This window comes from Paraburkholderia sp. GAS32 (assembly GCF_050434225.1).
In the GTDB taxonomy this organism is placed as follows: domain Bacteria; phylum Pseudomonadota; class Gammaproteobacteria; order Burkholderiales; family Burkholderiaceae; genus Paraburkholderia; species Paraburkholderia madseniana.
Window position 1 is genome coordinate 1 of record NZ_JBNPVS010000002.1, and the last position, 115,343, is coordinate 115,343.

The following is a 115,343-nucleotide window of genomic DNA, read 5'->3' on the forward strand; positions in this document are numbered from 1 at the left end:
CGTTCAAAATCTGGCTCGATGAGCAGGCGGCACAGGTGCTGCCCGAAAGCCTGACCGGCAAGGCCATCAGCTACACGCGCAATCAATGGGAGTACCTGCGGCGCTACGTCGAGGATGGCCATGCTCCCATCGACAACAACGTGCTCGAACGGGACATCCGGCCATTTACGACCGGAAGAAAGGCGTGGTTGTTCAGTGACACCGTCGCCGGGGCGAAGGCGAGCGCCATCATCTATAGCCTGATGCTCACGTGCCGCGCGTGCAACGTCGAACCGTATACCTATCTGCTTCGCGTGCTGACCGAACTACCGCAGCGTGCAGCGGATGCCGATATCAGCGATCTGTTGCCGTTCAACGTTGCCAAGCCGCGCGACGTATTAGTTCCTGCATGATCTAGCCCTACGCGCCGGCTCATTGTGGTGTGCGTTAATTCGCGCTTACCCTCAACCCATCCTGCTCAAAGTCAGAGTGACCCTCAAGCTGGAGGGTGATCTTGTAGTGGCTGGCGTGAATACTGCTGCTTCGCGGCGCGTTTTCTACCTGATGTCCTTGCGCGGCAAGTCGGCATAACTGGATCTGTCCAATACGTGCGTAACCGATCCTGCCGGTAAAGGGTTCGCCGCTGGCGGTACGGCGACGCTGTTTATCGAAGCATTCGCTGAAGCGCTCACTAATTGTGCGAGCCCATTCGGCTGCCTGCCCTTCGGGTGGGATCGTCGCCGTGGAGACGGTAACGAAGTGCGTCATTCTATATTTCTCTAATTGTGCTAATCGGACAATCGCATACTGTCAATTATTATCAAAATACGGGTTTTTTGTATAGGTGTTTACCGGTACGATTCCTTGGTCAATAGTTAAAGCAAATGAAACAGTGATGGCAAAACATAGCTAATTATCTTTGTCGCGATGTCGGTCAATATCCTGCTCAGGTTTCAACCTGAATAGGAGATTTTCGATGAGTGCAGCAAATCAATCCGGCGTCGCGATCGTGACCGGCGCTTCCCGTGGCATCGGCGCAACCATCGCGCGTCGTCTCGTCCGTGACGGTTTCGCGGTCGCGGTCAACTATGCGTCGAGCTCCGCAGAGGCGGACAAGCTCGTCGCCGAGCTGGCACAGGCCGGTGGCAAGGCGGTGGCGGTTCAGGGCGACGTCTCGAAGGTCGAAGACGTGCGCCGTCTGTTCGAAACGGTCGAGCAGCAACTCGGCAAGATCGACGTGGTGGTGAACAACGCCGGCATCCTGAAGACGGTGCCGCTCGCGCAGACCACCGACGAGGTGTTCGCGCAGACGTTTGCGATCAACGTTGGCGGCGTGTTCAACATGCTGCGCGAGGCAGCGACGCGCCTGAACGATGGTGGGCGGATCATCAATCTGTCGAGCACGACGCTCGCGCTGAACCTGCCGGGCTACTCGATTTACAACGGCACGAAGGCGGCGGTGGAAGCGTTCTCGCGCGTGTTCGCGAAGGAACTGCGCGGCCGTCGCATTACGGTGAACTGCGTGGCGCCGGGTCCGGTGGCAACGGACCTGTTCCTGAACGGCAAGACCGACGAGCAGATCGCACAGTTCTCGAAGATGCCGCCGCTCGAACGTCTGGGCCACCCGGAAGACATCGCGAACGCGGTGGCGTTCCTTGCCGGCCCGGATGGTGCATGGGTGAACGGCCAGGTGCTGCGTGCCAACGGCGGCATTGCCTGACGTACCGGCGAGCCGATAGTGGAACCTGACATGGTGACCTTTCAGGCTCCGGGAGGCGCGGCGCGTTGGCGCCTGCGTCTCTCGACCTCCATCCTGACGCTGATCGCAGTATTGGGATTGGCATCATGCGGCGGAAAGCGGGAGCCGGACGCTGCACAGAAGATGACGATGAGACCCTCTGTTACGTATTTGCACCTTCTGCGGCATACGCCGTTTTTCACTGCACTGTCCACGGCGCAGCTCCGCTGGGTGATCGACCACTCACGCGAGTGGGAAGCGGATGCCGGTGCCGTAATCGCAACGTGCGATCACGGTGTCGAGCCGGATGCGCCGTACTGGATCCTGCTCGACGGTGGTTGGCAGGTCGAGCATGCCGGACGCACCGTAAGAAGTGGCCATGCGGACCCGGGCAAGTGGTTCAGTGCTGCTGAGGCGCACGGCGAATCGTGTGTGCTTGTGACGAACGAGCACAGCTATGTGATGCGCATTGAGCGTGCCGACATGTTGGCAATGCTGGATCAGCAGTTCGGATTCCGCACACATCTGGATAGCGGGATCGACCTCTACCGGTCGATTTTCGGCGATCGCACCGGAACAGGCCGGGTCCAGGTGGTCCAGCCTTCGCAACCCGTAGTCGGACATTGAATCCAGGAGATAACTCATGACGTACACCATTCTCGTGACTGGCGCATCATCCGGTTTCGGTTTAATGACGGCCCGTGCGCTGGCCGAAGCAGGCCATACCGTCTACGCGTCGATGCGCGAAACGCAGGGCCGCAACGCGCCTCGCGTCGCGGAAATCGCACAGTGGTCGAAGGAAAAATCGCTCGATCTGCGTACGGCCGAACTGGATGTGCAGTCCGAGGCGTCGGTTGCCGACGCCATTGCGCACATCCTGAAGGACTCCGGTCGTCTCGATGTGATCGTGCACAACGCCGGTCACATGGTGTTCGGCCCGGCCGAGGCGTTTACGCCCGAGCAAATGATCCAGCAGTACGACGTCAACGTGCTCGGCGCGCAGCGGGTGAACCGTGCGGCGCTGCCGCATCTGCGCAAGCAGGGCAAGGGGCTGCTGGTGTGGGTCGGCTCGTCGTCCACGCGCGGCGGCACGCCGCCGTTCCTCGCACCGTATTTCGCGGCGAAGGCGGCGATGGATGCGCTTGCGGTGTCGTACTCAACGGAGCTGGCGCGCTGGGGCATCGAGACGACGATCATGGTGCCGGGCGCGTTCACCAAGGGCACGAACCACTTCGCGCACTCGGGCAAGCCGGCCGATGCGCATGTCGCGGCCGAATACGAAAACGGCCCGTATGCGGGCGTGACGGATCAGGCGCTGAAGGGGCTGGCAAGCCTGGAGCCGGCGGATGCGGATCCGGCGGAGGTCGCCGCGGAGATCGTTCGCGTAGTGGGTTTGCCGTTCGGCAAGCGGCCGTTCCGCGTGCACGTGGATCCGTCGCAGGACGGCGCGGAGATCGTCAATGGCGTGGCGGACCGGATGCGCCGCGAGATGTACTACGCGATCGGTCTGCAGGACCTGCTTTCGCCGAAGCTCAACGGTTGATCGTTTGAGGATGGCCCGTCGGTAGAACCGGCGGGTCGTCTGGCTCAGGACTGCGAATGGTGTTTCAGTCCTGATGAACGCCCGGCTTTACACGCCGCGGCCGGCTGGTTTGCAGCCCCTGTTTTGGCTCGTTTGCCCGTACCGCTGCTCCCCGCAGCGAATTCCCCACACCTGATTTTCCAACAAGAATCGACAGATGATCACGCTCAATATCAATGGACAGGATCACATGGTCGACGCTCCCCCGGACATGCCACTGCTGTGGGTGCTACGGGATACCGTCGGCTTGACTGGAACGAAGTTTGGCTGCGGGATCGCGCAGTGCGGCGCGTGCACGGTGCATCTCGACGGTGAGCCGGCGCGCGCGTGTGTGACGCCGGTTGCCCAGGTGGGCACCCGCCGCGTCACGACGATTGAGGCGATCGGCGCAACGTCGGCGGGCCGGAAGGTCCAGCAGGCATGGGTGGATCTTGACGTCGTGCAGTGCGGCTACTGCCAGTCGGGCCAGGTGATGGCCGCGGCGGCGCTGATCGCGGCGAACCCGAATCCGACCGATGACGACATCGACGCTGCGATGGCAGGTAACGTCTGTCGCTGTGGCACCTACGTGCGGGTTCGCGCAGCAATCCATCGCGCGGCGCGGGAGGTATGAGATGACGCGTCAATCATTGGACGAGCGCCTGCAACCGGCGCTACGGGACAGGGATCCGCTGGCACGCCGCCAGTTCCTGAAGCTGGGCCTTGCCGTGAGTGCGGTTGCCGGGGGCGGGCTGCTGCTCGGCTTCAGCGTGAGCGGCCATGGCGAGGAGCGGCGAGCGGGCAAGGCCGTGCAACGGGTGCCGCACGACAGCGGATTCACGCCGAACGCCTTCGTGCGTATCGACCAGGCAGGCCAGGTCCGGCTCGTGATGATGAAGGTGGAGATGGGGCAGGGCATCTACACCGCGTTTCCGATGCTGATCGCGGAAGAGCTGGAGGTGCCGCTGTCACAGGTCACGCTCGAACATGCACCAGCCAATCCCGATCTCTATACCGATCCGCTGATGCACGAACAGACCACTGGTCTGTCGATGTCGGTGCGCTCAAGTTCGGAGCGCATGCGCCGGGCTGGCGCGGTCGCGCGCACGCTGCTGGTCAACGCGGCGGCGCGGCAATGGAGCGTGGACCCGGCGTCGTGTCGTGCAGAAGCGGGTATGGTCATCCACCCTGCAAGCGGTCGCCGGCTCGCCTATGGTGCGCTCGTCGACGCGGCAGCGAAGGAGCCGGTGACCGACGCACTGGTGTCGGGTGTCACGCTGAAAAAACCTCAGGATTTCAGACTCATCGGGACGAGGGCGCATCGGCTGGATTCTGTTGAGAAGACCAACGGTACGGCGAAGTTCGGCATTGACGTCCAGGTGCCGGGGATGCTGTATGCCGCAGTCGTGAACTGTCCAGTTGTTGGCGGCAAGGTCGCTCATGTCGATGACGCGGCCACCCGTCGCATGTCCGGTGTGCGCGAGGTGGTGCAACTCGACAATGCGGTAGCGGTAATTGGCGATCATACGTGGGCGGCGATGCGCGGTGCGGCCGCGCTTGAGATTGAATGGAACGAGGGCGCAAATGCAGACCTGTCGTCGCAAATGCTGTTCGATGACCTTGAGCGCGCGTCGCATCGCGACGGCGCGGTTGCGCGCCATCAGGGTGACGTCGAACAGGCGTTTCGTGGCGCGGCAAAGAAGCTGGATGCCGTCTACCGGCAACCGTTCCTTGCGCATGCGCCGATGGAGCCGATGAACTGCACGGTTCACGTGCGCGCTGACGCATGCGATATCTGGGTCGGCACCCAGAGCCCGACGCGGGCGATGGGTGCGGCGATGGCCGTCACCGGCCTGCCGGCGGAGAAGATCACACTGCACAACCATCTGCTCGGAGGTGGCTTCGGGCGCCGGCTTGAACCGGATACGATCGCGCAGGCACTGCTCATCGGCCGGCACGTCGACGCACCGGTCAAGATGACGTGGACACGCGAACAGGACATCCAGCACGACCTGTACCGGCCGTGCTACTACGACCGGATCTCGGCCGGCCTGGACGGTCATGGGAAACCCGTGGCATGGACGCATCGTGTGGTCGGCTCGTCGGTCGTTGCGCGCTTCGCTCCGCCGCTCTTCAGGAACAACCTGGATTTCGACGCGATTGAAGTCGCGTCGGACCTTCCGTACGACCTGCCGAATCAGAAGGTGGACTACGTGCGGCAGGAGCCGCGCGGTGTACAGACCGGTTTCTGGCGTGGTGTCGGCCCGATGCGCAGCACGTTCGTGACCGAAAGTTTCATCGACGAACTGGCGGGGCTGGCGAAGGTGGACCCTGTCGCCTATCGGCTCGCGCTGCTCGGCAAGTCTCCACGCACGAAGAACGTGCTGGAGGTGGCGCAACGGGTGTCGGGCTGGGGTCGGCCGCTGGGCACTCACGCTGGGCGGGGCGTGTCGGTGATGAGCGCATTCGGCAGCTTTTTCTGCGCGGTGGCGGAGGTCACCGTGATCGACGGCAAGGTCGGCGTCAATCGTGTGGTCTGCGTGGTCGACTGCGGACAGGTGATCAACCCCGACACAATCGAGGCGCAGATGCAGGGCGGTCTGATCTTCGGGATCACCGCGGCGCTGCATGGTGAGATCACCCTCAAGGACGGGCGGGTCGAGCAGGGGAACTTCAACGACTACCGGATGCTGCGGATACACGAGGCACCGAAGATCGAGGTGCACATCGTGAAAAGTACCGAAGCGTCGGGCGGTATCGGCGAGCCGGGTACCGCGGTGGTGGCACCGGCGGTGACCAATGCGATTTTCGCGGCGACCGGCAAGCGTCTGCGTACGCTGCCGGTCGGCAACCAGCTCAACGCGGCATGAGGGGCATGATCGTGAAGCGTTCGATTCCTGCTACGGGTGTGTCCCGTCTTGCCTCCATCGCGGTAGGGGCCGCGCTGCTGGCGCTATCCGTTTCGGCCAGTGCGGCTCCAGCCGCCGACGCCGATCTGATCGCGCGCGGTGCGTATCTCGCGAAGGCCGGCGACTGCATTGCCTGCCACACCGCGGCACGCGGCAAGCCGTTCTCGGGCGGCCTGCCGATGAACACGCCGATGGGGCGGATCTATTCGACCAACATCACACCGGACGCCGAGACCGGCATCGCCCGTTATTCGGAAGCGGATTTTGCCGCTGCGATGCGCAAGGGTGTCGCAAAGGACGGTCACAATCTCTATCCGGCGATGCCGTACCCGTCGTACGCGAGGACGAGCGACGCCGACATCCATGCGCTGTACGCGTATTTCATGCGCGGCGTGCAGCCGGTGAGTCAACCGAACCGCAAGCCGGATATTCCGTGGCCGCTGAATGCGCGCTGGCCGCTGAAGTTCTGGAATCTGCTGTTCGTCGACGATGCGCCCTATCAGGAAGTCCCCGGCAAGGATGCGCAGTGGAATCGTGGGGCTTATCTCGTCCAGACGCTCGGCCACTGCGGTGCATGCCATACCGCGCGTGGGATCGCGTTCCAGGAGAAGGCGCTCAATGAGCGCGGTACGGCATTCCTTGGCGGTGCTGCGCTCGACGGGTGGTTCGCGTCGAACCTGACGGGCGACAGCAACACCGGGCTTGGCCGCTGGAGCGAGGAAGACGTGGCCTTGTTCCTGAGGACCGGTGCCAACCGGCATGCGACTGCATTTGGTCCAATGACCGATGTGATCAATCACAGCACGCAGTATCTGAGCGATGCGGATCGGGCCGCGATGGCGCACTATCTGAAGTCGCTTGGGCCAACGCGCAGCTCTGGTGATGGCGCACCTTACGACGGCAGTACGACGGGAGCAATGGCGCATGCGATGGCCGGAGGCCAGCTTGGGGCGGCGACGTACGCGACCTACTGCCTGCACTGTCACGGAGTGACGGGACGAGGCTATGCTCCGCTGCTGGCGCCACTGGCTGGCAATCCGAACGCACTGGAGAAGGATCCGTCTTCGCTGATCAACGTCGTCCTGAACGGAACCGGTGCGTTGAAGATTCAGGGGGTGCCGGCGCCGTATCCGATGCCTGCCTATCGTGGGACACTCAGTGACCAGGAAGTCGCTGACGTCGTTACGTACATCCGGCATAGCTGGGGGAACGGGCAGACTGAGCCGGTTTCCGCCTACCGTGTGCGTGGTTTGCGTGAGGCAACACGCTGACCGCATCAAAACGCGTGCCGCAACCCCACCATGCCGACGAATTGTGACGGCCCTGACGACGGCGTCGTATTCTGCGAGTCGCCGACCACAGCCACTGCGTCAGTAATACTCGTGCCCGTGCTGCCCGACGCGACCAGCGTCTTGCCTCTCGCATGCTGATAGGCCTCCAGTGCGTATAGCGTCGTGCGGGCGGAGAGGTTGTACGTCTGCTCGAGCGAGACCTGCTGATAGCGCGCTGCATCGCTGATGCCATTCGCTTTGCTCGCTTGCGTGTAGCTGTAGCCGGCGCCGACCGTCACGGCCGGCGTGATCCGGTATGTGGAAATCACGCCGTACGTATTGAACACGCCTTCGCCGGTGAACAGCGAACCGGAGCCAGGCGCGTACTGTACGTTCGAATAGTTCACGCCGACCATCAGGCCCTGGTGGGTGTAGCGAGCCGCTGCGGCGAACAACTGCGCGCTGCGTGCCGTCGCATAGCCGCTGTTGACCGGTGAGTTGACCGCGTAGGTGCCGAGCGCCTGGCTCGTCGCGATGTCTTTCAGTTTCACGTAGCCCACCGCGATCGCAATCGGCTGGTAGTCGTAGCGGGCCGCCGCGCTGAATTGGCTGCCGTTGGCCACGCTGCCCGGCACACCGCCCAGGCCGTACTGCGCGCTGAATTGCAAACCGGCGAGGTTCGGCGAAAGATAGGTAACCGAATTGTTGAGGCGTAACGTGGTGTCGAGCGCGTCGAGGTCGCCCGGATGCGCACCTGTCGCGCCCGTCAATACGCCTGTCGGCCCTAGTGCGCCGACCATCTGGAAGTAGGGCGTGTACTGGCGGCCGAGTGTCACCGTTCCGTATCGGTCGTTGTTGAGCCCGACGTACGCTTGCCGATTGAAAATGAAGCCTGCGCTACTCTGTGCGCCGGTCAGCGAGTTAAAGCCGCTTTCAAGCCTGAAAATCACCTTCGTGCCGCCGCCAATGTCTTCAGCACCGAGCAGGCCGAACTTGCTCGCCTGCAGGTTGCCCTGGCTCATGTAGAAGTTGGAATGTCCCTTCTGGTTGCTGACATAGGCGAACGCGTTGTCGACGACGCCGTACAGCGTCACGCTGCTTTGCGCCGACGCGCCGCTTGACAGCACGATGCCCGCAAACGGCAGGCACGAGAGGACGAGTGCGCGTGTACGCGCGCGCTTCAATGAGTTCATGGCTAACGGGTCTCCGGATTGGATAGGTGGTCGTTGGTCTTCAGGTCGGTGATGCATGCTGGGTTAGGGGGCGATGGCAATCGACAGGCATCGCCAGCCGTCGGCGGTGTGGTCGGCCACCAGCGCGCCGTCGAGGCAGACGACCGCGCGCACCTCGCTGGCCGGCACGAACAGTCGAATTTCCTGCTGCGGCTGCTGGACCCAGCCTTCCCGCACGATCGAAATGCGCAGCGTGCTCGCATCGCTTGTAATCGTGACCTGCCAGTGGCCTTGCGCGCCTGTGCGCCAGGCTTCGCTTTCGCCGTCGTCTTCGACGCAGCCGCCGCGAGCGATGCCTGTGCCGACGTGTGGCACGGCAATGAACGCACGTTCGTCGGCGGGACGGCCGAAGTGTTGTTCAGCGATGTTCAGCGGAATTACGCTGCCCTCGCGAAGCAAGGTCACGGGCTGCTCGAATGGGGCAGGCAGCGTCACCGTCTGGCCGCCTTCGAACACCTCGCCGCTCCAGTACGACGCCCAACGTGCACCGGTCGGCAGATAGACGTCGCGCGTCGACTGGCCCGCTTCGACCACCGGTGCAACCAGCATCGACGAGCCCAGCATCATGTCGTCGCCATCCGCGAGGCAACGCGGATCGTGCGGAAACTCCGCGAACATCGGACGCAATACCGGTTCGTACGCGCTGTGCGATTGCCATAGCAACTCGTACAGGTAGGGAATCAGCCGGTAGCGCAGTTTGATCAGCGCCGCGACCTGCTGCGTGACTTCGGGATACATCCACGGCTCATTGACCGTGCCGTCGTCGTTCCAGGAATGAATGCTGAAGCGCGGCAGGAAGATGCCGAAGGCGACCCAGCGGACGAACAACTCCGGACCGGGCGCCGGACCCGAGAATCCGCCGATATCGTGGCCGCTGTTCGACACGCCGGACATCGCGAGTCCGAGGCCCATCTTCAGATTGAAACGCAGCGTTTCCCACGAGGTGTAGTTGTCGCCGGACCAGGTTTGCACATAGCGTTGCATACCGACGCCGCCTGAGCGGGACACGAGAAATGGCCGGCGGTCCGGCGCGTATTCGCGCTGTGCGTCGTGCGACGCGCGCATCATCAGCTGCGTTTGCAGCACCTTCGCCTCGCGCGCGGGATACGGTTGGCCGAAGCCCTGGGCAATCGCGTCTGGCGACCAGATTTCGAATTCGTTGTTGTCGTTCCAGGTTGCGGCGATACCGTGTTTCAACAGGCTGTCTTTCACGCGCGCTTTCCACCAGTCGATGGTGGCGGGATTCGTGAAGTCCAGATATGCGCCGACTTCGTCCCAGAACTGCACCCACGCCGGATCGCCGTCGCGCGACACGATCAGCAGGCCGGCGCGCGCCACTTCTTCGAAGGCCGGATGATCCTGCAACAGGCACGGCTTGATGTTCGCGCATAGACGCACGCCATGCTCGAGATAGCTCCTCACGAAGCCGTCGATGTCCGGAAACTTCTCGTGGTTCCAGTTGAACACGTAGCGCTTCGGACCGATCGAGGTATAGCCCGACGATAGGTGGAACGAATCGCACAGCACGTCGTGCTCGCTGCATCGATCGATGAATTCGCCCATGCGCTGCTGCGCGTCGGGCGCGTCGGTGTAGCTCATCGTCGAGCCGGAGTAGCCGAGTCCCCATTTCGGCATCCAGGCCGGACGCCCGGTCAGCCACGTAAAGCGGCGCACTGCATGCAAGGGCGTGCCCGCCGATGCGATGAAGTAATAGTCGAGATCGCCATGCTCGGCGACAAAGTGCCGGTAGTGCCCGTGATAGTTGTCGAGCTCGCGGCCCATATCGAATCGGCAGTCGGCGAGCGTGTCGTAGAACAGGCCGAAACCTGTGGCGCTTTCCGGCTGCCAGGTCACGTAGAAGGGGATGTGCTTGTAGAGCGGATCGGTCGTGCGTGCGCTATAACCCATCGCGTCGATATTGCGCATTTCGTAGGACTGGTCCGCGCGATTCAGCGAACCGGCGCGCTCGCCCAGGCCCACATACATTTCGTCCTTGCGACGCTCGATGTAGTGGTACACGCGCTCGTCCCACCAGCCGAAGTTATACGCCTGCGTCTTCCGATCGCTCATCACGCGATGCCAGGCCGAGTCGTGCACGATGTCCCACGCGCAGAATCCGCCATCCAGCGTGACCGTCAAACGGATGCGCGCTGTTTCGACCACGACGTGCCCAGCGTCGCTTGAAAGCGTGAACGGTGGTGGCGTAAAGCCGCTCATGTCACGGCGATCGCGGCCTTCGAGCGGAACGTCGTCAGCGCCCGGCGCGAGAGACCAGGTACGCGGACCGCGCGTTTCGCCGTCCGGCAGCACGAGTACGCGGATGATGTCGTCGGCGAGAACGAACAGTTCGATCCGGCAGTTTTCCTGCGCGGCAAGAACGACGTGGTTGCCGGCATGGGAAGACAGTGAAAAAAGCGGCGGGTGCTTCAGATTCGTCAGTGAACGCATGATGGGTCTTCGAGTGAGGTCACGCAGCAGGGCTGGCGTTGTTGTCGACTTGATGCGGACGTGCGTCGCGTTTGACGCCGCGCATCAGAATGATCAGCAGCGTGGCGCCGATGAGATCGAACGCGCCGAGGGCGCCGAAGAGCGGCGTGTAGCCGATCGTATCGGCCAGCGCGCCGACAAGCAGCGAAAAGCCCAGGCCGCCGATCCACGCGGACATCCCGGCAAATCCGGCGACCGTGCCGACTTCGCTGGGGTCGAATACGTCGGCCGCGAGAGTATTGACGAGCGCCGAGATCATCTGATGCGCGAAGCCACCCACGCAGAAGAGCGCGATCGCCTGATACGGCGAGGCAACGAGGCCGATACAGGCCGGTCCGAGCATCATGAAAGCGCCGAGCACGACACCTGCGATGCGCGAGCCGATCAGCGGGATGCGCAAGTGCTTCATCAGGAATGGCGACAGGTAGCCGCCGAAGAGGCCGCCGAGGTCGGCGGCAAGAAACGGCAGCCACGCAAACAGCGCGATCTGCTTCAGATCCATGTGACGTTGCGTTGCGAGGTAAAGCGGAATCCAGAAGCTGAACGTTTGCCACGCCGGCTCCGCGAAGAAGCGCGCTTGTGCGATCGCCCAGAAGCGGCGCGTGCGGAGGACTTCGCGGATGCTGCGCCGTTGCGGCGCGCCCGGAGTTTGTCCGCTGACGATCGTCTCGCGCTCGGCCGCGCTGATGCGCGCATGATCGGCCGGCGAGCGATACAGCACATACCAGGCGGCAGCCCACACGAAACCGAGCGCACCGGTCACCGCAAACGCGCTTTGCCAGCCATATCTCAGCGACAGGAAGACGACGAGCGGCGGGGCGAGCAGCGAACCGAGCGACGTGCCTGCATTGAAGTAGCCCACGGCCACGGACTTCTCGCGATTGGGAAACCATTCGGCGACCACCTTCATGCCTGCCGGGATGGCGACGGCCTCAGTCAACCCCATGAGTCCGCGCAAGGCTGCGAGCGAAAGCCAGCCAGTCGCGAAACCGTGCAGCACGCCCGTCAGCGACCAGAGGCAGGCGAACAGCGCAAAGCCGAGCCTCAGGCCGATCAGGTCGATGATCAGGCCGCATACCGGCTGCATGATCGTGTAGCCGACCTGGAACGCACCGACTACGTACGAGTACTGCTTGGTGCTCATGTGCAGCAACTGCGTCAACTGAGGCGCCATCACACCGAGGGCGTTGCGCGACAGATAGTTGACGATCGTCCCGACGCATACGAGCGCGATGATCCACCAGCGCAAACCAATGATTGTTTTCAAAATCTGTCTCCGTACCCAATGTGTCCGCTGACTGGCCGCTGGACGGCAGGCATGCGCGAATTCGAACATTTATCTTCGTTTAGTGTCAGTCATCGTATCACTGGTAGCGAGGCCGGATACTAGGGAAAACCATGGTTTAAGTGGTTGAGTTTCTTGAAATATCTATTGAATCGGGTCTTTTGCGCCATGCTTTGAAGATGATGAGGTCGGACGACCGGTGACTTCTGGATATTATTCAAATGTTCTTTCGAACATCCTATGTTCGTTTTGGCGGTCTATGCGAATGAGCGCGGCCGGGCTGCGGCTATCGCGGCGGAGAGGTGGCGAGGTTGCTGAGATGAGAGGCGACGCTTGGCAGCGCCGCGTTGTCTTCTTGCGATCCGATATGAATCACCTACTGGGGCAGCGCGAACGCACGGGAAGGCAGTGGCGATTGAGGCGAATGAAGCGGACGGTTTTTGCAGTCAGGTTAGGCCCGCTACGTGTCGCAAGAATGCTTCGACATCCTACTGATTTGAGTGCGCCGCCATTGCCGCAACCACAAGGCGGATCGTGAAGCCGGCGACCGGATTACCAGGTGCGTGCGAAAGCGGCGGCCAGAGTCGCCCTGCCGCGGCGAGGGCGGTGAAAGATGGGCAACTTGCCGACAGATGGGCGACTAACAACAACGCGGCTCAATTACACCGCCACTACTTTTTCACCCAGCCTTCGTCCAATGTAACGAGACGTAACGAGGCGGCCACCGATGCGATCTTGTGCATCAGTTATTACAAAGTTGAAATACGCGGATGGCTGCCGTGCGCTATATTTCGGCCAACAACACACATTCTTCAAAAGGGTGATCAATGAAGTCCGCACGTCTTGTTCCACTTCTGATCGGGGTTCTCGGGTTGGCTGCGTCGGGTGCTGCAATGGCCGGCGGGCTCAACATTGGTGTCAACATCGGCATTCCCGCGCCGGTCTACGTGGCGCCGGCTCCGGTCTACGCACCGCCGCCGCCCCCGCCGCCGCCCGTCGTCTATCAACCGGCTCCCGTGTACTACGGCGGCCCGGCGATCGTGATCGGCTGGCACGGCGACCGCTACTGGGACGGCCGCCGCTACTGGGCGCGTGACGACTGGTATCGCCGTCATCCCCCTGGCCGCTACGATTACGGCCGTGACCACTACGACAATCGTCGTGGCTGGCACTAAGTCATCAAAAAGCCACAGTTGACGCAGTTGCCGCGTTGAAAAAACCGCCCCAAAAAGGGCGGTTTTGTTATTGCGCTCGCGAAACCTGCGGGCTGGGCTGAAAACGCCGAGTCAACAGAGCAAGCCGGTCAGCAGGATGCGTTTGCCAGCGAGGACGCCCATGAATTCTCCCGATGAGGTTTGCGCACCACGCGCGTGAATGTCTTGCAGATGAGATGTGCGGACTGCGCGGGTTTATTGGGTAGAATTCCCTCACGCCGCAATTGCCCACTGACCAACAAGGCCCCTATGACAACTGGCTCGCGATGGGTTCAAACGCCTCGTGCACTTTGGTGCAGCGTGATTCATAGGCTATCGCGTGTCGGTCTACCGGTTGTGCCGCGCTCCTCGCGCTCGGCGTGCGCTGTTGCGCTGTGCGGCGTGTCACTTCTCGCCGGTTTGCTCGCGGCGCCCGAGGCCCAGGCGGTCTATGCGATCGCGCAATACGGCGAGCCGAAATATCCCGCGGATTTCAAGCACTTCGACTACGTCAACCCGGATGCGCCGAAGGGTGGCACGCTGGTGCTGGCCAATCCGAGCCGGCTCACCAGCTTCGATAAATTCAATCCGTTCACACTGCGCGGTAACACCGCACCGGGCGTCGACCTGATGTTCGAGAGTCTGACCATCGGCAGCAGCGACGAAGTGGCGTCCGCCTATGGCCTGCTCGCGGACGACATCAAGATCGCGCCCGACGGCCTGTCGACCACTTTTCACATCAACCCGCGCGCGCGCTTTTCGAACGGCGATCCGGTTACTGCGGACGACGTCAAGTTTTCGCTCGACACGCTGAAAAGCCCGCAGGCCGCGCCGCAATTCGCGTCGTTTTTTGGCGAGATCACACGCGCAGTCGTTGTTGATCCGCATACGATCCGCTTCGAGTTTCATCAACGCAATCGCGAGTTGCCGCTGCTCGCGGGCGGCATGCCGGTGTTTTCGCGCAAGTGGGGGATGAAGCCGGACGGCAGCCGCATCGCGTTCGACCAGTTGGCGTTCGAGAAGCCGATCGCCAGCGGGCCTTATCTGATCGATCAGTATGAGAACGGTCGCACGATTGCCTATCGACGCGATCCGAATTATTGGGGTGCGACGTTGCCGGTGCGGGTCGGCATGAACAATTTCGATCGGATCGTCTACAAGCTGTATTCGGATAGCACAGCGCGGCTCGAGGCATTCAAGGCGGGCGAGTACGACGCACTGGTCGAATATATCGCGCGCAATTGGGTGCGGCGCGACGTCGGCAAGAAGTTCGATAGCGGTGAGTTGATCAAACGCGAATTCCCGCAACATAACGGCATTGGCATGCAAGGCTTCGTGCTCAATACACGGCGGCCATTGTTTCAGGACGTCCGCGTGCGCAAGGCGCTCGATCTCGCACTCGACTTTCAGTGGCTGAACCGGCAACTGTTCTTCAATCAGTACACGCGCATCGACAGTTTCTTCGCCAATACAGAATTGCAGGCGAAGGGTATGCCAACGCCTGGCGAGTTGGCGCTGCTCGACCCGTGGCGCGCCAAACTTGATCCGGCTTTGTTCGGTCTGCCGCCGAAGCAGCCCGACACCGATCCGCCAGGCTCGCTGCGCGCCAATCTGCTGCAAGCGCGCGCGTTGTTGCAGCAGGCGGGGTGGACCTATCGCGACAATGCACTGCGTAATGCCAAAGGTGAGCCATTCGAGTTCGAGATACTCGACGACTCCGGCTCGTCCGCGCAGTTTGAGCCGATCGTCGCGACCCTCGTCCGTAATCTGCAGAAGCTCGGCATCACCGCGAGGTTTCGAGCGTCCGACTTCGCGGTCTATCAGAAGCGACTCGACGCATTCGACTTCGATGCGACCACGATTCGTATGGGAGACGTGCAGGTGCCCGGTTCGGAGCAGATCGACCGTTTTGGTAGCAAGGCTGCGGACACCAACGGTTCGGACAATGTGATCGGGATAAAGTCGCCGGCCGTCGACGCGATCCTGAGCGCGCTCGTGCATGCGCAGACGCGCGCGCAGCTGATCGACGCTACGCACGCGCTCGACCGCGTGCTGATGCATGGCTACTATGTGATTCCGCAGTGGTACAGCGCTTCGCACCGGGTGGCGTTCAAGCGCGGTCTCGCCTGGCCGAAGACGCTGCCTCTGTACTATGGCGCGGAAGGCTGGATCACGTCGATGTGGTGGTATGCCCAGCCGCAACCGCCGCAACCGCCGCAAGCACCGTCGCACTGAACGCGTCCATTCATTCACCGCCTTCGCACCGGAAACGACGCCATGTGGAGCTACATCCTCAAACGCCTGCTGTTGATGATCCCGACCTTGCTCGGCGTGTTGACGCTGACCTTCGTCGTGATCCAGTTTGTTCCGGGCGGCCCGGTCGAGCAGATGCAGCACGAGCTGCGCAAAGGCGCGGAGAATGGCGCGCCGTTCGGCCTGCGCGCGCATACCGGTGTCGACGCGCAGCAGATCGCGCAACTGAAAGTGCTGTATGGCTTCGACAAACCGCCGCTCGAACGCTATGGCCTGATGCTCAAACGCTTCTCGACGTTCGACCTTGGTCAGAGCTATTTCCGCCACCAGAGCGTGTGGTCGCTGATCGTTTCGAAGTTGCCGGTGTCGATCAGCATCGGCTTATGGACGTTCTTTCTGACGTATCTGATATCGGTGCCCTTGGGCATCGCCAAAGCGGTGCGCAACGGTTCGCGCTTCGATATCGCGACGAGCCTCGTCGTGCTGGTCGGCTATGCGATTCCGGGCTTTGTATTGGGCGTGCTGTTGCTGGTGCTGTTTGGCGGCGGCAGTTTCCTGCAGTTGTTCCCGCTGCGCAATCTCACCTCGGACAACTGGGCGCAATTGAGTTTTGGCGGCAAGATCGTCGACTATCTGTGGCACATCACGTTGCCGATCACGGCCTCGGTGGTGGGCAGTTTCGCGGTCGTCACGATGCTGACGAAAAACGCCTTCCTCGACGAGATTCGCAAGCAATACGTGCTGACCGCGCGCGCCAAAGGTTTGTCGGAAAAGCGCGTGCTGTGGAAGCATGTGTTTCGTAACGCGTTGCTGCCGTTGATCGTCGGTTTCCCGGCGGCATTCATCGGTGCGTTTTTCACCGGCAGTCTGCTGATCGAGACACTGTTTTCGCTCGACGGACTCGGCCTGCTGTCGTACGAATCGGTGGTGCGGCGCGACTATCCGGTCGTGCTCGGCACGCTTTATCTGTTCACGCTGATCGGTCTTGCGACCAAGCTGATTTCCGATCTCTGCTATGTGTGGGTCGATCCCCGCATCCAATTCGAACAACTGGAGCGCTGATGAATCGAGCCCGTCTTTCAGCCGATGCGGCGGCGCGCACCGAACCGGCTCGCGCGTTCGTGTCACCCACGCCCGCGCGTCGCGTTTGGCAGCGTTTTCGCCAGCAGCGTCTTGGCTACTGGAGTCTGATTATCTTCGTCGTGGCTTTTGCAGCGAGCCTCGCCGGGCCGTTGTGGTCGAACGACAAGCCGCTTGTGGTGCGTTATGAAGGGCAGTTGTATTTTCCGATGTTCAAGACCTATGCGGAGACCACTTTCGGCGGCGACTTCCCGACGCCCGCCGACTATCTCGATCCGTATATCAAGCATCGTTTCGACACGCCGGGCAACTTCGCCGTGTATCCGCCGAACCGGTACTACTACGACACGCTGAATTACTTCTCGAAGGCACCGAACCCGGCGCCGCCGTCGCGCGATAACTGGTTCGGCACCGACGACCGTGGTCGCGATCTCTTCGCGCGTCTTCTGTACGGTTTTCGCGTGTCGGTGGAATTCGCGCTGGTGCTGACCTTGATCGGCACCGTGCTTGGGATTGCCGCGGGCGCCGTGCAGGGTTACTTCGGAGGACGTATCGACATCATCGGGCAGCGCCTGATCGAAATCTGGAGCGCCATGCCGGAGCTTTACCTGTTGATCATTTTCTCGTCGATCTTCGAGCCGGGGTTCATTCTGCTGATTGTGCTGCTGTCGCTGTTCGGCTGGATTGGCTTGTCCGATTACGTACGCGCGGAGTTTCTGCGCAACCGCCACCAGGATTATGTGCGTGCGGCACGAGCGATGGGCCTCTCGAACTGGCAGATCATGTGGCGGCACGTCTTGCCCAACAGTCTGACGCCGGTGATCACGTTTCTGCCGTTCCGCATGAGTGGCGCGATTCTCGCGCTCACCAGCCTCGACTTTCTCGGCCTCGGCGTGCCGTCGCCGACCCCAAGTCTCGGCGAACTGCTCGCGCAAGGCAAAGCGAATCTCGACGCATGGTGGATCTCGTTGTCCACATTCGGCGTGCTGGTTGCGATGCTGTTGCTGCTGACGTTCATGGGCGATGCCCTGCGCAACGCGCTGGACACCCGCATTTCCGATGCCATGCGTGCAGGAGGCAACCAGTGAGCGCCATGGTGGAGAACGACGCAAAACCGGCTATAACGCAGCCGCTGCTGGAACTCGATCGTCTGCACGTGACCTTCGGTGACACGGTCGCGGTGAACGACGTGACGCTCGCGATTCAACGCGGCGAGCGGGTCGCGCTGGTCGGCGAATCGGGTTCGGGCAAGAGCGTGACCGCGCTCTCGATCCTGCGTCTGTTGAGCGACGCGCAGGTGAGCGGGGCGATTCGTTTCGATGGCCAGGACCTGCTTGCGAAAAGCGAGCGTGAGATGCGCGGCATGCGCGGCTCGGACATCGCGATGATCTTCCAGGAGCCGATGACGGCCCTTAATCCGCTCTATACGGTCGGTGACCAGATTGCGGAGACGATCGTCGTACACGACGGCGTCACGGCGAACGAGGCGCGTAAGCGCGCAGTGGCGTTGCTAGGGCGCACGGGCATTGCCGAGCCCGGCAAGCGTGTGAACAGCTATCCGCATCAGCTCTCGGGCGGTCAGCGGCAGCGCGCGATGATCGCGATGGCGCTCGCGTGCCGTCCACGCCTGTTGCTGGCTGATGAGCCGACGACGGCACTCGACGTGACGATCCGCGCGCAGATCGTCGAGCTGCTGTTGGAGCTGCAACGCGACGAAGCCGAGAAGCGCGGTATGGCCGTGCTGCTGATCACGCACGACCTGAATCTGGTGCGCCATTTCGCGCAACGCATCGCGGTGATGGAGCAGGGCGTACTCGTGGAAAGCGGGTCGGTCGAGCAGGTGTTCGAGTCGCCGCAGCATCCGTACACGCAACGTCTGCTGGCGAGCCGCCCGCAGCGCACGGTGGTCCCTGTGCTGCCGATTTCGCCCGTGCTGCTCGAAGCGCGCGATGTCTCGGTCGATTTCAAAACGAAGCTGCCGGGCTTGAGCGGCTGGTTTCGCTCGGGGCACTTCCGCGCGGTTGCCGATGCGAACGTGTCGGTGCGCCAGGGCGAGACACTGGGGATCGTCGGCGAATCGGGTTCGGGCAAATCGACGTTGGCAATGGCCCTGCTCGGTCTGCAACGCACGGTGCACGGCGAGATCGAGTTTCAGGGCAGGGCGCTCGGCAGCTATCGCGGCGCCGAACAAACCGCCTTACGCTCGAATATGCAAGTTGTCTTTCAGGACCCGTTCAGTTCGCTGTCGCCGCGGCAAACCATTGAGCGGATCGTCGGCGAAGGGCTCGCGCTGCATCGGCCGCAAATGAGCCAGGAGGCGCGGCGCGACAAGGTGGTGTCGGTCCTGCGCGAAGTCGGTCTCGACCGTACAGTGCTGTACCGCTATCCGCACGAGTTCTCCGGCGGCCAGCGTCAACGAATTGCGATCGCGCGCGCTCTGGTGCTGGAACCACGCATCCTGATCCTCGACGAACCGACCAGCGCACTCGACGTGTCGATCCAGCAGCAGGTGCTGAAACTGCTCGCCGGGTTGCAACAGAAGTACAACCTCGGCTTCGTTTTCATCAGTCATGATCTGGCCGTGATCGGGGCGATGGCGCATCGTGTCGCGGTCATGCAAAATGGATCGATCGTCGAAAGCGGCGACGTTGAGCAGATTTTTGCGACACCGGCGCACCCTTACACCCGAAAGCTGCTGAAAGCGGCGCTTGACCACTGATTTTGCACTCTTTCACCAATTGGGTGCGTGTCTCGATTGTATTTTTCTATTTGTTTTGACACGTGAATACTTACTGGCTAGTATCGACCAAACTTTTTTCCGTAGCCCACTGATTTTTAGGCAAAAAATACCGACCAATGCAGCACAGAAACCTAACCCAGGCTTGCACGCGCGTCGTCGCCGGGATGTTCATTGGCGTCTTGATGGCAGCAGCTCCCGGCGCGTTCGCCGACGAAGTAAGCAGTTTTAATCAGAATGCCTCATATTCGACCCCCAGCGGGTCGAATTCTTTGTCCCCCCTCAATTCGCAATCGGCCGCTCCTGCCAGCGACGGCAGCGCCAAATCGTTCCTGTCCGGCATGGCCGGCAAAGCGGGCGACGTGGTGGTCGGCGCGCTGAACATGATCGGCGTTCGCTACCGTTGGGGTGGTAATACGCCCGATTCGGGGCTCGATTGCAGCGGCTTCGTTCGCTACGTGTTCCAGGACACGCTCGGTATGGCGCTGCCGCGTCGCGCTGAGGAAATGAGCCGCGTCGGCGAAAAGGTTCGCGTCAGCGACCTGAAGCCGGGCGATCTGGTGTTCTTCAATACGATGCGCCGCACGTTCTCGCACGTCGGCATCTACATCGGTGACAACAAGTTTGTGCATTCGCCTTCCACGGGCAGCACGATCCGCGTCGACGATATGGATAGCGGGTATTGGGAAAAGCGCTTTACTGGTGCACGCCGGATCGAGACGTCCTATCAGGAAGGCGAAGATCTGCGTAAGCGCGTGAATGCGTCGATCGGCGGCAACCAGTAACTGATTCAGCCCGCACCGGCGGTTTTGGTGCGACAAAAAAGCCTGCTTCGTTCGAAGCAGGCTTTTTGCGTTTGGGCGCTGACCGATATGGCACGGAATCTTCCGCGTGGCACGCCGGGTTGGGTAGGCGCTGCGTGCGTGACGACAACTGCAGCTCCCGCGCCCCGGCCGGTATAACCGGCTCGATCCTGCCGGGTTACACCGCGGCGCGGCTCGCGGCCATCTTGCGTTGCAACTCGGGCATCATCTTCGCCACGGCTTCCTCGCCGGCCAGGATCGCTGCGTTGCGCTGCGAGAAATCGCTGCCGCTCATCGCGGCCAGATTCGGCCTGATCACGACGTCGGCGTACTTGTCGAGCTCATAAGCCTTGATCGTCTGGCCCATGATCGTGAAAGTCTGCATCAGCACGTCGAACGAGCTGGCTGTGAGGCCGCTTTCCGGGCGCTGCGAGATGTCCACGGCGATCACAAAATCCGCGCCCATCTTGCGCGCGAATGAGGCGGGCACCGGACTCACCAGGCCGCCGTCCACATACTCGTGCCCACCGATCTTCACCGGCTCGAAAATCGACGGCACGCTGCATGACGCGCGCACCGCAATGCCGGTGTTGCCGCGCTGGAACAGGATCGGCTGGCCGGTCTTCAGATCGGTGGCGACCACGCCGAGCGGCTTGACCATCTTCTCGATCGGACGGTTGTTGAGCGTCGTATTCAGGTAGTTCTGCAGCGCGACGCCTTGCAGGAAACCGCGCGTGCGAAACGGCATCGCCCAGTCGCTGATCGACGCTTCGTCCATGGTCAGCGCGAGCATGTTCAGTGCAAAGCCGTTCATCCCCGAGGCGTATAGCGCACCCACCACCGAGCCCGCGCTGGTGCCGGCCACGAGATCGACCTGGATATTGCGCGCCTCGAGTGCCTTGATCACGCCGATGTGCGCGAAGCCGCGCGCGGCGCCGCCGCCTAGTGCAAGGCCGACGCGGATCGGCCGCTGCGGTTTGTCGAGTGGTGGCGGGTTGGCGGTGGGCGTGGTGGCGACCGGCGTGCTATCGGTCTTGCTGCCGCCAGTCGTAGTGCAGGCAGCGAGCACCGCGGAGGCGCATGCCAACGAGAAGTTGCGACGGGCTAGGCGAGGGGATGACGGTTTCAACGGGTTCTCCAGCAACGGCAGAGTCGGCGCGATCGGCGCAACCGGTGCCGCGATCAGGCGGATAGTCAAACGGACGGAATTGCCGCTGGCGATTCCATGCGCTGTGGTTCTATCCCCACCCGCAGCGCGCGCACATCATAAATCAAAGCTCCGGGCACGCGTCGGTCCGGTAATGAAACGTTGCAGAGGAAACGCTCAGGCCTGCCGAGGCGCGCTTCCCGCGCGTCTTGTGCGCTGCCAATGGCCATTCGGACGAGGGCAGGCATCGCGTGTTCGGAAGGTATAATTCGGCTCTCGCATTTATTTCCTTCGTGTCTGTGCAAGGCAGCTTTCTGCTGCATGGACGCGGTCCGCTGCCGCGCTTCACTGGCAATGTTCGCCACGGCGCCGGCGCCTGTCTTCCGAGTAACCGCTAATGACCACCTCCGTCCGTACCCGTTTCGCACCGAGTCCCACCGGCTTCATCCACCTCGGCAACATTCGCTCCGCGCTTTATCCGTGGGCGTTCGCGCGCAAGATGAAAGGGACCTTCGTGCTGCGGATCGAGGACACCGACGTCGAGCGTTCCAGTACCGAAGCGGTCGACGCCATTCTCGAAGGTATGGAATGGCTCGGCCTCGATATCGACGAAGGCCCGTTCTACCAGATGCAGCGCATGGACCGTTATCGCGAAGTGCTCAAGCAGATGCAGGACGCGGGGCTCGTGTACCCGTGCTACATGTCGACGGAAGAACTGGACGCCCTGCGCGAACGCCAGCGCGAGGCCGGCGAAAAGCCGCGCTATGACGGCACGTGGCGCCCGGAACCCGGCAAGGTCCTGCCGGAGCCGCCGGCCGGCGTGCAGCCCGTGCTGCGCTTTCGCAACCCGCTCTCTGGTGTAGTCGCATGGGACGACGCAGTTAAAGGCCGCATCGAGATCTCGAATGAAGAACTCGACGACCTCGTGATCGCGCGCCCGGACGGTACGCCGACTTACAACTTCTGTGTGGTGGTGGACGATCTGGACATGCGCATCACGCACGTGATTCGCGGCGACGATCACGTGAACAACACGCCGCGTCAGATCAACATTCTGCGTGCGCTCGGCGCCGAGCCGCCGGTTTACGCGCACTTGCCGACCGTGCTGAACGAGCAGGGCGAGAAGATGAGCAAGCGTCACGGCGCAATGAGCGTGATGGGTTATCGCGACGCGGGCTTTCTGCCGGAAGCGGTGGTCAATTATCTGGCGCGTCTGGGCTGGTCGCATGGCGACGCGGAGATCTTTACGCGTGAGCAGTTCGTCGAATGGTTCGATCTGGAGCATCTGGGCAAGTCGCCGGCTCAGTACGACCACGACAAGCTGAACTGGCTCAACGCGCACTACATCAAGGAAGCGGACAACGCGCGCCTTGCAGAGCTCGCAAAGCCTTTCTTCGCCGGGTTGGATATCGACGAAGCCGCCATTGCGCAAGGCGCCGATCTGACGTCGGTGGTGGGCTTGCTGAAGGACCGTGCGTCGACGGTGAAGGAAATCGCCGAGAACGCGGCGATGTTCTATCGCACGCCGGCGCCTGAAGCCGAGGCGCTCGAGCAGCACGTCACGGATGTCGTGCGTCCGGCGCTTGCCGATCTGGCCGCTTCGCTCAAAACGGTGGAGTGGACCAAGGAAGCGATCGCTGCGGCGTTGAAGGCAACGCTTGGCACACACAAGCTGAAGATGCCGCAACTGGCCATGCCGGTTCGTCTGCTGGTGGCAGGTACCACGCATACGCCGTCGATCGACAGCGTGCTTATGCTGTTTGGCCGCGATGTTGTCGTGAGCCGTATCGAAAAAGCGTTGGCTTAAGCGCGTTCGCATTTGCATTGAGAGGGTTTGCATGCGACTTGCGAAAAAAGTCGCATGCAATTGCGCAAAGGGTATTTACAAAGCGCAAATTGGCCTCTAAAATCTCGTTTCTGTTCTGCAAGGGGGGTATAGCTCAGCTGGGAGAGCGCTTGCATGGCATGCAAGAGGTCAGCGGTTCGATCCCGCTTACCTCCACCATCAGAGCAGAGTGAAGTGGTTCCGAAGTCTGGAGCTTGTAGCAAAAAAGACTTCACAAACCGCTGTAACGTAGTTAGAATATCGGTCTTTGCTGCTGACGAAACGAAATTAACGTCAATTAGCAGCAAGATAAAGACAGATCTGAAAAGATTATGTCCCCTTCGTCTAGAGGCCTAGGACATCACCCTTTCACGGTGAGTACAGGGGTTCGAATCCCCTAGGGGACGCCAAACATCAGCGTCGCTTGGTAGTAGTAAAGCAGCGCAGCTTGCAGAGAAAAAACCAACGCTCGCAAGTCATGATAGGCAAACTGGAGTGGTAGTTCAGTTGGTTAGAATACCGGCCTGTCACGCCGGGGGTCGCGGGTTCGAGTCCCGTCCACTCCGCCAGACAAAGCCCGTTCATACAAACCTGAACGGGCTTTTTCATTAAAGGTGTAAGCAGTACGTTGTCCCCTTCGTCTAGAGGCCTAGGACATCACCCTTTCACGGTGAGTACAGGGGTTCGAATCCCCTAGGGGACGCCAGGACATCGGCGTCGCTCGGTCAGTAGTATGAGCGGTGTAAGTGGTGAGTGAGCCAAGCTCATAAGCCACGGTGCAAAAATCTGGAGCGGTAGTTCAGTTGGTTAGAATACCGGCCTGTCACGCCGGGGGTCGCGGGTTCGAGTCCCGTCCGCTCCGCCAGATTTTAAGAAGCCCACTTCGAAAGAAGTGGGCTTTTTTTATTTCCGCAGCCGGTCCGCCTGGGTATCGTCCGGGTATGCTCGGGACAAACAGCCATTGCCAGCGCGCGCGGCCTGTTTTACCGTTGACCCGACTCATCTTCGTCGTTCCACCATGTTCGATCCAACCGAAGCTCCGTCACCGTTTCATCTGCGCCCGGCCAGCATGGACGATTTCGAGTTCGCCGAGGCGCTGACTCGCAATAACATGGGTGGCTACTATCACCGGCACCATCTGGTGTGGCGTGGCGATCTGTTTCTCGGCAGTTGGCGCGAGTCGGAGAATTTCATTCTCGAAGTGGACGGCACGCCGATCGGTGTGCTGCGCATCACCCAGGAAGGCGATTCGCTGCATATCCGCGACGTGCAGATTGCCGAAGGGCATCGGCGTCTCGGCGCCGGCACGTATCTGCTCGATATGTCGCATCAATGGGCGCGCGAGCGCGGGCTGCGCGAGTTGCAGTTGCGCGTGTTTGTCGACAATCCTGCCGCGCGGCTGTACCAACGCAAGGGGTACAAGCTGGCCGGGCCGCGTCTGGCGCAACTCGGGGCGATCCGTCATCTGGCGCGGCGCGTTTGACGCACTGCGGCGAGTGGCTGGCGGTTACGCTTTACGCCGTCACTTTTGCGCGGTCTCTTCGTCCGCCTCATTGCCGCCCCGATCCCCGCTCTCTACACGATGTTCAGCGCCACGCTCGATGAACGCTCGCGGACTTTCGCCGAAGGCTCGCCGGAACATCGCCGAGAACGCACTCTGACTCTGATAGCCAAGCTCCTGCGCCACATGTGAAAGTGGCCGTCCCTGGCTTAACAGCGGAATCGCGCGCGCGAGAATGGCCTGCTGACGCCATTGCGAAAAGCTCACGCCCAACTCCTGACGAAACAGCCGCGCAATCGTGCGCGTACTCGCCCCCACGCTTAACGCCCATTGTTCGAGCGACTCGCCGTGCGTCGGGTCCGCGTTCACAGCCTCGCACAACGCGCGCAAACGCTTCTCGTTGGGCATCGGCACGGACAGCGGCAGTGGCTCCGAACGCGTCAGTTCGTCTAACGCGAGCGCGCCTAGCAACTGTTCGCGCGTCGCCGAAATGCCAGGCGTATCGAGCGCTGCGATGACTTCGCGCAGCAGATCCGATACTTCGACCACGCGCGGCGTATCCAGTCCGGCCGGGACGGTGCTTTCGGTGATGTAGAGCGTGCGCAGAAAGGCTTCTTCGACTGCGACCACTTCGTGCGTCACGTGCGGCGGCACCCAGATCGCCCGGGATGGCGGCACCATCCACGTCGTGCCGGTCGTCGCGACCCGCAGCACGCCGCGTGATGCGTAGGCCACCTGCGCCCATGCATGCGTGTGTCGCGCGATGCGCCAGCCCGACGGCATCAGCCGCGAGCGCACGCGGATCGGGTGCGTTTGCGTGGGCTGGAATTCGGGTGGGATGTCGGCGAAGTGGACCTGGCTCGACAGGGCTGAGTCAGTGGACGAATTCATCTTGAAGATCGATCCAATGGATGGAACGCAAAAACTGCAGTGGGTGTAAACGCACAACGCGCAAGCAGGGAGCGCTCACGCACAGAGCCATCAAGCGCGGACCCCGAGAGCGCAGACCCGAAGGCACAGACCCAAAACCACCGCGAGCCTCTCATTGTAGGTGTTACGTCGGAGTCAACGTTGCATAATGTCCCGAGTACACGGATCCCGAGGAGAAGGTCATGAGTTTTGCAACCGCGGACTTGTGCGACGCACACGAGGACCAACTGGCCTTGGGCACACTGCGTGTGCTCGAACCGGTCTTTCATCTCTTCAGCCGTGCCGAGTGTTTCAGCGGCGAGGCGGTAACGCTAAAGGTGTTCGAAGACAACGCGCTCGTCCGCGCCACGCTCGAGGAGAAGGGCGCCGGCCGGGTGCTGGTCGTCGACGGCGGTGGCAGTCTTCGTTGCGCACTGGTGGGCGGCAACCTCGCGCAAATCGCCGAGCAGAATGGCTGGGCGGGCATCGTGTTGAACGGCTGCGTGCGCGACGCGCTGGAGCTCAATGAAGTCAATGTCGGCGTGGCGGCGCTGACGACCTGCCCACGGCGCGGCAAGAAGCTCGGCACCGGCGAGCGCGACGTGCCGGTGCAATTGCCGGGCGCACTGGTACGTCCTGGCGAGTGGATCTATGCGGATATCGACGGCGTGCTGGTGGCGAGCACGTCGTTGAACTGAACCCCGGCAACAGCCGAGGCAAGCCGAACCCATCATCAAGGAGAGCAAACGACGATGCAGACCGTTTTTGTATACGGCACATTGCGTGCCGGTGAAGTGAACGACCTCAGAGATGCTGCGGCGCGCAACGAAATCGCCGCGCCGAATTTTCTCGGCACGGCCACGGTGCGCGGCCATCTATTCGACTTCGGCTTGTATCCGGGCCTGGTGGTCGACGAAGCGGGCGTGGACGTCACGGGCGACGTCTACGAAATCGACGATGAACTGGTGGCGGTGCTCGACGAGATCGAAGCGGTGTATCCCGGCGTCGAAGATCGCTTCCTCGCGCGAGAAGTGATAGTGAAAGTAGACGGTAACGTCGTGAACTGCCGCTTCTATCCGGTCGCGCCCAATGTGGTGAAGGGTCACCCGGAAATCAGGTCAGGCGATTGGGTCGAGTATCGCAGCACGCGCTGAGGCGCGGCATAGCTAGCCCACGGCGAGCGCACCACGAGTACACGGCGCAAGCATAACGACCGCATAACGAGCACCTCGCGAGCACATAAAAAAACGGCCCGGCAGGCATACGCCTGTCGGGCCGCCCGGTCGGTCAGCCTTGCGACCCAGGCCGCTCTTTCATCTTGCGTGGCTGGTGAAAGCGGGCCTGGTACGACGTCGTTACTGCTCGTAAATGAGGCTCGTGCCTGAGGCCGTTCAGATAACTCAGATTTCCTCGTACAGCGGCAGCGTCAGGAAGTCGGTGAACTTCTCCGACGTCGACATCTCTTCGAAGATTTGTGCAGCGCGATCGTACGGCTTTGTATCCCCGCCGACTGCCTGCTTCACCTTGTCGAGTTCTTCTGCCGACAACTCGCGCACCAACTCGGCCGTGACCTTGCGGCAATCTTCGAGCTTGCCCTTCGGCGAGCGAATCCATTGCCACACTTGCGAGCGCGAAATCTCCGCGGTGGCGGCGTCTTCCATCAGGTTGTGAATCGGCACGCAACCATTGCCCGCGAGCCACGAACCCAGGTAGTGAATGCCGACGTTAATGTTGTTGCGCAAACCGCCTTCGGTGATCGGCGCTTCCGGGCGGAAGTCCGTCAGGTCGGAGGCCGTGACGAGCACGTCGTCGCGTTGCTTGCCGATCTGATTCGGCTTGTCGCCGAGCACCTTGACGAATTCTTCCATCGCGATCGGCACGAGGCCCGGATGCGCGACCCAGCCACCGTCGTAACCGTCGCCGGCATCGCGCGCCTTGTCCGAGCGCACACCACCCATTGCCTTGTCGTTCGCGGCCGGATCGTTCTTGATCGGGATCAGCGCGCTCATGCCGCCGATTGCCGGCGCGTTGCGGCGATGGCAGGTCTTCAGCAACAGCAGCGCGTACGCACGCATGAACGGCGAGGTCATCGTAATCTGCGAGCGGTCGGCGAGACAGAAATCGCGGTCGTTCTTGAACTTCTTGATCGCCGAGAAGATGTAGTCCCAGCGGCCGGCGTTCAGACCCGAGCTGTGTTCGCGCAACTCGTACAGGATCTCGTCCATTTCGAACGCGGCGACGATCGTCTCGATCAGCACGGTCGCGCGAATCGTGCCGCGCGGCACGCCGACGGCTTCCTGTGCGGCGAGGAAGATGTCGTTCCACAGACGCGCTTCCAGATGGCTCTCCATCTTCGGCAGATAGAAGTAGGGCGCCGTGCCGCGCGCAACCTGTTCCTTCGCGTTGTGAACCATGAAGAGCGCGAAATCGAAAATGCCGCCCGAGACGCGCTTGCCGTCCACCGTCACGTGCTTTTCGTCCAGATGCCAGCCGCGCGGACGCACGATTAGTGAGGCGATCTTGTCGTTCAGCGTGTACGACTTGCCGTTCTGTTCGAGCGAAATCGTGCGGCGCACCGCGTCCTTCAGATTGATGTGGCCGGTAATCTGGTTATCCCAGCTCGGCGCATTCGAATCTTCGAAGTCGGTCATGTACGAATCCGCGCCTGAATTCAGCGCGTTGATGATCATCTTGCGCTCGACCGGTCCTGTGATTTCCACGCGGCGGCATTGCAGATCTTGCGGCAGCGGCGCGATTTTCCAGTCGCCTTCGCGCACGCTTTTCGTTGCGGCGAGGAAGTCGGGGCGCTCGCCGGCATCGAGACGTTTGGTGCGTTCCACACGCGCCTGCAGCAGTTGCTGGCGGCGCGGTTCGAACGTGCGATGCAGCGCGGCGACGAGTTCGAGCGCTTCGCGGGCGAGGATCGCTTCATAGCCCGGCTTGATCTCAGCCGTGATTTCCATGCCCTGCGGCAGCGACAGCGATGATTGCGATGACAGCGGATTCGCCATGGTTTCTCCTTGGTCGGTCAGATTGCAAAGGTGCAAATGTTGAGATGCGGTTGAATTGCGTCGCGCGATCCTGGTGGTAGCCGTCATGCGCCAGGGCTGTGGCGTGTGCGGCTGCCACCGGGATTGCCGGTGTTGCCCGTGCCGCTATTGCGGCCGGGCGACGCGAGGGACTTCAGAAAAGCGAGCAGATCGTTCATGCCTCCGCCCGCGCCATGCGGCGTGACGCCCAGTTCTTCGGCCGGTGCGTTTTGCCGGTTAAGCCAGAAAGTTGTGAAGCCGAACCAGCCCGCGCCTGCCACGTCCCAGCCGTTCGACGACACGAAGACGATCTCGCGCGGTTCAGCGTTGAAGGCTTGCGTGCCGAGTGTGTAGGCCGCGGGCGAGGGTTTGTAGGCGCGTACCGTGTCGACGGACAGGACATGGTCGAACAGGCGCGTCATGCCGGCGCTCTTCACGGCGATGTCGAGCATTTGCGGATTGCCGTTCGAGAGGATCGCGAGACCGGGCCTTGTTGAACTTGCGCTTGCCCCGGCTTTGCCGCCCGCAGGCGCGGATGCGGACCCGGAAGATGCCGAAGGCGCGTCGCGCAACTGGCGCAGTGCGGGTACGGCATCGGGAAAAGCGGACAGGCACGCATATTCGTCCATCAGACGCTTCTCTGCCGCACGGCCCAGCGTGAGATGCAGTTTCTTGGCGGCGAAGCGCAAGGCGTCGAGCGTGATGTCCCAGAACGGCCGGTAATGTGCACCGGGTGCACCGGCCGGATCGGCGAGCGTACGCAACTGCGTGTATTCAATCTGTTTCTGGCGCCACAACTGCGAGAGCGCATCGCCGTGGCCCGGGAACATCTGCTCCGCGGCAGCGATCACCGAATGCACGTCGAAAAGCGTGCCGTATGCGTCGAAAATCACTGCTTTGGGGAAGGGTGTCGTTGTGGCCGACATTGCCGTGCACTCCTATCAGAGGTCAGGATGGATTGTATTAGTGATGCTCCACGCTAAAAAAGAGGCTAAACATCACTTGATCTTTTACTTTCATGCACCTAATCTGACGCGCACCGACCACTTTCCCGCACGACGCTCCCAAGGGGACTTCCTTCGAGGCGTCGCGGCTCCGCTCCCTATGGATCGTTTCAAGCAGATCGAGACTTTCGTTACCGTTGCGGCCAAGGGCAGCTTGTCCGCCGCGGCGCTCGCTGAGGGCGTCGCACCCGCGATCATCGGCCGCCGTATCGATGCGCTCGAAGAGCGTCTCGGCGTCAAGCTGCTGGTGCGTACCACGCGCAAGATCACGCTGACCTTCGAAGGCTCGGCTTTTCTCGAAGATTGCCAGCGCGTCATCCACGACATGCAGAACGCCGAGGCCAGCGTGTCGGCGGGCGGCGTAAAGGCGAGCGGCCATTTGCGGCTGTCGGCGCCGGCCGGGTTCGGGCGCCGGCATGTTGCGCCGCTGGTGCCGGCCTTCACCGTCGCGCATCCGGATGTGTCGATTACGCTCGACCTGTCCGACCGGTTGGTCGATCTCGTCAACGAGGGCTTCGACTGCGCTGTGCGCCTCGGCGAATTGCCGGATTCGTCGCTGGTGTCGCTCAAGCTCGGTGAGAACCGCCGCGTGTGCGTGGCTTCGCCGTCGTATCTGAGCCGGCGCGGTTCGCCGCATACGCTGGCCGATCTCGCGCATCACAACTGCCTCGCGCTCGGCGCGAGCGCCAACCAGCAGCGCGGCTGGATGTTCCAGCAGGGCGACAAGGTCGTGTCGATCAAGGTGTCCGGCACGATGGAATGCTCGGACGGCGCCGTGCTGCACGAGTGGTGCCTCGAGGGTTACGGGCTCGCATGGCGTTCGTGGTGGGAGGTCGGCACGGATATCGCGGCCGGCCGGCTGGTGAGCGTGCTCGACGAGTTCGCCGCGCCGCCGATCGGCATCCATGCGGTTTTTCCGCAGCGCCGGCATTTGCCGCTGCGGGTCCGGCTGTTTCTGGATTTTCTCAAGCATACGTACGGCCATCCTGATTACTGGGGCGAGGGCGGCTGAGTTGCGGCTGCGGCCCGGTGACCGGCGACCGGCGCAACGATCCGTATGCCGTCCTGCACAACCGCCACACACGACTCCCACGCGGACCGGCGCAGCGGGTTTCCGATATGCGGACAGACCCGCACGACGGCCTTGACCGCGTTTCTGCGACCTACAATCGATTGAAGCGGCTTTCAAGCCGCGCCTCGTGGGACGCTGACGCCGCACTGCATGCAGCCGGCGACGGAGGGCATCATGTTCAGGCACATCCTGGTTCCGACCGATGGTTCAGACCTGTCACGCAAAGCGATAGACGGCGCCATCGATCTCGCGCAGGCCGTCGGCGCTCGCGTTACTGCCTACGCGTGTCTGCCGCAATATCCGTACTCGCCGTTCTCCGACGTGGTGATCGAGCCGCCGGTCGAGTTTCTGCAGCGCAGCGAGCGTGAAGCGCAGGTGCACCTGAGAGAAGTGGAGTTGGCCGCGCGCCGCGTCGGCGTCGCGTTCGACAGTCGTACCAGCGTGCATCCGGCGCCGTACCTCGGCATCATCGAAGCGGCCGAGCAGGGCGGCTGCGACGTGATTTTCATGGCGTCGCATGGGCGGCGCGGTCTCGGTAGTTTGCTGATCGGCAGCGAGACGCAGCGGGTCCTGACGCATACGAAGATCCCGGTCATCGTGTACCGCTGAGGTGCGCACTCGCGATTCCCGTCGCGGGAAAAAACGGCATAGCAAAAAAAACGCGCCGACGATGAGGCCGGCGCGTCCTATGCTCGCCGCACAATGCGTTGTGCTGGCTTTGTTTGCACTACCGCCATCTCTCCCAGATTCCAGCCATCAGGGCAGACCGGCGTGCTTCGGCCCTGATGGCTGCTCCTCCCTGACAGCGGCTCTCTAACGGAGCCGCTTTTTTTCTGCCTTGCCGTTCCCGCGATCAGACCACAGGGTACTTAAGCGACCTTCTTGTCGAAGAACTGTTCGTCTTCCGTCGAACCGTGCAGCGCGGTCGTCGATGCATCGCGCTCGACCGTTTGCGTCACGGCGTCGAAGTAGCCGGTGCCGACTTCGCGCTGGTGCTTGACCGCGGTGAAACCCTTTTCGGCCGCAGCGAATTCAGCCTGCTGCATTTCGACGAAGGCGGTCATCTGGTTGCGGGCATAGCCGTGCGCCAGGTTGAACATCGAGTAGTTCAGCGCGTGGAAGCCGGCCAGCGTGATGAACTGGAACTTGTAGCCCATTGCGCCGAGTTCGCGCTGGAACTTGGCGATGGTTGCGTCGTCCAGGTTCTTCTTCCAGTTGAACGACGGCGAGCAGTTGTACGACAGCAGTTGATCCGGGAATTCCTTGTGGATCGCGTCGGCGAATTTCTTCGCGAACTCGAGGTCCGGCTTGCCGGTTTCGCACCAGATCATGTCGGCGTACGGTGCGTAGGCGAGGCCACGCGAGATAGCCTGTTCCAGACCCGGCTTCGTACGATAGAAACCTTCCACCGTGCGTTCGCCCGTCAGGAACGGCTTGTCGTTGTCATCCACGTCGGACGTGATCAGGTCGGCGGCTTCCGCGTCGGTGCGAGCCAGCAGCACGGTCGACGTGCCCGAGACGTCGGCGGCCAGACGCGCGGCGGTCAGCTTGGCGATGTTTTCGCGGGTCGGCACGAGCACCTTGCCGCCCATGTGACCGCACTTCTTCACCGAAGCGAGCTGGTCCTCGAAGTGCACGCCTGCGGCGCCTGCTTCGATCATGGCCTTCATCAGTTCGAATGCGTTCAGCACGCCGCCGAAACCGGCTTCCGCGTCGGCCACGATTGGGGCGAAGTAGTCGATATAGCCTTCGTCGCCCGGATTCTTGCCTTCCGACCACTGGATCTGGTCAGCGCGCGTCAGCGTGTTGTTGATGCGCTTGACGACGAGCGGCACCGAGTTCGCCGGGTACAGCGACTGGTCCGGGTACATTTCGCCGGCCACGTTCGCATCGCCCGCCACTTGCCAGCCCGACAGGTAGATCGCCTTCAGGCCGGCCTTGACCTGTTGCATCGCCTGGTTGCCGGTCAGCGCGCCGAGCGAGTTCACGAACGGCTCGTTGTTGACGCTCTCCCACAGCTTTTCCGCGCCGCGCTTGGCAAGCGTGTGCTCCACTTGCAGCGAGCCGCGCAGACGGATCACGTCTTCGGCCGTGTACGTACGCTTCACGCCTTTCCAGCGCGGATCGGTTTCCCATTGCTGTTGGAGTTGCTTGGCTTGTTGTTCGCGCGACATGGTGTGCTCCTTGGTTGCCTGTAATGAATGGATAGGTGACTCTGTCGACCAGAGTTGGCGCTTTAGCGCTTACTCTGGTCCCATGCAAGAAACTTGCGGTCTTCGTCGAAGCGGCAGGCCGTTTGAGGCGTTTCGTTTCGTGAAGTCTTATATAAGAGTCTAGGCAAATCGATCGCCGCGCAATAGCCGCCAAGGAGCGTTTTTCGAATATTTATTTTTGTTAAAAATCAAATGCTTGCATCACGCGTTTCGCATTAAGAAACGTCTTTTTCCATCTTGCAATAGGCCCTGTTGTGCCTTGCAGCACGATTTTTTACGACGCAAAAAAATTTTCCACATCGTGAAATTTCGCCGGTGCCCAAAGTGTGGACGAAAAAAAACCGGTGCCTGAGCACCGGTTTCTTTCGACTGACGGATGGCGCGGGGCCGTCCGGGTCTTTTCAGGCTGCCTTACGCGCTAAACGAGCCACGTAAGTAGGCTTGCCTGATGACTGCCAAGCAGTCGCTGCTTAGCTGCCGCGACGCGCCGTACGCGGGCCGTCGCTGCGGCGTGCGCCGTAGCCACCGTCACGCGAACCGCCGCCGAAGCGGCCTTCACGCGAACCGCCGCCAGCCGACTTGCCAGCCCAGCCGCCGCCATTGCCGCTACCGCTGCGCGAACCGCCGCCGTTACCAGCCGGCTTGCCTGCGCCGCTGCCGCTACCGAAGCGACGGCCACCGCCGTTGCCACCGCCCGGACGGCCACGGCCGCCAAAGCCAGGACGGCCACCGCCCGACGGAGCCGATTTACGCGGCTCGAAGCCTTCGACGACGTTGACCGGCAGCGGGGTGCGCACGAAACGCTCGATGCGCTTCAGCGCGCCTTGTTCCGCATGGTGCACGAGGCTCACTGCGATACCCGAGCGGCCAGCACGGCCGGTACGGCCGATACGGTGCACGTAGTCTTCAGCGAACTTCGGCAGGTCGTAGTTGAACACGTGCGTGATGCCCGGGATGTCGATACCGCGAGCGGCGACGTCCGTTGCCACCAGCACGCGCACACGGCGCTCGCGCAGAGCCTTGATCGTGCGGTTACGTGCGCCTTGCGGCAGATCGCCGTGGAGCGCTGCCGATTCGAAACCGGCGTCTGCCAGACGGCCAGCCAGTTGGTCAGCGTCCATCTTGGTCGCCGTGAAGACGATAGCCTGGTCGAGGCCCTCGTCGCGCAGCAGATGGTCGAGCAGACGATCCTTGTGATCGCGGTCGTCAACGTAGTGGACGGTTTGCGCGATGTTGGTGCGTTGTTCGAGGCGTTGAACGATCTCGATGCGTTCCGGATCCTTCAGCAGGCGGCCGGTCAGCGAGCTGATCTTGCCGTCGAGCGTAGCCGAGAACAGCATGGTTTGACGCGAAGCCGGCGTAGCGGCGACGATCGTTTCGATGTCTTCGATGAAGCCCATGTCCAGCATGCGGTCGGCTTCGTCGAGCACGAGGATCTGCAGTTGCGACAGATCGATACGGCCGCGTTCCAGGTGGTCGATCAAACGGCCCGGCGTAGCAACCAGGATTTCCGGGTTCTTTGCCAGCAGCATCAATTGTTGACCGTAAGCGACGCCGCCCAGAATGCTGACGGTGCGCAGACGCTTGAGGTGCTTGCCGTACGTGGCAGCGGCGGTGGTGACCTGCATCGCGAGTTCGCGGGTCGGCGTCAGAACCAGCATGGTCGGACGGGCAACCGGTTGCGGACGGCGCGTGCGGGCACCGTCAGCCGGACGCGGTTCACGCGGCTGGCTGGCTTGTGCTTTTTGCAGTTGCGAAAAACGTTCGATGGCGGGCAGCATGAACGCGGCGGTCTTGCCCGAACCGGTCGGGCTCGAGACCATCAGATCGCGGCCGGCGATGCCAGCGGGGATCGCGCGTTGCTGAACCGGAGTCGGGTTTTGATAACCAGCGGCGGTCAGGGCGGAGACGACATCCGCGGAGAGACCGAGCGACGCGAACGACGGGCCGGTCGGCGCTGCGGCTTCTGCGGCGACAGCTTCCGGAGCGGCAACAACTGCGGCTTGTGCGGGAGCGTCGGCGAAACCGAGAGCTTGATCGGCGATGGCGTTCAACGGGCTGCTGGGGGTATTGCTCGAAGTCATGAGAATCCTTGGTACACAGGGAATTAAAACGTCGGCGCCAATCGGCATACCCAAGTCGTCGGATTCAGCGAGCAAAGAAGCAGCGAGCAAATCGAAAAACGGGGGCAGCTCGCGACAATGAAGGCGAGCTTTTCGTTAGAAGCTGTATCGGATGCGACATGCCAACACGGCGTGCCGCCAGCCTGGGACATGATCGCCCGTAGGGGGCTAGGCAGGAGGGGACAGGTTCTAAACTGGATTGGAGCTAAACGCTACGAGGCGCTGCGCCGCAAAGGCCGCTAGAGGAAAGCCGGGCAAAGCAGTGAAGCGCAGGCAGCATTGTATAGGGTTTTGTTGCACTGCGCCACTGTTAGGAAGTTTCCTGGCGGAAAACTTTCGTTTGGCTGCCCGAATAGGCTTAAGGAGTCGGCCCGCTGGGCCTACACCTAAGGACTTGGCCGCGGGGCTGCCGCGGCCTGCCGTTCCGACGGCGGATTTAGCCGCAGGGTCAGATTCAGGCGGCGGTGCCGCTCTTGAGGGCTTCGATCAGTTCGACGTATTGCTGCTTTGCGGCGTCCGGCGCGGTGCCTTTGAGCGCGGCCCACGCATCGTACTTGTATTTGCCGACGATATCGGTGAAACCGGGTTTGTCGCCGTGGACGTCGCCGTCGATGGCCTGTTTGTAGAGGGCATAAAGGCGCAGAAGGGTAAGGTTGCCCGGACGCTCGGGCAGTTGCTTGGCATCTTCCTGAGCCTGGACGAATTGCGCGTTGATGTCTGTCATGGTGGTTTTTGCCCGGCTGGCGGGGTTGGTTCTGGCTGGGCCGATGATCATAGCAACTGCATGCGGCGGCGGGGCCGAGGGCTTATTCCAAACATTCTTGCCCGCCCGGCAGGCACACCCAAAACCGCATCTGCACGCGCCGTGCCGATTACAATACGGTCCATGACTCAAACTGTGCTTCTTGCTCTCGATACCTCGACCGAATTCTGCTCGGTAGCGCTCCTGTCCGCCGTCGGCGGCGCGGCGAGCCAGACAGCGGACCAAGGCAACGCCGAACCACGGATCTGGATGCGCCACGAGCAAACCGGCGCAGTCTCCAGCACGCGCCTCTTGCCCGCCATTCGCGAACTTTTCGACGAAGCCGGCCTGAAACTGGCGGACTGCCACGCCATTGCTTTCGGCTCCGGCCCCGGCTCATTCACAGGTCTTCGCACCGCGACCGGCGTTGCTCAGGGCCTCGCATTCGGCCTGAACCTGCCGGTCGTGCCGGTCAGCACGCTGCTGGCCTGCGCGGAAAGCGCAAGGCTGCGCGATCCGTCGGCGACCCGCGTGCTCGCCGCGCTCGACGCCCGGATGGACGAAATCTATTGGGCCGACTACGCCTGGGACGCCGCCCTTGGCGAATGGCGCACGCTACAGGCGGCTTCGCTCGACGCGCCGGAACGGCTCGTGTTGCCCGACGTCCCCTTCACCCTGGCGGGCAATGCTGCTGCGGCCTTCGGCGCGCGGCTGCCCGCTGTCGCGGCTGCGCGAACCGTCGACGGCGAAGCACTGCCGCATGCTGTGCCGCTCGCGCACGCGGCGTTGCGCGCGTTTCGCGCCGGCCGCACCGTGCCCGCGGATCAGGCCGCGCCGGAATACATTCGCGACAAGGTTGCCCAGACTACGGCGGAACGCGTCGCTGAAAAAGCCGCCAAGGCCGAGCAAGCTGCGAGGGTGGCGCATGAAGCGGATCAAGGTGAGGGCCGGCAATGAGCGGGGTGTTGCTGGCGGACCGTTATATGTCGCCGATGACCGAAGCCGATCTGGACGAGGTCGCTGCCATCGAAAAGATTGCCTACGAATTCCCCTGGAGTCGCGGCAATTTCGGCGACTCGCTGCGCAACGGCTACTTCGGCATCTGCATGCGTCACGTAACCGGCTCGCTGATCGGCTATTGCGTGCTGATGCCGGTGGTCGATGAAATGCATCTGCTCAATTTGTGCGTGACGCCCGCCGCGCAAGGTGCCGGCGCCGGGCTCGCGCTGCTGCGTGAGGCGGTGCGCGTTACGCGCGCCGAAAAACTCGACGGGCTGTTGCTCGAAGTGCGGCCCTCGAATCACCGGGCGATCCGGCTTTACGAGCGCTTCGGCTTTGCGTCGATCGGCCGGCGCAAAAACTATTATCCGGCGCGGCATCGCAGCCGGGAGGACGCCATCGTGATGCGTTTCTCGTTTGCCACGGAGGGCGCAGATGGCGCTGCATGAATCGGTACTGGAAGAGTTCGGGCTCGCGCCGCTGTGGGTGCGTCGCGGGATGTCGGCGGCGCAGGAACCCGCAGTCGAAGCCGGTGCCGAGCAGGGCGGTGCTGGGTCGGCGGACCAGATAGCGCGTCGCGACGATTCGCGGATGGCGGGGGGTGAACCATCGTCGTCCACGCTCGCTCAGGATGGCTGGGACGCTGCGCAGCCCGCGATGCGAACCGGCGAAGCTCGACAAGGCGAGCGCCTTGCTCCCCCGGCGGAGGAGCCGCAGCGACGCATGCAGGCGCCGGCCGTAGCGCGGCAGCCATCGCAGCAGGCTCGTACACCCGAGCCGCCGGCGTTCGACGCTCCACCCGACGACGATTTCGCATGGTTCGACGATCAGCCGGCCCACGCTCCCGTTGAAGCGCGCCGCGAGGCGCCCGAGCCCTCATCGATCCAGACGCTCGACTGGGACGCGTTGAGCCAGCAGGTCGCCGCGTGTGAACGCTGCCGCCTGTGCGAGAAACGCACGAACACGGTATTCGGCGTCGGCGATCGCAACGCCGACTGGATGCTGATCGGCGAAGCGCCGGGTGAGAACGAGGATCGCCTGGGCGAGCCGTTCGTCGGCCAGGCGGGCAAGCTGCTCGACAATATGCTGCGTTCGCTGACGCTCGCGCGCGACAGCAACGTCTATATCGCCAACGTAATCAAGTGCCGCCCGCCGGGTAACCGCAATCCCGAGCCGGACGAAGTCGCGCGTTGCGAGCCTTACTTGCAACGCCAGGTCGCGCTGGTCAAGCCGAAAGTGATCGTCGCGCTCGGCCGTTTCGCCGCCCAAAGTCTGCTCAGGACCGAAGCGAGCATTTCGTCGCTGCGCGGCCGCGTGCACGAATACGAAGGCGTGCCGGTCATCGTCACCTATCACCCTGCGTACCTGCTGCGCAGCCTGCCCGACAAGGCGAAGGCTTGGGCGGACCTGTGCCTCGCGCGCGACACGTGGCTCGCGGCGGGCGGCGTGCCGTCCAACGCGGCAAAGTGACGGACGCGAACGGACCGGCGGCGCGCTTCGCCGCCGCACCCGCACCCGGCACATCCGCGGCGGTCCTCGGGAACCTGCTCGATACATTGCGCGAACCGGCCGTGCGCGATCTCGCGTGGCTGCTGCTGAGCGCCGATTTGTTGCGCGCGCAACCACCGGTAGGTGCGCTTGCCAGTCCTTTCGACACGCAACAGGAAGCTGACGCAACCGTCGACTGGTTACGCGCGCTGGACGCCGATCCGGCCGACCTGCACCGCGATCTCGCCGCGACGCGTATCACGCGTCTTGGCCGCTACGCCGAACGGCTGCTCGGATGGTTCCTGCAACATGGACCGGCGGCGCGGCTGGTCGCGGCCGGCGTGCCGTTGCGACGCTCGGGCGTCACGCTCGGTGAATGCGATTTTCTCGTGCAGAAGCAGCAGGGCACGCGTCTGCATTGGGAGCTGGCGGTGAAGTGCTATCTGCATGCGGGCGAAAGCCGTGCGCAGTTGACCACGCAGTCGGTGGCGCGCCTGGCCGACTACGTCGGCCCGAATCTCAAAGACCGCTTCGATCTGAAGCTCGCGCATGTGCTGAATCATCAACTGCCGTTGAGCGCACGGGAAGAGTTCGCATCGGTCGGTCATGCAGGGCCGTGGACGCCGCAGATGTTCATCAAAGGCTGGCTGTTCTATCGTGCTGGCGAGACGCCGGTCGATCCTGCGGAGCTCGATCCGTCGCATGGACGTGGCTGGTGGGTGACCCGCAGCGAATGGACAGACTTTGCCGAGGCGCATGCGCAAATGTGGCGTGTGTTGCCACGGTTGGAATGGCTCGCGCCGCGGCGGCATAAAGAGAGTGAAGCCCAGGCCGCAGGGTTTGCTTTCGTCGCTCAACAGATGCTTGCTGAACAGACATCACATCAGCATGGACCAACGATGGTCGCGGCGTTCGCCAGCGACGGCGTGGGCACGGTTGCAGAACTTTCGCGCGGCTTCATCGTGCCGGACGATTGGCCAGAACAGGCGCAGATCTACGCGCGGAAGTAGCATAGCCATGCGCGCCCCTGTCTCAACCCCTCACCACCACCGATAAAAATGATGAACCGGCCCGACGCCGCTACCGACGTCCAGCCGGTCGCTCGCCTGCAACGCGCCGGTCAGATAGAGCTTGGCGTCGGCGACCGCGCTCGCCAGATCGGCGCGCTGCGGAATCAGTGCAGCAATCGCCGACGACAACGTGCAGCCCGTCCCATGCGTATTCTTCACCGGCACGCGCGGGCCGCCCAGGCGCAGCGTGCCGCTGTCCTCTACGAGCCAGTCCGGACTGTCCGCCGCGCTCAAATGGCCGCCCTTCATCAGCACCGCCCGCGCGCCAAGCGCACGCAACGCTTCGCCTTGTTCGACCATGCCGGCTTCGTCGGTGGCAGCTTGCACGCCTAGCAGGGCCGCGGCTTCCGGCAGATTCGGCGTCAGCAGATCGGCGAGCGGCAGCAACTCGTCGCGCACCGCAGCGACCGCATCCGGCAGCAGCAGCGCGTGATTGCTCTTCGAAATCATCACGGTGTCGAGCACGACGTGCTTCGGCTTGTGCCGCCGCAACGCATCGGCGACCGCACGCGCGATGCCTGCATTCGCCAGCATGCCGATCTTCACGGCATCGATACGGATGTCGTCGAACACCGCATCGAGTTGCGCGGTAATGAAGGCGGGCTCCGGCGCATGAATCGCCGTGACGCCACGCGTGTTCTGCGCGGTGAGCGCGGTGATCACGCTTGCGCCGTAAGCGCCGAGCGCCGAGAAAGCCTTCAGATCGGCTTGAATGCCGGCGCCGCCGCCGGAATCGGAACCGGCGATCGTCAGCACATTGGGAATGGGTTGAGTCATGGCAAAGCGAGGAAAGGGGGAAGGCGCGGGCACTACTAAGAACAGTGCCCGCCGCGGGTCAGTGCTTGACTTCGCCGATCAGCGCAACCGAGTCGAACGCGCGCTGATTCGCCTGGTGGCGGCGCATCACGAACCACATCATCACGCAGACGAAGGTGCCGAATAGCACGATCACCGCCGTGACCGGCACGTCGAGCCACACCAGCACGGCGTACAGGCACAGCATCACGAGCACCGAGAGATTTTCGTTGAAGTTCTGCACGGCGATCGAGTGCCCCGCCGACAGCAGCACGTGGCCACGATGCTGGAGCAACGCATTCATCGGTACGACGAAAAAGCCCGACAGGCCGCCGACGACCATCAGGAAGATATACGCGACTATCAGATAGCCCGGCACATGCACGCGGCCGAAATACAGGCCCCAATGCGTGGGGAAGAGATCGCGTGTATAGAAGGCCATCAGCATGACAGCGATGCCCATCATGATGCCGACCGGAAGCACCGACAGCGACTTCCTCAACGGCACGCGCGAGGCTGCGTAAATCGCACCGACCGCCACACCCACTGCAACCACCGCCTGCAGAATCGCGGCTTCCGAAAGCGACATGTTCAGCGACACCTCGGCCCACTTCAGCACGATGAATTGCAGCGTCGCGCCGGCGCCCCAAAAAAGCGTGGTGACGGCGAGCGAGATCTGGCCGAGCTTGTCGCGCCACAGCACGAGAAAGCAGTCGGCGAAATCGGTGACCAGCTTGATCGGCCCGCGTTCCTGTTTCGGATAGCGCGCGCCGGTGTCGGGAATGCGCAGATTGAAGAGCGCCGCGATCACGTAGATGGCCATGATCACCAGCATCGCCGCTTCAGCGGGCGTGTTGACCGTGGGGATGTGGTGCCTGAGGATCGGTGCGGCAATGTGCGGGCTGATGAGCGCGCCGCCAAGCACGGTGCCGAGAATGATCGAACCGACCGTGGTGCCTTCGATCCAGCCGTTCGCGGCGACCAGCCGCTCAGGCGGCAGCAGTTCGGTGAGAATCCCGTACTTGGCCGGCGAGTAGGCCGCCGCGCCAAAGCCGACGATGCCATAGGCGAGCAACGGATGCGCGCCCACCAGCATCGTGATGCAACCGACTACTTTGATGGTATTGGTGACGAACATCACCTGTCCCTTTGGACGGGAGTCGGCGAAGGCACCCACGAAGGCGGCCAGAACGACGTACGACAGCACAAAGAACAACTTGAGCAGCGGCGTCATCCAGTTCGGGGCGTGAAGATCTTTCAGCAGTGCGATAGCAGCGATCAGAAGCGCATTGTCGGCCAGCGACGAAAAAAACTGCGCGGCCATGATGGTGTAAAAACCTTTTTTCATCTGATGCGATGCTGTCCTCGCTGCGGTCTGTCCGCCCCGGCCGTGTGCAAAGCGTCCGGGCTTATACCGTTCGAAATGGGTTGTGCGCACGGCTTTATATCATGAAAATAGCTGGATTCGGACTAGCAGAATCCTTGATCGCACCGCCCAGCGGGCTGCCGAGCACTGAAAACGCCCTGTAAGCTCCTGATTCGCAAGCGTCTTTACGAAAATTACCCATGCCGCGCCCCCTCTCAGCCACGATTCACACTGCCGCACTCGCCAATAACCTCGCCGTCGCCCGGCGCTACGCACCAAAATCCAAGATCTGGGCCGTGGTTAAGGCAAACGCCTATGGGCACGGCCTCGCGCGTGCTTTTCCCGGCTTGCGCGCAACCGACGGCTTTGGTCTTCTCGACCTCGAAGAAGCGGTGAAGTTGCGTGAATTGGGCTGGGCCGGCCCGATTCTGCTGCTCGAAGGCTTTTTTCGTCCGACCGATATCGACGTGATCGACCGCTACAGCCTGACCACGGCGCTGCACTCGGACGAACAGCTACGCATGCTCGAAATGGCGCGCCTGTCCAAGCCCGTCAATATCCAGCTCAAGATGAACACCGGCATGAACCGCCTCGGTTACACGGTGGAAAAATTCCGCTCCGCGTGGGAGCGCGCGCGGGCCTGCCAGGGCGTCGGCCAGATCACGTTGATGACCCATTTCTCGGACGCGGACGGCGAACGCGGCGTCGCCCATCAGCTCGAAGCGTTCGAGCGCGGCGCGCAAGGCATTGCCGGCGCGCGCAGCCTGTCGAATTCGGCGGCCACGTTGTGGCATCCCGAAGCCCACTTCGACTGGGTCCGCCCGGGCATCATCATGTACGGCGCGTCGCCCTCGGGCGTGACGGCCGCGATCGCCGGCACTGGCCTGCAACCGGCCATGACGCTCGCCTCCGAACTGATCGCCGTGCAGACGCTCGCCGAAGGTCATACGGTCGGTTATGGTTCGGCGTTCAAGGCGCGCGGCGCGATGCGCATCGGTGTGGTGGCCTGCGGTTACGCGGACGGTTATCCGCGGGTCGCGCCGGAAGGCACGCCGGTGATCGTCGACGGCGTGCGTACGCGGATCGTCGGACGGGTGTCGATGGACATGTTGACTGTCGACCTGACGCCAATCCCGACCGCCAACGTCGGCTCGCGCGTCGAGCTGTGGGGCACGTCACTACCGATCGACGACGTTGCCCAGGCGTGCGGGACGATCGGCTACGAGCTGATGTGCGCGGTGGCGCCGCGCGTGCCGGTGCGCGCGGAGTAAGGCGGCACTGACGTGCGGGCCGCCGTGCTGGCATGCTGGCCAGCCGTGCTGGCGGTCTCAATGACGCTGCAAAGACAATCCCAAAGACGGTCGCAGTGAGGTCCCCGGCGAGCTGGAGCTGCTCAGCGAGGACCCCAGCGAGCGCATCAATCCAAAGAACAGCAACACAGGCAAGGGCGCGTGGCTAAACAGAAGACGTTGTACATCTGCAGTGAATGTGGCGGGCAGTCGCCGAAGTGGGCCGGGCAGTGCCCGTCATGCAACGCGTGGAACACGCTGGTGGAATCGGTCGCGGAGGCGCCGTCCACGCATCGCTTCCAGTCGCTCGCGAAGAGCGCGCCGGTGCGGCGTCTCGCCGATATCGACGCGTCCGACGTGCCGCGCTTTTCGACCGGCGTCAGCGAGTTCGACCGTGTGCTGGGCGGCGGTCTCGTGCCGGGCGGCGTGGTGCTGATCGGCGGCGATCCGGGTATCGGCAAATCGACGCTGCTGCTGCAGTCGCTCGCGGAAATTGCAGCGGACAAACGCGCGCTTTATATCAGCGGCGAAGAATCGGCCGCGCAGATTGCGTTGCGTGCGCAACGACTTTCGTTGCTGGAGCCCGGCTCGAAGGCGAGCGAGCTGCAACTGCTGGCGGAAATCCAGCTCGAGAAAATTCAGGCAACCATCGCCGAGCAGCGGCCGGACGTCGCGGTGATCGACTCGATTCAAACCGTTTATTCCGACGCGCTGACCTCAGCGCCGGGTTCGGTCGCGCAGGTGCGCGAGTGCGCGGCGCAATTGACGCGCATCGCCAAACAGTCGGGCACCACGATCATCATGGTCGGCCACGTGACCAAGGAAGGTGCGCTCGCCGGGCCGCGCGTGCTCGAGCACATCGTCGATACGGTGCTGTACTTCGAGGGCGACACGCATTCGTCGTTCCGGTTGGTGCGGGCGATCAAGAACCGCTTCGGCGCGGTCAACGAACTGGGCGTGTTCGCGATGACCGAGCGCGGTCTGCGCGGCGTGGCCAATCCGTCGGCGTTGTTTCTGTCGCAGCACGAGCAATCCGTGCCGGGGTCGTGCGTGCTGGTGACGCAGGAAGGCACGCGGCCACTGCTGGTCGAAGTGCAGGCGCTGGTGGATGCGGCCAACGCGCCGAATCCGCGGCGCCTGGCGGTGGGGCTGGAACAGAACCGCCTCGCGATGTTGCTGGCGGTGCTGCACCGGCACGCCGGCATCGCCTGTTTCGACCAGGACGTGTTCCTGAACGCGGTGGGCGGCGTCAAGATCACCGAGCCCGCCGCCGACCTCGCCGTGCTGCTCGCGATTCATTCTTCGATGCGCAACAAGCCGCTGCCCAAGGGGCTGGTCGTATTCGGCGAAGTGGGCCTCGCCGGCGAAATCCGGCCGTCGCCGCGCGGTCAGGATCGTCTTAAGGAAGCGGCCAAACTGGGCTTTTCGGTCGCGGTCATTCCGAAGGCCAATGCACCGAAACAGCCGATTGAAGGCTTACAAGTTGTTGCGGTGGAACGGATCGAACAGGCCATCGATCGGGTCCGCACGCTTGACTAGACGGGGTTCCGGCGCCTGCGGGCGCCTGTCCGTCCGTAATGGCCAGTAAATATCTCCATATTGGCTGTAACCTACCCGACATTCCTTTTTCCTAAGCTGGCAGGGTATTGCATCCCTTCTGATGCCCGAAAAAGGATCGCGCCTTGAAACAGTCATACGAAACCACGGCCGAGCGGCCCATGCAGGTGCGCGGCTGCCGCGTCTCCGAGCCGATTCGCCAGCCTTGGGGTGGTGCCTGCCGGATTGTCGAGTGGATCGACACGACCGGGCAGATTTCGCGCCGGGTGGTGGCCGAAGATGTTACCGCCGCCGAAGTGCGCGCAACGATCAACCGTCACGTGGAAGGCCGCAAGCATGTCCTGTACGACGACGAAAAAACGCCGCGCCAGGTTTTGCCGCGTCAAACGGCGGTGCGGCGCTGAGGTTTTGCACGGCGGGGTAGCGCTTAACCGTTCTGGCCTTCGGTCATCGCCGCGTACGCCTCGCGGTTGAACAGCGGATGCTGCGCGGCTTCCGCCGGCGTCAGCACCGGCGAGACGCAGCAGTCCAGCGATTCCAGCAGCAACACCCATTCCTCCAGCGGCCGCTTGACGATCAGCTCGGCCAACTCCTGCGTCAGCGCGGCGGCGTCCGGGCCGCCGATTGCCTGGCCGAGGCTCCAGTGCCGCGTCGCCCATTCGGGCCGGTCCAGCGCCATGCACAGCGTTTCCCAGAATTTCAGCTCGAGCGCGCCGACCGCGAGCCAGCGATTGTCGAGCGTCCGATACAGGTTGTAGCAGGGCACGCCGCCGTTCAGCAGACTGGCGCCGGCCGCAGGCGCGGCGCCCTCATTGGCGAGCGCCACTTGCGCGACGACGTTGTGCGCATAGGTGGCGTGCGTCATCGATACGTCGACGAAGCGGCCTTCGCCGCCACGCGACACATGCCATAGCGCGGCGAGAATCTGCGTCACCGCGCTCAACGCGCCGCCAAGCAGGTCGGCAATCTGGAAATTCGGCAGGATCGGTGTGCCGTCGCGGCTCGCCAACTGATCGAGCACGCCCGCGTAGCCGATGTAGTTCAGATCGTGACCGGCATGGTCGACAAACGGACCGCTGGCGCCGTAACCGCTGATCGCGCAGTACACCAGCCTCGGATTGAGCGCGCGCAGGGTTTCGTAGCCGACGCCGAGGCGCTCCATCACGCCGGGCCGGAAACTTTCGATCAGCACATCCGCTTCGGCCGCCAGCGCGCGCAAGACATTGCGTCCCGCATCCGATTTGAGGTCGAGGCGCGTCTCGCGCTTGCCGCGATTCACCAGCCGGTAAAACGCGCCGGGGCGGCCTGCCACGCGGTCGCCGGACGACTGCATCATCGTGCGGGTGGGGTCGCCTGCGCCGGGCGCTTCGATCTTCAGCACGTCGGCGCCGAGTTCCGCTAGCCGCAACGCGGCGACCGGACCCGGCAGCAGGCGCGTCAGGTCCAGCACGCGCAGCCCTTGCAGCGGAGCAGGTGCTGCCGCGGATGACGGCGCAACCGATGGCGCGGCTGAAGCAGCAGATGACGACTCAGTTGAAGACGCAGATGTGGACGCAGACGAGCTCACGGGTGACAAGGGCTACCTCCGATCGATGCCGGCGCGGACCGCGAACAGCCTGCCGCTAGCCGATTTGTTCGAGTTCCTCATGAGTCTCGAGCCATTCGGCTTCGAGCGTTTCGAGGCGCGCGTTCACATCTGCCTGACGGCGGATCGCCTCCGTCAGTTTGCTCTTCTGCTCGGGCTCGTAACTGGCCGGATCGACGACGAACGCATCTAGCGTCGCCTTTTCCGCGTTGAGCGCGTCCATTTCCTTTTCGATCTTCGTGATGCGGCTTTGCAGCGGCTTTTTCAGGTGCGCGAGCTTCTGACGCGTTTCCGCTTCCAGACGGCGTTGCTCCTTGCGATTGACGCCGCCGTCTGTGCTATCCGCACCGTTCGATGCCGTGCCCGCCTTGAGCGCCGCGCGCTGGTCGGCGGCATGTTGCAGCAGCCAGTCGCGGTAGTCGTCGAGATCGCCGTCGAACTCTTGCAGACGATGCTTGGCGACCAGCATGAACACGTCGGTGGTGGCGCGCAGCAGATGCCGGTCGTGCGACACCAGAATCAGCGTGCCCTCGAATTGCGCGAGCGCCATGGTCAGCGCGTGACGCGTTTCGAGATCCAGGTGGTTGGTCGGCTCGTCGAGCAACAACAGATTCGGCTTTTGCCAGATGATCAGCGCGAGCGCCAAACGGGCTTTTTCGCCGCCCGAGAAGGGCGCGATTTTCGCGGTCGCCATCTCGCCGGAAAAGTTGAAACTGCCGAGGAAGTCGCGCAATTCCTGTTCGCGCGTATCCGGTGCGAGACGCGCCAGATGCTGTAGCGGCGTGTCGTCCGGACGCAGCGTTTCGAGCTGATGCTGCGCGAAGTAGCCGATGCGCAGGCCTTTGCCTTCGCGCACATGGCCGCCGAGCGCTTCGAGCGTGCCGGCGAGCGTCTTGATCAGCGTGGATTTGCCCTGACCGTTCGCGCCGAGCAGGCCGATGCGCTGACCGTTCTGGATCGACAGCATCACATGGTCGACGATGGGAATTTCGCCATCTTCACCGCGATAGCCGCAGCGCACGTCTTCCATCACCATCATCGGATTCGGTGCGGAATCGGGCGTGCGGAATTCGAACGTGAATGGCGAGGACGCATGCGCCGGCGCGATCATCTCCATCTTTTCGAGCGCCTTCACGCGGCTTTGCGCCTGCCGTGCCTTGGTGGCCTGCGCCTTGAAACGATTGATGTAGCTCTGCAGATGTTCGACCGTGCGCTGTTGTTTCTCATACGCGCTTTGCTGCAAGGCGATCTGTTGCGCGCGCAGGATTTCGAACTGCGAGTAGTTGCCGCCATAACGCTTGATCTGCTGATGCTCCAGATGCAGCGTGACGTTGCAGACAGAATCGAGAAATTCGCGGTCGTGCGAGATCACGATCAGCGTGCCCGGATAACGGTGCAGCCAGTCTTCGAGCCAGACGATCGCGTCGAGATCCAGGTGATTGGTTGGTTCGTCGAGCAGCAGCAGGTCGGAGCGGCACATCAGCGCCTGCGCCAGATTCAGCCGCATGCGCCAGCCGCCCGAAAAGCTGCTGACCGGTTCGCGCGTTTGTTCGAGCGTGAAGCCGAGGCCGAGCAGCAAGGCCTCGGCGCGGGCGGGCGCGGTGTAGCCGTCGGCGTCCGCGAACGCGGCGTGCGCTTCGCCTTCCGCGGCGCCGTCATGCGCGGCGGAGGCTTCGGCGATGCACGCTTCAATCGCACGCAGGGCAGCGTCGCCGTCGAGCGTGTAGGCGAGGGCGGTCTTGTCCGCGGCGGGCGTTTCCTGCGCCACGTGGGCGATCTGCCAGTTCGGCGGGATCGAGAAATCGCCGCCGTCGGCGTGCAGTTCGCCGAGCAGAACGGCAAACAGCGTCGACTTGCCCGCGCCGTTCGCCCCCACCAGGCCGGCTTTCTCGCCGGGGTTGAGGGTGAACGTGGTGTTTTCGAAGAGCGGCTTGGTGCCGCGCGCGAGGCTGAACTGGTTAAAGCGGATCACGAAGAGGCCGACTGAAGAAAAACGCTATTTTAGACTGCCGGGGCTGACACCGGGCGGAGACCCAGGATCGGCCATTCGGCCGACTGTACCGGCGCGGCTTTTGGCATAGACTGACGGCTTTCAGGGGGAGAGCATATGACATCGATTTATTCGTTTTCCGCACGTACGCTTGGCGGCGAGGAAGTGAGCCTCGAGCGCTATCAGGGCAAGGTCTTGCTGATCGTCAATACGGCGAGCGAATGCGGCTTCACGCCGCAGTACGCGGGTCTGCAGAAGGTTTATGACACTTACGCAGCGCGCGGCCTCGCGGTGCTCGGTTTTCCGTGCAATCAGTTCGGCAAGCAGGAACCGGGTGATGCTACGCAGATCGGCAGTTTCTGCGAAAAGAATTACGGCGTGACCTTTCCGATGTTCGACAAGATCGATGTGAACGGCGCCAATGCGCATCCGCTGTTCCGCTATCTGACGGGCGAGGCGCCGGGCTTGCTGGGGCTCGAAGCGATCAAATGGAACTTCACCAAGTTCCTGATCGGCCGCGACGGCAACGTGGTGAAGCGCTATGCGCCGCTGACCAAGCCCGAGGCGATTGTCGAGGATATCGAAAAGCAGTTGTAACGCGCGGCGCGGTAGCAGGGGCGCTACAGGATCGGCGAGAACAACCGCGCCACGTGCATCAACACGCGCCGCAGCGCGCTCGCGTTGCGGTACTCGGTGCGGTCGATTTCGAGCGATTCCGCGAAGTCTTTGAGCAGCATTGCTTCGACATCTCTCGCGAAGCCGCGGTCCACGGTCAGCACCATGATCTCGAAGTTCAACCGGAACGAGCGGTTGTCGAGATTGGCGCTGCCGATGGCCGCCGCCGCGCTGTCGATCAGCACGACCTTCTGATGCAGGAAGCCCGGCTGGTAGCGGAAGATCCGGATGCCCGCGCGCAGCGAGTCGTACGCATACAGTTTCGAGGCGGCGAACACCACGCGGTGATCGCGCCGGCACGGAATCAGAATACGCACATCCACGCCGCGTAGCACGGCCAGTCGCAACGCGGCGAATACGGCTTCGTCGGGGATGAGATAAGGCGTGGTGATCCAGATCCGCTCGCGTGCCGCATTGATCGCCTCGACGAAGAAGAGCGAGCAGGTCTCCTGTTTGTCGGCGGGACCGCTCGGTACGACGAGGCAGTGCATACCCTCGTCGGCTGGCTGGAAAGCCGGCATGGCGAACTCGGGTAACTGCTGGGTCGCCCAGTGCCAGTCCTCGGTGAATACGAACTGGATGCTGGCGACAGCCGGGCCGCGCACTTCGATATGCGTATCGCGCCATGGCGACAGGGGTGGCTTGCTGCCGAGATATTCGACACCGACGTTGTGTCCGCCGACAAACGCGCGCTCACCGTCCACCGAGACGATCTTGCGGTGATTGCGGAAGTTCAACTGCAAGCGGTTCACAAAGCGGCGATTGGTGGCGAACGGGTGCGTCTCCACGCCGGCCGCGCGCAGCGCCGCCACGTAGCGGTGGGGCAGATCGAAACTGCCGATGCTGTCGTACAGGAAATAGACGCGCACGCCTTGCTGCGCTTTCGCGATCAATGCGTCTTTAAGCAGTTCGCCGAGCGCGTCGTCACGCACGATAAAGAACTGCACGATAACGTAATTGCGTGCACCTTCGATCGCCTCAAAGATCGCCTCGAAAGTGGCGGCACCGTTTACCAGCGTGCGCACGGAATTGCCGGGCAGGAACGGCATGCCACCCAGGCGCGTGAGCGAATGCACGAGTCTCGTGCCAAGTTCCTTGGTAGGCAGCCCTGCGGAGGAGGCTTGCGTATCCCATATCTGAGGATGCGCGCGCGTGCGCAGCAATTCGTTTTCGATGCGGCGAGCGTCCGCGTAACCCTGGAATTTGCTGCGGCCGAGGAACAGGTACGGCACCACCGTCAGATACGGCATGGCGACCAGCGACACGGCCCATGCGATCGCGCCTTGCGATGTGCGGGTGTTCAGAATCGCGTGGCAGGCAGCAATCACGCCGAGAACATGGGCGAGGGCGACCAGCGGGCCGACGTGAAGCAGGTCGAATTCCATAGGCGGGCGAAGGGTTGGCAAGGCGCCGCCGCTGCTGCCTGACGGCGCAGCGTGTGGCTGACCGCGCCCATCTTACCGAACGTGCGTGCGTTGGGGGGGCGTGACGGTCCAGCTTCCTCAGGGATTCCGCGAATGCGGGGTGTGCGGGCGGGGGAGAGACGGGTGGCGCTGGCGTGTGCGGGCGGTGAGAGACGGGCGGTGCTGGCGTGTGCGCTATGAGCTGCGACACGCGCGGCAGGCAATGAACGTCTGCCGCGCGTGTCACGCAATAAAGCGGTCCGGTGGTCCTGCAATCGACAACCGGTGGTCCAGCAACCGGCGATCCGGCGATCCGGCGATAAAACGTTATACCGGCAGATCCGCGGCCTGAATCAGGAACACGTTGTCGTCGCCGGCGCTCGTCGACAGCCAGACCAGATCGAGGCCGCCGAAGGCCGCTTCGACGTTCGCGCGCTCGTTGCCGATCTCGACCACCAGCACGCCGTCTTCGGTCAACCAGTTGCGCGCTTCGGCGATGATCCGGCGCACGATGTCCATGCCGTCCGTGCCGCCAGCTAAAGCCATGTCCGGCTCGTGCTTGTACTCGGCGGGCAGTTCCTGCATGGAAGCGGCGTTTACATACGGCGGATTGCTGATGATCACGTCATAGCGGCGCTCGGCGAGCGGCGCGTACAGGTCGCCTTCGAAGAGAGCGACGCGGTCGTCGAGCCGGTAGTCCGCGACGTTGCGCGTGGCGACTTCGAGAGCAGGGGCAGAGAGATCGACTGCGTCGATGTCCGCGTTCGGGAAGGCGTGCGCCGCGAGGATCGCAAGGCAGCCGGAGCCCGTGCACAGTTCCAGCACGGCGCTCACCTGTTCGGGATCTTCGACGTAAGGCTGCAGACCGTCCTGCAGCAACTCGCCGATGAACGAGCGCGGCACGATCACGCGTTCGTCCACGTGGAAGCGAAAGCCATGCATCCACGCTTCCTGCGTGATGTATGCCGCCGGCACGCGCTGGCCGGCGCGGCGCTCGATCACGTTCAGCACGGCGTCGACCTCGGCCGGGGAGAGACGCGCGTCGAGGAACGGCTCCAGCAGATCGAGCGGCAGATGCAGCGTGTGCAATATCAGATAAGCGGCTTCGTCGTAGGCGTTGGCCGAGCCGTGGCCGAACGATAGTTCGGCCTGGTTGAAGCGCGACACCGCGAAACGCAGCAGGTCGCGGACAGTGGAAAACGGGAGCGTCATCGCAGAAATTCCTTGGTCAGGCGATCAGTTGTTCGAGCACGCGGCGATACACGTTCTTCAGCGGCTCGATGTGTGCGACTTCGATATGTTCGTCGATCTTGTGGATGCTGGCGTTCAGCGGGCCGAATTCGATCACCTGCTCGCAGATGCGGGCGATGAAGCGGCCATCCGAGGTGCCGCCGGTGGTCGACAGTTCGGTCGTCACGCCGGTTTCGTCCTTGATGGCTTTAGCCAGCGCGTTCGACAGATCGCCGCGCGGCGTGAGGAACGGCAGGCCGCTCACGGTCCATTGCAGGTCGTATTCGAGATTGTGTTTGTCGAGGATCGCATGGACGCGAGCCTGCAAGCCTTCCACCGTGCTCGCCGTCGAGAAGCGGAAGTTGAACATCACGTCCGCGTGGCCCGGAATCACGTTGGTCGCGCCGGTGCCGCTATGGATGTTCGACACCTGCCAGGTGGTGGGCGGGAAGTACTCGTTGCCGTCGTCCCAGCGTTCGGCGACCAGCTCGGCCAGCGCGGGCGCCAGCAGATGCACCGGATTTTTCGCCAGATGCGGATAGGCGATATGGCCTTGCACGCCCTTGACGATCAGCTTGCCCGACATGGAACCGCGCCGGCCATTCTTCACCATGTCGCCGAACTGCGCGCTCGACGTCGGTTCGCCGACGATGCAGTAGTCCATGCGCTCGCCGCGTGCCTGCAGCGCTTCGACGACCTTGACGGTGCCGTCGGTGGCGGGGCCTTCTTCGTCGCTCGTAATCAGGAATGCGATCGAGCCGCGATGCGCCGGGTGCGCCGCGACGAACTCCTCGCTTGCCACCACGAAGCCGGCGATCGACGACTTCATGTCCGCCGCGCCGCGGCCGTAGAGCTTGCCGTCACGATGGGTCGGCTCGAACGGCGCCGAGTGCCATTGTTCGAGCGGGCCGGTCGGCACGACGTCCGTGTGGCCGGCGAACGCGAGCAGCTTGCCGCGCGTGCCTTCGACGCCGCGTTTGACGGCCCACAGGTTGGTCACGCCGTTCGATTCGATCGTCTCGTGCTCGAAGCCGAGCGCGGACAGGCGCTCGATCAGGAGGCGCTGGCAATGCTGGTCGTCGGGCGTGACGGACGCGCGCGCGATCAGTTGTTCGGTAAGGGCGAGGGTGCCGGACATGGATTCAGTACAAGCCACTTTGAAATGAAAAAATGCCGGCTGGCGGTTGGACACCGCAGCCGGCAACAGCTTTTAAGCAACGCGGCGAGGCCACGTTTTACTACCTGTTGCGTTCGATCGCGGCGCTGAGCCTGGCGTTCAGTCCCGTGCGTCTAGCCACGCGAGCGGGAGTGCGCGTCAGCAAACAGCGTACGCCGGGACAAACAGCGTCAGGCAAACAGCGCCGTATATTCGTCCACGGAAAAACCGAGCGACTTGACCTTCCCGTTGACCACCAGCACAGGCCGCTTGATCACCGACGGCTTGTGAATCATCAACGCGATCGCGCCCGACTGCGTGTCCGCCGCCGCCTTCATGTCGTCGGACAGGCCGCGCCAGGTCGTGCCGCGACGATTCAGCAATGCGTCGAGTTTCACGTCTTTCAGCCAGTCCTGAACCAGCGGCTCGGTTACGCCGTGCTTCTTGAAGTCGTGGAACTCGAACTCGACGTTATGTTCTTCCAGCCACACACGGGCCTTCTTCACGGTGTCGCAGTTCGGGATGCCGTAGACGACGGTCTTGGTGCCGCGTGCCATCAGTCGCCTCGCAGCAGCTCGTTCAGGCCGACCTTCGCACGCGTCTTGGCGTCGACCTTCTTGACGATCACGGCGCAGTAGAGGCTGTGCGAGCCGTCCTTCGACGGCAGGTTGCCCGCCACCACCACCGAGCCCGCCGGAATGCGGCCGTACGTGACTTCGCCGGTTTCGCGGTCGTAAATCTTGGTGCTTTGGCCGAGGTACACGCCCATCGAGATCACCGAGTTTTCTTCGACGATCACGCCTTCCACCACTTCCGAACGCGCGCCGATGAAGCAGTTGTCTTCGATGATGACCGGGTTCGCCTGCAGCGGCTCCAGCACGCCGCCGATGCCTACGCCACCCGACAGGTGGACGTTCTTGCCGATCTGCGCGCACGAACCGACGGTCGCCCACGTGTCGACCATCGTGCCTTCGTCGACATAGGCGCCGATGTTGGTGTACGACGGCATCAGCACGACGTTCTTCGCGATGAACGAGCCGCGGCGCGCGATGGCGGGCGGCACCACGCGGAAGCCGCCGGCGGCGAAGTCTTCAGCGGTGTAGTTGGCGAACTTCGACGGCACCTTGTCGTAGAACTGCGAGTAGCCGCCAGCCGGTTGCACCACGTTGTCTTCCAGGCGGAACGACAGCAGCACGGCTTTCTTCAGCCATTGATTGACGACCCAGTCGCCGTCCTTCTTTTCGGCCACGCGCAGCGCGCCCTTGTCCAGTTGCTCGATGGCGTGGGCGACGGCTTCGCGCACCTCGGCCGGGGCGGCCTTCGGCGACAGGTCGGCGCGGTTTTCCCAGGCGGTATCAATGATCTGCTGAAGTTGTTGCGACATATGCGTGCTTTTCTGAAGAGTTGAAGTCTGAAGAAGGGAATGCGGTGCGCGGGGTTGCCGAATATGAAAATTCGCGAAAACTCAACCCGCGAGCGCGCGGCAAAAATCGACGATTCGTTGTGCGCCCTGCGTGCATTCGTCGACATCGGCGACGAGCGCCATGCGCACGAAATTGCGGCCGGGGTTCACGCCATGCGCAGTGCGCGCGAGGAACGAGCCCGGCAGAACCGTCACATTATAGTCGGCGTAGAGGCGCTGGGCGAACTCGGTGTCCGACAGGCCCGTGCGCGAGACGTCCGCCCACAGGTAGAACGCGGCGTCCGGCAGGCGTACGTCGAGCACCTCGGCGAGCATAGGCGTCACGGTGGAAAACTTCTGCACGTACTTCGCGCGGTTCTCGCGCACGTGCGTTTCGTCATTCCAGGCCGCGATGCTGGCACTCTGGAACACCGTCGACAAGGCCGTGCCGTGGTATGTCCGGTATAGCAGGAAGTCTTTCAGGATCGCCGCGTCGCCGGCCACAAAGCCCGAGCGCATGCCCGGCACGTTCGAGCGCTTGGACAGGCTGGAGAGCATCACGAGGCGCTCGAAGCCGCGGCCGAGCTTGTGAGCCGCTTCCAGGCCGCCGAGCGGCGGATTGGCTTCGTCGAAGTAGATTTCCGAGTAGCACTCGTCCGAGGCGATCACGAAGCCGTAACGGTCCGACAGCGCGAACAGCTCGCGCCAGTCGTCGAGCGTGAGCACGGCGCCGGTGGGATTGCCGGGCGAGCACACGTACAGTAGCTGCGTGCGCGCCCAGATGTCGGCCGGCACCGCCGAATAGTCGCAGGCGAAGTTGCGCGCCGGGTCGCTATTTACGAAGTACGGTTGCGCGCCGGCGAGAAGCGCGGCGCCTTCATAGATTTGGTAGAACGGGTTCGGACAGAGTACGATCGCAGGCTCGCCGTCAGCGTTTCGCTTGGGGTCGATGACCGTTTGGGCGAGCGCAAACAGCGCCTCGCGCGAGCCCGCCACAGGCAGCACCTGGGTGGCCGGATCGACCGGGGGCAGGTTGTAGCGCTGCGTCGCCCATTTCGCAATCGACTCGCGCAGTGCCGGTGAACCGATGGTGGCCGGATACGCCGACAAACCGCCAAGCGAGGCGATCACCGCGTCGCGAATCAGCGCGGGCGTGGGATGTTTCGGTTCGCCGATGCCGAAGCTGATGTGCGCGAGGCCGGCCGGCGGCGTGACGTCCTTGAAAAGTGCACGCAGCTTTTCGAACGGATAGGGCTGGAGGGAGTCGAGTAGCGGGTTCACTGGGCGGATCGAGCCTGATCGAAGATGGGCGCAGAGGAATGCTGGCACGCATGCTGACCGTAAAACGCATGAAACACGCGAAAAGGGCGGCAGCGGCGGCGAGCGAATGATTATAGCGTGGCGGCGCGCACGGGAAATTCATGGCGGCGCCCGGCGTGTAAGGCGCGGCGCAACCCGCCAGGCGGCGCAGGCAATGCGACGCAGCGGGAACGACGCGAACCGCAGACGGTTCGCGCAAAAAAGAAGCAGGAGCAGCAATGTATGTAGCAGCAACGGAGACATCCGCACTATTCGGACGAAGCGGGCACAAGAACGCCGCCGTCGGCAAAGTCAGCAACATCGCCCGCAGGACCAGCAACCGTCGCGGGAGCCTTACATCATGACCAACTGGCTTCGCAACGGCTGGCCGACGCTCGCGATCATGCTTGGCGCCTCGGTATGGGGGATGATCTGGTACCCGCTGCGCATGCTGAATGCGCTCGGCGTGACCGGCACGGCGGCAAGCGCACTGACGAGCGCCGCCGGTTGCCTGTTCGTTCTGCTGGTGCGCCATCGTGCGCTTAAGACGGTGCGCTGGCACTGGCTGCTGCCGGCGCTTGCGCTGGCAGCCGGCATTACCAATCTCGGTTTCGTGTGGGGCTCGATCCACGGCGAGGTGATGCGCGTATTGCTGCTGTTCTATCTCACCCCCGCGTGGACCGCGCTCTTTGCGCACTTCATCCTGCACGAACGCCTGACCTGGTCGGGCGCAGGCCTTGCCGCGCTGTCGCTGGCCGGCGCGATGACCATGCTGTGGTCGCCGCAACTGGGCCTCCCGGTGCCCGGCAACCTCGCTGAATGGGCTGGCCTCGCGGGTGGCATGGGTTTCGCGATGAGCAACGTTCTGATCCTCAAGACGAGCCGCGTGCTGCCTGAGATGAAGCCCGAAATGCGCACCGCGACGATCTTCGGCGGCGCGGCGATTTTCAGCGCCTGTGCCTCGCTGTTCGAGGCGATGCCCGCACCACCCACCGGCGCGTATCTCGGCACGGCCGCGTTACTAGTGCTCGGCCTCGGTTTTCTGCTGGCGTCGAACAATATGCTCGTGCAGTATGGACTCGCGCGCGTGCCGGCCAATCGGGCCTCGATCATCATGCTGTTCGAGATCGTGGTGACGGCCTTGTCCGCATGGCTGTTCGCCGGCGAGTCGCCGGGCCCGCGCGAATGGGCAGGCGGCGCGTGCATCGTGCTGGCGTCGGCATTATCCAGCTGGGTGCACCGGACAAAGGCTTTACCGCCCGATCCGGCCAATCAGGATGCGGGTCTTGATGTCGACCGAGATGCCGACCTCGCTGCGGACCGTAAGGACGCTAAGAACCGCTCGCGCGCGATGGTATGATTGCCCCTCATTAGCCGGCTCATGCTTCATCGCATACAGTTGGCGCCCGTGTCGCGGGGGTTCGCGGGCCGTTTCGCTGCATCGGCGAACGGCTGGCGCGGCCTTCACGAGCCACCTTTTATTTTCCCTTTTCAAACAGCGAAATCGCCGTGCGTCTGACCTCGATCAAACTCGCTGGCTTCAAGTCATTCGTCGATCCCACGCATTTCCAGGTCCCGGGCCAGCTCGTTGGCGTGGTCGGACCGAATGGGTGCGGCAAGTCCAACATCATCGACGCCGTGCGCTGGGTGCTCGGCGAATCGCGCGCTTCTGAGCTGCGCGGCGAGTCGATGCAGGACGTGATCTTCAATGGCTCGACCGCGCGCAAGCCAGGTAGCCGCGCCAGCGTCGAACTCGTGTTCGACAACGCCGACGGCCGCGCCGCCGGGCAGTGGGGGCAGTATGCCGAAATCGCCGTCAAGCGCGTGCTGACGCGCGACGGCACCTCGAGCTACTACATCAACAACCTGCCGGCGCGCCGCCGCGACATTCAGGACATCTTCCTCGGCACCGGCCTCGGGCCGCGTGCGTACGCGATCATTGGGCAGGGCATGATCGCCCGCCTGATCGAGGCGAAGCCGGAAGAGCTGCGGGTGTTCCTTGAAGAGGCCGCGGGCGTGTCGAAGTACAAGGAACGCCGCCGCGAGACGGAGAACCGTCTGCACGACACGCGCGAGAATCTGATCCGCGTCGAAGACATCGTCCGCGAACTTAGTGCCAACCTCGAGAAGCTCGAGGCGCAGGCGATCGTCGCGACCAAGTACAAGGATTTGCAGGCCGACGGCGAAGAGAAGCAGCGTCTGTTGTGGCTGCTGCGCAAGAACGAAGCCGGCGGCGAGCAGGAACGCCAGCAACGCGCGATCGAACAGGCGCAGATCGACCTCGAAGCGCAAACCGCGAAGCTGCGCGAAGTCGAAGCCCAACTCGAAACGCTGCGCGTCGCGCATTACTCCGCCAGCGACGCGATGCAGGGTGCGCAAGGCGCGTTGTACGAGGCGAATGCCGAGGTCAGCCGCCTCGAGGCCGAGATCAAGTTCATCGTCGAATCGCGTAACCGCACGCAGGCGCAGATTGCCGCGCTGACCGCGCAGCGCGAGCAGTGGCAGTCGCAAGCGCAGAAGGCGCAAGACGATCTGGCCGACGCTGAAGAACAACTGGCCGTCGCCGACGAAAAGGCCGCGCTGGCCGAAGACGAGGCCGCCGCCAAGCACGATGCGATGCCGGCGCTCGAAGCGCGCTGGCGCGATGCGCAGACCGAACTGAACGCCGAGCGCGGCGGTATCGCGCAGACCGAACAGGCACTCAAGCTCGAAGCCGCGCATCAGCGCAATGCCGATCAGCAATTGCAGCAGTTGCAGCAGCGTCACGAACGGCTGAAGTCGGAAGCGGGCGGTCTGGATGCCCCTGACGAAGCGCAGCTCGAAGACATGCGCGCGCAGCTCGCCGAGCACGAAGAAATCCTGCACGACGCGCAGGCCCGTCTTGCCGACGCGCAGGAAACGCTGCCGCGTCTCGACGGCGAACGGCGTGTGGCCCAGGAACGCGTGCAGTCGGAAAGCGCACAGATTCATCAGCTCGACGCACGCCTTGCCGCGCTCAAGCAACTGCAGGAAAACGTTCAGACCGAGGGCAAGATCCAGCCGTGGCTCGAAAAGCACGAGCTGAGCGGCTTGCCGCGTCTGTGGAAGAAGCTGCATGTCGAAGCCGGTTGGGAAGCCGCGCTCGAAGCGGTGCTGCGTGAGCGGCTCGCCGCCCTGGAAGTGTCGAACCTGGACTGGGTCAAGGCGTTCGCCACTGACGCGCCGCCCGCCAAGCTCGCGTTCTACGCGCCGCCCGCAGCCGGTCAGCCGGCTGCTGCGCCGGCGGGCTTGCGTCCGTTGCTATCGCTGGTTCGTATCGACGACGCAGGCATTCGCGCCGTGCTGAATGACTGGCTCGGCCTCGCCTTCGTTGCTGACGATCTGCAGCAGGCGCTCGCCATGCGCGCGCAATTGCCGGAAGGCGGCTCGTTCGTCGTCAAGGCCGGCCATGTGGTGACGCGCGTCGGCGTCCAGCTATATGCCGCCGATTCCGAACAGGCCGGCATGCTGGCCCGTCAGCAGGAAATCGAAAACCTGGGCCGTCAGGTGCGCGCGCAGGCCTTGCTCGCCGATGAGGCGAAGGCCGCCGCGATCCGCGCCGAAGCCGCGCACACGCAAGCCGCGCAAGCGTTGACCGATGTGCGTCAACAGTCGGAGCGCGCGACTCAACGTGTGCACGCCTTGCAGATGGACGTGCTCAAGCTCGCGCAAGCGCATGAGCGTTACACGCAGCGCAGCACGCAAATCCGCGAAGAGCTGGAAGAAATCACCGCGCAGATCGAAGAGCAGCGCGCTTTGCGTGGCGAATCGGAAGCCAACTTCGAGCGTCACGACTCCGAACTCGCCGAATTGCAGGCGCGTTTCGAAGATCACCAGATGGCCTTCGAAGCACTCGACGAATCGCTCACCGCCGCGCGCGCCCAATCGCGCGATCTCGATCGGGCCGCCACCGACGCGCGCTTCGCCGCACGCAACATGGCGAACCGTATCGACGAGTTGAAGCGCAGCATCCAGGTCTCGCACGAGCAGAGCGAGCGCGTCGCCGCGTCGCTGGAAGATGCGCGCGCCGAGCTGGAAACGATCAACGAGCAAACCGCGCATACCGGCTTGCAGGACGCACTCGATATCCGCGCGGTCAAGGAAGAAGCGCTGCACGCCGCGCGTCTGGAACTGGACGACCTGACGGCCAAGCTGCGTGCTGCCGACGAAACCCGTCTGACCGCCGAGCGTGCGCTGCAACCGCTGCGCGACCGCATCAACGAATTGCAGTTGAAGGAACAGGCCGCGCGCCTGAACGGCGAGCAGTTCATCGAGCAACTGGCGGCAGCCGGCGTCGATGAGGCGGAATTGCAGGCCAAGCTCACGCCGGACATGAAGCCGTCCTACCTGCAAGGCGAAGTCACGCGGATCAACAACGCGATCACCGCGCTCGGTCCGGTCAATATGGCCGCGTTGGACGAACTGAAGGCGGCGACCGAGCGCAAGACGTTCCTCGATTCGCAGTCGGCCGACCTGAACAACGCGATCGAAACGCTGGAAGACGCGATCCGCAAGATCGACGGCGAAACGCGCACGCTGCTGCAAGGCACCTTCGACGAAGTGAACCGTCATTTCGGCGAGCTGTTCCCGCGTCTCTTCGGCGGTGGCCAGGCCAAGCTGATCATGACCGGCGACGAGATTCTCGACGCCGGCGTGCAGGTGATGGCGCAGCCGCCGGGCAAGAAGAATTCGACGATTCACCTGCTGTCGGGCGGCGAGAAGGCCTTGACCGCCACCGCACTGGTGTTCGCGATGTTCCAGTTGAATCCCGCGCCGTTCTGTCTGCTCGACGAGGTGGACGCGCCCCTCGACGACGCCAACACGGAACGTTTCGCGAACCTCGTGCGCGCGATGTCGGACAAAACGCAGTTCCTGTTCATTTCGCACAACAAGATCGCGATGGAAATGGCGCAGCAACTGATCGGCGTGACCATGCAGGAGCAGGGCGTATCGCGGATCGTCGCGGTCGACATGGAAACGGCGGCGGGTTTCGCCCAGAATATCGTTTAAGTTTTCGTTTAGGTTGATCATCGCGGGCGCCCGCATTCAGCGCAGCGGCCATCGGCCGCGCGACACGTGGGGCGGGCGCAAAGCCGCGCAGACAGAAGAATTGCTGATGGAGCATGCATGGACGAGTTGACACTCGGTTTGATCGGCGCGGGTGCCGTGGTGGTCGGGGGCGTGGTCGTGTACAACGCATGGCAAGGCGCGAAGGTGCGCCGCAAGATGCCGCGTCCTATGCCGGCCGATACCGCTGAAAGTTATGCGCGGGACGATCAGGAGGAGCAGAGCCCGTTTATCGAACCGGCCCGGCCGACCACGCGGCGCGAGCCGGTAGTGGGTTCGGAGCAGGCGGCGGAAACCTCGGCGGCGCGCGTCGAACCGACTTTTGGCGCGACCGCCGCGCCGCTCGATACGCCGGCCGATATTCAGGCCGAGACGACGACGCCGAATGGCTATCCGGAAGCAGAAGGCATTGCGGAAGCCGAAAGCGGCCATGCCGCGACGGCCGATGAGCCGATCCTGCCCGCTGCCACGACGATTTCGTCGGCGCCGCCGGCTATCGTCGATCGCCGCATCGACTGCATCGTGCCGATTCGTTTGAACGGCCCGGTGGCCGGCGACAAGGTGATTCCGCTCGCGCAGCGTCTGCGCCGCGCCGGCAGCAAGCCGGTGCATATCGAAGGCAAGCTCGAAGGCGGCGCGTGGGAATTGCTGCAAAACGGCGCGCGCTATGAAGAGCTCCGCGCGGCCGCGCAACTGGCCAATCGGAGTGGCGCGCTCAACGAACTGGAGTTCTCCGAGTTCGTGACCGGCGTGCAGCAGTTTGCCGACGCGCTCGACGCGTCGCCGGAATTTCCCGACATGCTCGAAACGGTCGCGATGGCGCGAGAGCTCGACGGCTTCGCCGCGCAGTGCGATGCGCAACTGTCGATCAACGTGCTCTCCGATGGGGCGCCGTGGTCGGCCAATTATGTCCAGGCCGTCGCGTCGCAGGACGGCTTGCTCCTCTCGCGCGACGGCACGCGCTTCGTCAAGCTCGACGCGAAGCAGAGCCCGGTCTTCATGCTGCAATTCGGCGACACCAATTTCCTACGCGACGACCTGACTTACAAGGGCGGCCAGATGATCACGCTGGTGCTCGACGTGCCGGTCGCGGACGAAGACATCCTGCCGTTCCGCCTGATGTGCGACTACGCGAAATCGTTGGCTGAGCGTATCGGTGGACGGGTGGTCGACGATGGGCGCCGTCCGCTGCCGGAAACCGCGCTGCTGGCGATCGAAAAGCAGTTGATGACGCTTTACGCGAAGCTCGAGCAGGCGGGTATTCCGGCTGGTTCGCCGGCCACGCGGCGTCTGTTCAGCCAGTAACGGCTTCGCAATTGCGCAGTATTCGACGGCCGCACACTGTGCGGCCGTTGGCGTTTGGGGCGGAATAACGAACGCACGAAACTGGCCATTCGGCCGATGTAAAGGGGCACGCTTCCTGCGATAATCCAATGTCTGAATTTCACTGAAGAACCTTCCGACAGCATGGCCCGAACCTCCGTCTCAAACCCTGCAACCAGCGCTCCGGCAGAGCGGGCCGCGTGGCTGCGCGCGGAACTCGAACGCGCCAATTACGCGTACTACGTACTCGATCAGCCGGACTTGCCGGACGCGGAGTACGACAAGCTCTTCAAGGAGCTGGAGCGAATCGAGACGGAGCACCCGGACCTGGTGGTGCCGGATTCGCCCACCCAGCGTGTGGGCGGCGAGGCGTCGAGCGGCTTCGAGCCGGTTGTGCACGATCAGCCCATGCTTTCGCTGAACAATGGTTTTGCCGACGAAGACATCGTTGCGTTCGACAAGCGCGTCGGCGACGCGCTCGGCAAGAACGCGAGCGAACCGCCGGTGCCGGTGGATTACGCCGCTGAACTGAAGTTCGATGGCCTTGCCATCTCGTTGCGTTACGTCGACGGCGCCTTCGTCCAGGCGTCCACGCGCGGCGACGGCGCCACTGGCGAGAACGTTACCGAAAACGTCCGCACGATCCGATCCATTCCGCTCAAGCTCAAGGGCAAACGCGTGCCGAATGTGCTCGACGTTCGCGGCGAAGTGCTCATGTTCAAGCGCGATTTTGAACGCCTGAACGAACGCCAGCGGGCTGCTGAGCAGAAGGAATTCGCTAATCCGCGTAACGCTGCCGCGGGCAGTTTGCGGCAGCTCGACTCGAAAATCACTGCGCAGCGGCCGCTGTCGTTCTTCGCTTATGGAATCGGTGTGGTCGAAGGTATCGAAATGCCGGCTACGCATAGCGAACTGCTCGACTGGTACAAGGAACTCGGCTTGCCGGTGAATGGCGAGCGCGCGGTGGTGCAGGGCGCCGAAGGCTTGCTGGGGTTCTTTCACGCGGTGGGCGAGAAGCGCGATACGCTGCCTTACGATATCGACGGCGTCGTCTACAAGGTCAACCGGCGCGATGAGCAGGACGCGCTCGGCTTTGTCTCGCGCGCGCCGCGTTTTGCTCTCGCGCACAAATTCCCCGCGCAGGAAGCGCTGACCAAGCTCGTTGCGATCGACGTGCAGGTCGGCCGCACCGGCGCGATTACGCCGGTTGCGCGGCTGGAACCGGTGTTCGTCGGCGGCGCGACGGTCACGAACGCAACGTTGCATAACGAAGACGAAGTGCGCCGCAAGGATATCCGCATCGGCGACACGGTGATCGTGCGGCGCGCCGGCGACGTGATTCCCGAAGTGGTGAGCGCGCTGCTCGACCGCCGCCCGGACGACGCCCGCGAGTTCGTCATGCCCACGCAGTGTCCGGTGTGCGGCTCGAGCATCGAACGGCTGCCGGACGAGGCGATTGCGCGCTGCACGGGTGGCCTGTTCTGCCCGGCGCAGCGCAAGCAGGCGCTGTGGCACTTCGCGCAGCGGCGAGCGCTGGATATCGACGGGCTCGGCGAAAAGATCATTGATCAGCTCGTCGAGCAGAACTTGGTGCGCACGCCAGCCGATCTGTTCAACGTCGGCTTTGCGACGCTCGCTGAACTCGACCGCTTTGCCGAAAAGTCCGCTCAGAATTTGCTCGACTCGCTTGAAAAGGCCAAGCACACCACGCTGGCGCGCTTCATTTACGCGCTCGGTATCCGGCATGTGGGCGAATCGACGGCGAAAGATCTGGCCAAGCATTTCGGCTCGCTGAATCCGATCATGGATGCCTCGGTCGAAGAATTGCTGGAAGTGAACGACGTGGGTCCTGTGGTGGCCGAGTCGATTCATCAGTTTTTCGCCGAAGAGCACAACCACACGGTGATCGAGCAATTACGGGCTCCAGGGAAGGTCACCTGGCCGGAAGGACCGCCCGCGCCGAAGGCGCCGCAAGGCGCGCTGACCGGCAAGACGGTCGTCCTGACCGGCACCTTGCCGACGCTCGCCCGCGAAGAGGCGAAAGAAATGCTCGAAGCGGCTGGCGCGAAAGTGGCCGGATCGGTGTCGAAGAAAACGGACTACGTGGTGGCCGGAGCCGAAGCGGGCAGCAAGTTGGCGAAGGCCGAGGAACTCGGCGTCCCCGTACTCGACGAAGATGGTATGCGTAAGCTCCTGGAGGGGCAGTTATGATCCGCGAAATTCTCAAGATGGGCGATCCGCGCCTTTTGCAAATTGCCGATCCGGTCGATCACTTCGACACCCCCGAACTGCATGAGCTCATCAAGGACATGTTCGAGACCATGCACGACGCGAACGGCGCGGGGCTCGCCGCGCCGCAGGTCGGCGTCAACCTGCAGGTGGTGATCTTCGGCTTCGGGCACAACGAACGCTATCCGGATGCGCCGCCGGTGCCGGAGACGGTGCTGATCAACCCGACCATCACGCCGGTGTCGCTGGATATGGAAGAGGGCTGGGAAGGCTGCCTGTCGGTGCCGGGCCTGCGCGGCGCGGTGAGCCGGTTTTCGATGATCAAGTATCACGGCTTCGACCAATACGGCAAGCCGATCGACCGCGTCGCCGAGGGCTTTCACGCGCGTGTCGTGCAGCATGAGTGCGATCATCTGATCGGCAAGCTGTACCCCATGCGGATCAACGATTTCGCGAAGTTCGGCTTCACGGAAGTCCTGTTTCCGGATATGGACCCGAATAGCGACGACTGACGTCGCTGTATTCTGGCCTGCGGCGGACGAATTGACGGCTGCGCCGCCGGCATAAAAAAAGCCCACGTTTTTACGTGGGCTTTTTGTTGGGCGAGCGTCACGGTGCGCGGGCACCCTGAGTCTCTAGCTATTTAAGCGTCAAGCTCCCGGCATCAGAACGACTCGTCCGCCGACAGATAGCGCCATTGACCCGGCGGCAGTGCGCCCAGCATCACTTGACCCATCCGTACACGCTTCAGGCCGATCACTTCGAGGCCGACCAGTTCACACATCCGGCGGATCTGGCGTTTCTTGCCTTCGCGCAGTACGAAACGCAGTTGCTCGCCGTTTTGCCAATTGACCTGTGCGGGTTTCAGTGGCACGTCGTCGAGCGAGAGGCCGTGGCATAAGAGCGCAAGGCTTTCCGGCGGGAAGTGGTTTTCGACGTCGGTGGTGTGCTCGCCGAACGCCACGCGCACCAGATACTCCTTGTCGATCTCCGAATGGCCGCCAATCAGCTGCTTGGCAATGCGGCCGTCCTGCGTCAGCACCAGCAAGCCCGTCGAGTCGATGTCGAGGCGCCCGGCCGGCGCGAGTTGGCGCAGATGCGAGACCGAGAAGCGGATGTCCGAACTGTCGCCTTCCCAGCGATTTTCCGGCGTAACCAGCGTGATCGCCGGTTGATAGCCGTCTTCCGCCTGGCCCGATACGAGGCCCACGGGCTTGTGGATCAGGACTGTCACCTGGCTCGCTTGCGCCGCTTCGGCGGCGGGGTCGATCTCGATGCGCTGGTCCGGACGAACCTTGGTGCCGAGCGTGTCGATCCGCTCGCCGTCGACCAGCACCCAGCCTTTTTCGATCCACTCGTCGGCTTCGCGGCGTGAGCACAGGCCGAGTTCCGACATCAGCTTGGACAGGCGCAGCGTGCCCGGTGCGTCTTCGTAATCGCGGCGCGGCGTGCGCGGAGCGACATCGGCGTCATTGTCGCGTTCGGCTCTGGCTGCGGGCGCCGGGCCACGCGGCTTGTCGGCACGGGCGGGGCGGTTGTCGTCGCCAAAGCGGCGGCCGGCAGCCGGCAGCGCCTTGTCGAAGCTGCGGGCAGGGCGTTCGCCCCGGTCACTACGTTCGTTACGTTCGCCGGCACGCGGCGGACGATCGCCGAATTCACGTTTGGCTGGGGCGCGTTCGCCGCGGTCGTCGCGCGGTGCGCGCGCCGGACGGTCCGTGCGGTCACCGTAGCCGCTTTTGACGGGCTTCGCGAAAGTGCGCTCGCCACGCTCGGAGGCGCCACGTTCGCCTTCAAAACGGCGCGGTGCTGCGCTGTCGCTGCGGCGCTCCTGAGGGGCGCCACGGTCGCTGCCGAAGCGGGGCCGATCCGAGGCGTCACGTCCCGGACGCTCGCCACGCGGTCCACCTTCCGATGGGCGGCCTGCACCCGGGCGCGGACCACTGAACGAGCGGCGTTCGCCGTCGTCACGGCGCGGGGCGCCGTTGCCTTCGAAGCTGCGTGGTGCGCGTTCGCTGCGATCTGTGCTGCCTTCGAAGCGGCGGGGTGCACGTTCGCCGCGATCGCCAGTACCTTCAAACCGGCGCGGGGCGCCTTGGCTGCGTTCACCGTCAGCGCGACGCGGAGCACGTTCACTGCGATCACCACCGCCTTCAAACTTGCGAGGTGCACGCTCACTATCGTCCCGACGCGGCGGACGGTCGTTGCCCTCAAATCGACGCGGAGCGCTTTGGCTACGTTCGCCGTCAGCACGGCGCGGTGCGCGTTCGCTGCGATCAGCGCCACCTTCAAACTTACGGGGGGCACGAGCGCCCTCGTCCCGACGTGGCGCACGATCGCCGCCGCCCTCAAACCGGCGCGGAGCGCCTTGAGGGCGTTCACCGTCAGCGCGGCGCGGAGCGCGTTCGCTGCGATCAGCGCCACCTTCAAACTTACGGGGCGCACGAACGCCCTCGTCCCGACGCGGCGCACGATCGCCGCCGCCTTCAAATCGGCGTGGAGCGCCTTGACTACGTTCGCCGTCAGCGCGGCGCGGAGCACGTTCGCTACGATCGCCACCACCTTCAAACCGACGTGGCGCACGTTCACCATCGTCCCGACGCGGAGCGCGATCACTGCTGCCTTCGAAGCGACGTGGCGCACCACCGGCCCCTTCACGCCGCGGCGGCCGATCCGACGGCGCCCGGCGCGCAGCGCCAGCATCCCGCTCGCGGGAAAACGATCCTTCAGCCCGTGGCGCACGCGCCCCGGCGCCTGCCGGCTTGCCCGCACCCGCCGGCCGCTTGCCACCACCCGCTGCGCCAGCGCCTTCACCCCGCGCCCCGTTAAACCCGGCCGTCGGCGTAGACGGCCTTGGCCCGGTCGGGCGCGTCGGCTTACGCGCCGAATTGCTTCCGGTACGGACAGGGGCGCGTTCGGACGAAGCCGGCCGCGGGTGCTTGGCTGTTAATTTGACTCGCATGAAATCTCACACTGCAATCGCGCGCAGCAGTTCGGTCTCGACCTGAATTTGCAGGCGGTTGTCCGACAGACCGTGTCCATCCAGCAGGAACACGTCTTCGACACGTTCGCCGAGCGTATTGATCCGCGCCGACGCAACGCCGACCCGGTGCTCGGCCAGCACGCGCGCGATTGAATAAAGAAGGCCTGGCCGGTCGTTCGCAGACACGGACAGGATGTAATATTGGCCGCGCTCGTCGGCCCGAAGATCGACGCGCGGCGTAACAGGGAAGGTCCGCGACAGCCGTGACAAACGGCCTTTCGACGGTCCCGGAAGCAGGGTGCCGTCACCGGTCAGGCGTGCGGTCAGTTCCTGTTCGACCAGATTGGCAATATCGCGATAATGCACGTCTTCTTCGGTATGCGCGACGAGGAAATTATCGAGCGCGTACCCGTGGCGGGTCGTGCTGACCCGCGCATCGAGCACCGACAAGCCATTGCGGTCGAAATACGCGCAAATGCCGGCGAACAGATCGGGCTGGTCTTTCACATACACCAGCACCTGAAGCGCTTCGCCAATCGGTGAAGGACGCGCCCGCACGATCGGGGTCGCGGTTTCGACGTGCCGGTACAGCACACGGGTCTGCCACGCGATATCCGCGGCGTCGTGGCGCAGGAAGTAGCCGATGTCCAGCTTGTCCCACAGCGCCTTTTGCGCGCCTTCCGGCACGGTTTCGAGGCGCAGCAGCGCAAGCGCCTCTTCCTGGCGCGATTTCAGTTCCGAATGCGCGTCAGGCCGTGCGCCGCCGAGCACCGCCAACGTTGCGCGGTAGAGGTCCTCGAGCAGCTTGCCTTTCCACGTGTTCCAGACTTTCGGGCTGGTGCCGCGAATGTCGGCCACGGTCAGCAGGTAAAGCGCGGTGAGCCGGCGCTCGTTGCCGACCAGTTCGGCAAAGCGCTTGATGACTTCGGGGTCGCTCGTATCCTGCTTCTGCGCGACCTGGCTCATGGTCAGATGCTGCTGAACCAGCCAGACGACCAGTTCGCCGTCCTCGCCCTCGATGCCATGGTTACGGCAGAAGCGCCGCGCGTCGGCCATGCCGAGCGTGGAATGGTCGCCGCCGCGGCCCTTGGCGATGTCGTGAAACAGCGCCGCCACGTACAACACCCACGGCCGGTCGAAATTGGCGATCAACTGGCTGCAGAACGGATATTCGTGCGCGTGCTCGGCGACCGCGAAGCGGCGCAGATTACGCAACACCATGAGGATGTGCTGATCGACCGTGTAGACGTGATACAGGTCGTGCTGCATCTGCCCGACGATGCGCCGGAAGTTCAACAGATAGCGCCCGAGCACGCTGGTCTGGTTCATCAGCCGCAGCGCGTGCGTGATGCCGGCAGGCTGCTTCAGGATGTCCATGAACAGGCGCCCGTTTTCCGGATCGCGCCGCCAATGCTGATCCATCACGTCGCGGGCGTTGTAGATCGCGCGCAGCGTGCGCGCCGACAAACCCTTCACGCCCGGCGTCTGTTCGTAGAGCAGAAAAGCTTCGAGGATCGCGTTCGGCTCGCGCTGGAAGACGTCATCGCTGGCGATCTCCAGCATGCCCTGCTTCTCGACGAAACGGTCCGACAGCACGCGCGTGATGCCGCTTGTGTTCGGGAAGAGCTGCGCTTCGATGTTCTGGATCAGGATGGTGGCGAGCTGCGTGACGGCTTTGGCGGACCAGTAATAGCGGCGCATCAGTTGTTCGCTGGCGCGCTTCGTGGCCGTCGGTTTATAGCCGAAGCTTTCGGCCACCGGCGTTTGCAGGTCGAACACCAGAATGTCCTGGCGGCGGCCGGCGATCACATGCAAGCGGGCACGCAGCGTTTTCAGGAAGCCTTCGTTGCGGCGCAGTTCGCGCGCTTCGCGCTCGGTGATCAGGCCGCGTGCTTCGAGCTCGCGCCAACTGCTGCCGAAGCCGGCCGCCTGGGTAATCCACAGAATCAGTTGCAGATCGCGCAGGCCGCCCGGGCTTTCCTTGATGTTCGGCTCGAGCGCATACGGCGTGTCCTGAAACTTGGCGTGCCGCTGGCGCATTTCCAGTACTTTGGCCTGGAAGAACGCGCGCGGGTCGAGCGTTTCGCGGTAGCGCTTCGCAAAGTCGTCGAAGAGCAGGGTGCTGCCCGTAATGCGCCGCGCTTCGAGCAGCGAGGTGCGCACGGTGACGTCGTTGGCGGCTTCTTCGACACACTGCACCACGCTGCGCACGCTGCTGCCGAGTTCGAGCCCCAAATCCCACGCGAGGCTGATAAAACGTTCGATGCGCGCTTCGAGATGCGCGATCGGCGCGTCGGGCAGCAGGACCAGAATGTCGATGTCGGAGTGCGGCGCGAGTTCGCCCCGCCCGTAGCCGCCGACCGCGAGCAGCGCCAGCTCGGGCGGCAGCTCACAGGTATTCCAGGCGGCGCGCAGCGACTCGTCCGTGGCGCGCGCCAGCGCGGCCATCAGCGAGTCGACGTTGGAGGCGGTCTTGAAGCGTTCCAGCAACTGGGCTTTGGCCACTTTGTAGTCCGCCTTGAGCGACGTGGCATGGGATTGGGCGACGGCTGGAACACTACTCATTGGCAGGCGGGCGGGTGGGGGCGGAAGTCGTTCAGGCCGTGGCCGCGACAACCGGCGGACGCGCGGGCGTGCCGGCCGAGACAGTCAGCACGTCGTAACCGGTTTCGGTGACGAGCACGGTGTGTTCCCACTGTGCCGACAGGCTGCGGTCCTTGGTTTTGACGGTCCACTGATCCGGCATGGTGCGGATGTCGCGCCGACCGGCGTTGATCATCGGTTCGATCGTAAAGACCATGCCGGTCTGCAGCTCGAGCCCGGTGCCGGGACGGCCGTAGTGCAAAATCTGCGGGTCCTCGTGAAACACCGTGCCGATGCCGTGGCCGCAATATTCGCGCACCACGCTGTAGCCTTGCCCTTCAGCATGCTTCTGGATGGCGTAGCCGATGTCGCCGAGATGGGCGCCCGGGCGCACCTGATCGATGCCGAGCCACATGCATTCGAAGGTGGTCTGCACGAGGCGCCTGGCCATGATCGAGCCTTCGCCGACGATGAACATCCGGCTGGTGTCGCCGAAATAGCCTTCCTTGATCACCGTGACGTCGATATTCAGTGCGTCGCCGTTTTTCAGCGTCTTGTCGCCCGGAATACCGTGACAGATCACGTCGTTCACGGAAATGCAGGTGGCTTTCGGGTAAGGCGGATAGCCGGGCGGCTGATAATTCAGCGGCGCTGGAACCGTGCCTTGCACCTGGAGCATGTATTCGTGACACAGCCGGTCGAGTTCGCCGGTCGTGATGCCCGCCGTGACGAACGGCGTGATGTAGTCGAGCACTTCGCTAGCGAGCTTGCAGGCGACGCGCATCTGCGCGATATCGTGTTCGTTTTTGAGCGTAATAGCCATGAGTCGGGCCTGAAATGCGATTTATTGCAAGATTATCGCACCATATTCCCGCTGCCGCAGGGTTTTGCCACGGTTTTGCAATAAGGGGGTGGGCGCGCAGGTGCAACCCGCCTGCGGCAAACGGGAGCTACCGCGCAGGTTGAGTCGGCCGATAGTCACGTGCTATAATCTTTGGCTAAGTCGATCTCTGTCTTATTTTGTTGCTCTATTAGTCACTCTGATGAGTCTGATGAGCGCAAACTGGCAGGAAAGGCGCCTCGTAGCGATAGTTGCCTGCGCTACAGGTCAGGCAGTACCAAGGCAGCAGACTCGCAAGCCGGCGCACCCAGGGTGTCCGTCGCGTTCAGCCAAAAAAGGCAGCGCGGCAGATACGGCAGCCGGCTTAAGACCCAACCCTCGCGGAGATTTTCATGGCAGTTACCATGCGTCAAATGCTGGAAGCCGGTGTCCACTTCGGTCACCAAACGCGCTTCTGGAACCCGAAGATGGCCCCCTTCATTTTCGGCCATCGCAACAAGATTCACATCATCAACCTCGAAAAGACGCTGCCGATGTACAACGACGCGCTGAAGTACGCGCGTCAACTGGCAGCGAATCGCGGCACGATCCTGTTCGTCGGCACGAAGCGTCAATCGCGCGACACGATCGCTGAAGAAGCGCAACGCGCTGGCATGCCTTACGTCAACGCACGCTGGCTCGGCGGCATGCTGACCAACTTCAAGACGCTGAAGGTCTCGATCAAGCGCCTGAAGGACATGGAAGCATCGCTGGAAGCTGGCGAAACCGAACGCATGAGCAAGAAGGAAGCGCTCCTGTTCGAACGCGAAATGGCCAAGCTGCAAAAGTCGATCGGCGGCGTGAAAGACATGGGCGGCATTCCGGACGCGATCTTCGTGGTCGACGTCGGCTACCACAAGATTGCCGTGACCGAAGCTAACAAGCTCGGCATTCCGGTCATCGCCGTGGTCGATACGAACCACTCGCCGGAAGGCATCGACTACGTGATCCCGGGTAACGACGACGCTTCGAAGGCTGTCGCTCTGTACACGGCTGGCGTGGCTGACGCAATCGTCGAAGGCCGTGCTAACGCGGTTAACGAAGTGGTGCAAGCTGCTCGCGGTGGTGACGGCGACGAGTTCGTCGAGGTCAACCCGGAAGCGTAAAGCTGCCCCGTGTCCGGCAAAAAAGGGGGCTTTCTACAGGCCCCCTTTTTTTAAGCCGCGACAAAGTAGTGGTGCGCTGTGAGCAGTGCCTGAAACATAGTCCGTAGAAAATACGTGCGATGTTGAAACGAATTCTTGCCGCCGGTATCGAAGTCCGGGCGGCGTGTGACAGACGGAACTCAAGGAGCAAATGATGGCGGCAATTACCGCAAGCATGGTTGCAGAACTGCGCGCAAAGACCGACGCGCCGATGATGGAATGCAAGAAGGCGCTGACGGAAGCCGAAGGCGACATGGCGCGCGCTGAAGAGCTGCTGCGCGTGAAGCTGGGCAACAAGGCCAGCAAGGCAGCGTCGCGCGTGACGGCTGAAGGCGTGGTCGCATCGTTCATCGGCGGCAACGCTGGTTCGCTGGTCGAACTGAACTGCGAAACCGACTTCGTCTCGAAGAACGACGACTTCCTGGCATTCTCGAAGACGGTCGCTGAACTGGTCGCTACGCAAAACCCGGCTGACGTCGCTGCCCTGTCGGCACTGCCGCTGGACGGCTCGACGGTCGACGCAGTGCGCCTCGCGCTGGTCGGCAAGATCGGTGAAAACCTGTCGATCCGCCGTTTCGTGCGTTTCGAAACCTCGAACAAGCTGGCAGCATACCTGCACGGCACGCGTATCGGCGTGCTGGTCGAGTACACCGGCGCGGACGAGCAGGTCGGCAAGGACGTGGCAATGCACATCGCCGCCATGAAGCCGGTCTCGCTGTCGTCGGACGACGTCCCGGCGGATCTGATCGCGAAGGAACGTAGCATTGCTGAGCAGAAGGCTGCTGAATCGGGCAAGCCGGCTGAAATCGTCGCCAAGATGGTCGACGGCAGCGTGCAGAAGTACCTGAAGGAAGTGTCGCTGCTGAACCAGACGTTCGTTAAGAACGACAAGCAGACGATCGAACAGATGCTGAAGGCTGGCAACGCAAGCGTGCAGAAGTTCGCGCTGTTCGTGGTCGGCGAAGGCATCGAGAAGAAGCAGGACGACTTCGCAGCCGAAGTGGCCGCTCAAGTCGCTGCTGCAAAGCAACAATAAGTATCGCTTAAGCTTCAGTTAGTACCGTTGGACCCGCGGCGGAGCAAGACTTTGCCGCGGTCGGCGGCGCCGCAAGGCTGCGCGCGGGTGACCCTCGTGGCGCACGCCGCTGGCGGACCCGAGGGTTCGTCAATTTGGCGGCGCTTGCCCGAATCAGCATTTCACCCCTACATTAGTCCCTTGTTGTTGCCCTGTTCTGCGCGATCTGGATACCTCTATGCCCACTGCCTATAAACGCGTCCTGCTCAAACTCTCCGGTGAAGCTCTGATGGGCGACGATGCCTTCGGCATCAATCGCGCGACCATCGAACGAATGGTAGCGGACGTGGCCGAAGTGGTCCGTCTCGGAACGCAGTTGGCCGTGGTGATCGGCGGCGGTAATATTTTCCGCGGCGTCGCGGGCGGCGCGGCCGGTATGGATCGCGCCACGGCCGACTACATGGGCATGCTGGCCACCATGATGAACGCGCTGGCGCTGCAGGACGCAATGCGCCACGCCGGTATCGAAGCGCGCGTGCAATCCGCGCTGCGCATGGACCAGGTGGTCGAGCCTTACATCCGTCCGCGTGCGATTCGCCAGCTCGAAGAAGGCAAAGTCGTGATTTTCGCGGCCGGCACGGGCAATCCGTTCTTCACGACCGATACGGCCGCCGCGCTGCGCGGTTCGGAAATCGGCGCGGAAGTCGTGTTGAAAGCCACCAAGGTGGACGGCGTTTATTCGGCCGACCCCAAGAAAGACCCGAGCGCGACCCGTTACACCACGATCAGCTTCGACGAAGCCATCGGCCGCAATCTGCAGGTGATGGACGCCACGGCATTCGCGCTGTGCCGCGATCAGAAGCTGCCGATCCGGGTGTTTTCGATCGTCAAGCCGGGTGCGCTCAAGCGCATCGTATTAGGCGAGGACGAGGGCACCCTCGTCCACGTGTAAACTCTCGTTCACATAACGTGGGCTTTAACGCGAGCCCAGGCCGCCGCATAGTGCGCGCGCTGGCCGGCTCGCACCGTTTTGAAGGTTCGGAGGTTTAAAAATGTCTGTGGCTGATATCAGGAAGGGCGCTGAACAAAAGATGCAGCGTTCCATCGACGCGTTCAAGAACGACTTGTCGAAGATCCGCACGGGCCGTGCACACACGGGCCTGCTCGATCACATCCAGTGCGATTACTACGGTTCGCCGGTGCCGATTTCGCAGGTCGCGAATCTGACGCTGATCGACGCACGCACGATCGGCGTGCAGCCGTGGGAAAAGAAGATGGTCCAGGTCGTCGAAAAGGCGATCCGCGAGTCGGACCTCGGTCTGAACCCGGCGACGCAAGGTGACGTGATCCGCGTGCCGATGCCCGCGCTGACCGAAGAACGCCGCCGCGAACTGACCAAAGTGGTCAAGAGCGAGGCGGAAACGGCCAAGGTCGCTGTTCGTAACCTGCGCCGTGATGCAAACGAGCAACTGAAGAAGCTTGTGAAAGACAAAGAAATTTCTGAAGATGACGAGCGCCGTGCAGGTGACGACGTTCAGAAACTGACGGACAAGTTCGTCACGGAAATCGACAAGCTTGTAGTGACCAAAGAAGCCGAGATCATGACGGTCTGAGGCCGGTTGGCTCAGCACCTTTAAGATCTCCACTTCTTTTTTTGCAGTCACTGTCCCGACGGCCATGACCTATACCAGCTCAACCGTGCGCGTGCCTGATGTCGCCGCGGTGCCGCGACATATCGCGATCATCATGGACGGCAACGGCCGTTGGGCGACCCAGCGCCGTCTGCCGCGCGTGGCCGGCCATACGCGCGGCGTCGACGCAGTGCGTGCGGCCGTCGAGGCCTGCGCCCGGCAGGGCGTCGAATACCTGACGCTGTTTGCCTTCAGTTCGGAAAACTGGCGCCGCCCGAACGACGAAGTGTCGTTCCTGATGCGCCTGTTCGTCACCGCGCTGGAGCGCGAGATCGGCAAGCTGCACGCAAACGGCATCCGTCTGCGCGTGGTTGGCGATCTGTCCCGATTCGATACGCGCATCCGCGACCTGATCCGGCGCGCGGAAACCAAAACCGCGCGCAATACCCGCCTCACGCTCACCATTGCCGCCAACTACGGCGGCCGCTGGGACATCATGCAGGCCACCCGCAAGCTCGCCGAACAATCGGCGCTGGCGGGCAAGGCGGTCGAGGTGAACGAGGATTCGTTCGCCGAACACCTGTCGATGGCCTATGCGCCGGAGCCGGACCTCTTTATCCGCACCGGCGGCGAGCGCCGCGTCAGCAACTTCCTGCTGTGGCAACTCGCTTACACCGAGTTCTACTTCACCGACACGTTCTGGCCGGATTTCGACGCCGACGCGCTCGGCCACGCCATCGCATCCTACGCGGAGCGTGAGCGACGCTTCGGCCGCACCAGTGCTCAACTCGAGCCGCAATCGCAGAACGTCGATTCGCTTCCATGCTAAAAACCCGTGTCATCACGGCGATCATCCTGCTGGCGATCTTCCTGCCGGTCACGCTGTTCGCGCCGGTGGGCGCGTTCGGCGCGCTGATCGCCTTCGTCGTCGTGTTCGCCGCGTGGGAGTGGGCGCGTCTGCTGAAGCTCGGCGGCGCGGGCCCAGTCATTTACGCGCTGGTTGCTGCGGTGGCGCTGGTCGCGAGCACGCGGCTCGGCACCGGCGTCGAGGAGCCCCGGCCGCTCTTTCAGGCGGCCGCCATTTTCTGGGTGATCGCGGGGCCGTATGTGCTCCTGCGCAAGCCGACTCTCGCGCAAGGCGCCTGGCGCGCGTTTCTCTTTCTTGCCGGCATTGTGGTATTCGTCGCGTGCTGGCATGCTCTCGTCGCCGCGCGCATGCAGGGCGTGGCCTTCGTGCTGTCGCTGCTCCTATTGGTATGGCTGGCCGATATCGGCGCATACTTCTCTGGAAAAGCTTTCGGAAAGCACAAGCTGGCGCCTGCCATCAGCCCGGGTAAGACTTGGGAAGGCGCGATCGGCGGCTGGCTGGTGGTGATGATCGTCGCGGCGGCGGCGGTCTTTTTGCACGCGTTCGAGCCGACCCTGTATTCTGCGCTGCTGGCGCAATGGGGCGCCGTACGTACGCTGCTCGCCCTGACCCTGCTGGTGGTATTCAGCGTGGTGGGCGACCTGTTCGAATCCATGATGAAACGCCAGGCCGGAGTGAAAGATTCAAGCGGCCTGTTGCCTGGGCACGGTGGCGTACTCGACCGCATCGACGCATTGTTGCCGGTGCTGCCGCTTGCCATGCTGCTGCTCGGCTAGAGAAAGAGATATGCAAAAACGTCTGACATTGCTCGGTTCCACGGGCTCGATTGGAGACAGCACGCTCGACGTCGTCGCGCGTCATCCCGAGCGCTTTTCGGTGTACGCGCTCACGGCGCATCGCAACGGCGACAAGCTCGTCGAGCAATGCCTGCGCTTTCAGCCTGAAGTCGCGGTAGTCGGCGATGCCGATACCGCTGCGCAGGTCGCGGCGAAGTTGCGCGAAGCCGGCTGCAAGACCGAAGTCACGTATGGGCCGCAAGCGCTCGTCGACGTGTCGAAGAGTGACGGCTGCGATACGGTCGTAGCGGCGATTGTCGGCGCGGCAGGCCTCGCGCCGAGCCTCGCTGCCGCGCGTGCCGGCAAGCGTATCCTGCTCGCCAACAAGGAAGCGCTGGTGATGTCCGGCGCGATCTTCATGGACGCGGTGCGTGACAACGGCGCCGTGCTGCTGCCGGTCGACAGCGAACACAACGCGATTTTCCAGTGTCTGCCGCGCGAAGCCGCACAGCATGGCGGCGTGTCGAAGATCATCCTGACCGCGTCAGGCGGCCCGTTCCGCACGCGCGAACCGGCCACGCTGGTCGACGTCACGCCGGACGAAGCATGCAAGCATCCGAACTGGGTCATGGGCCGCAAGATTTCGGTCGACTCGGCCACGATGATGAACAAAGGCCTTGAAGTGATCGAGGCGCACTGGCTCTTCGATCTGCCGGGCGAGCGCATCGAAGTGCTGATTCACCCGCAAAGCGTGATCCATTCGATGGTGTCATACGCCGACGGCTCGGTGCTCGCACAACTGGGCAATCCCGACATGCGCACGCCGATCGCGCATGCGCTGGCATTTCCGGACCGCGTCGATTCGGGCGTGGCGCAACTGGATCTGCTGCAGGTCGCATCGCTGTCGTTCGAAAAACCGGATTACACGCGCTTCCCGTGTCTCGCGCTCGCGGTGAAAGCGCTGGCCGAGGGAGGCCTCGCGAGCGCGGCGCTCAATGCCGCGAACGAAGTCGCTGTTGAAGCGTTCCTGTCGCGCCAGATCGGTTTCATGACGATCGCTCAGGTAGTCGACGCCGTACTCAACGCGTTGCCGAACCGCAGCGCGCACGCACTGGAAGACGTGATCGAAGCGGATGCGGCCGCGCGCCGCGCCGCTGCCGACTTCATCGCGCGCCTGCCGGTCAGCGCCCGTCGCACGGAACGCGCCGTCCAGTGAGGCGCCTATGAACCTGCTGATCGAACTGCTTGCCTTCGCGGTCGCGATTGGCGTACTCGTGGTTGTCCACGAGTACGGGCATTACAGCGTGGCGCGTTTGTGCGGCGTCAAGGTGCTGCGTTTCTCGATCGGCTTCGGCAAGCCGCTGTTCCAATGGGTGAGCCCGAAGACGGGCACCGAATGGACGATTGCCGCACTGCCGCTCGGCGGCTACGTGAAGATGCTCGACGAGCGCGAAACCGGCGGGGCGCCGATTCCCGTTGAAGCCTTGCCGCATGCGTTCAACCGGCAGTCAGTGTGGCGCCGCTTCGCGATTGTCGTCGCCGGGCCGGTCGCGAATTTCCTGCTTGCCATCGTGCTGTTCGCCCTTGTGTTCGCCACGGGCGTGACGGAGCCGGCGGCTGTGGTGGCGGCACCCGCGCCGAATACGCCGGCCGCGCTGGCCGGTTTCGACGGTGGCGAAACGATTGTTGCCGTGCGTGCGGAAAACGCCGGCGAATCCGAGCGAGTGCGTTCGTGGTCCGACCTGCGCTGGAAACTGCTGGGCGCGGCATTCGATCACAAGCGCGTCGTGCTGAGCGCGAAAGACGCGCACGGCACCTCGGATTTCCAGCTGGATCTGCGTGGTATCACCGAGAAAGACGTCGACGACGACTTTATGTCGCGTCTCGGTTTCGAGCCGGGTGGTGGCAAGCTGACCGTCGCCGGGGTGCAGCCGGGTAGCGCGGCGCAAAAGGCAGGCCTTGGGGTGGGCGACCGTCTGCGCGCGATCAACGGTATCCCTACCGACAATGCCACGGCCTTCATCGCTTATGTAAAATCGCACGCCGGCACGCCCGTGACGCTGCAGGTTGAGCGTGGTGGGCAAGCCGCGGGCAAGCTGGAAGACGTTCGCATCGTCCCGCAGTCGCAGCGGGATGACGCGACGGGGCAGCAGATCGGCCGTATCGGTGCGGAACTCGCCACCCAGGTGCCGTCGATCGACGTGCGTTACGGGCCGGTCGAAAGCTTGCAACTAGGCGCGCGCCGTACGTGGGATCTGGCTGTTTATTCGGTGCGCATGTTTGGACGGATGATCGTTGGCGAGGCTTCGCTGAAGAATCTTTCCGGCCCCGTGACGATCGCCGATTACGCAGGAAAGAGCGCACGTCTAGGTCCTTCTGCATTCCTGTCGTTCCTGGCCCTTGTCAGTATTAGTCTCGGCGTACTGAACCTGTTACCAATTCCGGTATTGGACGGGGGTCATCTGTTATATTATTTGGTTGAAGCTGTAACCGGCAAAGTTGTCTCCGATCGCTGGCAACTCGTTTTTCAGAGGGCGGGTCTCGCCTGCATCGTCGCGTTGTCGGCGATTGCGCTGTTCAACGATCTGGCTCGTTTAATCCATTTTTAAAGTGTCTGGCGGCGTTCACGATGGCGACCGCCCGACCTGATGCAGCTATACACACTGGGGAAGCACGTTGTTTAAACCTCATCGCTTTGTTCCAAAGACGGTTATAGCCGCGGCGTTTGCCGCGCATGGGCTGGTTGCTCACGCAACGACGCCCTTCGTGGTGCAAGACATCCGGATCGAGGGATTGCAACGCGTCGAACCCGGTACCGTGTTCGCGTACCTGCCCATCAAGCAAGGCGACACCTTTAGCGACGACAAGGCTTCCGAAGCCATTCGCGCGCTGTACGCCACGGGCTTCTTCAATGACGTCAAGATCGCGACGGAAGGCAGTGTCGTCATCGTCCAGGTGCTGGAACGTCCGGCTATCGGCACGATCGACTTCGCCGGCATTCACGAGTTCGACAAGGAAAACCTGACCAAGGCGCTGCGCGCGGTCGGCTTGTCGCAAGGCCGTTACTATGACAAGGCACTCGTCGACAAGGCCGAGCAGGAACTGAAGCGCCAGTACCTGACGCGCGGTTACTATGCCGCGGAAGTCACCACCACGATCACGCCGATCGACCGCAACCGCGTGTCGGTGCTGTTCTCGGTGGCTGAAGGTCCGAGCGCGAAGATCCGCCAGATCAACTTCATCGGCAACAAGGCGTTCAGCACGGGTACGCTGCGCGACGAAATGCAGTTGTCCACGCCGAACTGGTTCTCGTGGTACACGAAGAACGACCTGTACGCGAAAGACAAGCTCACCGGCGACCTCGAAAACGTCCGCTCGTATTACCTGAATCGCGGCTACCTCGAGTTCAACATCGACTCGACCCAGGTGTCGATCTCGCCGGACAAGAAGGACATGTATCTGACGGTCACGCTGCACGAAGGCGAGCCGTACACGATCAACAGCATCAAGCTGGCTGGTAACCTGCTCGACCGCGAGCCGGAGCTGAACAAGCTCATCAAGATCAAACCAGGCGACCGTTTCTCGGCTGAAAAGCTGCAAGCCACCACCAAGGCGATCGTCGACAAGCTCGGCGAATACGGCTATGCGTTCGCTACTGTCAACGCGCAGCCGCAGATCGATCAGGAACATCACAAGGTCGACCTGACGCTGCAAGTGGACCCGAGCCGCCGTGTGTACGTGCGCCGCATCAACGTGGTCGGCAACACGCGCACTCGCGACGAAGTGGTGCGCCGCGAAATGCGCCAGCTCGAAAGCTCGTGGTTCGATTCGAACCGCCTCGCGCTGTCGAAAGACCGGATCAACCGTCTCGGCTACTTCACGGACGTGGACGTGACCACGGTGCCGGTGGAAGGCACGCCGGACCAGGTCGATGTGGACGTCAAGGTGGCTGAAAAGCCGACCGGCGCGATCACGTTGGGCGCGGGCTTCTCGTCGACGGACAAGGTGGTGCTCTCGGCCGGCGTGTCGCAGGACAACGTGTTCGGTTCGGGTACGAGTCTCTCGGTGAACGTGAATACCGCCAAGACGTACCGTACCTTGACGGTTACGCAGGTCGACCCGTATTTCACGGTCGACGGCATCAAGCGGATTACCGACGTCTACTACCGTACGTACCAGCCGCTGTACTACTCGACGGATTCGAGCTTCAAGATCGTCACGATCGGTGGTGACCTGAAGTTCGGTATTCCGTTCTCCGAAGTCGATACGGTGTATTTCGGCGCCGGCCTCGAGCAAAACCAGCTGGACGTCGACGCGAACACGCCGCAGAGCTACAAGGACTACGTAGCCGCCTTCGGCCGTGTGTCGAATAACGTGCCGATCACGGTGGGTTGGTCGCGCGACGCGCGTGACAGCGCACTGGTGCCGAGCCGCGGCTACTTCACGCAGGCGAACGCCGAATACGGCACGCCGATCGGCGGCACGCAGTACTACAAGGCCGACATCAACGCGCAGTACTATTATTCGTTCTCGCGCGGGTTCGTGCTGGGCTTCAACTTCCAGGGCGGTTACGGTAACGGTCTCGGCGGCAAGCCATATCCGATTTTCAAGAACTACTACGCGGGCGGTATCGGTTCGGTGCGGGGCTACGAGCCGAGTTCGCTGGGTCCGCGCGATGCGAAGACGAACGACCCGATCGGCGGCTCGAAGCTGCTGGTGGGTAACATCGAGTTGACGTTCCCGCTGCCGGGTACGGGCTACGACCGCACGCTGCGTGTCTTCACGTTCCTCGACGGCGGTAACGTCTGGGGTACGGAAGGTAACAGCATCGGCGCGAACGGCCTGCGTTACGGCTACGGTGTCGGTCTTGCGTGGATCTCGCCGATTGGCCCGCTCAAGCTCAGCCTGGGCTTCCCGCTCACGAAGCACACCGGCGACCAGTATCAGAAGTTCCAGTTCCAGATCGGGACGGCATTCTGATCCGGCGGAGGGCGACCCGGGCCTTTACGGGTGGCTTCCGGCGGTGGGCCCGGCCAAACTACAGTATCGAGAGGATGACTTTGCGAACCGGTATGTTTTCGAAACGTGTGGCTTGCGCGTTGGCGCTGGCAATGACGCTGGGTGTCGGCGTAGCGGGGGTCGCGCACGCCCAGGAAGCCAGGATCGCCGCGGTGAATTCGGACCGTATCCTGCGTGAATCGGCTGCCGCGAAGGCTGCACAGGTCAAGCTCGAGGCGGAGTTCGCCAAGCGCGACAAGGACCTGGCCGATATGGCGCAGAAGCTGAAGTCGATGTCCGACTCGCTCGACAAGAACGGTGCGTCGATGTCGGCCGCCGATCGCGCGCAGAAGCAGCGCGATCTGTCGCAGTTGGATACGGACTTCCAGCGCAAACAACGCGAGTTTCGCGAGGACCTGAACCAGCGCCGTAACGAAGAGCTGGCGGCGGTGCTCGACCGGGCCAACAAGGTGATCAAGCAGATCGCGGAGCAGCAGCATTACGACCTGATCGTTCAGGAAGCGGTGTACGTGAGCCCGCGCATCGACATTACCGATCAGGTGCTCAAGGCACTGGCGGCATCGGGCAACTGAACGCGCGCGCCGGGCACCGGCCGGGTTGCAGCGCAGGGTCGTAGAACTGACAAGTTGGACTGATTGTGCAGCAACCATCTCGCATGGGATCGGAGACAGAGGATAGGCATGGCATTTACGCTTGAGGACATCGTCCAGCAGTTCGGCGGTGAAGTAGTCGGAGAAGGTTCGCAGCGCGTCGGCAGTCTGGCGCCGCTCGACCAGGCAGGCCCGGACCAACTGGCGTTCCTCGCCAATCCGAAGTACCTGTCGCAGGTCGAGACGACCCGTGCGGGCGCGGTGTTGATCAATGCCGACGACCTCTCGAAACTCAGCTCCCTTACAGGCCGTAACTTCATCGTCACGCCGAATCCGTACGCTTACTTCGCGCGCGTCGCGCAGACATTCATCGACATGGCAGCGCCCAAGACCGTGCCCGGTGTGCATTCGAGCGCGACGATCGACCCGTTGGCCCAGATTGCCGCGAGCGCGGTGATCGGTCCGCACGTCACGGTGGAAGCGGGCGCGGTGATCGGCGAAAACGTGCGTCTGGACGCCAACGTGGTGATCGGCCGCGGCACGCGAATCGGTGCGGGCTCGCATCTGTATCCGAACGTCGCGGTGTATTACGGCTGCAAGCTCGGCGAGCGCGTGATTGTGCACGCCGGCGCGGTGATCGGTTCGGACGGTTTTGGCTTCGCGCCGGATTTCGTCGGTGAAGGCGATGCGCGTACCGGCAGTTGGGTGAAAATTCCGCAGGTCGGCGGTGTGTCGATCGCGGCGGACGTCGAAATCGGTGCGAACACCACCATCGACCGCGGCGCCATGGCCGACACGATCATCGAGGAGTGCGTGAAAATCGACAACCTCGTGCAGATCGGCCACAACTGCAAGGTCGGCGCTTACACCGTGATCGCCGGCTGTGCGGGCATTGCCGGCAGCACCACGATCGGCCGTCATTGCATGATCGGCGGCGCGGTTGGGATCGCCGGACACGTCACGCTGGCTGACTATGTGATCGTCACGGCGAAGTCGGGCGTCTCGAAGTCGTTGCTGAAGCCCGGCCTGTACACCAGCGCATTCCCGGCTGTGAACCATGCCGACTGGAACAAGAGTGCCGCTTTGCTGCGTAACATCGACAAACTTCGCGATCGTATCAAGGCGCTCGAAAATGCCGCTTCGGCAGGCAAGCCAGCCGGCGCGGCAAGCAATTCCGCGGGCGACGAAGCCTGAGAAGTATCGCGCTGACCTGCGGGTCAACCCGCACAACAATCCGCGGGCCAACCGGCCGGTACCGCGTAAAATAGCGGGCAAGCATCAGGAAGCAAAGTCGGTTGCCGTGACCGGGTGGCATGGCCGCCTGGTTTCGACAAGCGCCGGCAGCACGCGTTACCAACCCACCTGCACCAGCATCCGCAGTCATCATCGCGCAGTCAATGCGTGAGTAGAAACACCATGAGCACCGAAAAAATCAATCTCGACATTCATAAGATTCTCACGCTGCTGCCCCATCGTTACCCGATCCTGCTGGTCGACCGGGTGCTCGAACTCGAGCCGCATAAGAGCATCAAAGCGTTGAAGAACGTGTCGATCAATGAGCCGTATTTCCAGGGTCACTTTCCGACCCGTCCGGTGATGCCCGGCGTGCTGATCCTCGAAGCGCTAGCGCAAACGGCAGCCCTGCTGACGTTTTCGGAAGAGCCGAGCGATCCGTCGAACACGCTGTATCTGTTCGTGGGCATCGACAACGCGCGTTTCAAGCGCGTGGTGGAACCGGGCGATCAGCTGATCCTGAACTGCACGTTCGAGCGTCATATGCGCGGCATCTGGAAGTTCAAGGCGCGCGCCGAAGTGGATGGAGCCGTAGCGGCGGAAGCCGATCTGATGTGCGCGGTGCGGCACACGGACAAAGACGCTTGAAGCCGGTGTCCGGACGGTCAGCGGCTTATCCCGAGCGCTGCGAACTCCGGCTACGCCCATCCAGACAACGCAACAGAATCAGAAGCGAGGACGCATGAGCAGGATTCATCCCACTGCGATCGTCGAGCCGGGCGCACAAGTCGACGAATCCGTCGAAATCGGACCGTATGCCGTCATCGGCGCACATGTGACGATCGGCGCACGGAGCACGGTCGGTTCGCACAGCGTGATCGAAGGTCACACCACGATCGGCGAAGACAACCGCATCGGCCACTATGCATCGGTCGGCGGCCGTCCGCAGGACATGAAGTACAAAGACGAGCCGACCCGGCTCGTGATCGGCAATCGCAACACGATCCGTGAATTCACCACGATCCACACCGGCACGGTGCAAGACGCAGGCGTCACCACGCTGGGCGACGACAACTGGATCATGGCCTACGTGCACATCGGGCACGACTGCCACGTCGGCAACAACGTGATTCTGTCGAGCAATGCGCAGATGGCCGGCCACGTGACGATTGGCGACCATGCGATTGTCGGCGGCATGTCGGGCGTGCATCAATTCGTGCGCATCGGCGAGCATTCGATGCTGGGCGGCGCGTCGGCGCTCGTGCAGGACATCCCGCCGTTCGTGATCGCTGCCGGCAACAAGGCCGAGCCGCACGGTATCAATGTCGAAGGTCTGCGCCGCCGTGGTTTCTCCGCAGACGCGATCTCGGCGCTGCGCTCGGCGTACCGCCTGCTGTACAAGAACGGCCTGTCGCTTGAAGAAGCGAAGCTGCAGTTGCGCGAACTCGCATCCGCGGGTGGCGATGGCGATGCGCCGGTACAAACGCTGCTCGCGTTTGTCGAAGCGTCGCAACGCGGCATCATCCGCTAACCGATGGCTTTGAACCCGAGTCCCCTGCGCGTTGCGATGGTGGCAGGCGAGCCGTCCGGCGACCTGCTGGCGGCGTCGCTGCTCGATGGCCTCGCGAGCCGTCTACCCGCCGGCACCCAGTATTACGGGATCGGCGGCCCGCGCATGATCGCCACGGGTTTCGACGCCCACTGGCCAATGGAGAAGCTGACGGTGCGCGGCTATGTCGAAGCACTGCGGCATATTCCAGAAATCCTCGGCATCCGCAACGAACTGAAGCGCCAACTGCTGGCCGAGCCGCCGTCGGTGTTCGTCGGCGTGGACGCGCCCGATTTCAACTTCGGACTCGAGCATCCGTTGCGCGACGCGGGTATTCCGACCGTGCACTTCGTTTGCCCGTCGATCTGGGCGTGGCGAGGTGGGCGCATCAAGAAGATCGCCAAAGCGGTCGACCACATGCTGTGCGTGTTCCCGTTCGAAACGGCGCTGCTGGAAAAGGCCGGCATCGCGGCTTCGTACGTGGGCCATCCGCTTGCCGACGAAATTCCTCTGGTACCCGACACGCTTGGCGCGCGCCGCACGCTCGGCCTTGCCGAAAGCGGTCCGATCATCGCGGTGCTGCCGGGCAGCCGGCGCTCGGAGATCGATCTGATCGGTCCGACGTTCTTTGCCGCGATGGAAATGATGCAGCACCAGGAGCCCAGTTTGCGTTTCGTGATGCCGGCGGCCACGCCCGCATTGCGCGAAATGCTACGGCCGCTGGTCGATGCGCATCCTGGTCTCGCGCTGACCATTACCGACGGCCAGGCGCAAATCGCGATGACGGCGGCCGATGCGATCCTCGTCAAGAGCGGCACGGTGACGCTGGAAGCCGCGCTGCTGAAAAAGCCGATGGTGATCTCGTACAAGGTGCCCTGGCTGACCGGCCAGATCATGCGCCGCCAAGGCTATCTGCCGTATGTTGGCTTGCCGAACATTCTGGCGGGGCGTTTCGTCGTGCCGGAAATTCTGCAGCACTTCGCGACGCCCCAGGCGCTCGCCGAAGCGACGCTGAAACAGTTGCGCGACGAGGCCAACCGGCGCACGCTGACGGAAATCTTCACGGAGATGCATCACGTGCTGAAGCAGAACACCGCGCAGCGTGCAGCGGAAGTCGTGGCGAGCGTCGTCGAAAAGCGGAAGGCTCGGCCGTGACCACCGCTCGCGCTCCACGCCGCAAGGCCGCGGCTGTTGCAGGCGCGGCAACATGGCAGGTCGGTCTGGACTTCGAAACGCCGGACGACATCGTCTGCGGCGTCGACGAAGCCGGGCGCGGGCCGCTGGCTGGCCCGGTGGTCGCTGCAGCGGTGATTTTCGATCCGTCGAAGCCGATGATCCGCGGCCTCGACGATTCGAAAGCGCTCACCGCGAAAAAGCGCGACGAACTCTACGACAAGATCGTCGACCGGGCACTTGCGTACTGCATCGCGTCCGCTAGCGTCGAAGAAATCGATACGCTGAACATCCTGCACGCCACCATGCTGGCGATGAAGCGGGCGGTCGAAGGCCTTTCGGTCGTACCGACGCTCGTGAAAATCGACGGCAATCGCTGCCCAACGCTGAGCGTTCGCAGCGAAGCCGTGATCGGCGGCGATGCCTTGGTCAAAAGCATTTCGGCGGCGTCGATTCTCGCCAAGGTCACGCGTGACCGGATGCTGCTCGAACTGCATCAAGCCTATCCGGTCTACGGTTTTAACGCGCATGCCGGCTACGGCACGCCGCAGCATCTCGCGGCGCTGCGCGAACATGGGCCCTGCGAGCATCATCGGCGCTCGTTCGCACCGGTGCGTGAAGCGCATCAGCGTTTCGGCACGGCTTCGAAACAACTGCGGGCGGGCGGCATGATCATCGTGTCCGGAACGCTCACCGACGCCGTGCTCGACGACGACGCCTTCGGCGAACGCAGCGGCGCGTAAGCGCTGCGCGTTGCCCATTCTTTCCTCATTCTCACTGTCTTCGCTGCCTGTGAAAGCCATCACCTCGCGGGACAATCCGCTCTACAAGCGCCTCAAGGCACTGGCCGGCTCGACGCATCAGCAGCGTCGCAGTGGCCACGCGTTGCTCGAAGGGTTCCATCTCGCGAGCGCGTATCTCGACGTCGCCGGGCAGCCGGAAATGTGCATCGTCACCGAGGGCGCGTTGCGCCACGACGAAGCGCAGGCCATCGTGTCGCGCATCGACGAGCACCGTATCGTCACGCTGCCCGATGCATTGTTCGGCCAGGTGTCGAACGTCGTGCACGGTGTCGGGATTCTGCTGCTGGTCGAAAAGCTCGATACGCCGCTGCCGGAGAATGTCGGAGAAACCTGCCTCGTACTCGATGGCGTGCAGGATGCCGGCAACGTCGGTTCGATTCTACGGAGCGCGGCGGCCGCCGGTATTCAGCAGGTGTTTTGCGCGCCGGGCACCGCGTACGCGTGGTCGTCGAAGGTATTGCGCTCGGGCATGGGCGCGCATTTCCTGTTGCAAATCCACGAGGATGTCGAGGCGCAGGTATTGATCGAGCGCCTGGCTGTGCCCATCGTCATTACGGATTCGCACGGTGCCGAGGCGATTTACGACTGCGATCTAAGCGGGCCGCTCGCGTGGGTGTTCGGCAACGAAGGGGCGGGCGTATCGCAGACCTGGCGCGATGCGGTTTCGTTGCGGGTGACGATTCCTCAGCCGGGCGGCATGGAATCGCTCAATGTGGCCGCCGCCGCGGCTATCTGCGTGTTCGAACAGTGCCGCCAGCAGCGCCGCGCGTGACATTGCACTGACTGCAGGTCTGAGGCGACCTCCGCGATCACCTCAGCACCACGCACGCCCGCAAAACAGGCGCCGCTCAATAAACCGGCCGGTCCAGCTTGATCTCCTGCAGGATCGTCGTCGCGATTTCTTCGATCGACTTATGCGTCGACGACAACCACTTGACCCCTTCGCGCCGCATCATCGCTTCCGCCTCGTTGATCTCGTAGCGGCAATTTTCCGGCGCGGCGTACTTGCTGCCCGGGCGGCGCTCGTTACGGATCTCCGACAGCCGCTGCGGATCGATCGATAAACCAAACATCTTCTGCCGATGCGCCAATAGCGGCGTAGGCAGCTTGCCGCGCTCGAAGTCTTCCGGAATCAGCGGATAGTTGGCCGCTTTCACGCCGTACTGCATGGCCAGATACAGGCTCGTCGGTGTCTTGCCGCTGCGCGACACGCCGACCAGAATCACATCGGCATCGGCCAGATTGCGGTTCGATTGACCGTCGTCGTGGGCGAGCGAGAAGTTGATCGCCTCGATCCGGTTCTTGTATTCCTCGGTATCGGCGTTCTGGTGGCCGCGGCCCATCGCGTGGCTCGACTTGAGCTCCAGTTCCTGTTCGAGCGGCTCGACGAAGGTCTGAAACATGTCCAGCACGAGTGCATTCGAACCTTTGACGATCTGATTCGAGGCGCTGTCCACCAGCGTCGTAAAGACGATCGGACGGCGGCCGTCCTGCTGGATCGCTTCGTTGATTTTTTCTAGCGTGGCGTAGGCCTTTTCCGTCGAGTCGACGAAGGGCACGCGAACCAGGCGGAATTTCTGGTCGAACTGGGAGAGGATCGAATGCGCGAAGGTTTCGGCAGTGATCCCGGTACCGTCGGAGACGATGAATACGGTGGGCGGCATCAGTGGGGCTGGGGAACGTGAGCGGGAAAAAGCGCTCGAATGAAACATCGCTGCATGGATGTCGCTGCACGGTGGCTAACCGGAGATTGCAGCGGCGTCATGTCAGCGCGCCGTGGGCACCGCAATTGCGTCCGGATGGCGGTGGGGCCTCGCGAGAGCCTCGCAAGAGCCCGTCAGCCGGTCCGGGGCGCGATTCGAGGCGCAATTCTCGTCCGACTGTCACATTTTGAGAGTCGGCACGGTAGAATAGCGGCAACCTGTTGGATAAGCAATTGCAGGCGATTGGCGTCTAACTCACCGCGAACGGTCGGTCAACGCCACGCTTTGCGCCGGTAACTTGCGGCAAATTGAGAGATTGGGGCGGATCGATCGGTAATTTCGTCCAACCGCTTTCTACGTCGTGCATCCGGCGCTTTTCAGCCTTCGCGGCCATTTGCAGCGATTGCTTCTCCAACAGGTTGTGCAAGACGCGAGGTCACGCTTCCAATGGGCGTCTCGCGTTCAAGCCCACTTGCACAGCCGTGAATTTCTTTCACACTTAGGGGCTTGTATGACTAACGCAGTTACCGTCGCAAAGGAAGAGGCGTATGTAGTTCCGTTCGAGCAGTTGCGGATGACCGATGTGGAGATTGTCGGCGGCAAGAATGCGTCGCTTGGCGAGATGATCAGTCAGCTCGCCGAAGCTGGCGTGCGCGTGCCGACTGGCTTCGCCACCACGGCGCTGGCTTTCCGTGACTTCCTGCATCACAACAACCTGACTGAACGCATCGCCAAACGTCTCGAAACGCTCGACGTCGACGACGTGAAAGCGCTCGCCGAAGCGGGCAAGGAGATCCGTCAATGGATCGTCGACGCCCCGATGCAGCCGCGTCTCGAAGCGGATATCCGCGCAGGCTTCGACACCCTGCAAAACAGCTCGCCTGAAGAGTTGTCGTTTGCCGTGCGTTCGTCGGCAACGGCAGAAGACTTGCCGGACGCATCGTTCGCGGGTCAGCAGGAAAGCTACCTCAACGTGGTCGGTATCGACGAGGTGCTCGATCGCATGAAGCACGTGTTCGCGTCGCTGTACAACGACCGTGCAATCTCCTATCGCGTCCACAAGGGCTTCACCCACGCTGAAGTCGCGTTGTCGGCTGGTGTGCAGCGCATGGTGCGCTCGGACGTCGGTGCGGCAGGCGTGATGTTCACGCTGGACACGGAATCGGGCTTCAAGGACGCCGTCTTCATCACGTCGAGCTACGGGCTGGGCGAAACGGTCGTGCAAGGCGCCGTGAATCCGGACGAGTTCTACGTCTTCAAGACCACGCTCGCACAAGGCAAGTACCCGATCATCCGCCGCTCGATCGGCTCGAAGCTGATCAAGATGGAATTCACCAAGGCGGGCGAAGAAGGCCGCGTGAAGACCGTCGACGTCGCGCACGAGCAGCGCAACCGTTTCTCGATCACCGACGAAGACGTGATCGAGCTCGCGAAATACGCCGTCATCATTGAAAAGCACTACGAGCGTCCGATGGACATCGAGTGGGGCAAGGACGGCCGCGACGGCAAGATCTTCATTCTGCAGGCGCGCCCGGAAACGGTGAAGAGCCAGGCGGCGGGCAAGGCCGAGCAACGCTTCAAGCTGAAGGGCCAATCGAACGTGCTGACTACCGGCCGCGCAATCGGCCAGAAGATCGGTGCGGGTCCGGTGCGCGTGATTCACGATCCGTCTGAAATGGACCGTGTGCAGCCGGGCGACGTGCTGGTGGCCGACATGACCGACCCGAACTGGGAACCGGTGATGAAGCGCGCATCCGCGATCGTCACGAACCGTGGCGGCCGTACCTGCCACGCGGCGATCATCGCGCGTGAGCTGGGTGTGCCGGCGGTGGTCGGCTGCGGCGACGCGACCGACCTGCTGAAGGACGGCGCGCTGGTGACCGTGTCCTGCGCGGAAGGCGATGAAGGCAAGATCTATGACGGTCTGCTCGAAACCGAAATCACCGAAGTGCAGCGCGGCGATCTGCCGCCGATTCCGGTGAAGATCATGATGAACGTCGGCAACCCGCAACTGGCTTTCGACTTCTCGCAACTGCCGAACGCAGGCGTGGGTCTGGCGCGGCTCGAGTTCATCATCAACAACAACATCGGCGTTCACCCGAAGGCGATTCTCGAGTACCCGAACATCGATCAGGACCTGAAGAAGGCCGTGGAAAGCGTGGCACGTGGCCATGCATCGCCGCGCGCGTTCTACGTCGACAAGCTGACCGAAGGCATCGCAACGATCGCAGCGGCGTTCTATCCGAAGCCCGTGATCGTGCGTCTGTCGGACTTCAAGTCGAACGAGTACAAGAAGCTGATCGGCGGTTCGCGTTACGAGCCGGACGAAGAAAACCCGATGCTGGGCTTCCGTGGCGCATCGCGCTACATCGCTGACGACTTCGCCGAAGCGTTCCAGATGGAATGCATCGCGCTGAAGAAGGTGCGTGAGGAGATGGGCCTCGACAACGTCGAGATCATGGTGCCGTTCGTGCGTACGCTGAAGCAGGCGGAACGCGTGGTCGGGCTGCTGGAGAAGTTCGGCCTGAAGCGCGGCGAGAAGGGCTTGCGCCTGATCATGATGTGCGAAGTGCCGTCGAACGCGATTCTCGCCGAAGAATTCCTGCAATTCTTCGACGGCTTCTCGATCGGTTCGAACGACCTGACGCAGCTCACGCTCGGCCTCGACCGCGACTCGGGCATGGAACTGCTGGCAGTCGATTTCGACGAACGCGATCCGGCCGTCAAGTTCCTGTTGAAGCGCGCGATCGATACGTGCCTGCGCCTGAACAAGTACGTCGGTATCTGCGGCCAGGGCCCTTCGGATCATCCGGACTTTGCGCAATGGCTGACCGATGAGGGCATCAAGTCGATCTCGCTGAACCCGGACTCGATCGTCGAGACGTGGCAGAAGTTGGCGAAGTCGTCGGCGAAGTAAGTGAAGTAAAAAAGCGAAATAAATAAGCGCGGGGCAGGTGCCCGATAAGCAGTTTGCATAAAGGGTGGTGCGCTACGTCAAAAGCACGTAAAAGCGTGCGGCACCGTCCGATAAAATGCACCCGCTTCGTGCTATAAACACCCCGGTAGATCCGGGGTGTTTTGCTTTGTGGAGGTCGACGTGGCGCCAGGTGGATTGTTCTGGTGGATCGGGGCGGGTGTGCTTGTCGCGCTGGAGTTGATCAGCGGCACTTTCTATTTGCTCATGATCGCGTTGGGTTGTGTAGCGGCAGCCATTGCCCGTATTGCGGGCGCCGCCGCCGACCTGCAGTTTGCGATTGCGGCCTTCGTAGCGCTGGCGGCAGTCCTGTTGCTGAGGCGCTCGCGCTTTGGCCGCAGAACGCGTAAGGAGGCGTCAAAAAACCCGGACGTCAATCTCGACATCGGCCAGACGTTGAATGTGCCGGCGTGGCACGAGCGCCGGGCGCGCGTCAATTACCGCGGGGCTGCATGGGACGTCGAACTGGCTGCTGGTGAACCCGAAGATGCGCAGCTCTATGAGATCGCCGAGATGCGTGGCAGTTGCCTCGTCGTCGTGGCGAGCCGGCCGGCGAAAACCAAGGCAACCGTGGCCTGAGCGCGCGCCAATGCACGCACAGCGCCATGCATAACTATTCGAACTACGGACCGGAGGTCAGTCATGGATTCAACCATTGTCGGGGCGGTGCTTCTGCTTATCGTGATCGTGCTGGCGGCGCAGACGCTCAAGATCGTGCCGCAGCAGCATGCGTGGGTGCTGGAGCGGCTCGGCCGCTATCACCGTACGCTGACGCCGGGCCTGAGCTTCGCGTTTCCGTTCGTCGACCGGATCGCGTACAAGCACATCCTCAAAGAGATCCCGCTCGAAGTGCCGAGCCAGGTGTGTATTACGCGCGACAACACGCAACTGCAGGTGGATGGCGTGCTGTATTTCCAGGTCACCGATCCCATGAAGGCGTCGTACGGGTCGAGCAACTTCGTGTTCGCGATTACGCAGTTGTCGCAAACCACGCTGCGTTCCGTGATCGGCAAACTCGAACTCGACAAGACGTTTGAAGAGCGCGACTTCATCAACCACAGCATCGTGTCGTCGCTCGATGAAGCGGCGTCGAACTGGGGCGTCAAGGTGCTGCGCTACGAGATCAAGGACCTGACGCCGCCCAAGGAAATTCTTCACGCCATGCAGGCGCAGATCACTGCTGAGCGCGAGAAGCGCGCGCTGATCGCGGCGTCCGAAGGGCGTAAGCAGGAACAGATCAATATCGCCTCGGGCGGGCGCGAGGCGTCGATCCAGAAGTCCGAAGGCGAGCGGCAGGCGGCGATCAATCAGGCGCAGGGTCAGGCCGCGGCGATTCTGGCGGTGGCTGAGGCTAACTCACAGGCGATTCAAAAGATCGCTGCGGCCATCCAGTCGAACGGCGGGATGGAAGCGGTGAACCTGAAAGTGGCCGAGCAGTATGTGAATGCATTCGGCAACCTGGCGAAGCAGGGCACCACGTTGATCGTGCCGGGTAACCTGGCGGATATGAGTTCGATGATCGCGTCGGCGCTGACCATTGTGAACAAGGGGAAGGGCGCGGCCGAGGCGCGCTGATTGACGTTCTTCCTTGCCGAATGAAAATGGCCCGCAAATTTGCGGGCCATTTTTCGTTGAATCGCAGTTTTACGACGGCGAGCGCATCAGGCGCGCCTTCTCGCGTTCCCAGTCGCGCTTCTTCTCGGTTTCGCGCTTGTCGTGTTGCTTCTTACCCTTGGCGAGGCCGATCTCGCATTTGACGCGACCGCCCTTGTAATGAAAGTTCAACGGCACGAGCGTATAACCACGCTGCTCGACCTTGCCGATCAGTTTGCTGATTTCTTCAGCGTGCAGCAGCAGTTTGCGCGTGCGCACCGGGTCCGGATTGATGTGGGTCGAGGCTTCGGGCAGCGGGCTGATGTGCGTGCCGATCAGGAACAGTTCGTTATTCTTGATGACCACGTAGCCTTCCTTGATCTGGCCACGGCCGGCGCGCAAGGCTTTGACCTCCCATCCTTCGAGCACGAGCCCCGCTTCGTAGCGTTCTTCGACCGAGTAGTCGTAGAAGGCTTTTCTGTTGTCAATGATGCTCATGAATGGAAAGTGCCCAACTCGTTTAAAATCACGATTTTAGCAAAGCGGGGCAAGGAAAGCCCGCGGCGCTTGTCCACCCTTGCCACGCGCTGTTCAATTTATGGCAGATGTCCAGAAAACCGTGTTGATCCGCCATTCGGCGGAACAGATGTTCGACCTCGTCACCGACGTCGCCGATTACCCCAACTTCCTGCCTTGGTGCGGGGGAGTCGAAATCCGCCGCCAGGACGAAACCGGCATGGAGGCGAAGATCGACATCAACTTCAAGGGCATCAAGCAGCATTTCGCCACGCACAACAGCATGGAGCGGCCCACGCGCATCGATATGGAGTTCGCGGACGGTCCGTTTCGCCAATTCACCGGCTTCTGGCGTTTCACGCCGCTGCGGGCCGATGCCTGCAAGATCGAATTCGCGTTGCACTACGAATTCACCAACATCATTCTCGAGAAGATCATTGGGCCAGTGTTCAGCCACATTGCCAACACCTTCGTCGAATCGTTCGTGAAGCGCGCCGATCAGCGCTACGGTAAGGCATGAGCGCGCGCTTGTCGATTGAAGTCTGCTACGCGCTTGCCAATGAGCAGGCGCTGATTGCCGTGGACTTGCCGGAAGGCGCCACGCTGCAGCAGGCGATAGACGCGAGCGGCATCTTACAGCGTTATCCGCAGATCGATCTGGGCACGCAGAAGGTCGGTGTGTTCGGCAAGCTCAAGCCATTGGATACGGTGCTTGCCGACCACGATCGTGTCGAGATTTACCGGTCGCTGCTGGTGGATCCGAAGCTGTCGCGCCAACGGCGCGTCGAGAAGACCCGCAAGGCGGGCTCGATCGAAGGGCGCCGCTGGCTGAACAAGGATTCGCGCTAGGCTACGCCTCGTAGCTGTAGCTGTGGCTGTGGCGGGGCAGCGCCGAGGGTGCCCCGTCTCAATCGTCTCAATGCACCGAAGGCTGCGCCTTCTCCTCAATCGACGCCGCCCCGGACGTATCGTCGTCCGCATGCTGGCGCACCGACCAGCACACCCCCGCCACCAGCAACAGGATCGCTGCCGTTTCCAGCGGGCGCGGCAGGCGCTGGTCGTAGATAAACGCGTAGAGCAGCGCGAAAAGTGTCTCGAACACGATCATCTGGCCGGACAGCGTGAGCGGCAGCCGTTTCGACGCGGCATTCCACAGCCCGTTGCCGAGCCACGACGCGCCGACGGCGAGGCCCAGATTCAGCATCCAGAAGGTGTGCCAGCGCTCGTCGCCGAGCGGCGCCTGCAGGCTGCCAGACGGCATGACGGCGACCACCAGCCACAATCCCGCGCCGAGCGCGCCGGTCACCACACCCCACAGCACCGACCACTCGTTGCCGCTGAAATGCGTCTGACGCTGCAGGTAGCGGGCGTTTTCGACCGCGAACCAGGTCCAGCAGGCGAGCGCGCCGACCGCGCAGCCGAGGCCGAGAAGCTTCGTCGCGATACTGACGGGCGTGCTGTCCGCTACCGTGAAGACGTCGATATTGATGCAGGCGATGCCGGCCACCACCAGTGAGAGCGGCCATACGAGGCGGGCGAGCGGCACGGCGCCATGATCGCGCCGGCCGAGCAGCGTCACCGTGACCGGCAGGACGCCGACGATGAGCGAAGCCGGCGCGATGCCGATCATATGAACGGCCGCGGTCAGCAGCAGGTAGTAGAGCAGGTTGCCGGCCAGCGCCAGTTTGACCAGCGCGCCGAGATCCTCGCGGGTCAGGCGTTTGACGAGCGAGCGCGCCATCGGCAGCGCGGCGGCCAGCGAGACGATGCCGTACATCGTGTAGCGTCCGGCGCTCAGCAACAGCGGCGAGAAATCGGGCAGCACGCGCGGCACCAGAAACACCATGCCCCATAAGGCCCCGGCCATTACTCCATATGCCACACCGCGCTGCATCGACTGCCCCTGCAAGAAAACTGGAATGGTCGGCAGAATAGCCGTTCGACGGGCAGGGCGTCTTGTTTGATTCTGCATTCAGCCAGTTTTATCCGGCGTGTTCAGGCGCCTTTTAACTTCCGAGCGCTGACCCGGCGGCGCGCAAGCGCCCCGAAATACCCATTCCCGAACCGGGTGCGGCGTCCATGCGCCCGAACGCGCAAACGAAACCGGATCGAACTCGAGGCGAACGTGGAAGCGAAATCGAAGGGTGCAAAGTCACGAGAAAAATCCCCTGAAATTCGCTAAGCTGCTGTTAGTGCAGTGAAAACCAGGGAGGTATCGCGTATAATTCGCTTTTGCGCCTATAGGATTTGCCATGCGTCTGATCCAAACAGCACTCACGTTCGATGACGTGCTCCTCGTCCCGGCTTTCTCCGATGTTCTGCCGCGCGACACCAGCCTCAAGACCCGGCTGACCCGCAACATCTCCCTGAATATGCCGCTCGTGTCCGCCGCCATGGACACCGTCACCGAAGCCCGTCTCGCGATCGCGATGGCGCAAATGGGTGGCGTGGGCATCATCCACAAGAATCTCACGCCGGCCGAACAGGCGCGTGAAGTTGCCAAGGTCAAGCGCTTCGAATCGGGCGTCGTGCGCGATCCGATTACGGTGCCGCCGCAAATGAAGGTGCGCGACGTCATTGCGCTGTCGCGCCAGCATGGCATTTCGGGCTTCCCGGTCGTCGAAGGTTCGCAGCTCATCGGTATCGTCACGAATCGTGACTTGCGCTTCGAAGAGCGTCTGGACGAGCCGGTGCGCAACATCATGACGCCGCGCGAGCGCCTCGTCACGGTCAAGGAAGGCACGCCGCTCGCCGAAGCCAAGGCGCTGATGCACAGCCACCGCCTCGAACGCGTGCTGGTCATCAACGACGCATTCGAACTGCGCGGCCTGATGACGGTAAAAGACATCACCAAGCAAACCGAACACCCGGACGCGTGTAAAGACGAACACGGCAAGCTGCGCGCAGGCGCGGCGGTCGGCGTGGGCGAAGACAACGAAGAGCGCGTTGAACTGCTGGTGCAGGCGGGTGTGGACGTGATCGTCGTCGACACGGCGCACGGCCACAGCAAGGGCGTGCTCGAGCGCGTCAAGTGGGTCAAGCAGAAGTTCCCGCATGTCGAAGTGATCGGCGGCAACATCGCTACCGCTGCGGCGGCCAAGGCGCTTGTCGAATACGGCGCAGACGGCGTGAAGGTCGGTATCGGCCCGGGCTCGATCTGCACGACGCGTATCGTCGCAGGCGTAGGCGTGCCGCAGGTCACCGCGATCTCGAACGTGTCGGAAGCGCTGAAGGGCACGGGCGTGCCGGTCATCGCCGACGGCGGCGTGCGTTTCTCGGGCGACGTCAGCAAGGCGCTGGCCGCCGGTGCGAATTCCGTGATGATGGGCAGCATGTTCGCCGGCACCGAAGAAGCGCCGGGTGACGTGTTCCTGTTCCAGGGCCGCCAGTACAAGTCGTACCGTGGCATGGGCTCGGTCGGCGCGATGAAAGACGGCGCGGCAGACCGCTACTTCCAGGACAACTCCGCGAACATCGACAAGCTGGTGCCGGAAGGTATCGAAGGCCGCGTCGCCTACAAGGGCTCGGTCAACGCGATCCTGTTCCAGTTGATCGGCGGCGTGCGCGCCAGCATGGGCTACTGCGGTTGCCGCACTATCGCGGAGATGAACGATAAGGCCGAGTTCGTGCAGATCACGGGCGCGGGCTTGCGCGAGTCGCATGTGCATGACGTGCAGATCACCAAGGAAGCGCCCAACTACCACGTGGACTAAACGCCAATGAAGCCATTGCTGCGCGCTGTACTCATCCTCGATGCGTTGTTGCTGCTTGCGTTCGGCCTGCTGTTTCTGCTGACGCCCTGGACTTCGTTGTACAACGCGCTGCTCTTGGTGCAAACCCAGCCGGCTCTGGTCGGCCAGGGGTTTGGCGTGGCGCTGATCGGGCTCGCGTGGCTTGCTTTGCACGCGTCGATCGACGGTTCGCTCACGTCGACGGTCGCCAAGGTCGTTGGCCATGTGAACTGGTTGACCGGCGTGCTGATGCTGGTCTGGCTGCTCGGGCTGCACACGCCGGCGCTGACCGGCTTCGGGCAGATCATTGCGGTGCTGACCGGTGTGGTGCTGCTGGTGGTCGGCCTGGGCGGTGTGCGCCTGTCGGGCGCGGTGCGGCGGCGTGAAAAGGTGCGGCTGGTTGAAGCCGCAGCCGCTGAGCGCGCCGACAAGCAGGCCGCGAAAGATGCCGCCAAAGACGCTGCCAACAAACGCGACTCTGGTCGTGTGACGGCGGGCTTCCCGGCCTATCGTACCGAACCGGTGGTCGAGCCCGTTATGCCGGTCACAGAGCCCGTGACTCCTGTTTCGGCAACGCCGCTCCATCCGGCGGTCGACGAACCGGCTCTGACGGCCTCCGAACGCGCTGCGCGCGACGATGCCCGTAACGCCGCTGCCGACGCACCTGGTGCGCCCCGGCCGCCGTTTCATGGCTGACGCGCCAAGCGCCAGAACGCCTGCCGAAGCAACCGGATTCCGTTCGCGCGCGCCGCAGGCAAGTGCCTGCGGTGCTGAATGCTCCAGCGCGCTTCACCGTCACGCTTCATGCTCGATCGTCCCCAAGTGGACTGCTTTGAATTCAACGCCGCGCTTCATGCGCGGTATCCCGTATCCGTTCACTTTTGACTCCGTCCGCTGCCATGCATGACAAGATCCTGATCCTCGACTTCGGTTCGCAAGTCACCCAACTGATTGCACGTCGCGTCCGCGAAGCCAACGTGTATTCGGAAATTCACCCGTACGACGTCGATGCGTCGTTCATTCGCGATTTCGCGCCGAAGGGCGTGATCCTTTCCGGCGGTCCGAGCTCGGTCACCGAAACGGATACGCCGCGCGTGCCGCAAGCGGTGTTCGAACTCGGCGTGCCCGTGCTGGGCATTTGCTATGGCATGCAGGCGATGGCCGAGCAGCTCGGCGGCAAGGTCGATATCGGCCACCTGCGTGAGTTCGGCTACGCCGAAGTGCGCGCGCGCAACCATACGAGCCTGCTCGAAGGCATCAGCGACTTCACCACGCCGGAAGGTCACGGCATGCTGAAGGTGTGGATGAGCCACGGCGACAAGGTCCTCGAAATGCCGCCCGGCTTCCAGTTGATGGCCTCGACGGAATCGTGCCCGATCGCGGCAATGGCCGACGAAGCGCGCCATTTCTACGGCCTGCAATGGCACCCGGAAGTGACGCATACCGTGCAAGGCCGCGCGATGCTCGAACGTTTCGTGCTGCAGATTTGCGGCGCGAATCCCGACTGGGAAATGGGCCATTACATCGACGAAGCCGTCGCGAAGATTCGCGAGCAGGTCGGTAATGAGCACGTGATTCTGGGTCTGTCGGGTGGTGTGGATTCGTCGGTGGCGGCGGCGCTGCTGCATCGCGCGATCGGCGATCAACTGACCTGCGTGTTCGTCGACCACGGCCTCCTGCGTTTGAACGAAGCCGAGCAGGTGATGGCAACGTTCGCTGAGAACCTCGGCGTCAAGGTGATCCACGTCGACGCGAGCGAAGTGTTCCTGTCGAAGCTGGCCGGTGTGACCGATCCGGAAGCGAAGCGCAAGATCATCGGCGCGGAATTCGTCGAAGTGTTCCAGACCGAAGCCAACAAGCTGACCGACGCGAAGTGGCTCGCGCAAGGCACGATCTATCCGGACGTGATCGAATCGGCCGGCAAGGGCAAGAAGGCGACGCAGACCATCAAGAGTCACCACAACGTGGGCGGCCTGCCGGAGACGCTGAATCTGAAGCTGCTCGAACCGCTGCGTGAACTGTTCAAGGATGAAGTGCGCGAACTCGGTGTGAAGCTCGGTTTGCCGCCGGCAATGGTGTATCGCCACCCGTTCCCGGGCCCGGGTCTTGGCGTGCGGATTCTCGGCGAAGTGCGCCGCGATTTCGCCGATCTGCTGCGTCGCGCGGACGCGATTTTCATCGAGACGCTGCGCACGTTTATCGACAAGGAAACCGGCAAGTCGTGGTACGACCTGACGAGCCAGGCGTTCGCGGTGTTCCTGCCGGTGAAGAGCGTGGGCGTGATGGGTGACGGGCGGACTTACGAGTATGTGGTTGCGCTACGCGCTGTGCAGACGCTGGACTTCATGACCGCGCATTGGGCGCATCTGCCGCACGAGTTGCTGGGGCATGTGTCGAACCGCATCATTAATGAAGTGCGTGGGATTAACCGGGTGGTTTATGACATCTCGGGGAAGCCGCCGGCGACGATTGAGTGGGAGTGATTCAAGGTGCTCCCGGGTCGTTCCGGGAGGTCCGGTTTTTCCTGTTTCTCCTTTAAAAAAGATGAGGTTATTGTCCGGTGTGGTCTGCTGTGATCCGGACAATACCTGGTGGAAATGTCGGTATCGGTGACGGTACCGACGTTTCTTCCTCGGACGGCCTTGTCCGATACCGTCAAATCAGTCTGACGGTATCGGTTGACGGTATACGTTCGAGGAGTCCCTATGCTCACAGACATGCAGTTGCGAGCGCTGAAGCCGGCCAAGAAGATCTACAAGGTTGCCGATCAGCGGGGGCAATATGCAGCAGTGATTCCTTCAGGCGCGGTGAGCTTCCGGTACGACTACCGGGTGAACGGTCGCCGGGAAACCCTGGTTATCGGCCGCTACGATCCATCACTTTAAGCACGGAAGCCACGCAAGCCAGACGAACTCGGATTCGGAATGGCTATAGCCTCCCGGAAACCCGGCTTCTACGCGACCAAGCCTACGGAGCAATCCAGCGCGGAGAGAGTCCTTCACGTGCGAAAGTCGAGACACGGGTTGAGGCGACCGAGGCGCTAACGTTTGGTAAGTGGGCAGAGAAATACTTTGTGGAGACTGCTCTTGCCGACTCCACACGAGCGATGCGCAAATTGGTATAAGAGCGGAATCTCACGTCGGAATTTGGCCGGCTGAAGTTGGAAGAGATCACGCCCGCACGATTGATGGCGCGCTGCGAGAAGATCAAGGGGAGGGGCGCTGCGGCCCCTGCTGTGCGGGCGCGCGACATCGTTCTGCAGGTCTACCGTTTCGTGCAGGCGCGGGGACTAAAGGTGGACAATTCCGAAGGAACGGATGAAGGCCGGTCGCCCCCACAGATGTCTATCTGAGTCAACAGGCTCTGGACATTCTGGTCGCATTCAAGACGTGCTTCGGAGCGAGTTCGTACGTGCATTCCGGCCGCTATGAGACGGCTCGATCAGCGAACCCGCGGTTTTGCTCGACAGACTTTGATTTCCGGGTAACCCGGTAACGGCAGCCGCGCAACTCTCTCCGCCTCGACGCGCTTGAGTCCGAGTGCCTGTAGCACGACCGCCGCAGCGCGCTCCGCGAAGTGCTGTCCTCCGAGTCCAGATGGCTTCTGCCCTTGGACGGCTGGTGTGACGGAGGCGGAAAAGTGCATTTCAGCGGCGATCGCCGCGAAGATGATGCCCGTAACGGAAATGAGACACAGAAAGTGGTCCGAGACGACAAAGCGTCTCGCGGAAATGCCACTTTGACTATCGCGCAGCAAACGCTGACCGAGACCCCAGTTCAGCGCATGCACCGAAAAACCCTCGCGGATCAGGAGCTGCCCCCACACCGGCTCGCGGCGGGCGCGCACCAGCGTATGGCGGACACAGATAGCGACCACTTCGGCCGGGTCGGACAGTCCGCTGGCCAGGCGATCAAGCGTATCGGCGAACTCTTCGAACACCCACTCGACGAGCGCGGCGAAGATCCCTTCCTTCGACTCGAAGTGATTGTAGAAGGAGCCGAAACCGACGTCGGCGGCCTCGGTAATGTCGTTGATGGTCACTGAACCCATCCCTTTTTCGGCCATTAGCCTGAGCGCAGCGTCGAGCAGGCGGGTACGAGTTTCTCGCTTGCGGCGGGCGCCGCGCGGCTGCCGCCCTTCGGTCGCCTGGGCCGGAGCTGGCAGCTTTTGCGTGCGCCGCCGGGTTGCAGGGGAGTTCGGGGTATCAGGCATCGCGGCTCCAGATTTCTGTATCGTCATATTTTAGATTTACACGTCATAGTTGACAATATAATCAGTTATGGGTTTAATGTCACTGTAGCGAACGGATCAGCGACCGCATGGACAGACGAATTGAGTTGCGACGGTGCCTGGAACAGGGAGTTGCAGCGCTGAAGATGAGTCGTCCACTGCCATCCAGATCCACCGCGCCGGGCTGGGGGCGAGGACATGTTTTACGCTCGTTCTCTAGCTGTTTCGTGGGGAGTGGCCGCGTGCGATGACGAAGTACGAAGAGTTGCAAGCGGCTTGTATCAGACGAAGCGAGTAGGAATACTAAGTTGTAGGTATGCCGGATCTAGTGCTCGCGCACTTCGCAATGCATGCTGCTTGACACACCGTGTCTTCCAATGCCTCGCCCATTTTATTGCTGGACCATCACCTGCCTTGTGAACATCGTGAAACTTTCCGGTCTTAACGCGCAGACGCTTGCGCGTCCTTTCCTGCCGTCCGTCGTCCGACCATCCCTCCGGGGACGTCTTCTGATTGCGGCTTGCGGCGCAATGCTGCTAGCGGCCTGCCACCAGCGCGAAACCGTCGCTCCCGAGCTCAAGCCCGTCGTTGCTGTCACGGTTCATCCCGACGGGCGCACGGCGAGCGCCTCATTGCCGGCTCAGATACAGGCGCGGTATTCGACGCCTCTTTCGTTCAGGATTGGAGGCAAGGTCACCGAACGGCGGGTGCGCATCGGCGATACCGTCAAGTCGGGACAGACCGTTGCGCTGCTCGATCCTACCGACCTGCGCAACAACCTGGCCAGCGCGCGAGCGCAGCTCGACGCCGCCGAACATCGTCTCGTGTACGCCAAACAGCAGCTCGATCGCGACCGCGTTCAGGCGCAGGCAAACCTGATCGCAACGGCGCAGATGGAGCAGACCCAGGACGCCTACGCTTCCGCCCTCGCGCAGCGCGATTCGGCGCTCGCCCAGATGGCGCTCGCCACGGATCACCTGCGCTACGCCACGCTCACGGCAGACCACGACGGCGTCATCACGTCGGAGGACACCGACACCGGCCAGAACATTCAGGCAGATCAAGCCGTCTATCACCTCGACTGGACGGGAGACGTGGATGTTGTCTGCGACGCGTCCGAGCGGACGATTGGCGCATTGACCGTCGGCAGCAATGCGCGCGTGAGCCTGTCTGCGCTGCCTGGTAAGACCTTCGAGGCGCGCGTGCGCGAGGTGTCGCCCGCTGCCGACCCGCAAAGCCGCACCTGGCGCGTGAAGCTCACGCTGGCCGCGCCGAGCCCCGAAGTTCGCCTCGGCATGACGGCGAATGTTGCGTTCGATGCCGCCAGCGACGCGGCAACGGCACGTCCGTTCGCGCTGCCTGTGACGGCGCTCTTTCACAAAGGCGACGACCCCGCTGTGTGGGTGGTGCGCGCGGGCAGCGACACTCTTGAGTTGCGCCCAGTCAGCATCGCGCGCTACGACGAACGCACGGTCTCTGTCACCGGCGGCCTGCACGACGGCGACCGCGTCGTGATGCAGGGCGTGCACGCAGTGAGCGCAGACCAACACGTGCAGGTGGTGGCCCCGTTGCATCCCGAGGATTTTTCGTCATGAACCCACGCGACCGTGAAACCGCGCATGAAAGCGCGACCGTCACCCCGTCCGACTCCGAGGCACATGGCGAAGGTGGCTTCAATCTCTCCGCGTGGGCGTTGCGCCATCAGCAGTTGGTGATCTTTCTGATCGGGCTTGCAACCCTGTTCGGCGTGATCGGTTATACGCAGCTTGCCCAGTCGGAAGACCCGCCGTTCACGTTCCGGACCATGGTGGTCAAAACTTACTGGCCGGGCGCGACTGCCCGCGAGGTGCAGGAACAGATCACGGACCGGATCGGCCGTCAGTTGCAGGCGGCACCGTATGTCGACAACATCAAGAGCTACTCACGGCCCGGCGAGTCGATGATCTTCTTCGCCATGAAGGATTCGGCCCCGGTCAAGGAGGTCCCCGAGACCTGGTACCAGGTGCGCAAGAAAGTGGGCGACATCTCGGCGACGCTGCCCAAGGGGACGGTTGGACCGTTTTTCAACGACGAGTTCGGTGACGTCTACACAAACATCTACGCGCTTGAAGGCGACGGCTTTACGCCTGCGCAACTGCACGACTACGCAGACCAGTTGCGCACGGTCCTGCTGCGCGTGCCCGGCGTCGCCAAGGTCGACTACTTTGGCGACCCGGACCAGCACATCTTCGTCGAGATATCGAATGCAGAGCTGACGGGGCTCTCTATCACGCCGCAGCAACTCGCCCAGGCAATCGACGCACAAAATACCGTTACGCCCGTTGGCACCATTACGACGGCGGACGACCGGGTGTTCGTGCGACCGAGCGGCGCGTTCAAGGACGTGCAGGCGCTCGCCGACACGCTCATCACCGTGAACAAACGCACGTTCCGGGTCGGTGACATCGCGAAGATCACGCGCGGCTATGACGATCCGCCCGTCACCCAGATGCGCGTCGGGGGGCAGGCGGCGCTCGGCATCGGCGTCACGATGCAAAAAGGCGGCGACGTGATCAGCCTCGGCAAGGCGCTCGACGCGAAAACCGCCGAACTGCAGGCGGCCATGCCGGCGGGACTCAAGCTGGCTCCCGTCTCGAGCATGCCTCACGCGGTCAAGCATTCAGTGGACGAGTTCGTCAGGTCGGTCGGCGAAGCGGTAGCAATCGTGCTGGTCGTGAGCCTCGTTTCGCTCGGCCTGCGCACCGGCATGGTCGTCGTGATCTCGATTCCGATCGTGCTCGCCGTGACGGCGCTTTGCATGCATGTGTTCAATATCGGGCTGGACCAGGTCTCCCTTGGCACGCTCGTGCTCGCGCTGGGGCTGCTCGTCGACGACGCGATCATCGCCGTCGAAACGATGGCCGTGAAGCTCGAGCAGGGGTGGAGTCGCAAGCGCGCGGCGGCCTTTGCCTACACGAGCGCGGCATTCCCGATGCTGACTGGCACGCTCGTGACGGTATCGGGCTTCCTGCCAATCGCACTCGCGAAATCGAGTACGGGCGAATACACACGTTCGATCTTCGAAGTGTCGGCCATTGCGCTGATCGTATCGTGGTTCGCTGCCGTCGTGCTGGTCCCCTTGCTGGGCTTCCACATGCTGCCCGAGCGCAAGAGCCACGAGAGTGGCGGGCACCATCACGAGCACGATGTTTACAGCACCGGCTTCTACCGGCGCCTGTCGGGGTGGGTCTCGTGGTGTATCGACCGTCGCTGGGCCGTGCTCGGCGTCACTGCCGTGCTCTTTGCGATCGCGATGGCGGCCTTCACGCGCGTGCCGCAACAGTTCTTCCCCAACTCTGAACGGCCAGAGCTGCTTGTGGACCTGCGGCTGCCGGAAGGTGCTTCGTTCGAGGCGACCCTGCGCGAAGCGAAGCGCCTGGAAAAGGCGCTCGACGGCCAGCCTGCAATCGAGCATTTCGTAGACTTTGTGGGCACCGGCGCACCGCGCTTTTACCTGCCGCTCGACCAGCAGCTTCAGCAGCCAAACTTCGCGCAGTTCGTGATCACGGCCAAAAGCGTTGAAAACCGCGACGAGTTGATGCACTGGCTCGATGCCAAACTCGGGAGAGAGTTCTCCGGCGTGCGCGCGCGTGTGGCGCGACTCGAGAACGGTCCGCCCGTGGGCTTCCCGATCAAGTTCCGGGTGAGCGGCAACGACATTGCGACCGTGCGCTCAATTGCTGAAGAGGTCGCCGAGAAGGTCCGCGCCGATTCCCGCACGCGCGATGTCCAGTTCGACTGGGACGAGCCGGCGGAACGGTCGATCTCGTTCGAGATCGATCAGAACAGGGCGCGCCAGCTTGGCGTGTCGTCGGAGGACGTATCGAACTTCCTGGCCATGACGCTTTCTGGCTACACGGTCACGCAGTTCCGTGAGCAGGACAAGCTGATCAACGTCGATCTGCGCGCGCCAAAGAGCGAGCGTGTCAATCCTGCGCAGCTCATGAGCCTGGCGATCCCGACGCCGAATGGCCCGGTTCCTCTCGGTTCCCTCGGACACGTTCGGAACACGCTCGAGTATGGGGTGATCTGGCAGCGCGACCGGCAACCGACGATCACCGTGCAGGCCGACATTCGGGGCAACGCGCAGGGCATCGACGTGACCCGCGATATCGAGCACGCGCTCGCGGAGCAAAAAGCCACGCTGCCGGTCGGCTATCGCATCGAGGTGGGCGGCTCCGTCGAAGAAAGCGTGAAAGGCCAGACCTCGATCAACGCCGAGATGCCGCTCATGATCATCGCCGTGCTGACGCTGCTCATGATCCAGCTCAAGAGTTTCCTGCGGACGTTTATCGTCGTGCTGACAGCACCGCTCGGGCTGATCGGCGTCGTGGCCGCGCTGCTCCTGTTCGGCAAGCCCTTTGGTTTCGTCGCGTTGCTCGGCGTGATTGCCATGTTCGGCATCATCATGCGCAACTCCGTGATTCTGGTCGACCAGATCGACCAGGACATCGCGGCGGGGCATGGGCGCTTCGACGCGATTATCGGTGCAACCGTGAGGCGCTTCAGGCCGATCATGCTGACGGCCGCAGCCGCCGTGCTCGCCTTGATCCCGCTCTTGCGCTCAGCTTTCTTCGGGCCCATGGCGACCGCGCTGATGGGTGGTATCACGATCGCCACGGCACTGACCATTTTCTTCCTGCCGGCGCTCTATGCGACGTGCTTCAGCATCCGGCGCGACGAGCGCGGGATACAACCGGTCGTCGTCGAGCATACGGAGATTTCATCATGAACTTTGCCTATAAGACATCCGTTATCGCCGTGGCTACGGCGCTCGCACTGACGGCCTGCTCGTTCGCTCCCAGCGGGGAGCCCCCGGTGATGCCTTCGCCCACGCATTACGGCGCGCAGGTGCAGCCGTCGAAGACTGTCGTGGCGGATGGCGTTGCGCAGCAATTCGATATCGGCTCGACTGCCGTTCCGCAATGGTGGCGGCTTTACCGGTCCGACGCGCTCGATGCGCTCGTCGACGAAGGATTGCGCAACAGCCCGACGCTTGCGGCCACGCAGCGGACGCTCTCCGCCGCGCAAGAAGAACTGCGCGGGCAAATCGGTTCGTCCACGCTGCCGTCGGTCGACGCTGCCGCCCAGGTCGAGCGTGCGCGTTCACCGGTCGTGCCCGGCATCGGCCCAAGCGAGGTCCGCTATAACTTCTTCGCCGGGCAGATTCAAGCGCACTACACGTTCGACCTCTTCGGCGCGACGCGTTACGCCAACGCGGCGGCTACCGATCGCGTGAATGTGCAGGCATATGAACTGGAAGCGGCCCGGCGCGCGCTCGCCGCCAACATCGTCGGCACGGCGATCAATGTGGCGGCGCTCGATCGCCAGATCGCGCTCACCGAACGGCTCATCGCCGTGGCGAGCGAAACTGCAAACGAGGATCAGCAACGGTACGCGCTCGGGTCCATTTCGCACGTGCAGGCGCTCAACTCGACGCAGGAGGCAGATTCGATCGCGGCGAGTCTTCCGGCCTTACGCCAGCAGCGCGCCACAGCCGTCCACGCGCTGGCGGTACTGATGGGCCGGACGCCCGATAACGCACCGACCGTTCCCGAGCTCGACAGCATGGCGTTGCCCGACCACGTGCCGGTCGTCGTGCCTTCGGACCTCCTGCGTTCGCGTCCGGACATTCAGGCAGCTGATGCCGCCGTGAAGGCCGCCGCGGCCGACGTTGGCGCTGCGACCGCGCAACTCTTTCCGAGCCTGTCACTGACGGCCTCAATGGGTCGCGGGGGCTTTAGCTGGCCCGCGATGCTCTCAGGTGCAGGCGGGCTCTGGGCGATCGGTGCGGGCCTGTCCCAGCCGCTCTTCCATGGTGGGGCGTTGTTCGCGCAACGCAGAGCCTCGATTGATACCTACGATGCGACGGTTCTGCACTACAAGTCGACAGTTCTGTCGGCATTCCAGGATGTCGCCGATTCGCTTGCCGCACTGGACAATGACGCGCAGACGCTGGCATTTGCCGAAAGAGCGGCACAGGCAGCCCAAGCTGCATTCGACGAAACGGCGTCGCGCGCCCGCCTGGGTTCCCTGCCGTCAACGGCACAGCACGCCAGCGAGCAGCGGTTTCTCAACGCACGGCTTAGCGCCGCCCGCGCCGGGAGTCAACGCATGAGCGATACCGCCGCACTCTTCCAGGCGATGGGCGAATTGCCTGCCGATCAGCCGCACGTGACGTCAAGAGAATGACCTTGTTTCCGTAATTCGGCGAGGGCCTTTGTCTCTTCGTGTCGCGTCGATGATCCCGGTCCATAACGCGTCTTGACTTCAACCGCCTCATTGCGCGTCGACTTCCGCCTCGACCAGTGGCAACGCGCGCATTGCAATCTTCTCTGCCTCTGTGCGCTTGAGCCCGAGTGTTTGCAGAAGCGTTGCTGCCGTACGCTCGGCGAAATGCTCTCCGCTGAAGCCGAGCTCGTCGAGCAGGTCTGCCGCCGGCGCGCCCGGCGCGACGAAATTCAGCTCGGCCGCAATTGCCGCGAGCACCGTGCCGCCCACCGAAAGAAAGCCGATGAAGGGGTCAGCGACCACAAAGCGCTTGGCGGCGATGCCGTTTCCGATATCCCGCAGCAGCCGCTGGCCCAGCCCACGGCTCAGGATGTGAGCTGAAAACCCTTCACGTATCAGGAAGCGTCCCCAAACGGGATCGCGCCGCGCACGCATCAGGGTATGGCGCACCGAGACGGCAATTACCTCGGCCGGGTCGGACAGGCCGCCGGTGAGGCGATCGAGCATGTCGGCGAATTCCTCGAATACGTTGCCGACGAGCGTCGCGTAGATGGCTTCTTTCGACTCGAAGTGGTTATAGAACGAGCCATAGCCGGTGTCGGCGGCCTCAGTGATTTCGTTGATCGCCACGCCCTCCATGCCCTTTTCCGCCATTAGCCGGAGGGCAGCGTCGAGCAGGCGGGCGCGTGTCTCGCGCTTGCGGCGCGCTCCGCGCGGCTCGCGCTCCTCGGGAACGGCGACCGGAGAAACGGGGTCCGCACGGGTGGAGCGCTTGGGCGCGGGCCGGTTTAAAGAGTTCGCCATGACGAGTTCCAGTCTTTGCTCATATCCAAGTATAGATTGGAATGTTTCTATTGACAAAGTTGTCAGAGATGACTTTAATGTCAATAAGGCGCATGGTTGACGCCCGACAAACAAATAGACAGATGGAGTGACAGTGGAGACAGGAGCAATAAACACCACCGGGCCGTCCGGCCTGCAGGACCCGGTTCAGCCGCCGACGCGTGACCTGCCCGAGGCAATAGAGGTGCTGATAGTCGGGTGTGGCCCGGTCGGTGCGGCGACCGCCAATCTGCTGGCACGGCACGGTGTGAACGTGATGGTTGTAGACAAGTCGCGTGAAGTATTCATGGCGCCCCGTGCAATCGCATTGGATAACGAGGCGCTGCGCATCCTTCAGCTTGCGGGCGTTGGCGAGCGCGATTTCGAGACGATCGCCATACCGTACGTCCGCATGAGGTCGCCCATGTTGGGCCTGTTCGGCAGCGTGAATTCGCTGGGCAGCCTGGATGGCCATCCGAAGCTCGTCACGTTCTACCAGCCGGATCTCGAGCGGTGCCTGCGCGCCCGGCTCGAGACATATGACTGTGCGCATATTGCGCTGGGTGTCGGACTGAAGGGCTTCACGGAGGAACGGGACCATGTGCTCGCGTCGCTGGACCTCGGGGACGGGCGCACTCATGAGGTCCGTGCCCGCTATCTGGTCGGCGCGGACGGGGCGAGTTCGCTGGTGAGGCAGCTCATTGGCCAGGAATTCAAAGGTAAGACGTTCGCCGAGGACTGGTTGATCGTCGATGCCCGCTACGTACCGCGTCCGATCGATCACATCGAATTCATCTGCGATCACCGTCGGCCAATCCCGCATATGGTCGCGCCTGGCCACCGTGAACGCTGGGAATTCATGCTGCAGCCTGGCGAGCGACGCGAGGAAATGGAATCCGAGACACGCATCCGGGAGTTGCTCTCTCCATGGGGCAACGTCGAAGAGATGATCATCGAGCGCAAGGCCGTGTATCGCTTCCATGCGCGCACCGTTGACGCATTCAGCAAGGGGCGGGTGTTCCTCGCGGGCGACGCGGCCCATATCACGCCTCCATTCGTCGGGCAGGGGCTGGTAGCAGGCCTTCGGGACGCCGCCAATCTTTGCTGGAAATTGGCATGGGTGGTACACGGACGTGCCGACCCAAGGATTCTCGATACCTATGACGAGGAGCGGCGCCCGCATGCAAAGGCAATGATCAACCTTGCAAAATTCATGAGTAGGCTCGTCATGCCGCGAAGTGGCGCGGTTGCGCTGTTGACTCATGGGTTGATGCGACTTGCGGGACTCGTGCCGCGCCTGCGCGCGCAATTTGAGGAACTGCAGATCAAGCCGAAGAACGCATTTCGCAGTGGACTGTTCGCCAAGGGCCGCTCGTCGACGAGGCTTGTTCGTGGCGCAGTCATCGCGCAAGGCTGGGTGAGAGGTTCCGATGGCACCACGTGTCTGAGCGACGACGTGCTCGGGCAGGGTCTCACGCTGATCGGGTTTGGCGTGGATGCGGCGGCTGTGCTAGAGCACGCGACGGCCGCAGCGTTTGCGCGTGCCGGGGGGCGCGTTGTCCAGATTGCCCATCGGGGGCAACGGCTGCATCTTGCCGCGCTCGACAGTTGGGAAGACCTTGAAGGCGTATTTCTTCCGGGGCTGGTGCCCGTCGGGTGGGTTGCCGTAGTCCGGCCCGACAAGACGATCGTCCACGACGGTGCGGCCACCGACGTGAACCGTATCGTGCGCGAGAGTCTTGCCTTGCTGACGAACCCCGTCGGCGCGCCGGCTATGGAAGCCGAACACGCTATCCGAACCGTTTGATTTCCGTTCTGCCATGAAACTGACTACTGTACAGCCGTCCCGTCACCCCGATCCCACGACGAAAGCGTCGGCATTGGCCTATCTGATATTCGACCGGCCAGATCTCGAGAAAGCCGAGCAATTTCTCAATGACTTCGGGCTCCGAACGGTATCGCGCACTGATGCGCTCGTCCTGCTGCGGGGAACGGGTGCTTCGCATTTCTGCTACGTCGTCCGAAAGGCGCCGAAATCCATGTTCGTCGGCTTCGGGCTACAGGTCGACAACATGGCCGATCTTGATGCGCTTGCAAAAGTGCCCGGCGCCTCTGAGGTCGAACGGTCGCAGTTGCCAGGCGGCGGCTATACAGTACGACTGACAGATCCTTCTGGCTTTCGCGTCGATGCAATATGGGGCCAGGCGCCAGCTTCGACGCTATCCCATCGGCCGCCATTGCCGTTCAACTCCGTGGATGCGGCCGTCCGAATTAACGGGACGCAGCGACCGCCCGAGTGCGCGCCCGAAGTTATCCGGCTCGGACATGTCGTGCTCGAACTCGCCGACTACCAGGAAACCTGCGCATGGTATACGCGGCATTTTGGATTCATCCCGAGCGATGTGCAGGTACTTCCCGATGGCTCGCCGGTCGTCGCGTTCATGCGGCTCGATCTCGGCGACAAGCCGGCCGATCACCATACGCTCGCGCTTGCACAAGGCTTCGTGCCCATCTACAGCCATAGTGCCTACGAAGTCGTGGATGCCGACGCGGTCGGCATGGGCCAGCGCGTCCTGCGCGAGAAGGGCTGGACGCACGCTTGGGGAATTGGCCGTCATATCCTGGGCAGCCAGATCTTCGACTACTGGCAGGACCCGTGGGGCGACAAGCATGAGCACTATTGCGACGGCGATCTCTTTACGGCCGATGCGCCGACCGGTGTTCATGTCGTGAGCCGTGAGGCGATGGCGCAATGGGGACCGACAATGCCGCGCAGTTTCACAAAACCCAGATTCACGCTTTCGAGCATCGTGGCGCTCTTCAGGAACCTGCGCCGCAGCCCCGACCTGACTTTGAGCAAGCTGCGGATGCTGGCAAAGCTTTTCGCTTGAACCAACCCCTTCCATAGAATCCGGAGATCGATAAATGGCACTTCACGTTCTGCATTACCTGCACCATGGCCGCGCCCAGTGGGGTGTGGTCGCTAATGGCACTATCACGCCGATTCCCGGCGAGTTCAAGACGACCGCCGAGTTTATCGAGGCCAATCCGGTCGAACGGCTGTTCGTGCTGAGCGGTCCGACGATTTCCGAATCGGAAGTGCAATGGTTGTCGCCCGTGACCGCCAATCAGCAGTTCATTTGCCAGGGCGCGAATTATCGCCAGCATATGATCGAGTCCGGCATGGACCCGGATGTGAAGAAATTCAATATGATCTTCACGAAGGCAACAAGCTGCATCGTTCCGGCCGACTCGCCCGTGGTTAAGCCAAACGAGGTGCAGTTCCTCGACTACGAGATCGAACTCGGTCTTGTCCTCAAACGCGACATTACGTCGCGCGAAACTGTCACCGACGGGAACCTGCATGACTACATCGCGGGCGCCGTGATCGTCAACGACTATTCCGCGCGCGATATCCAGATTCCACAGATGCAGTTCTACAAGGGCAAGAGCTATCGCACTTTTGGCCCTGTCGGCCCTTACCTTTGCCTCCTGGAGAAACAGGATATTCCAAAGCTGAAGGAGCTCGCGCTGACGCTGACGGTAAACGGAACTGTCCGCCAGAATGATTCCACGGCGGGCCTCGTCTACGGCCCGGCGGAGACCTTGACGGAGCTTTCCGCCCTACACGACCTGCGCGCCGGGGACCTGCTCGCGACCGGCACGCCCTCCGGTTGTGCGCTGATCATTCCGTCACCCGAAAAGCAGCGCGCCGCGGCGCAACTGCCTGAGGCGGAAAAGTGGCGGCTTTTCCTGAAGATGCAGGAGGAAAGGCCTCAGTATCTGCGCGTGGGTGACGTCGTGGAGGCGCATATCGCCAGCCATGACCGCTCGATCGATCTGGGCGTACAGCACAACGTCGTTATGGAACAGGCGGCATGAAAGGCGTCGCAAACGTACACGATGTCCTTGCCATTGAAACGCAGGGGCAACTGGCGGATCTTCCGTCGAGTACCTACGAGATGATCTGCCGGGGCGCCGCCATCAATCCAGTGGCACCCGCACTTTCGTTCTTTGCAACGGCCGACGACCATCGGAACGCTGAGTGCTGGACGTATGGTGAACTCGTGCGCGATGTCACGCGAACCGCAAACATGTTTGCGCGCCTTGGAGTACACCGCGACTCGGTTGTCGCATACGTTCTGCCCAACCTCCCTGAAACGCACTTGGTGATCTGGGGCGGGGAAGCCGCCGGGATTGTCTGCGCGATCAATCCGCTGCTTGAGGGCGAAGCCATCGGCGAACTGCTGAACGCCTCAGGTGCGAGCGTGCTCGTGACCCTGGCACCGTTGCCCGGAACTGACCTCTGGCAAAAGGTGCAAGCGGTGTTGCGCAAGGTGCCTTCCCTTCAGCATCTGGTGCTCGTGAATCCGGCCGACCGCATGCCGGGTGAAAAGGGATTTGCGGCCCGGATGCTTCAACGTGGCGAGTCTTCGAAACTGCATGGGCCTGGCGGCGTTCACGGTGCCGTTCCTGCGCATGTCGGCATCCACGATTTCAGCACCGCCATCGCGGGGGAGTCCGGGGTGGCGCTCAGCAGCACGCGTCGACTGAGCATGGATGATGTGTCGTCGTTCTTTTGCACGGGCGGTACCACCGGGCTGCCGAAGATTGCGGTTCGACGGCACGGCAACGAAGTGGCCAATGCGTGGAACGCGGGTCAATTCTTCGGCGAAAGCATTGGTCCGGGAAAAGCGATTTTTTGCGGACTGCCGCTTTTCCACGTGAACGCCGTGATGGTGACAGGTCTGCTGGCGTTCTCGCGTGGTGCCCACGTCGTGCTCGGCACACCGCAAGGCTATCGGGGCGAAGGCGTTGTAAAGCGTTTCTGGGAAATTGTCGAGCATTACCGCATCAACTTCTTCAGCGCTGTCCCGACGCTCTACGGATCGCTGCTGGACGTTCCAGTTGGCGAGCACGATATCAGCTCGCTCGAGTATGGACTGTGTGGCGCGGCCCCCATGCCGGTGGAATTACTTCGCACTTTCCAGGATCGTACAGGAATAAGAATCCTTGAGGGCTACGGCCTCACGGAAGGTACCTGCGTTAGCAGCGTGAACCCTCCGCTTGGCGAGCGCAGGGTCGGTTCGATTGGTCTTCGTCTGCCTGGTCAGGCAATGAAAGCAGTGGTGGTCGATGAAACCGGCCGGTATGTACGAGATTGCGTTGCGGATGAGGTCGGCCAGCTGGTTATCTCCGGGCCAAACGTGTTCGTTGGCTATACCCGGCCGGAGCAGAATAGTGGCATCTGGATGGAAAGTGGTGACGGCGGCCGCTGGCTCAATACCGGAGATCTCGGACGGTGCGACCCCGACGGTTACTTCTGGCTCACCGGCCGGCAGAAGGAGCTGATTATCCGGGGCGGACACAACATCGACCCTGCGGCAATCGAAGAACCACTGCATCGCCATCCCGCAGTCCAGATCGCGGCAGCCGTAGGCCGTCCCGATATGCACGCGGGCGAGTTGCCGGTTGCCTATGTCCAGCTAAAGCCGGGCACAACGGCAACGGAAGCGGAATTGGCCGAGTTTCTGCGTCACGAGATCAACGAACGCGCCGCGTTGCCAAAGGGGATACGGATCGTGGATGCGATGCCGCTGACGGGCGTCGGCAAGATCTTCAAGCCTGCGCTAAAACGGCGCGAAACGGCAGACGCCCTGGAGTCGGCCCTCGTAGAGGCTGGCGTCGAGGATGCAATCGTTAGCCTCATTGATGACATCTCGCGTGGAATTTCACTTCACGTCGAACTTGGCGACCCCGCGTTCGAAGCATTGGCGACTTCCGCGCTCGGACGCTTTCCGTTCGCATTTTCGATCTCGGCCGCCGCGAGGCCAGCACGGGCGGAGCAACCGACGGGGACGGACCCGACAGCAACAGATGCGTAGGGCAGGCCAACGTGACACGAGCCACGACCTCAAAGGGACGTGTTCGGTCGTGCGACCGGATTAGAGGTTGATCGGAAGTACCCGGCGCGATGCCACGTTGAAATGTCTGTCAGTGTATTAAATTTAGTATACCTATTCGTTTGGAAGGGAAAGAGGATGAGTATTGCATCGGAAAGGTCTTTGCGTTCGCAGGTTGAAAAGTGGCTCGGGCCGACTTCCTCGACGCCGGTTCGGGTTATCCGATTCAGCCGCGCGCGCTCGAATCAGAAACCGTGCGTGCGTATTGAGCTACTACTACCGACAGGCCCGCTTGGATTCTTTTTCTTCCGGCACCGCGACGGTACGTGGTGCGTGTTCCCGCCCGAGACGGAACGCCTGGCAATGCACTCTTACTAGAGTGCAGGGCGATGGGAGTAGGCGGGGGTGTAGCTATGCGAAAGGCGGACAACAATCAATTTAGCAGTTCGAACAGAAATACGCTGATTCACAAAAATTTCCAGACAAAGAGACAGGAGAAGAGGCATGAGGAATTACAAACGCGCGATCAGTTCGGTCGGTATGGCGGCTTGCATCTGCTCGGCTGGGCTTATCGACAATGCCGATGCGCAGTCGGCCGGAAGCATAACGCTGTCGACGGGATGGCTTCACATTGCGCCGCAGGGTGACGCAACGCCATTAACCGTGGAAAGCATTGGCGGGGTAGCAGTGAATCAGCAGCTATCTGGTAGCGGAGCGCATGCGAGCTCAACCGATACGGTGGGAATTACCACTGAGTACTACGTCACGGACAACATGGGTGTCGCCATGCTTTTTGGACTACCAATGAAGGTGAATCTGATTGGCGACGGGACGCTGCAGAAGTATGGCAAGCTCGGCACAACAAGGCCCATGCCGCCCGCCATCGAACTTCGATACCACCTGTTTTCAGCCGAATCGAAATTCCGTCCGTTCATAGGGCTCGGCGTGAACTATACGTGGTTCACCCAGGTTCGGACAACCAATAGCCAGTTTGTCACTGATAGCCTTGGTCCAGGCGGCTCGGCACGTGCGACACTCAGTTCATCGTGGAATCCTGTATTCGAGGTCGGGGCAAATTACGCGATTACAAAACACTGGTCGGTCGGAACCTCTCTTGGCTATGTTCCGGTGAAAACCCACCTTACGTTATACGGGCAGACCGCAACGGGAACGCAGATCGTTTCCAAATCCACGCTCCGGCTCAATCCGCTTAACGTCTTCCTGAACGTCGCCTATACGTTCTAGCGCGTGCAGATCGACGATGCGCCAATCGAGGGGTTTGAACGCTCTTCAGGGACAGAGGTAAGCAAAATGTTTTCTGC

Annotated in this window: 94 protein-coding genes, 5 tRNA genes and 1 pseudogene; 70 read left to right on the forward strand and 30 right to left on the reverse strand. The window is 62.6% G+C overall.

Going from position 1 to position 115,343, the window contains the following annotated elements; all coding sequences use genetic code 11:
• Positions 1-392, forward strand: a 392-nt coding sequence (locus P3T25_RS02030) for an IS66 family transposase (protein ID WP_429357351.1), incomplete at its 5' end; no start/stop codon positions are given.
• Positions 393-426: 34 nt separating this feature from the next.
• On the opposite strand, the gene P3T25_RS02035 is transcribed toward P3T25_RS02030, so the two are convergent.
• Complete coding sequence (locus P3T25_RS02035; RefSeq protein WP_429357352.1) at positions 427-747, reverse strand: hypothetical protein; 321 nt, start codon at positions 745-747, stop codon at positions 427-429.
• 208 nt (positions 748-955) lie between these two features.
• On the opposite strand from P3T25_RS02035, the gene P3T25_RS02040 reads away from it, so the two are divergent.
• The 6 genes from P3T25_RS02040 to P3T25_RS02065 all read left to right on the forward strand — a co-directional run bounded on the left by P3T25_RS02040 (position 956) and on the right by P3T25_RS02065 (position 7,458).
• Complete coding sequence (locus P3T25_RS02040; RefSeq protein WP_171925493.1) at positions 956-1,699, forward strand: SDR family oxidoreductase; 744 nt, start codon at positions 956-958, stop codon at positions 1,697-1,699.
• A 30-nt stretch (positions 1,700-1,729) separates the two neighbouring features.
• Complete coding sequence (locus P3T25_RS02045) at positions 1,730-2,344, forward strand: hypothetical protein (protein ID WP_429357353.1); 615 nt, start codon at positions 1,730-1,732, stop codon at positions 2,342-2,344.
• Between the two features lie 16 nt (positions 2,345-2,360).
• Positions 2,361-3,260 (forward strand): SDR family oxidoreductase, encoded by a 900-nt coding sequence (locus tag P3T25_RS02050; RefSeq protein WP_429357354.1) that lies wholly within the window; start codon positions 2,361-2,363, stop codon positions 3,258-3,260.
• A 196-nt stretch (positions 3,261-3,456) separates the two neighbouring features.
• On the forward strand, positions 3,457-3,912 hold the full coding sequence (locus tag P3T25_RS02055) for a (2Fe-2S)-binding protein (RefSeq protein ID WP_429357355.1): 456 nt from the start codon (positions 3,457-3,459) through the stop codon (positions 3,910-3,912).
• A gap of 1 nt (position 3,913) precedes the next feature.
• The gene (locus tag P3T25_RS02060) at positions 3,914-6,148 is read left to right on the forward strand and encodes a molybdopterin cofactor-binding domain-containing protein (protein WP_429357356.1); all 2,235 of its coding nucleotides are present in this window, start codon (positions 3,914-3,916) and stop codon (positions 6,146-6,148) included.
• Positions 6,149-6,153: 5 nt separating this feature from the next.
• Complete coding sequence (locus P3T25_RS02065) at positions 6,154-7,458, forward strand: c-type cytochrome (RefSeq protein ID WP_154567376.1); 1,305 nt, start codon at positions 6,154-6,156, stop codon at positions 7,456-7,458.
• 5 nt (positions 7,459-7,463) lie between these two features.
• Here P3T25_RS02065 and P3T25_RS02070 read toward each other — a convergent pair whose 3' ends face one another.
• The 3 genes from P3T25_RS02070 to P3T25_RS02080 form a co-directional block, all read right to left on the reverse strand.
• Positions 7,464-8,651: a porin gene (locus tag P3T25_RS02070; protein ID WP_429357357.1), complete on the reverse strand. Its 1,188-nt coding sequence runs from the start codon at positions 8,649-8,651 to the stop codon at positions 7,464-7,466.
• 63 nt (positions 8,652-8,714) lie between these two features.
• Positions 8,715-11,138, reverse strand: coding sequence for a TIM-barrel domain-containing protein (locus P3T25_RS02075; protein ID WP_429357358.1), 2,424 nt, complete (start codon positions 11,136-11,138; stop codon positions 8,715-8,717).
• A 19-nt stretch (positions 11,139-11,157) separates the two neighbouring features.
• Positions 11,158-12,444: an MFS transporter gene (locus P3T25_RS02080; RefSeq protein WP_171925498.1), complete on the reverse strand. Its 1,287-nt coding sequence runs from the start codon at positions 12,442-12,444 to the stop codon at positions 11,158-11,160.
• Positions 12,445-13,289: 845 nt separating this feature from the next.
• Here P3T25_RS02080 and P3T25_RS02085 point away from each other — a divergent pair.
• The 6 genes from P3T25_RS02085 to P3T25_RS02110 all read left to right on the forward strand — a co-directional run bounded on the left by P3T25_RS02085 (position 13,290) and on the right by P3T25_RS02110 (position 20,510).
• Positions 13,290-13,637 (forward strand): hypothetical protein, encoded by a 348-nt coding sequence (locus tag P3T25_RS02085; RefSeq protein ID WP_171925499.1) that lies wholly within the window; start codon positions 13,290-13,292, stop codon positions 13,635-13,637.
• A gap of 288 nt (positions 13,638-13,925) precedes the next feature.
• Positions 13,926-15,890, forward strand: coding sequence for an extracellular solute-binding protein (locus tag P3T25_RS02090; protein WP_154566953.1), 1,965 nt, complete (start codon positions 13,926-13,928; stop codon positions 15,888-15,890).
• Positions 15,891-15,932: 42 nt separating this feature from the next.
• Positions 15,933-16,970 carry a microcin C ABC transporter permease YejB gene (locus P3T25_RS02095; RefSeq protein ID WP_154566954.1) on the forward strand — a complete coding sequence of 346 codons (1,038 nt, stop codon included), beginning with the start codon at positions 15,933-15,935 and terminating at the stop codon, positions 16,968-16,970.
• Positions 16,970-18,076 carry an ABC transporter permease gene (locus P3T25_RS02100; RefSeq protein ID WP_093633378.1) on the forward strand — a complete coding sequence of 369 codons (1,107 nt, stop codon included), beginning with the start codon at positions 16,970-16,972 and terminating at the stop codon, positions 18,074-18,076. Before P3T25_RS02095 ends, P3T25_RS02100 begins: the two co-directional genes overlap by 1 nt.
• Positions 18,077-18,081: 5 nt before the next feature.
• A complete protein-coding gene (locus P3T25_RS02105) occupies positions 18,082-19,707 on the forward strand; it encodes an ABC transporter ATP-binding protein (protein ID WP_171925515.1) in 1,626 nt (541 codons plus the stop codon).
• Positions 19,708-19,844: 137 nt separating this feature from the next.
• Positions 19,845-20,510, forward strand: coding sequence for a C40 family peptidase (locus tag P3T25_RS02110; RefSeq protein ID WP_429357359.1), 666 nt, complete (start codon positions 19,845-19,847; stop codon positions 20,508-20,510).
• A gap of 196 nt (positions 20,511-20,706) precedes the next feature.
• Here the strand turns inward: P3T25_RS02110 and P3T25_RS02115 are convergent, their stop codons facing one another.
• Positions 20,707-21,657 carry a patatin-like phospholipase family protein gene (locus P3T25_RS02115; protein WP_429357360.1) on the reverse strand — a complete coding sequence of 317 codons (951 nt, stop codon included), beginning with the start codon at positions 21,655-21,657 and terminating at the stop codon, positions 20,707-20,709.
• Between the two features lie 415 nt (positions 21,658-22,072).
• Here P3T25_RS02115 and gltX point away from each other — a divergent pair, with 415 nt between their 5' ends.
• From gltX to P3T25_RS02150, 7 genes are all read left to right on the forward strand, one after another.
• The gene (gene gltX / locus P3T25_RS02120) at positions 22,073-23,482 is read left to right on the forward strand and encodes a glutamate--tRNA ligase (RefSeq protein ID WP_429357361.1); all 1,410 of its coding nucleotides are present in this window, start codon (positions 22,073-22,075) and stop codon (positions 23,480-23,482) included.
• A gap of 122 nt (positions 23,483-23,604) precedes the next feature.
• Positions 23,605-23,680: transfer RNA gene (locus P3T25_RS02125), tRNA-Ala, on the forward strand.
• 154 nt (positions 23,681-23,834) lie between these two features.
• Positions 23,835-23,910, forward strand: a tRNA-Glu gene (locus P3T25_RS02130).
• Between the two features lie 82 nt (positions 23,911-23,992).
• A tRNA-Asp gene (locus tag P3T25_RS02135) sits at positions 23,993-24,069 on the forward strand.
• Between the two features lie 61 nt (positions 24,070-24,130).
• A tRNA-Glu gene (locus P3T25_RS02140) sits at positions 24,131-24,206 on the forward strand.
• A gap of 82 nt (positions 24,207-24,288) precedes the next feature.
• Positions 24,289-24,365: transfer RNA gene (locus P3T25_RS02145), tRNA-Asp, on the forward strand.
• Positions 24,366-24,518: 153 nt separating this feature from the next.
• Entirely contained in the window at positions 24,519-24,983 is a 465-nt protein-coding gene (locus P3T25_RS02150; RefSeq protein ID WP_429357362.1) for a GNAT family N-acetyltransferase, read from the forward strand.
• Positions 24,984-25,022: 39 nt separating this feature from the next.
• On the opposite strand, the gene P3T25_RS02155 is transcribed toward P3T25_RS02150, so the two are convergent.
• The gene (locus tag P3T25_RS02155) at positions 25,023-25,892 is read right to left on the reverse strand and encodes an AraC family transcriptional regulator (protein ID WP_429357363.1); all 870 of its coding nucleotides are present in this window, start codon (positions 25,890-25,892) and stop codon (positions 25,023-25,025) included.
• A 221-nt stretch (positions 25,893-26,113) separates the two neighbouring features.
• Between P3T25_RS02155 and rraA the strand changes: the two genes are divergently transcribed.
• Both rraA and P3T25_RS02165 read left to right on the forward strand, forming a co-directional pair.
• Positions 26,114-26,608, forward strand: coding sequence for a ribonuclease E activity regulator RraA (gene rraA, locus P3T25_RS02160; RefSeq protein WP_154565824.1), 495 nt, complete (start codon positions 26,114-26,116; stop codon positions 26,606-26,608).
• A 54-nt stretch (positions 26,609-26,662) separates the two neighbouring features.
• Positions 26,663-27,064, forward strand: coding sequence for a gamma-glutamylcyclotransferase family protein (locus P3T25_RS02165; protein WP_154565825.1), 402 nt, complete (start codon positions 26,663-26,665; stop codon positions 27,062-27,064).
• Between the two features lie 246 nt (positions 27,065-27,310).
• Here P3T25_RS02165 and aceB read toward each other — a convergent pair whose 3' ends face one another.
• Positions 27,311-28,921, reverse strand: a complete 1,611-nt coding sequence (aceB, locus tag P3T25_RS02170; RefSeq protein WP_429357364.1) for a malate synthase A — start codon at positions 28,919-28,921, stop codon at positions 27,311-27,313.
• A gap of 83 nt (positions 28,922-29,004) precedes the next feature.
• On the reverse strand, positions 29,005-29,865 hold the full coding sequence (locus P3T25_RS02175; RefSeq protein ID WP_429357365.1) for a (S)-2-haloacid dehalogenase: 861 nt from the start codon (positions 29,863-29,865) through the stop codon (positions 29,005-29,007).
• Between the two features lie 178 nt (positions 29,866-30,043).
• Here P3T25_RS02175 and P3T25_RS02180 point away from each other — a divergent pair, with 178 nt between their 5' ends.
• Together P3T25_RS02180 and P3T25_RS02185 are read left to right on the forward strand one after the other, a co-directional pair.
• A complete protein-coding gene (locus tag P3T25_RS02180) occupies positions 30,044-30,955 on the forward strand; it encodes a LysR family transcriptional regulator (protein ID WP_093633358.1) in 912 nt (303 codons plus the stop codon).
• A gap of 234 nt (positions 30,956-31,189) precedes the next feature.
• Positions 31,190-31,624 (forward strand): universal stress protein, encoded by a 435-nt coding sequence (locus P3T25_RS02185; RefSeq protein ID WP_097389632.1) that lies wholly within the window; start codon positions 31,190-31,192, stop codon positions 31,622-31,624.
• A 260-nt stretch (positions 31,625-31,884) separates the two neighbouring features.
• Here P3T25_RS02185 and aceA read toward each other — a convergent pair whose 3' ends face one another.
• From aceA to P3T25_RS02200, 3 genes are all read right to left on the reverse strand, one after another.
• A complete protein-coding gene (aceA, locus tag P3T25_RS02190) occupies positions 31,885-33,189 on the reverse strand; it encodes an isocitrate lyase (protein ID WP_054041024.1) in 1,305 nt (434 codons plus the stop codon).
• A gap of 509 nt (positions 33,190-33,698) precedes the next feature.
• Entirely contained in the window at positions 33,699-35,312 is a 1,614-nt protein-coding gene (locus P3T25_RS02195; RefSeq protein WP_429357366.1) for a DEAD/DEAH box helicase, read from the reverse strand.
• Between the two features lie 493 nt (positions 35,313-35,805).
• The gene (locus tag P3T25_RS02200; protein WP_054041059.1) at positions 35,806-36,075 is read right to left on the reverse strand and encodes an acyl-CoA-binding protein; all 270 of its coding nucleotides are present in this window, start codon (positions 36,073-36,075) and stop codon (positions 35,806-35,808) included.
• Positions 36,076-36,237: 162 nt separating this feature from the next.
• Between P3T25_RS02200 and tsaB the strand changes: the two genes are divergently transcribed.
• Genes tsaB through P3T25_RS02220 form a run of 4 tightly spaced genes read left to right on the forward strand, consistent with a single transcriptional unit; the run spans position 36,238 to position 39,590 of the window.
• Positions 36,238-37,050 carry a tRNA (adenosine(37)-N6)-threonylcarbamoyltransferase complex dimerization subunit type 1 TsaB gene (gene tsaB / locus P3T25_RS02205; RefSeq protein ID WP_266257350.1) on the forward strand — a complete coding sequence of 271 codons (813 nt, stop codon included), beginning with the start codon at positions 36,238-36,240 and terminating at the stop codon, positions 37,048-37,050.
• The gene (gene rimI, locus P3T25_RS02210) at positions 37,047-37,541 is read left to right on the forward strand and encodes a ribosomal protein S18-alanine N-acetyltransferase (protein WP_154567298.1); all 495 of its coding nucleotides are present in this window, start codon (positions 37,047-37,049) and stop codon (positions 37,539-37,541) included. The genes tsaB and rimI overlap by 4 nt, the downstream gene beginning before the upstream one ends.
• Positions 37,528-38,562, forward strand: coding sequence for a uracil-DNA glycosylase (locus P3T25_RS02215; protein ID WP_266257351.1), 1,035 nt, complete (start codon positions 37,528-37,530; stop codon positions 38,560-38,562). The genes rimI and P3T25_RS02215 overlap by 14 nt, the downstream gene beginning before the upstream one ends.
• Positions 38,559-39,590: a DUF1853 family protein gene (locus P3T25_RS02220; protein WP_266257352.1), complete on the forward strand. Its 1,032-nt coding sequence runs from the start codon at positions 38,559-38,561 to the stop codon at positions 39,588-39,590. The genes P3T25_RS02215 and P3T25_RS02220 overlap by 4 nt, the downstream gene beginning before the upstream one ends.
• Before the next feature lie 30 nt (positions 39,591-39,620).
• Here P3T25_RS02220 and thiD read toward each other — a convergent pair whose 3' ends face one another.
• Both thiD and lplT read right to left on the reverse strand, forming a co-directional pair.
• Positions 39,621-40,427 (reverse strand): bifunctional hydroxymethylpyrimidine kinase/phosphomethylpyrimidine kinase, encoded by an 807-nt coding sequence (gene thiD, locus P3T25_RS02225; RefSeq protein WP_266257353.1) that lies wholly within the window; start codon positions 40,425-40,427, stop codon positions 39,621-39,623.
• A gap of 58 nt (positions 40,428-40,485) precedes the next feature.
• Entirely contained in the window at positions 40,486-41,793 is a 1,308-nt protein-coding gene (gene lplT, locus P3T25_RS02230) for a lysophospholipid transporter LplT (RefSeq protein WP_154567295.1), read from the reverse strand.
• A 218-nt stretch (positions 41,794-42,011) separates the two neighbouring features.
• Between lplT and alr the strand changes: the two genes are divergently transcribed.
• The 3 genes from alr to P3T25_RS02245 all read left to right on the forward strand — a co-directional run bounded on the left by alr (position 42,012) and on the right by P3T25_RS02245 (position 45,061).
• Entirely contained in the window at positions 42,012-43,082 is a 1,071-nt protein-coding gene (gene alr, locus P3T25_RS02235) for an alanine racemase (RefSeq protein WP_154567294.1), read from the forward strand.
• Between the two features lie 180 nt (positions 43,083-43,262).
• Positions 43,263-44,639 carry a DNA repair protein RadA gene (gene radA / locus P3T25_RS02240; protein ID WP_168436013.1) on the forward strand — a complete coding sequence of 459 codons (1,377 nt, stop codon included), beginning with the start codon at positions 43,263-43,265 and terminating at the stop codon, positions 44,637-44,639.
• A gap of 143 nt (positions 44,640-44,782) precedes the next feature.
• Positions 44,783-45,061, forward strand: coding sequence for a DUF2866 domain-containing protein (locus tag P3T25_RS02245; protein ID WP_266257355.1), 279 nt, complete (start codon positions 44,783-44,785; stop codon positions 45,059-45,061).
• 23 nt (positions 45,062-45,084) lie between these two features.
• Here the strand turns inward: P3T25_RS02245 and P3T25_RS02250 are convergent, their stop codons facing one another.
• Together P3T25_RS02250 and P3T25_RS02255 are read right to left on the reverse strand one after the other, a co-directional pair.
• On the reverse strand, positions 45,085-46,122 hold the full coding sequence (locus P3T25_RS02250) for a CaiB/BaiF CoA transferase family protein (protein ID WP_266257381.1): 1,038 nt from the start codon (positions 46,120-46,122) through the stop codon (positions 45,085-45,087).
• A gap of 157 nt (positions 46,123-46,279) precedes the next feature.
• The gene (locus P3T25_RS02255; protein ID WP_266257356.1) at positions 46,280-48,214 is read right to left on the reverse strand and encodes an ATP-binding cassette domain-containing protein; all 1,935 of its coding nucleotides are present in this window, start codon (positions 48,212-48,214) and stop codon (positions 46,280-46,282) included.
• 135 nt (positions 48,215-48,349) lie between these two features.
• On the opposite strand from P3T25_RS02255, the gene P3T25_RS02260 reads away from it, so the two are divergent.
• Positions 48,350-48,829, forward strand: a complete 480-nt coding sequence (locus P3T25_RS02260; protein WP_054041016.1) for a glutathione peroxidase — start codon at positions 48,350-48,352, stop codon at positions 48,827-48,829.
• 23 nt (positions 48,830-48,852) lie between these two features.
• Here P3T25_RS02260 and cls read toward each other — a convergent pair whose 3' ends face one another.
• The 6 genes from cls to dapC all read right to left on the reverse strand — a co-directional run bounded on the left by cls (position 48,853) and on the right by dapC (position 55,379).
• Positions 48,853-50,292, reverse strand: coding sequence for a cardiolipin synthase (gene cls / locus P3T25_RS02265; protein ID WP_154567291.1), 1,440 nt, complete (start codon positions 50,290-50,292; stop codon positions 48,853-48,855).
• Positions 50,293-50,637: 345 nt separating this feature from the next.
• Positions 50,638-51,522 (reverse strand): 50S ribosomal protein L3 N(5)-glutamine methyltransferase, encoded by an 885-nt coding sequence (gene prmB / locus P3T25_RS02270; RefSeq protein WP_266257357.1) that lies wholly within the window; start codon positions 51,520-51,522, stop codon positions 50,638-50,640.
• 16 nt (positions 51,523-51,538) lie between these two features.
• On the reverse strand, positions 51,539-52,678 hold the full coding sequence (gene dapE, locus P3T25_RS02275; protein ID WP_266236979.1) for a succinyl-diaminopimelate desuccinylase: 1,140 nt from the start codon (positions 52,676-52,678) through the stop codon (positions 51,539-51,541).
• Positions 52,679-52,887: 209 nt separating this feature from the next.
• Complete coding sequence (locus P3T25_RS02280) at positions 52,888-53,253, reverse strand: ArsC family reductase (RefSeq protein ID WP_266257358.1); 366 nt, start codon at positions 53,251-53,253, stop codon at positions 52,888-52,890.
• Positions 53,253-54,080, reverse strand: coding sequence for a 2,3,4,5-tetrahydropyridine-2,6-dicarboxylate N-succinyltransferase (gene dapD / locus P3T25_RS02285; RefSeq protein WP_054041009.1), 828 nt, complete (start codon positions 54,078-54,080; stop codon positions 53,253-53,255). Before dapD ends, P3T25_RS02280 begins: the two co-directional genes overlap by 1 nt.
• A gap of 81 nt (positions 54,081-54,161) precedes the next feature.
• Entirely contained in the window at positions 54,162-55,379 is a 1,218-nt protein-coding gene (gene dapC / locus P3T25_RS02290) for a succinyldiaminopimelate transaminase (RefSeq protein WP_266257360.1), read from the reverse strand.
• A 379-nt stretch (positions 55,380-55,758) separates the two neighbouring features.
• Between dapC and P3T25_RS02295 the strand changes: the two genes are divergently transcribed.
• The 5 genes from P3T25_RS02295 (at position 55,759) to def (ending at position 64,546) form a co-directional block, all read left to right on the forward strand.
• Positions 55,759-56,757, forward strand: coding sequence for a DMT family transporter (locus tag P3T25_RS02295; protein WP_266257361.1), 999 nt, complete (start codon positions 55,759-55,761; stop codon positions 56,755-56,757).
• 149 nt (positions 56,758-56,906) lie between these two features.
• A complete protein-coding gene (smc, locus tag P3T25_RS02300; protein ID WP_266257362.1) occupies positions 56,907-60,425 on the forward strand; it encodes a chromosome segregation protein SMC in 3,519 nt (1,172 codons plus the stop codon).
• A 117-nt stretch (positions 60,426-60,542) separates the two neighbouring features.
• Entirely contained in the window at positions 60,543-61,787 is a 1,245-nt protein-coding gene (locus tag P3T25_RS02305; protein ID WP_266257363.1) for a cell division protein ZipA C-terminal FtsZ-binding domain-containing protein, read from the forward strand.
• Positions 61,788-61,949: 162 nt separating this feature from the next.
• Entirely contained in the window at positions 61,950-64,016 is a 2,067-nt protein-coding gene (gene ligA, locus P3T25_RS02310) for an NAD-dependent DNA ligase LigA (protein WP_266257364.1), read from the forward strand.
• Entirely contained in the window at positions 64,013-64,546 is a 534-nt protein-coding gene (gene def, locus P3T25_RS02315; RefSeq protein ID WP_266257365.1) for a peptide deformylase, read from the forward strand. The genes ligA and def overlap by 4 nt, the downstream gene beginning before the upstream one ends.
• 152 nt (positions 64,547-64,698) lie before the next feature.
• On the opposite strand, the gene P3T25_RS02320 is transcribed toward def, so the two are convergent.
• The 4 genes from P3T25_RS02320 to map all read right to left on the reverse strand — a co-directional run bounded on the left by P3T25_RS02320 (position 64,699) and on the right by map (position 70,420).
• Entirely contained in the window at positions 64,699-65,430 is a 732-nt protein-coding gene (locus P3T25_RS02320; protein ID WP_429357367.1) for a pseudouridine synthase, read from the reverse strand.
• Positions 65,430-66,845, reverse strand: coding sequence for a hypothetical protein (locus tag P3T25_RS02325; RefSeq protein ID WP_429357368.1), 1,416 nt, complete (start codon positions 66,843-66,845; stop codon positions 65,430-65,432). The genes P3T25_RS02320 and P3T25_RS02325 overlap by 1 nt, the downstream gene beginning before the upstream one ends.
• A gap of 154 nt (positions 66,846-66,999) precedes the next feature.
• Positions 67,000-69,579, reverse strand: a complete 2,580-nt coding sequence (locus tag P3T25_RS02330) for a [protein-PII] uridylyltransferase (RefSeq protein WP_266257367.1) — start codon at positions 69,577-69,579, stop codon at positions 67,000-67,002.
• Positions 69,580-69,610: 31 nt separating this feature from the next.
• On the reverse strand, positions 69,611-70,420 hold the full coding sequence (gene map, locus P3T25_RS02335; RefSeq protein ID WP_429357369.1) for a type I methionyl aminopeptidase: 810 nt from the start codon (positions 70,418-70,420) through the stop codon (positions 69,611-69,613).
• Positions 70,421-70,830: 410 nt separating this feature from the next.
• Between map and rpsB the strand changes: the two genes are divergently transcribed.
• The 16 genes from rpsB to P3T25_RS02415 all read left to right on the forward strand — a co-directional run bounded on the left by rpsB (position 70,831) and on the right by P3T25_RS02415 (position 87,051).
• Positions 70,831-71,583 carry a 30S ribosomal protein S2 gene (gene rpsB, locus P3T25_RS02340; protein ID WP_154566005.1) on the forward strand — a complete coding sequence of 251 codons (753 nt, stop codon included), beginning with the start codon at positions 70,831-70,833 and terminating at the stop codon, positions 71,581-71,583.
• A 193-nt stretch (positions 71,584-71,776) separates the two neighbouring features.
• Complete coding sequence (gene tsf, locus P3T25_RS02345; protein ID WP_097389605.1) at positions 71,777-72,658, forward strand: translation elongation factor Ts; 882 nt, start codon at positions 71,777-71,779, stop codon at positions 72,656-72,658.
• A gap of 217 nt (positions 72,659-72,875) precedes the next feature.
• Positions 72,876-73,589, forward strand: coding sequence for a UMP kinase (gene pyrH / locus P3T25_RS02350; protein WP_006048674.1), 714 nt, complete (start codon positions 72,876-72,878; stop codon positions 73,587-73,589).
• A gap of 100 nt (positions 73,590-73,689) precedes the next feature.
• Positions 73,690-74,250: a ribosome recycling factor gene (frr, locus tag P3T25_RS02355; protein ID WP_054035184.1), complete on the forward strand. Its 561-nt coding sequence runs from the start codon at positions 73,690-73,692 to the stop codon at positions 74,248-74,250.
• A 64-nt stretch (positions 74,251-74,314) separates the two neighbouring features.
• Positions 74,315-75,097, forward strand: a complete 783-nt coding sequence (gene uppS / locus P3T25_RS02360) for a polyprenyl diphosphate synthase (protein ID WP_154566004.1) — start codon at positions 74,315-74,317, stop codon at positions 75,095-75,097.
• Complete coding sequence (locus P3T25_RS02365; RefSeq protein ID WP_266257369.1) at positions 75,091-75,912, forward strand: phosphatidate cytidylyltransferase; 822 nt, start codon at positions 75,091-75,093, stop codon at positions 75,910-75,912. The genes uppS and P3T25_RS02365 overlap by 7 nt, the downstream gene beginning before the upstream one ends.
• Positions 75,913-75,922: 10 nt before the next feature.
• On the forward strand, positions 75,923-77,128 hold the full coding sequence (locus P3T25_RS02370) for a 1-deoxy-D-xylulose-5-phosphate reductoisomerase (RefSeq protein WP_266236943.1): 1,206 nt from the start codon (positions 75,923-75,925) through the stop codon (positions 77,126-77,128).
• Positions 77,129-77,135: 7 nt separating this feature from the next.
• Positions 77,136-78,521, forward strand: coding sequence for an RIP metalloprotease RseP (gene rseP / locus P3T25_RS02375; protein WP_266257370.1), 1,386 nt, complete (start codon positions 77,136-77,138; stop codon positions 78,519-78,521).
• Positions 78,522-78,588: 67 nt separating this feature from the next.
• Positions 78,589-80,892 (forward strand): outer membrane protein assembly factor BamA, encoded by a 2,304-nt coding sequence (gene bamA, locus P3T25_RS02380; protein WP_154566000.1) that lies wholly within the window; start codon positions 78,589-78,591, stop codon positions 80,890-80,892.
• Positions 80,893-80,966: 74 nt separating this feature from the next.
• On the forward strand, positions 80,967-81,503 hold the full coding sequence (locus tag P3T25_RS02385) for an OmpH family outer membrane protein (protein ID WP_171925998.1): 537 nt from the start codon (positions 80,967-80,969) through the stop codon (positions 81,501-81,503).
• 108 nt (positions 81,504-81,611) lie between these two features.
• Positions 81,612-82,715, forward strand: coding sequence for a UDP-3-O-(3-hydroxymyristoyl)glucosamine N-acyltransferase (lpxD, locus tag P3T25_RS02390; protein ID WP_266257371.1), 1,104 nt, complete (start codon positions 81,612-81,614; stop codon positions 82,713-82,715).
• A 222-nt stretch (positions 82,716-82,937) separates the two neighbouring features.
• Positions 82,938-83,402 (forward strand): 3-hydroxyacyl-ACP dehydratase FabZ, encoded by a 465-nt coding sequence (gene fabZ / locus P3T25_RS02395; RefSeq protein WP_020065638.1) that lies wholly within the window; start codon positions 82,938-82,940, stop codon positions 83,400-83,402.
• 94 nt (positions 83,403-83,496) lie between these two features.
• A complete protein-coding gene (lpxA, locus tag P3T25_RS02400; RefSeq protein ID WP_429357370.1) occupies positions 83,497-84,285 on the forward strand; it encodes an acyl-ACP--UDP-N-acetylglucosamine O-acyltransferase in 789 nt (262 codons plus the stop codon).
• Positions 84,286-84,288: 3 nt separating this feature from the next.
• Complete coding sequence (lpxB, locus tag P3T25_RS02405) at positions 84,289-85,458, forward strand: lipid-A-disaccharide synthase (RefSeq protein WP_171925999.1); 1,170 nt, start codon at positions 84,289-84,291, stop codon at positions 85,456-85,458.
• On the forward strand, positions 85,455-86,219 hold the full coding sequence (gene rnhB / locus P3T25_RS02410; RefSeq protein WP_266257373.1) for a ribonuclease HII: 765 nt from the start codon (positions 85,455-85,457) through the stop codon (positions 86,217-86,219). The genes lpxB and rnhB overlap by 4 nt, the downstream gene beginning before the upstream one ends.
• A gap of 49 nt (positions 86,220-86,268) precedes the next feature.
• Entirely contained in the window at positions 86,269-87,051 is a 783-nt protein-coding gene (locus tag P3T25_RS02415; protein WP_168435949.1) for a TrmH family RNA methyltransferase, read from the forward strand.
• Between the two features lie 76 nt (positions 87,052-87,127).
• On the opposite strand, the gene ppsR is transcribed toward P3T25_RS02415, so the two are convergent.
• Positions 87,128-87,943: a posphoenolpyruvate synthetase regulatory kinase/phosphorylase PpsR gene (ppsR, locus tag P3T25_RS02420; RefSeq protein ID WP_154565996.1), complete on the reverse strand. Its 816-nt coding sequence runs from the start codon at positions 87,941-87,943 to the stop codon at positions 87,128-87,130.
• Positions 87,944-88,493: 550 nt separating this feature from the next.
• Here ppsR and ppsA point away from each other — a divergent pair.
• The 3 genes from ppsA (at position 88,494) to P3T25_RS02435 (ending at position 92,531) form a co-directional block, all read left to right on the forward strand.
• Positions 88,494-90,899 (forward strand): phosphoenolpyruvate synthase, encoded by a 2,406-nt coding sequence (gene ppsA / locus P3T25_RS02425; RefSeq protein WP_429357371.1) that lies wholly within the window; start codon positions 88,494-88,496, stop codon positions 90,897-90,899.
• A gap of 180 nt (positions 90,900-91,079) precedes the next feature.
• Positions 91,080-91,535, forward strand: coding sequence for an NfeD family protein (locus P3T25_RS02430; protein WP_168435947.1), 456 nt, complete (start codon positions 91,080-91,082; stop codon positions 91,533-91,535).
• Between the two features lie 63 nt (positions 91,536-91,598).
• Positions 91,599-92,531: an SPFH domain-containing protein gene (locus P3T25_RS02435; RefSeq protein WP_266257374.1), complete on the forward strand. Its 933-nt coding sequence runs from the start codon at positions 91,599-91,601 to the stop codon at positions 92,529-92,531.
• Between the two features lie 69 nt (positions 92,532-92,600).
• Here the strand turns inward: P3T25_RS02435 and smpB are convergent, their stop codons facing one another.
• The gene (smpB, locus tag P3T25_RS02440) at positions 92,601-93,047 is read right to left on the reverse strand and encodes an SsrA-binding protein SmpB (RefSeq protein WP_054035193.1); all 447 of its coding nucleotides are present in this window, start codon (positions 93,045-93,047) and stop codon (positions 92,601-92,603) included.
• Between the two features lie 100 nt (positions 93,048-93,147).
• Here smpB and P3T25_RS02445 point away from each other — a divergent pair, with 100 nt between their 5' ends.
• The gene (locus P3T25_RS02445; protein ID WP_429357372.1) at positions 93,148-93,585 is read left to right on the forward strand and encodes a type II toxin-antitoxin system RatA family toxin; all 438 of its coding nucleotides are present in this window, start codon (positions 93,148-93,150) and stop codon (positions 93,583-93,585) included.
• A complete protein-coding gene (locus P3T25_RS02450; protein ID WP_429357373.1) occupies positions 93,582-93,914 on the forward strand; it encodes an RnfH family protein in 333 nt (110 codons plus the stop codon). Before P3T25_RS02445 ends, P3T25_RS02450 begins: the two co-directional genes overlap by 4 nt.
• A 67-nt stretch (positions 93,915-93,981) precedes the next feature.
• Here P3T25_RS02450 and P3T25_RS02455 read toward each other — a convergent pair whose 3' ends face one another.
• Positions 93,982-94,959, reverse strand: coding sequence for a DMT family transporter (locus tag P3T25_RS02455; RefSeq protein ID WP_266257375.1), 978 nt, complete (start codon positions 94,957-94,959; stop codon positions 93,982-93,984).
• Between the two features lie 358 nt (positions 94,960-95,317).
• On the opposite strand from P3T25_RS02455, the gene guaB reads away from it, so the two are divergent.
• From guaB to P3T25_RS02475, 4 genes and pseudogenes are all read left to right on the forward strand, one after another.
• Positions 95,318-96,778, forward strand: coding sequence for an IMP dehydrogenase (gene guaB, locus P3T25_RS02460; protein WP_054035195.1), 1,461 nt, complete (start codon positions 95,318-95,320; stop codon positions 96,776-96,778).
• Between the two features lie 6 nt (positions 96,779-96,784).
• The gene (locus P3T25_RS02465; RefSeq protein ID WP_429357374.1) at positions 96,785-97,492 is read left to right on the forward strand and encodes a hypothetical protein; all 708 of its coding nucleotides are present in this window, start codon (positions 96,785-96,787) and stop codon (positions 97,490-97,492) included.
• Positions 97,493-97,695: 203 nt separating this feature from the next.
• Complete coding sequence (gene guaA, locus P3T25_RS02470; RefSeq protein WP_200617973.1) at positions 97,696-99,279, forward strand: glutamine-hydrolyzing GMP synthase; 1,584 nt, start codon at positions 97,696-97,698, stop codon at positions 99,277-99,279.
• 222 nt (positions 99,280-99,501) lie between these two features.
• Positions 99,502-100,231, forward strand: a pseudogene (locus tag P3T25_RS02475) (tyrosine-type recombinase/integrase); the annotation flags it as partial.
• Positions 100,232-100,237: 6 nt separating this feature from the next.
• Here the strand turns inward: P3T25_RS02475 and P3T25_RS02480 are convergent.
• A complete protein-coding gene (locus tag P3T25_RS02480) occupies positions 100,238-101,008 on the reverse strand; it encodes a TetR/AcrR family transcriptional regulator (protein WP_429357375.1) in 771 nt (256 codons plus the stop codon).
• Between the two features lie 548 nt (positions 101,009-101,556).
• On the opposite strand from P3T25_RS02480, the gene P3T25_RS02485 reads away from it, so the two are divergent.
• The 3 genes from P3T25_RS02485 to P3T25_RS02495 are packed head-to-tail and all read left to right on the forward strand — an operon-like array spanning position 101,557 to position 107,257.
• Positions 101,557-102,621 (forward strand): efflux RND transporter periplasmic adaptor subunit, encoded by a 1,065-nt coding sequence (locus tag P3T25_RS02485; protein ID WP_266257376.1) that lies wholly within the window; start codon positions 101,557-101,559, stop codon positions 102,619-102,621.
• Entirely contained in the window at positions 102,618-105,797 is a 3,180-nt protein-coding gene (locus P3T25_RS02490; RefSeq protein WP_429357376.1) for an efflux RND transporter permease subunit, read from the forward strand. The genes P3T25_RS02485 and P3T25_RS02490 overlap by 4 nt, the downstream gene beginning before the upstream one ends.
• A complete protein-coding gene (locus tag P3T25_RS02495) occupies positions 105,794-107,257 on the forward strand; it encodes an efflux transporter outer membrane subunit (protein WP_429357377.1) in 1,464 nt (487 codons plus the stop codon). Before P3T25_RS02490 ends, P3T25_RS02495 begins: the two co-directional genes overlap by 4 nt.
• An 87-nt stretch (positions 107,258-107,344) precedes the next feature.
• Here P3T25_RS02495 and P3T25_RS02500 read toward each other — a convergent pair whose 3' ends face one another.
• A complete protein-coding gene (locus P3T25_RS02500) occupies positions 107,345-108,100 on the reverse strand; it encodes a TetR/AcrR family transcriptional regulator (RefSeq protein ID WP_266261964.1) in 756 nt (251 codons plus the stop codon).
• A 172-nt stretch (positions 108,101-108,272) separates the two neighbouring features.
• On the opposite strand from P3T25_RS02500, the gene P3T25_RS02505 reads away from it, so the two are divergent.
• The 5 genes from P3T25_RS02505 to P3T25_RS02525 all read left to right on the forward strand — a co-directional run bounded on the left by P3T25_RS02505 (position 108,273) and on the right by P3T25_RS02525 (position 115,266).
• Positions 108,273-109,925: a bifunctional 3-(3-hydroxy-phenyl)propionate/3-hydroxycinnamic acid hydroxylase gene (locus tag P3T25_RS02505; RefSeq protein WP_372342539.1), complete on the forward strand. Its 1,653-nt coding sequence runs from the start codon at positions 108,273-108,275 to the stop codon at positions 109,923-109,925.
• Positions 109,926-109,938: 13 nt separating this feature from the next.
• A complete protein-coding gene (locus P3T25_RS02510) occupies positions 109,939-111,009 on the forward strand; it encodes a VOC family protein (protein WP_266261965.1) in 1,071 nt (356 codons plus the stop codon).
• A gap of 34 nt (positions 111,010-111,043) precedes the next feature.
• A complete protein-coding gene (locus tag P3T25_RS02515; RefSeq protein WP_266261966.1) occupies positions 111,044-112,000 on the forward strand; it encodes a fumarylacetoacetate hydrolase family protein in 957 nt (318 codons plus the stop codon).
• A complete protein-coding gene (locus P3T25_RS02520) occupies positions 111,997-114,003 on the forward strand; it encodes an acyl-CoA synthetase (RefSeq protein ID WP_266261967.1) in 2,007 nt (668 codons plus the stop codon). Before P3T25_RS02515 ends, P3T25_RS02520 begins: the two co-directional genes overlap by 4 nt.
• A 522-nt stretch (positions 114,004-114,525) precedes the next feature.
• Complete coding sequence (locus P3T25_RS02525) at positions 114,526-115,266, forward strand: OmpW/AlkL family protein (RefSeq protein WP_266261969.1); 741 nt, start codon at positions 114,526-114,528, stop codon at positions 115,264-115,266.
• Positions 115,267-115,343 lie beyond the last annotated feature (77 nt).

Coding starts and splice junctions, on each gene's coding strand:
- P3T25_RS02035 (WP_429357352.1), bottom strand. CDS start 747: ATGACGCACTTCGTTACCGTCTCCACGGCGACGATCCCACCCGAAGGG.
- P3T25_RS02040 (WP_171925493.1), top strand. CDS start 956: ATGAGTGCAGCAAATCAATCCGGCGTCGCGATCGTGACCGGCGCTTCC.
- P3T25_RS02045 (WP_429357353.1), top strand. CDS start 1,730: ATGGTGACCTTTCAGGCTCCGGGAGGCGCGGCGCGTTGGCGCCTGCGT.
- P3T25_RS02050 (WP_429357354.1), top strand. CDS start 2,361: ATGACGTACACCATTCTCGTGACTGGCGCATCATCCGGTTTCGGTTTA.
- P3T25_RS02055 (WP_429357355.1), top strand. CDS start 3,457: ATGATCACGCTCAATATCAATGGACAGGATCACATGGTCGACGCTCCC.
- P3T25_RS02060 (WP_429357356.1), top strand. CDS start 3,914: ATGACGCGTCAATCATTGGACGAGCGCCTGCAACCGGCGCTACGGGAC.
- P3T25_RS02065 (WP_154567376.1), top strand. CDS start 6,154: ATGATCGTGAAGCGTTCGATTCCTGCTACGGGTGTGTCCCGTCTTGCC.
- P3T25_RS02070 (WP_429357357.1), bottom strand. CDS start 8,651: ATGAACTCATTGAAGCGCGCGCGTACACGCGCACTCGTCCTCTCGTGC.
- P3T25_RS02075 (WP_429357358.1), bottom strand. CDS start 11,138: ATGCGTTCACTGACGAATCTGAAGCACCCGCCGCTTTTTTCACTGTCT.
- P3T25_RS02085 (WP_171925499.1), top strand. CDS start 13,290: ATGAAGTCCGCACGTCTTGTTCCACTTCTGATCGGGGTTCTCGGGTTG.
- P3T25_RS02090 (WP_154566953.1), top strand. CDS start 13,926: ATGACAACTGGCTCGCGATGGGTTCAAACGCCTCGTGCACTTTGGTGC.
- P3T25_RS02095 (WP_154566954.1), top strand. CDS start 15,933: ATGTGGAGCTACATCCTCAAACGCCTGCTGTTGATGATCCCGACCTTG.
- P3T25_RS02100 (WP_093633378.1), top strand. CDS start 16,970: ATGAATCGAGCCCGTCTTTCAGCCGATGCGGCGGCGCGCACCGAACCG.
- P3T25_RS02105 (WP_171925515.1), top strand. CDS start 18,082: ATGGTGGAGAACGACGCAAAACCGGCTATAACGCAGCCGCTGCTGGAA.
- P3T25_RS02110 (WP_429357359.1), top strand. CDS start 19,845: ATGCAGCACAGAAACCTAACCCAGGCTTGCACGCGCGTCGTCGCCGGG.
- gltX (WP_429357361.1), top strand. CDS start 22,073: ATGACCACCTCCGTCCGTACCCGTTTCGCACCGAGTCCCACCGGCTTC.
- P3T25_RS02150 (WP_429357362.1), top strand. CDS start 24,519: ATGTTCGATCCAACCGAAGCTCCGTCACCGTTTCATCTGCGCCCGGCC.
- P3T25_RS02155 (WP_429357363.1), bottom strand. CDS start 25,892: ATGAATTCGTCCACTGACTCAGCCCTGTCGAGCCAGGTCCACTTCGCC.
- rraA (WP_154565824.1), top strand. CDS start 26,114: ATGAGTTTTGCAACCGCGGACTTGTGCGACGCACACGAGGACCAACTG.
- P3T25_RS02165 (WP_154565825.1), top strand. CDS start 26,663: ATGCAGACCGTTTTTGTATACGGCACATTGCGTGCCGGTGAAGTGAAC.
- aceB (WP_429357364.1), bottom strand. CDS start 28,921: ATGGCGAATCCGCTGTCATCGCAATCATCGCTGTCGCTGCCGCAGGGC.
- P3T25_RS02175 (WP_429357365.1), bottom strand. CDS start 29,865: ATGTCGGCCACAACGACACCCTTCCCCAAAGCAGTGATTTTCGACGCA.
- P3T25_RS02180 (WP_093633358.1), top strand. CDS start 30,044: ATGGATCGTTTCAAGCAGATCGAGACTTTCGTTACCGTTGCGGCCAAG.
- P3T25_RS02185 (WP_097389632.1), top strand. CDS start 31,190: ATGTTCAGGCACATCCTGGTTCCGACCGATGGTTCAGACCTGTCACGC.
- aceA (WP_054041024.1), bottom strand. CDS start 33,189: ATGTCGCGCGAACAACAAGCCAAGCAACTCCAACAGCAATGGGAAACC.
- P3T25_RS02195 (WP_429357366.1), bottom strand. CDS start 35,312: ATGACTTCGAGCAATACCCCCAGCAGCCCGTTGAACGCCATCGCCGAT.
- P3T25_RS02200 (WP_054041059.1), bottom strand. CDS start 36,075: ATGACAGACATCAACGCGCAATTCGTCCAGGCTCAGGAAGATGCCAAG.
- tsaB (WP_266257350.1), top strand. CDS start 36,238: ATGACTCAAACTGTGCTTCTTGCTCTCGATACCTCGACCGAATTCTGC.
- rimI (WP_154567298.1), top strand. CDS start 37,047: ATGAGCGGGGTGTTGCTGGCGGACCGTTATATGTCGCCGATGACCGAA.
- P3T25_RS02215 (WP_266257351.1), top strand. CDS start 37,528: ATGGCGCTGCATGAATCGGTACTGGAAGAGTTCGGGCTCGCGCCGCTG.
- thiD (WP_266257353.1), bottom strand. CDS start 40,427: ATGACTCAACCCATTCCCAATGTGCTGACGATCGCCGGTTCCGATTCC.
- lplT (WP_154567295.1), bottom strand. CDS start 41,793: ATGAAAAAAGGTTTTTACACCATCATGGCCGCGCAGTTTTTTTCGTCG.
- alr (WP_154567294.1), top strand. CDS start 42,012: ATGCCGCGCCCCCTCTCAGCCACGATTCACACTGCCGCACTCGCCAAT.
- P3T25_RS02260 (WP_054041016.1), top strand. CDS start 48,350: ATGACATCGATTTATTCGTTTTCCGCACGTACGCTTGGCGGCGAGGAA.
- cls (WP_154567291.1), bottom strand. CDS start 50,292: ATGGAATTCGACCTGCTTCACGTCGGCCCGCTGGTCGCCCTCGCCCAT.
- prmB (WP_266257357.1), bottom strand. CDS start 51,522: ATGACGCTCCCGTTTTCCACTGTCCGCGACCTGCTGCGTTTCGCGGTG.
- dapE (WP_266236979.1), bottom strand. CDS start 52,678: ATGTCCGGCACCCTCGCCCTTACCGAACAACTGATCGCGCGCGCGTCC.
- P3T25_RS02280 (WP_266257358.1), bottom strand. CDS start 53,253: ATGGCACGCGGCACCAAGACCGTCGTCTACGGCATCCCGAACTGCGAC.
- dapD (WP_054041009.1), bottom strand. CDS start 54,080: ATGTCGCAACAACTTCAGCAGATCATTGATACCGCCTGGGAAAACCGC.
- P3T25_RS02295 (WP_266257361.1), top strand. CDS start 55,759: ATGACCAACTGGCTTCGCAACGGCTGGCCGACGCTCGCGATCATGCTT.
- P3T25_RS02305 (WP_266257363.1), top strand. CDS start 60,543: ATGGACGAGTTGACACTCGGTTTGATCGGCGCGGGTGCCGTGGTGGTC.
- ligA (WP_266257364.1), top strand. CDS start 61,950: ATGGCCCGAACCTCCGTCTCAAACCCTGCAACCAGCGCTCCGGCAGAG.
- def (WP_266257365.1), top strand. CDS start 64,013: ATGATCCGCGAAATTCTCAAGATGGGCGATCCGCGCCTTTTGCAAATT.
- P3T25_RS02320 (WP_429357367.1), bottom strand. CDS start 65,430: ATGTCGGAACTCGGCCTGTGCTCACGCCGCGAAGCCGACGAGTGGATC.
- P3T25_RS02330 (WP_266257367.1), bottom strand. CDS start 69,579: ATGAGTAGTGTTCCAGCCGTCGCCCAATCCCATGCCACGTCGCTCAAG.
- map (WP_429357369.1), bottom strand. CDS start 70,420: ATGGCTATTACGCTCAAAAACGAACACGATATCGCGCAGATGCGCGTC.
- rpsB (WP_154566005.1), top strand. CDS start 70,831: ATGGCAGTTACCATGCGTCAAATGCTGGAAGCCGGTGTCCACTTCGGT.
- tsf (WP_097389605.1), top strand. CDS start 71,777: ATGGCGGCAATTACCGCAAGCATGGTTGCAGAACTGCGCGCAAAGACC.
- pyrH (WP_006048674.1), top strand. CDS start 72,876: ATGCCCACTGCCTATAAACGCGTCCTGCTCAAACTCTCCGGTGAAGCT.
- frr (WP_054035184.1), top strand. CDS start 73,690: ATGTCTGTGGCTGATATCAGGAAGGGCGCTGAACAAAAGATGCAGCGT.
- uppS (WP_154566004.1), top strand. CDS start 74,315: ATGACCTATACCAGCTCAACCGTGCGCGTGCCTGATGTCGCCGCGGTG.
- P3T25_RS02365 (WP_266257369.1), top strand. CDS start 75,091: ATGCTAAAAACCCGTGTCATCACGGCGATCATCCTGCTGGCGATCTTC.
- P3T25_RS02370 (WP_266236943.1), top strand. CDS start 75,923: ATGCAAAAACGTCTGACATTGCTCGGTTCCACGGGCTCGATTGGAGAC.
- rseP (WP_266257370.1), top strand. CDS start 77,136: ATGAACCTGCTGATCGAACTGCTTGCCTTCGCGGTCGCGATTGGCGTA.
- P3T25_RS02385 (WP_171925998.1), top strand. CDS start 80,967: ATGACTTTGCGAACCGGTATGTTTTCGAAACGTGTGGCTTGCGCGTTG.
- lpxD (WP_266257371.1), top strand. CDS start 81,612: ATGGCATTTACGCTTGAGGACATCGTCCAGCAGTTCGGCGGTGAAGTA.
- fabZ (WP_020065638.1), top strand. CDS start 82,938: ATGAGCACCGAAAAAATCAATCTCGACATTCATAAGATTCTCACGCTG.
- lpxA (WP_429357370.1), top strand. CDS start 83,497: ATGAGCAGGATTCATCCCACTGCGATCGTCGAGCCGGGCGCACAAGTC.
- lpxB (WP_171925999.1), top strand. CDS start 84,289: ATGGCTTTGAACCCGAGTCCCCTGCGCGTTGCGATGGTGGCAGGCGAG.
- ppsR (WP_154565996.1), bottom strand. CDS start 87,943: ATGCCGCCCACCGTATTCATCGTCTCCGACGGTACCGGGATCACTGCC.
- ppsA (WP_429357371.1), top strand. CDS start 88,494: ATGACTAACGCAGTTACCGTCGCAAAGGAAGAGGCGTATGTAGTTCCG.
- P3T25_RS02435 (WP_266257374.1), top strand. CDS start 91,599: ATGGATTCAACCATTGTCGGGGCGGTGCTTCTGCTTATCGTGATCGTG.
- smpB (WP_054035193.1), bottom strand. CDS start 93,047: ATGAGCATCATTGACAACAGAAAAGCCTTCTACGACTACTCGGTCGAA.
- P3T25_RS02445 (WP_429357372.1), top strand. CDS start 93,148: ATGGCAGATGTCCAGAAAACCGTGTTGATCCGCCATTCGGCGGAACAG.
- P3T25_RS02450 (WP_429357373.1), top strand. CDS start 93,582: ATGAGCGCGCGCTTGTCGATTGAAGTCTGCTACGCGCTTGCCAATGAG.
- P3T25_RS02455 (WP_266257375.1), bottom strand. CDS start 94,959: ATGCAGCGCGGTGTGGCATATGGAGTAATGGCCGGGGCCTTATGGGGC.
- guaB (WP_054035195.1), top strand. CDS start 95,318: ATGCGTCTGATCCAAACAGCACTCACGTTCGATGACGTGCTCCTCGTC.
- P3T25_RS02465 (WP_429357374.1), top strand. CDS start 96,785: ATGAAGCCATTGCTGCGCGCTGTACTCATCCTCGATGCGTTGTTGCTG.
- guaA (WP_200617973.1), top strand. CDS start 97,696: ATGCATGACAAGATCCTGATCCTCGACTTCGGTTCGCAAGTCACCCAA.
- P3T25_RS02480 (WP_429357375.1), bottom strand. CDS start 101,008: ATGCCTGATACCCCGAACTCCCCTGCAACCCGGCGGCGCACGCAAAAG.
- P3T25_RS02485 (WP_266257376.1), top strand. CDS start 101,557: ATGCTGCTAGCGGCCTGCCACCAGCGCGAAACCGTCGCTCCCGAGCTC.
- P3T25_RS02490 (WP_429357376.1), top strand. CDS start 102,618: ATGAACCCACGCGACCGTGAAACCGCGCATGAAAGCGCGACCGTCACC.
- P3T25_RS02495 (WP_429357377.1), top strand. CDS start 105,794: ATGAACTTTGCCTATAAGACATCCGTTATCGCCGTGGCTACGGCGCTC.
- P3T25_RS02500 (WP_266261964.1), bottom strand. CDS start 108,100: ATGGCGAACTCTTTAAACCGGCCCGCGCCCAAGCGCTCCACCCGTGCG.
- P3T25_RS02510 (WP_266261965.1), top strand. CDS start 109,939: ATGAAACTGACTACTGTACAGCCGTCCCGTCACCCCGATCCCACGACG.
- P3T25_RS02515 (WP_266261966.1), top strand. CDS start 111,044: ATGGCACTTCACGTTCTGCATTACCTGCACCATGGCCGCGCCCAGTGG.
- P3T25_RS02520 (WP_266261967.1), top strand. CDS start 111,997: ATGAAAGGCGTCGCAAACGTACACGATGTCCTTGCCATTGAAACGCAG.
- P3T25_RS02525 (WP_266261969.1), top strand. CDS start 114,526: ATGAGGAATTACAAACGCGCGATCAGTTCGGTCGGTATGGCGGCTTGC.